Here is a 113119-nt window from a genome sequence, read left to right as displayed (position 1 = left end):
AGGTGAGCGACCCGGACAACGGCCTGTTCTACCCGGAGAGCGTCGTCTGCGCCTTCGTGTTCGCCGCCGACAAGGGCATCGAGATCACCAACAACAGCTACTACGTGGACCCGTGGCTGTACAACTGCATGGACGACCCGGACCAGAAGGCCATCGTCGACGCGGTCAACCGGGCCCAGCTGTACGCCCAGCGCAAGGGCACCCTCAACCTGGCCTCGGCGGGCAACTCCAACCACGACCTGGCCTCGGACTCGATCCTGGACGACTCCTCGCCGGACGACTCCACTCCGGTGGAGCGCGAGATCGACCCGAGCGAGTGCTTCGACGTCCCGACGCAGCTCCCGGGCGTGGTCACGGTCAGCGCGACCGGCGACAAGAACCTCAAGTCGTACTACTCCACGTACGGCAAGGGCGTCGTCGACGTCGCGGCGCCGGGCGGCGACAAGTACCAGCTGCCGGACACCCCGTCGAAGAACGGGCGGATCCTGTCCACCATGCCGGGGAACAAGTACGGCTGGCTGCAGGGCACTTCGATGGCGTCGCCGCACGCCGCGGGTGTGGCCGCGCTGCTGAAGTCCACGCACCCGAAGGCGGGCCCGGCGCAGCTGCAGCGGCTCCTCAAGGTGCAGGCGGACAACCCGGGCTGCCCGACCGAGCCGTACGACCCTGACGGCGACGGCAAGGTCGAAGCGGAGTGCGAGGGCGGCAAGAACCTGAACGGCTTCTACGGCTTCGGCATCGTGGACGCGCTGGACGCGGTGCGCAAGTAGCCCTGCCGCAGGTGCACGGGCCGTCCGGTCTGCGGGCGGCCCGTTTCCGCGTCCCTTCCCGGCGTCCTGCAAAGCTGAGGGAGGCAGCGGGTGGGCGAGGGAAGCCCCGGTGGACCTTCGAGCTTGCCGAGCCCGGAGGTTCCGGTGACGATCAGTCGATGAGCATGCCCGAACCCTCCGTCGCCGCGCGGGACGAGGTGCCCGAAGTGGGCACGGCCGTACGGCGGGCCGCGGTGCGGCGGGCGCTGGCTGTGCTCGTGCTTGTCGCCGCCGCCGCCCTCGTCCCGCTGCTCGGGCCCGCGCTCGCGCTCGACGGCACCGGCGAGGCCACCCCGCCCGGGGCCGGGGTCGTCACGTTGCTGCGGATCACGATGTTCGCCGCGCTGTGCGTGCTCGTCGGGGAGTCGGCGGCCGTGTGGCTGGCGCGGCGGGTGCCGGACGCGCCGGAGGGCACGGCGCGGAGCTGGGCGCTCGTCGCGGCCTTCGTCGGCGCCGCCTCCGCCGTGGGCCTCGCGCTGATCGTCGCCAACGGCAACCTGGTGCCGGGGTCGCTCGACGAGCTGCACCCGGGGCGGCTGTACGAGACGACGGACGGGCTGCTCGCGCTTGCCGAGGTCAACGCCTTCGTGGCGGCCGGGTTCTGCGCGCAGTCGCGGCGTCCCGGCACCGCCACGGTGCCGCTCGCCGCGGTGATCGTCGCGGAGGCGCTGCGCGCGCACCCAGGTCTCGGCCGGGAGGACGACCCGCTGCTCGGCAGTGCGCTCACGCTGGTCCACCTGACGTGCGCGGCGCTGTGGGCGGGCGGGCTGCTGCAGGTGCTGCGCACGATGCGGGCCTGGCGTGCGCGGCCCACGGCGGGCGCCGCGCTGCTCGGGCTCTACGCGCGCGTGGCGGCCGTTCTGTTCGCCGGGATCACGGCCACGGGCGTCTGCTCGACCCTGCGCAAGCTCCCCCTGGACTCGGTGTTCACGACCGCGTACGGCCGGGTCCTGATCGCCAAACTGCTCCTTGTCGCCGTGATCGCCGCGCTGGCGGTGGCCGCCCGCGTCCGGCTGCGCCGCTCCCCCGACCCGTACGCGGCGATCGCGCCCGCGCGGGTCGAGGTACTGGTCCTCGCGGTGGTCGTCGCGGTCTCCGCGCTGCTCACGGCCGTACCCGCGCCGGTGTGGTGGGAACGGCCGCTGTGGGGCTGAGACCCCGGCTCAGGCGGCCGTACGGGCTTCCGGTGCCGTCGCCTGGGCAGGGCGGGCGGTGAGGACGCCACGGGCCAGCAGGTACTGGGCCGCCGCGTACGTCAGCATGATCCAGAAGTCCGGCCTCGGCAGCTGCGGCCACTCGGCGACCCCGGTGGCGATCAGGGTGTCGGAGAGCAGGAAGAGCGCCCCGCCGGCCCCGGCCGCGAGCCCGAGCCGCGCCGACCGGAACGCCATGGCGGTGAGCAGCAGGCTGTACCCGGCGACCGGGACCCGCAGATCCCCCGGCAGGTCGGACCAGAGCAGCGCGACCGTCCCGGCGAGCGCGGCACCGTAGGCCAGGCCCAGCCAAAGGGCGTACGGCCGGGCCGTCCCGTACCGCGCGAAGAGCAGCAGCCAGCAGACGTGGCCGGCGGCGAACGAGCCCATGCCGCCGAGGAAGGCGGGCTCGGCGTCGAAGAGCAGCAGCACGTCGCCGCCCCAGCCGAAGAGCAGCGCGGCGACCAGCATCCGGGGCTCGCCGTTCCCGGAGGCGGCCCGCCAGGCGCACACCGCGTACCCCGCGAGCAGCGGCATCAGCAGCGGCTTGCACACGGTGTGGCCGGGGCCGAAGCCGACGAGGAGGGAGCCCAGGTCGCCTGCCAGGGCGAGGCCGAACGCGGCGAGCAGCAGCCGCTCAGGCCTCACGCGGCGCCCTCCGCGACCGGCTCCTGCCGCTGCGCCTCGCCCTGCGGCGCGGGCGACCAGCCGGGCCCGCGGAACAGCCGTCCGCCCCGCTCACGCCAACTCGCCGCCGCCTTCAGGTCCTTGGCGATGGCGACGTACTCGTGGGTGGCGACCTTGAGCGGGTTGTACGTGTCGATGTTCTTGGTCAGTCCGAAGACGGGCCGGTCCGTCTCGGGCACGAAGGAGCGGAAGAGCCGGTCCCAGACGATCAGGATGCCGCCGAAGTTGCGGTCCAGGTAGCTGCCCTGGGACGCGTGGTGGACGCGGTGGTGCGAGGGCGTGTTGAAGACGAACTCGAAGAACCGGGGCAGCTTGTCGATGCGCTCGGTGTGAATCCAGAACTGGTAGACGAGGTTCACCGAGGAGCAGAACGCGAGCGCCGCCGGGTGCACGCCGAGCGCGATCAGCGGCACGTAGAACGGCCACACGGTGAGGCTCGTCCAGGGCTGGCGGAGCGCGGTCGACAGGTTGAACTTGCGGCTGGAGTGGTGCACCACGTGGCAGGCCCACAGGATGCGGATCACATGGTGGCCGCGGTGCGACCAGTAGTAGAAGAAGTCCTGCGCGAGCAGCATCAGCGGGATCGTCCACCACAGCACCGGCACCCTGAGCGGCGTCAGCTCGTACACCGCCGTGTAGACGGCGACGATGGGGATCTTCCACAGGAGGTCGAAGACGAGGCTGCCGAGCCCCATGCCGATGCTGGTGGCGGCGTCCTTGGTCTCGTAGCCCGCGGCCTCCTCGTCGGGATGGAAGCGGTAGCTGACGATCTCGACGACCGTGAGCAGCACGAACGCCGGTATGGACCAGAGCACTACATCGGGCAGGTTCGGGGACATGAGTGCACCGTAAGGGCGGCCGGGCCGCCTCGACTAGAGGTAGTTACCGACAAGTATTACTCGTGGTAAAGCTCTCCTCTCTGTCGCCCTTCCACACCCGCCGTCCCCTTCACCGGCCGCCCTTCACCGCTCACCGTTCACCACACCCGTACCGACCCCCCGCGCGCGAACACCGGCGACGTGGCGTCGGCGGGCGGGCTGCCCAGCGGTTCGGCGATCTCCGCGACCGTCGGGCCGGCCTTCGCCGCGAGCGCGTCCAGGCGGTCCAGGTCGAAGCCGTAGACGCGGGCCGCGTTGCCGCCGGCCATCGCGGCGACCTCCGCGGGCGGCAGCCCGGCGTAGGCGGCCCTGAGGCCCTCGCGGGTGTACGGGTACGTGCCTTCGTCGTGCGGATAGTCGCTGCCCCACATGATCTTGTCGAGGCCGATCCGCTCGCGCAGCGGCACCTCGTGCGGGCGCATGAAGCTGGCGCCGACGTAACAGTGCTCGGCCCAGGCCGCGGACGGGCCCTGGCCCATCGAATCGGCGAGTCCCGCACCGAACTTGGACTCCGCGGTGCCCGCCTTCGTGGCGGCCGCGACCAGGCGCCCGTGGTAGTAGTCCAGCATGTCGAGCACGCCCGGGATCCAGCCCGAGCCCTGCTCGGTGAGGACCAGCTTCAGGCCGGGATGGCGGCGGAACGCCCCGCCGAAGATCAGGTGCCACAGCGCCCGGTGCGAGAACCAGGTCGTCTCCACCATGAACACCGCCCGCGCCGCCGGTTCCTCGCCGAGCGGCGGCGAGGCGGAACCCGCATGGTGATTGACCGGCACGCCGAGCTCCGCGCAGGCCGCCCAGATCGGGTCGTACACCGACGAGTACAGCTCCGGCAGGCCCGAGCCGGGCGGGGTTCCGGGGAGCAGAAGGCCGCCGGTCAGCCCTGCCGCATGCGCCCGGCGGATCTCGCGTACCGCCTCGTCCACGTCGTTGAGCAGGACCTGGAAGACCCCGGCCCTGCGCCCCGGGGCCGCCGCGCAGAAGTCGGCGAGCCAGCGGTTGTGGGCGCGCAGGCCCGCCCAGCGCTGCTCGAACTCGGCGCGGGTGGGCGCCGGGGCCATCAGGGACGCGGAGGGGAAGAAGGGCGGGATGGTGTTGGGGAACACCACTTCCGCGACGATGCCGTCCGCTTCGAGCTCGGCGATGCGGCGCTCGGAGTTCCAGTTCCTGTCGGCGGTGTCGGCGAGCAGGTCCTCGTACGGATTGACGTACGCGGCCGCCCAGGCGTCGAAGGCGTCGTGGTGCTTCGACTCCAGGTAGGGCCTGTAGTCGAGGAGGTCGGCGCCCGCGTGGCAGTCGGCGGAGATGACGGTGTAGCGGTCCTCGGGATTCACCGTTCCACCCCCGGGCTCGGGAGATCGCGGGCGGTCCCCAGGGTCGGGAAGTCGTGGTCGGTGAGCCAGTGCCGGCCCACCGCGCGTGAGCGGGCCCAGGAGGCCTCGACGGCGCTCTGGTCCGGGTCTTGCCCCAGGTCGGCCGGGGTGGGGCCGATACGCCGCGCTACAGGGGCGAGTTTCGCGGTGTCGAAGCCGAACGCCTCGGCTGCGGCGAGGCCCAGCATGCGGCGGGTCTCCGTGACCGGGATGTCGTGGAACGTCTTCCGCAGCCACGCGCGCGTGTCGGGCCACGTCCCCTCGGGGTGCGGGAAGTCGGAGCCCCAGAGGATGTTGTCGACGCCGATCTCGTACCGCTGGGCGAGTTCGCGGCGCTTGGTGTTGGTGGCGCAGATGAACACCTGCCGGTCCAGGTACTCGTGCGGCGGCCGCTTCAGCTCGGCGAACGGGGAGAGCTTCTTGCCGCCGTGCGCACCGAGGTAGAGCCGGTCCATGAACCAGAGCAGGTTCGGCAGCCACCAGCAACCCGACTCCGCCACCCCGAACTTGAGCCCGGGGTGCCGCTCGAAGACGCCGGACCAGAGCAGGAACCAGAGCGGCCGGGCGGGCCACCAGGTGACCTCGCTGACGTAGATGCCGAGGTGGTCGCCGTACTCGTGGCGGGGCGCGGCGCCCGAGTGCGTGACGAGCGGCATGCCGGTCTCGGCGGCGGCCGCCCACACCGGGTCGTAACGCCGGTCGTGGTAGGGGGCCTGGTCGACCCACATGGACGGGATCATCAGCGCGCCGAGCCCGGACTCCCTGGCCCGGTGGATCTCGGCGACGACCCGGTCCGTCTCGCCGGTGACGGGCAACAGGGCGACGCCGCAGTGCCGTGCTGCGTTTTCGGCGTGCCCGCCGACGAACTCGGCGAGCCAGCGGTTGTGCGCCTGTGCGCCCGCCATGCCGAGGTCGGGGTCCTGGTCGCCGGAGAGCCCGAGGCCGACGCCGAACGGTGCGGCGGTCTGGCTGTCGACGGCGTCCGCGTCGGGGAAGACCACCTCGGCGGCCACCCCGTCCCCGTCGAGCTCCTTGAGACGCTGGACGGAGTCCCAACCGCCTTTCAGGCCTTCCTCGTTGTCGCTGAACCACTTGTTCGCGAAGGCCTCGTTGCGCACGCCGAGCCGCGTCATCTCCTCACGGCGGCGCTCGCGCCCGGCGAGGAAGTCGTCGAAGTCGCGGTGGAAGCGGGAGTCGAGGTACGGCCGGTACTCCTCGGTGGGCAGTCCGGCGTGGCAGTCGGAGGAGATGATCAGGTACGGGTCCTGGTCGGGCATCTCGGTCACTGCTCCTCAGTCCAGTCAGTCAGTCAGTCAGTCAGTCCAGTCAGTCCAGAATGAAACGTTCGAGGTACGAGGGATCGGCGCGGTCGAGCATCGACCGCGAGCGCGCCCGGATCTGCCGGTCGCTGTGCTCGCTCTCCGGGAGCAGCCAGAAACGGCCCGCGCGGATGCCGTCCGCGACAAAGTCGGCGACCTCCTCGACGGGCGTGAACCGCACCTCCTGCCCGGCCTCCTTCATCGCCGCCTCCCACTGGCCGAGGCTGCGGTACGGGGTGCGGCGCGGCCGCTGTTTCGCGTACCGCTCGGGCCGGTTGCGGTGCGACTCCCACAGGCCGGTGCGCAGCATGTGCGGTCCGGGGAACAGCACGGACGCCCCCACGCGCGCGTGCTCCGCCTTCAGGTGTGCGTACAGCGACTCGGTCAGGGTGACGACGGCGGCCTTGGTGACGGCGTACACGGACGCGGTGGGCAGCGGGGCGATGCCGCCGTCGCCCGACGAGGTATTGACGACGTGGCCGGGCTCGCCGCCCGCCAGCATCCGGGGCAGGAAGGCCTGCACGCCGTGGAAGACGCCCCACACGTTGACCGCGAACGCCCACTTCCAGTCGTTGGGTTCGTGCTCCCACATGCGTCCCTCGGCGCCCGATCCGACGCCCGCGTTGTTGCAGAGCACATGCACGGCGCCATAGGTGTCGTACGCCGCGTCCGCGAGTTCCGTGACCGAGTCGCGCTCGGAAACGTCCACCACGCGCGCGTGCGCTTCGGCGCCGGTGGCGCGCAGATCGGCGGCGGCCTTGTCGAGGGCCGTCTCCTCCACGTCCGCGAGGACCACCCTCAGCCCGTCGGCGGCGAACCTCCGGGCCAGCGCGAGCCCGATGCCGCTCGCGGCGCCCGTGACGACGGCGACCTGCCCGGCCCGCAGCTCCATCAGGCACCGCCCTTCCCGGCCGCCGGTTCCTCGCTGCCCTCCGGCGGCCCGTCGAGGATCTGCCGCGGGTCGTCGTACCGCTGGTGGATGTACGGCAACACGGCCTCGGCGGCGACGCGTTCGGCGACCCGGCCCCGCTGGTCGGTGGTCTTCTCGCCGAGGGTCAGCTCGACGAGCGAGAGCACCGGGAGGTCCGCCACCGGGTCGTACATCGACTCGCGCAGCACCACGTCCCCGGTGACCCGCTCCAGCTTGCGCACCCTCTCCTCGCGTACGCAGTGCACCAGGGCCGCGTCGTCCTCCAGGCCCGAACCGTCCACCGCGGGCAGGAACTTGAAGTAGAAGTCGGTCTTCCGGGCCGGCTCCGGCAGCGGCAGCACCTCGCCGACCGCGCCGCGCACCTCCACGAACGCGATGCCGTGCCGGGCGAGCGCCGCGCGTACGACGAGACCGTCGCGCTCGACCGTGACCTCACCCAGCTTCTTCGGCTCGCCGAACACCTCCCGGCCGCCGGTCAGCGCCCGCTCGTGGGTCATCGGCATCACCAGCGGGTACCAGCCGGCGACCCCGCCGTGCGCCGCGGCGACCGCGACGGAGCCCGCGCCGAGCGGATATCCCGGCAGGTCGACCTTGCTGATGCCGGCCCGCACCAGGGGCCGGCCGGTGGGTTTCAGCGGCGGCGGGAGGACCGCGGCGACCGCGTCCGGGTCGGTCTCCCATACGGCGACGACTCCCGTGGACCAGATGTCGGGGAGTTTCGCGCTCGCGCTGCGCGCCGCCCGGATCTCCGCCTCGGAGCGGGCGCCGTACCGTATCCGTGCCATGTCGTACCACCCTTCGCAGGACGTGCTCGACGTGCGCGGTTCTGTAACACAGTTACACCGTGGCCGATGAAGGGTAAAGAGCTTTGTGCTCAGGGAAGTTGAGGAAGTTGGGGGTGCGATGTCGGGTGGGTCCGGTTCCGTACGTGCGTCACTGACCCGCGAGCAGGTGCTCGACGCGGCGGCCGTCCTGGTCAAGCAGCAGGGGCCGCGCGCGCTCACGATGCGCAAGCTCGCCGCCGAGCTCGGCACGGCGGTCACCTCGATCTACTGGCACGTCGGCAACCGCGAGTCGCTCCTCGAAGCGCTCGTCGAGCGGACCGTCGCGGAGCTCGGCGACCTCACCCCGCGCGGGCGCACCCCGGCGGCGCGGGTGGTCTCGGTGGCCCGCGCGCTGCGCCGCCGGCTGCTCGACCATCCGCACCTGATCGCGATGGTGCACGAACGCGGCCTCACCGAGCGGATGTTCCAGCCCGCCGCCCGCGCCCTGGTGCACGAGGTGCACGCGGCGGGCCTGCGCGGCACCCCGGCCGCCGAGGCGGTACGCGCGGTGCTGTTCCAGACCGTCGGCTTCGTCCTGGTCGAGCGCAACCGCGCCCGCGCGCCCGCACAGCGGCCCGGCGAGCAGGAGCTGTGGGACGTGCGGGGCGCCGGCCAGGGCGTGCAGGACCCGGCGCTCGCGCGTGCGCTCGCCCGCGGCCCACAGCCGGAGAAGCTGTTCACGGTCTCGGTACGGGCGCTGGTCGACGGCCTCCTGAACAGCCCTCGAAGCAGCCCCACGACCGGCGGGGACGTGGACTCCCGTACGTCGGGGGCGAGTTGACGGAGCCGGGCGCGAGCCGCGGACCACGTGTCCGCGTTGTCAGTGCCGGGCCGTATCCTCAGGGACCATGCTCGAAGACCGCACGACAGCAGCGCCATGGCCGGCCGCGTACCCGTCGGGGTACGCGGTCGTCGACGTGGAGACCACCGGCCTCGCCCGAGACGACCGGATAGTGTCGGCTGCCGTCTACCAGCTCGACGCCCAGGGCGAGGTCGAGGACCACTGGTACACGCTGGTCAACCCGGAGCGCGACCCGGGCCCGGTCTGGATCCACGGCCTGACGACCGACGTCCTCGAAGGCGCCCCGCTGTTCCCGGAGATCGCCGAGGAGTTCTCGGCCCGCCTGGAGGGCCGCGTCCTGGTGGCGCACAACGCCGTCTTCGACTGGTCGATGATCGCCCGCGAGTACGCCCGCGCGCGACGCACCGCCCCTGTCCGCCAGCGCCTGTGCACAATCGCGCTCGCCAAGGAGCTGCGCCTGCCGCTGCCCAACCACAAGCTGGAGTCGCTCGCCGCGCACTTCGGCGTCGTACAGCAGCGCGCGCACCACGCCCTGGACGACGCGCGCGTGCTCGCCGAGGCGTTCCGGCCGAGCCTGCGCGCGGCCGCCGGGGACGGGGTGCGGCTGCCGCTCCTGGAGTGCCGCCCGCTGACCGAGTGGCAGGACTCCCCCGCCGCCCCGCACATCGGCCGCCAGGGCTCGTACCGCCCGGGCGGCTGGCGCCCGAACCGCAAGCGCCCGGCGTGCCCGTACCCGAACCCCGGGCGGTACGAAGCAGACAAACCCCTCAAGCAGGGCATGCGGGTCGCGTTCTCCGGCGACACCTCCATCGAGCGGGAACTCCTGGAGGACCGCGCGATCGAGGCCGGACTGCACGTGGCGACGAGCGTGTCGCGCCTGACCAGCCTGCTCGTCACCAACGACCCGGACGCGGGCACGTCCAAGGTCGTCAAGGCGAAGTCGTACGGGACACCGGTCCTCGACGAGGCGGCCTTCGGGCAGCTGCTTCGGGACGTCGCCCCGGCCACCGGGACCTGAGCGGACCGTCAGACGGGTGAGTGGCGTGGCCGCGACCGAGTGATTGTCGGCGCCGCGCCCCGCACGCCTGCCCCACCCGCGCGGGCCCGCGTCCCAACCTGTGGCGCATGGCACGTTGCGAGGTCTGCGGAAACGACTACGGCATGTCCTTCGAGGTGCACGCGCAGGGCGCGGTGCACGTCTTCGACTGCTTCTCCTGCGCCATCCACCGCATGGCGCCGATCTGCGAGCACTGCCGGTGCCAGATCATCGGCCAGGGCGTCGAGGTCGAGGGGCACTGGTTCTGCGGGGCGCACTGCTCCCGCGCGGAGGGGAAGGTGGGCATCGTCGACAAGGTGTGAGCGGCCACTCAAGTACTCCGGCCCCCGACGGGACCCCACCCGTCGGGGGCCTTCGCGTGCGGGGTACCGTCGACGTCGTGTACCGCTTCCTGTTGTCCCGGCAGTGGGTCCTGCTCACCCTCCTGGCCCTCGTCCTCATCCCCGTGATGATCGAGCTGGGCTTCTGGCAGTTTCACCGGCACCAGCACCGGGTCGCGCAGAACACCCTGATCGCGGACAACCTGGCGGCCGACCCCGCCCCCGTCGAGGACCTCACCTCGCCCGGGCACACGGTTCCGCGCAAGGACTACTGGCGCCGGGTCAGCGCCACCGGCACCTTCGACGCCGAGCACGAGGTCGTCGTGCGCCGCCGCACCAACGCCGAGGACCGGGTCGGCTTCCACGTACTGACGCCGCTCGAACTGCGCGACGGCAAGGTGCTGCTTGTCAACCGGGGCTGGGTGAAGGCGGCCGCCGACCAGAAGGCGTTCCCGAAGGTGCCCGCGCCGCCCGCCGGCGAAGTCACCGTCGTCGGCCGTCTGATGGCCGACGAGACCACCGCCGGCAGCGGCATCAAGGACCTGAAGGGCCTGCCGCCGCGCCAGATCATGCTGATCAACAGCAAGGACCTGGCCGAGTCCCTCGGCAGGCAGGTCCTCGGCGGGTACGTCGACCTGACCACCCCCGAGCCGAAGAACGGCTCCCCCGAGCTGATCGGCTCCCCCGACCACGACTCGATCGGCCCGCACATGGCGTACGCGGTCCAGTGGTGGCTGTTCGCCGCGGGTGTGCCCGTCGGCTGGTGGGTCATGGTCCGCCGCGAGCGCCGCGACCGGGAGAGCGCGGCCGCGGCCCCGGCCGCCGAGGACGTGGCCGCACCCGCGTGAACGACCCCGCGCCGCCCTCCGGCAGGATGGGGCCATGGATCTTGGACTGAAGGACCGTGTTTACGTAGTCACCGGCGCCACCCGCGGCCTCGGCCACGCCACCGCGCAGGCCCTGGTCGCCGACGGCGCGAAGGTCGTCGTCACCGGCCGGGAGGAGAAGTCGGCCGCCGGGGCCGCGGCGGCGCTCGGCGAGCACGCGGTCGGCGTGGCCGCCGACAACGCCGACCCGGCCGCCGCCGCCCGCCTCATCGCCACCGCCCGCGAGCGCTTCGGCCGCTTCGACGGCGTCCTCATCAGCGTCGGCGGCCCGGCCCCCGGCACGGCCGCGAACAACACCGACGAGCAGTGGCAGTCGGCCTTCGAGTCGGTCTTCCTCGGCGCGGTCCGGCTCGCCCGCACGGCGGCCGCGGAGCTCGGGGAGGGCGGCGTGATCGGCTTCGTGCTCTCCAGTTCGGTGTACGAGCCGATCGCCGGCCTCACCATCTCCAACGGTCTGCGCCCGGGCCTCGCCGGCTTCGCCAAGTCCCTCGCGGACGAGGTCGGCCCGCGCGGCGTCCGCGTCGTCGGCGTCCTTCCCGGCCGGATCGCCACGGACCGCATGACGCAGCTGGACGGCCTCGCCCCCGACCCGTCGGCGGCCCGCGCCGCGAACGAGTCGAAGATCCCCCTCGGCCGCTACGGCACCCCGGAGGAGTTCGGCCGTACGACGGCGTTCCTGCTGTCGCCTGCGGCGTCGTACGTGACGGGAGTGATGGTGCCGGTGGACGGGGGCGCGCTGCGGGGGTTCTGAGCTCCGGGGAGGGGTCGAATTCAGGGGGGTAGGGGGGTAGGGGGGTAGGGGGTCAAACAGGATCAAACCCCTAACTGACCCGCCGAGCCCGGTGCCTGACCGCCCGCATCCGTACCTCGGCGGGCAGCTGCGCAAGGCCCGCCGAGGTACGGGCCTGGGCCAGGGAGTCCGCGGTGAGCAGGCGCAGCGCCACCGCAGGTTCGGCGTGCGGGGCCAGCAGCATCCGGACCCCGGCGTGCGGGGCCGAGCGCCGCCCGGTCAGGCGTACGCCGACCTGCTCCACCCCGTCCAGCACGTCCGCCTCCCGGGCCAGCACGTCCTCCAGCGCGCGCCCCCGCAACAGCGCACCCTCGCCGTCCCCGCTGTCGACCAGCACCTCGGCGAGCCGGCCGCGCCGCGTCTGCGCGACCAGCCACCACAGCGCGAGCAGGACGAGGACGGCGAGCGCCGCGATGACGACGGGCCAGAACCACGGCTCGTCCCGCCATCTGGCCCGGTCCGCGTCGCTCAGCAGGACGTCGTCCCGCCCGTCCCACACCCACCACGACGGCATCGGCGCCCCGAGCCCCGTGGCCAGGACCGTGCCGCCGAGCAGCAGCAGGACCAGGCCCGCCAGGGCGGCGAGGACGCGGTTGACGGTCCGCAGCATCGTTCAGCCCCGCTTTCCCGGCCGGTCGACCCGCACGCGCAGGCCCGGCGCCCTGGACAGGCCGAGCGCGGCGATGCCGTCGCCGAGCACGGTGTCCAAGTCGGCCCGTACGTCGTCGAGTTCACGGAAGTGTGCGACCGCTCGCACATCGACCTTCGCGCGCCGCACCCGTACCCGCACCGAGCGCACGCCCGGCACCTCCATGGCGCGGTCGCGCAGCACCAGGGCGGCGGCGTCCGCGTCGAGCCAGGCCCGTACGTCCTCCTCGCCGCTGCGCATCGCGAGGGTCGAGCGGTGGCCGGGTGTGACGGCCAGCAGCAGGAGCCAGAGGCCGAGCAGCGCCGCGGCGCCCGCGCCGGTCAGCACCCACAGGTCGTCCAGGTGCCGTTCGGCCAGCTGCTCGCCGAGGACGTGCCGCCAGCGCATCGCGGGCCGGTCGGCGCGCACCGCGGCCACGTCGTAGAGCAGCAGCCCGGCCGCGGCGAGGCCGAGCAGCCCGACGACCACGGCGGGCCCCCGGCGCACCGACCACCTGCGCCGGTGCTCGCCGCCCTCCGGCGGGGTGAGGACCGGGGTGTACGAGGCAGCTGACGCCGACTGGTCGAGCCCGTCCGGACCCTGCGCGCGCTTCTCCAGGACGGGACGCGTACCGCCGCCGGAGCCGCCGGAGCCGCCGGAGCCGCCGGTGCCGCCGGTGCCGCCGGTGCCGCCGGTACGGTCGGTGCCGTCGGTGCCGTCGGTGCTGTTGTCGGGACCGCTCATCGTGTCCTCCCCTGCGCCGCCGCCCGGGAGCGCGCCGAGTGCAGCCGCTCCACCAGGACAGTCACCTCGGGCACCGTCATCCCCGTCAACTCCCCTACCCGCTCGGCGACTTGACGACGCACGGCGCCGCACCGGCCGCCGATGTCGCAGGGGTAGTCGAGGTCGAGGCTGATGCGGACGTGGGCACTGCCGCGGTACACGGTGACGTTGGCCCGGGGGGCGTCGCCCTCCTCGGGCACGCCGGTGCGCAGCGCCTCGCGGGCCGCGCGGGCGGCGATCTTCGCGACGACCCGGTCGGCGATCCGGGTCGCCCCGCGCTCGCCCGGCTCGATCGCCGCCACCGTCATCAGCGCCGCCGTTCGCCGCGCGCCTCGCCCCGGCCGCGGAAGAGGCCGCCGGGCTCCAGGTCCCCGTCGGCGTACCGCCCCACGAGGAAGCCGACCGCGCCGAGCGCGGCCACCAGGAGGAACGCGCCGAAGCCGCCGAAGTACGCGGCGAAGCCGAGTCCCATGCCGGCCAGGAGGCCGGCCAACGCCATGCTCATCGCACGCTCCTCGCGCCGGCCACGGGGCCGGTCGTCACGTCGGTCGTCAGGTCCGTGGTCAGGTCCGTGGTCAGGTCCGTGGTCAGGTCCGTGGTCAGGTCCGTGGTCAGGTCCGTGGTCACGTCGGTCGTCGGATCCGGGGCTCTCATTGGATCCGGGACTCCGGCTCGTCCTCTTCCTCGTCCGGCAGCTTCACGTCGCCGACGGCGATGTTGACCTCCACGACCTCCAGGCCGGTCATCCGCTCCACGGCGGTGATCACGTTCTCCCGTACGCCGCGGGCGACGTCGGCGATGGGCACGCCGTACTCGACGACGATGTCCAGGTCGAGTGCCGTCTGCACCTCGCCGACCTCGGCCTTCACACCGCGGGTCACGGTCTTGGCGCCACCGGGCACCTTGTCGCGCACGGCGCCGAAGGTACGGGAGATCCCGGTGCCCATGGCGTGCACGCCGGGCACCTCACGGGCCGCGAGCCCGGCGATCTTCTCGACGACGCCGTCGGCGATGGTGGTGCGGCCCCGGCTGCCGGGGTCACCGCCGCCGCGTCTGGACTGGCCCCCGCCCTCCGTCGCCCGTACGGCCCCCGGCTTGCCTCGCTCTTCGGTGTCGGTCATCGCGTCCGTCCCAATCGAAGGGGGTGATGCGTGAGGGAGCTTGGGTGATGCGCTCCTTTTGCCCACATTAAGTGCGGTTGGGCGACTCCGCGCCAGGGGATGCGGCACGCTGGTGCCATGACGGCTGACCGGTCGACGGACGGAAGGGCGCACTCCGCGGTGTCGCGGGCGCATGCGGTACGCGAACAGCTCCGCCTCGGACGGCTGCTGCCGCTCGGCGAGGCGGCGGACGGCGCGTGGATCGCGGAGCGCGCGGCGGCCCGGGTGCTGCGCCCGGCGGCCGCCTCGGTCGCGGGGGTACGGGTGGACGCGCTGCGGCTCGCGCTCGCGGACCCGGGCGCGGCGGGCGAACCGGCCGTCCCGGCCCCGCCGAGCGCCCTGCCGCCGGGGCCGCTGCGCATCACGGCGGAGCTGGCGGCGACGGCGGACGAGCCGTTGCCGTCGACGGCGGCACGGGTGCGTGCGGCGCTGTCGACGGCGGCGGTGGAGCGGCTCGGCCTGGTGGTGGCGGAGGTGGACCTGCGGGTGACGGAACTCCTGGACGCGGCGCCTCCGCCGTCGCACCCGCACCCACCCTCCGGCTCCGACTCCGGCTCCGACTCCGGCTCCGACTCCGGCTCCGGCTCCGGCTCCGACGAGGACGCCCCGCCGCCCGCCGCGCCCTCGGGGGACGAGGGTGCGACGGCGGCGGTCCGGGCGGTGCCGGGCGTGGTGGACGTACGGGTCCTGCGCTCACCGCGTCTGCGGGTCGAGCTGACGGTGGCTGCGGACCACCGGCCCCTGGACGTGGTGCGGGCGGTACGGGCGGCGGCCGGGGAGGCGGCGGTCGGCGGGGAGGCGGCAGCGTCCGGGGAGACGGCAGCGGTCGGGGAGGCGGCGGTGGTCGTGACGGCGGTGGCGTGACGTGACGACCACCGCCCTCCCCGAGCCCCCTCCCCGAAGCGGCCTACTCCCCGAGCCCCGCCAGATCCCGCAGCCTGCGCCCCTGCGCGGCCCGCTCGGCGACCCGCTGGTCCTCGTACGAGCGCTGCACCGCGCCCTGGAGCAGGGCCTTGGTCTCGATGACGGCGTCGCGCGGCGCAGCCACCAGGGCGGCCGTCAAGTCCTGTGCCGCGGCGGCGAGTTCGGGGCCGGGGACGACCAGGTTGGCGAGGCCGATGCGCTCGGCCTCCTCGGCGTGCACGAAGCGGCCGGTGGCGCAGATCTCCAGGGCGCGGGCGTAGCCGACGAGGGAGACGAGCGGGTGTGTGCCGGTGAGGTCGGGCACCAGGCCGAGGCTGGTCTCGCGCATGGCGAACTGCACGTCGTCCGCGACGATCCGCAGGTCGCAGGCGAGGGCGAGCTGGAAACCGGCGCCGATCGCGTGTCCCTGCACAGCGGCGACGGTGATCAGGTCGCTGCGACGCCACCAGGTGAACGCCTCCTGGTACTCGGCGATGACCGCATCGAGCTCGGCGTCGTCACCGCGCGCCAGGTCCAGGAAGGACGGCTCGCCGTCGAACCCCTCGGGCGTGAACGCCTGCCGGTCGAGCCCGGCGGAGAACGACTTGCCCTCGCCGCTGAGCACCACCACCCGCACACTGCCGGGCAGCGCACGCCCGGCTTCCGCCAACGCCCGCCACAGCGCGGGGCTCTGGGCGTTGCGCTTGGCCGGGTTGGCGAGGGTGACCGTCGCGGTCTCGCCGTCGACGGTAAGGCGCACACCGTCCTTGGCGAACACTTCGGTCGCGTCGATCGCGTCGGTCTCGGCTGCGTGCTGAGGTTCGGGCGAAGCCATGGAGTGCCTCCGATGGGACAGCAGTCAGTAAGTGACTGCACAGTAACCACCCGGTCGGTCACCGGACCGACCGGGTGGCCACCATCGAAGTCGGTGGGCCGCCCGATCTCAGCCCGCGGCGGCCTTCTTGCCGCGCGTCGCTCCGCCACGTCCCCGCAGCGTGACTCCTGATTCGCTGAGCATCCGGTGCACGAAGCCATAGGAACGGCCCGTCTCTTCGGCGAGTGCCCGGATGCTCGCACCGCCGTCGTACTTCTTCTTCAGGTCTGCCGCGAGCTTGTCGCGCGCGGCGCCGGTCACCCGGCTGCCCTTCTTCAGAGTCTCGGCCACCCGTGCCTCCTCATGGGAAGTGCGCTCTGGACTTCTCATGATCACCCCTCCCGGGCGTCCTGGCCACCCATTCGGCAAGGTCTGTGTGACGAGGTTCATGGAGTGGGAGGCCGACACCACGTGCGGAATCAGGCCCTCCGCGGCTCCTCTTCCGTACGGCCGAACGGGTGCACCGAAGAAACGCCAGGTCAGCGCGGTGCGCGGGGAAGCAGCCCGGCGTACGGCGACATGCGTGGACGGCACACCCCGGTACGAGGCGGTCTCACACAGATGACGGATCACGCGTCCAGCGAATGATCCATACGGAGTTGATCAGGCCAGGGCGACCAGGTCCGCGTAGTCCGCGCCCCACAGGTCCTCGACGCCGTCCGGGAGCAGGATGATCCGCTCCGGCTGCAGCGCCTCGACGGCGCCCTCGTCGTGCGTGACCAGGACGACGGCGCCCTTGTACGTACGGAGCGCGCCGAGGATCTCCTCGCGGCTGGCCGGGTCGAGGTTGTTGGTGGGCTCGTCGAGGAGGAGGACGTTCGCCGAGGACACCACGAGGGTGGCGAGGGCGAGGCGGGTCTTCTCGCCGCCGGAGAGGACGCCCGCGGGCTTGTCCACGTCGTCGCCGGAGAACAGGAACGAGCCGAGCGTCTTGCGCACCTCGACGAGGTCCAGGTCGGGTGCGGCCGAGCGCATGTTCTCCAGGACCGTGCGGTCCGGGTCGAGGGTCTCGTGCTCCTGGGCGTAGTAGCCGAGCTTGAGTCCGTGGCCCTCTATGACCTCGCCGGTGTCGGGCTTCTCGGCGCCGCCGAGCAGGCGCAGGAGCGTGGTCTTGCCGGCGCCGTTGAGGCCGAGGATGACGACGCGCGAGCCCTTGTCGATGGCCAGGTCGACGTCGGTGAAGATCTCCAGGGAGCCGTACGACTTCGACAGGGCCTCGGCCGTCAGCGGGGTCTTGCCGCAGGGGGCGGGCTCGGGGAAGCGCAGCTTGGCGACCTTGTCGCTCTGGCGCACCTCCTCCAGGCCCGCGAGGAGCCGGTCGGCGCGCTTGGCCATGTTCTGCGCGGCGACGGTCTTGGTTGCCTTGGCGCGCATCTTGTCGGCCTGCGAGTTGAGGGCCGCGGCCTTCTTCTCGGCGTTCTGGCGCTCGCGCTTGCGGCGCTTCTCGTCGGCCTCGCGCTGCTGCTGGTAGAGCTTCCAGCCCATGTTGTAGACGTCGATGTTGGAGCGGTTGGCGTCCAGGTAGAAGACCTTGTTGACGACCGTCTCGACGAGTTCGACGTCGTGGGAGATGACGATGAAGCCGCCGCGGTACGTCTTCAGATAGTCCCGCAGCCAGACGATGGAGTCGGCGTCGAGGTGGTTCGTCGGCTCGTCGAGCAGCAGGGTGTCCGCGTCGGAGAACAGGATGCGGGCGAGCTCGACGCGGCGGCGCTGGCCGCCGGAGAGCGTATGCAGCGGCTGGCCGAGGACGCGGTCGGGCAGGCCGAGCGCGGCGGCGATGGTGGCGGCCTCCGCCTCGGCGGCGTACCCGCCCTTCGTCAGGAACTCGGTCTCCTGGCGCTCGTACTGCTTGAGGGCCTTCTCGCGGGTGCCGCCCTTGCCGTTCGCGATGCGCTCCTCGTTCTCGCGCATCTTGCGGATGAGGACGTCGAGGCCGCGGGCGGACAGGACGCGGTCGCGGGCCAGGGTGTCGAGGTCGCCGGTGCGCGGGTCCTGCGGGAGGTAGCCGACCTCGCCGGAGCGGCTGATGGTGCCGCCCGCGGGCTGGCCCTCGCCGGCCAGGCACTTGGTGAGCGTGGTCTTGCCGGCGCCGTTGCGGCCGACCAGGCCGATGCGGTCGCCCTTGGCGATACGGAAGGAAGCGTTGTCGATCAGGACTCGGGCGCCGGCGCGCAGCTCGATGCCGGTGGCGGTGATCACGGACAGACTCCAGGCGGGAAGGAAGGGACGGCGGACGGGGCTGGGGCTGGGGCGCGCGGTCTACGCCGTCTAATGCGCAAGGAGAATGGCCATACGGCAATTCTAACGGGGGTGTGCAACCACTTATTCCGGCGTGCCTCCGCGCTCGGGGCAGCGCGTTTCCGAGCGGTGCACGGCCGGGCACGCTGCGGCCAGGGGCTCCCTCGTTCGGCCCGGCCTACGCCCCGCCCGTATGCACCTGGAACGCCGCCCTCCGTACCGCCTTCGCCAGGGCCGGGTCCGGGTGGGCCGCCGCCAGGGCAACCAGGACCTGGACCGTGCGGGGGTGACCGATCGCTCGTACCTCCTGGAGGAGCGCCGGGACCGTGGGCTGGATCGCGGACTCCAGATGGCGTACGAGAAGTTCCGACTCGCCGTGGTCGGCGACCGCGGCCGCCGTGTCGACCCAGAGCCAGGTCGACTCCTCGCGGGTCAGGGCCGTGTGCACGTCCTCCGGGTCGGCGCCCTCCTGCTCGGCGAGCCACATCAGCGCGTACGGGCGCAGCGGGGGTTCGGACGCGGCTGCCCGTACGTCCGCCTCGGCGGGCGGGCCGACGACGCGCAGCGCCTCGAAGGCGAGGCCGCGCAGCAGGGCGTCGTCGCCGCGGGCGGCGTCCAGGAGTTCGGTGACGGCGCTGCCGACGGGGCGGGCGGCGAGCCAGGCGCGGTACTCGGCGCGGGCCGCGTTGGGGCGGAGGCGGGCGCAGCCGCGGAGCATCTCCTCGGCGGCGTGCTCGATGTTCCCCGCGGGGCTCTGCGCGGCGACGATGATCTGCTCCAGCTTGATCCAGACCGCCCAGCTCCCCAGCGGCGTAAGGGTCGCGTGGCCGTCGTCCAGGGTGAGCGCGCCGACGCGGGCGAGTCCGCGCAGCGCCCAGTCGAGCAACGGGGAGAGCGGGGCCACGGCGGGCGCGGGCAGGGGCGCGGACGCGGGCGCGGGCTGCGGTCCGAAGGGGATCTCGCAGCGCTCGTCGCGGAGTTCGGTGACGCGCTGCTCCAGGAGGTCGAGGAGCTGCGGTACGGGGACGGGGCCCGCGGAGAGCTGGAGCAGGGAGAGCACCTGCGGCATGGCCTCGATGACCTCGGCGACGGCGGCCGCCTCCTGCCCGTCCGGCGCGGGCCGCACCAGGGACCAGGCGTCGAACAGGGCGACCCAGCCGCGCAGCACGGCGGAGTCGTCGCGGTCCCAGGCGCGCAGCCGCCAGCCGGGGCGGGCGTCGCCGCCGTGCACCTCGACGAGGCCGGCGAGGCGGGCGGCGTCCCAGTCGGCGCGGGCCTGCCGGGGCGTCAACTCCAGGTCGGCCGCGGCCCGTTCGGCGGCGGCTTCGGTGAGCGTGCCGGTGCAGCCGGGGCGCAGGCCCGAGTCGCGGCCGGGGGCGCTGTCGGCCCAGCGGGCGATCCGGGCGGCGCCGGCGAGTTCGGCGCGCGCCATCCGGGCGAGCACGGCGGGCGCCGGGGTGCCCTCGGGCGGGCGCGGGGCGGAACGCCGTGTGCGCCGCTCGACCACGGCCCGGGGGGCGGTGGCGAGCGTGCGGGGGCCGACGAGTCTGAGCCTGGAGTCGCGCGGGTTACGGGACGTCACGGGGGGCAGTCTTCCCGCTCGGGCCTCGAAAGCCCAAACGGGATCCCGAGTTGGCGCCCGATGCCGATGGTTTGCCCGCTATGGCCGGTCCGGGCGGATGGTGCGGATGGTGGCGATGGGCGTGTACGCGGGCTGCGCGGGGGCGTACGCGGGGACCGTACTCGGGAGCCGTACGCGCGGACCGTGCGCCGACCGAACCCGGAGACCGACCCCGGGGGCCGAACCCGGACCGAACCCGGACCGAACCCGGAACCGTACGCGTCCTACATCAGCGGGGTGAGGAAGCGCCGCAGGGTCTCCTCGTACCCCTTCGGGTCGGCGTTCCACATCGCGGCGTGCGGGGCGTCGGGGACGGCGTAGAGGGTGACCAGGTCCGGGCGGCGGTCGGCGAGTTCCCGGGAGCGGCGCCAGGGGGCGAGGGTGTCGTCGGGGCCGTGCACGAGCAGGGTGGGGACGCTGAGGGCGGCGGCGTCGGCGGCCTCGGTGACGCGGTCGCCGCTGAGGCCGGTGCGGCCCTGGGCGGCGCGGACGGCGAGCGGGAGCAGCGGCGCCGGGGTGTGCCGGGCGGCGGCGAGCGCGCGCAGGGTGAGCTCCCAGTCGAGCACCGGGGAGTCCAGGACGAGGCCGCTGATGCGGTCGCGGAGCGCGGAGTGGTGGGCGGCGCGCAGGGCCATGGTGGCGCCGGTGGACCAGCCGTACAGGACGACGCGTTCGGCGCCGTAGCGCACGGCGTAGCGGAGGGCGGCGTCGAGGTCGCGCCACTCGCTGTCGCCGAGGTGGCCGAGGCCGTCGGGCTGGCGGGGGGCGCCGACGTCGCCACGGTAGGCGAGGTCGAGGACGGGGAGCCGGAGGCGGTGCAGGAGGTCCATGACCACCATGGGGTGCTCCCGGGTGGTGCCGAGCCCGTGCACGGTGATCACCCAGGTGTCGCGGCCGCCGGGCACGAACCAGGCGGGCAGCCCGCCGAGCTCGCCGGGGATGTCGACGTCGGCGTGCTCAAGGCCGAGGGCGTCGCGCGGGTTGCCGACGTACACCTGCGGGGTGAGCCGCACCTTCGCGCCGGGTTCCAGCTGTCCGTGGGTGACGCGCACCAGGCGGCGCACGACGGTGTCGGCGGCCGGGGCCTGCCCGTCGAGGACCGGGCCGACGATCGCGTGGGAGCCGTCGCTGCCGAGGCCGTACGTGCCGGGGCGCAGGGCGGCGAGGGAGCGGGTGAGGGTGATCCGGTCGCCGTCGGCCGTGTGCACGGTGAGCCGGGGGTCGGCGGGCAGCGGACGGCCGGGGCGCGCCTTGAGCGCGGCGTCGCTGGCGTACCGTCCGGCCGCGAGGGCGGCCACGCCGGCACCGATGACGGCGGTGAGGGCCGCGGCGGCGGCCGTTACGGGGCGCATGCGGTCCAGTGTCGGCGGGGACCGGGGGCCCGGCCACTCGGCGTGCGCCGCGCGCGGGTACGGGGTCAGCGCCCCTGGCCGTACCCCTTCAGCTGCTGTTCGGCGGCGGCGAGGTCGGCGGGGCCGAGGAGGCTCGGGGTGAGCCCGGGAACGGAGTGCGCGGTGAGCCAGAGGCGGCTCATCCACTCCAGCTGGGCGGTGCGGTCGTAGGCCTGGCCGAGGGTGTCGCCGTAGGTGACGGCGCCGTGGTTCTGGAGCAGGCAGGCGGTGCGGCCGCGGAGCGCGTCCAGCATGTGCGCGGCGAGTTCGGGGGTGCCGTAGAGGGCGTACGGGGCGACGCGGACGGAGCCGCCGAGGTCGGCCGTCATGTAGTGGACGGGCGGCAGCTCCGGGACGAGCGTGGAGACGGCGGTGGCGTGCAGGGCGTGGGTGTGGACGACGGCCCCGGCCGGGGTGGACCGGTACACGGCGAGGTGCAGCGGCAGCTCGCTGGTGGGCCTCAGCTCGCCGATGACCTGGCGGCCGTCGAGGTCCACGGCGACGGTGTCCCCCGCGCCGAGCCGGTCGTACGGGACACCGCTCGGCGTGATGAGGACGAGCTCGCCGACGCGCACGGACACGTTGCCCGAGGTCCCGACGACCAGCCCGGTATCGGCGGTACGCCGGGCCGTCCGCACGAGCTCGCCCCAGGCACGGGCCAACTCCGGTGTGTCGCCTGTCTGTTCCTGTTCCGTCATGGGGGGATTCTGTCAGCAAGGGGCGGGGGCGGGCCGAGGGACCGGACGCGGGACCTGACTCGGGACCGGACCCCGTGACCGGACCGCGTGACCAGGATCTCTTCGCGCGTCTCGCGCCCACCCGCCGCGCCCCCCGCAACAGCGCGCCGCAGGCTGCGGAGGCCGGGATTCCGGGGTTGTCGGCGGGGCGTCCGGGCGGGCGGAACGGGGTGTACCGGATGCTTGCCCACAAGCAGCCCACCCGGGCCACTCCAGCGCCCGCTTCAGTTCACTTTCCGTTCACCCAGGTTGCCTACGTTCCACGTGCCACTGACGTCGAACGATTGCCTGGGTAAATGGAACACATCACGCTGCTGCTCGCGATTGTGATCGTGACAGCTCTCGTGTTCGATTTCACGAACGGTTTCCACGACACCGCCAACGCGATGGCCACGACCATCTCGACCGGCGCTATGAAGCCCAAGGCCGCGGTGGCCATGTCCGCCGTGCTGAATCTCGTCGGAGCGTTCCTCTCGGTCGAGGTCGCCAAGACCATCTCCAAGGGACTGGTCAGAGAAGAGGGCATCCAGCCCGAAGTGATTCTCGCGGCGCTCGTCGGCGCCATCCTCTGGAACCTGCTCACCTGGCTGATCGGCCTCCCCTCCAGCTCCTCGCACGCCCTCATGGGCGGTCTGCTCGGTGCGACGATCGCGTCCATCGGCGTCAGTGGGGTCAACGGCGGCGTCGTCGTCACCAAGGTCCTGATCCCCGCGGTGGCCGCGCCGCTGGTCGCCGGGATCGCCGCGTTCCTCGCCGCGCGTCTCACGTACAAGCTCGGCAAGAACGTCGGTGAGAAGTCCGGCGCCAAGGGCTACAAGGCCGGGCAGATCGCCTCCGCCGGTCTGGTCTCGCTCGCGCACGGCACCAACGACGCGCAGAAGACGATGGGCATCATCACCCTGGCGCTGGTCGCCGGTGGCGTGCTCGCGCCGGGCTCCAACCCGCCGGTCTGGGTCATCGTCTCGGCCGGTATGGCCATCGCCCTCGGCACCTACCTCGGTGGCTGGCGCATCATCCGCACCATGGGCAAGGGCCTCACCGACCTGCAGCCGCAGCAGGGCTTCGCCGCCCAGACCTCGGCCGCCGCGGTCATCCTGGCCTCGTCCAACCTGGGCTTCTCGCTCTCCACCACGCACTCCTGCTCCGGCGCCGTGATGGGCTCGGGCCTCGGCCGCAAGGGCGGCGTCGTGCGCTGGTCGACCGCGACCCGGATGTTCGTCGCCTGGGGCCTGACCCTGCCGGCCGCCGGTCTGGTCGCCGCCGCCGCCGAGTTCGTGGCCCGCCAGGGCGACTGGGGCATCGCCGCCGTCGCGGTCTTCCTCGTCGCGTCCTGCGCCGCGATCTGGTTCATCTCGCGCCGCCAGGTGGTCGACCACAACAACGTCAACGAGACCGACGGTCCCGCCGCCGATGCCGGCACCCCGGCGGACACGGAGCCCGCGGGCGTCGTGACCACCGCGATCGCCGCCGTCACCCCGCCCCCGGCCGGCTCCGCAGCCGCCGAGGAAGCGGCCGAGGAAGCGGCCGAGGCCGTCGAGCCCGACGCCGCGACCGCCGTCACGTCCGACGTCAAGCCCTCCATCCCGGCCCAGTCCGGTGCCGCCGCGGACTCCGCGCGGCCCGCGGGTGCGAACGTCTGATCCGGCGTCCGGACCAGCGAGCCAGCGAGCCAACGAGCTAAGGAACACGCATGATCGACATCGACTGGGCGGCGCTCGGCTCCGTCTTCGGCGTCAGCCTCGTGGCGACGGTCGCCGTGGTGGGTCTGTTCACCCTCGGCATCCTCGGCCTCTCCAAGCAGGAGGCGGCCACCGCGCAGGGCGGCACCGCGCCGCTCGCCCGCACCGGCGCGTACGCCTGCTTCGCGCTCTGCGTGGCGGCGGTGGCGTACGGAATCTTCCTGATCGTCGCCTGACCCCGTCCGCAGCGCCCGAACCGCCCCGCACCAGCCGCTTCGACGGCCGGTGCGGGGCGGTTTCCTGTGGGCCTCCACACACTCTTCCGACGCAGGTCAAAGCGGAGTTGACGGGCGTTGGCGGGCGTGGTGGACTGCCGGAGCCATTACGGCGGTCAGCGAGGAAGCCGGTGCGAATCCGGCGCGGTCCCGCCACTGTCACCGCGGTGCACGCCACCCCGGGAGCCAGGAACTCTCGCCGCCGTTCACGTCGAACCAGGGCGCGGACCCTGAGTGAGGACAACAACGCCATGCGCGGCTGCCGTTCGGACGCTTCCCGCTCCTTGAGTGCATCGAGTGCATCGAGAACGTCCAGCACGTCAAGTACGTCGAGCACGTCAAGTACGTCAAGTACGTCAAGTACGTGCCGTCCCCCGTTCCTTCGAGGCGTGACGGCGGTCTGAAGCGTGCGTGCCGATCGCGTCTTCGCGTACGGCGCCGCCGCCGGCCTGCTCGGTGACCTGCTGCTCGGCGATCCCCGCCGGGGCCATCCGGTCGCCGCGTTCGGCCGTGCCGCGGGCGCCGTCGAGCGGGTGCTGTGGCGGGACCACCGCGGGTGGGGCGCCCTGCACACCGCCGTCTGCGTGGGCGGCGCCGCGGGTGCCGCCGCGCTCTCCGCCGCCGCCGTGCGCCGCTCCCCCGCCGCCTCCGTCGCCCTGACCGCCGCCGCCACCTGGGCCGTGGTGGGCGGGACTTCACTCGGCCGGGAGGCACGTGCCATCGGCGACGCGCTCGCCGCGGGCGATGTGGACGCCGCGCGCGAACGCCTCCCCCATCTGTGCGGGCGGGACCCGCAGGCCCTCGACGCCGACGGGATCGCGCGTGCCGTCGTCGAGTCCGTCGCCGAGAACACCTCCGACGCGGTCGTGGGTGCGCTGGTGTGGGGCGCTGTCGGCGGGGTGCCGGGGCTGGTCGCGTTCCGGGCCGTGAACACGCTCGACGCGATGGCCGGGCACAAGTCGCGGCGGTACCGGCGGTACGGGTGGGCCTCGGCGCGGCTCGACGACGTTGCGGGGTGGGCCGGGGCCCGGCTCACCGCTGCGCTGGCGGTGGCGGCCGGAGGTTCCCCCCGCGCTGCCGTACGGGCGTGGCGGGACGACGCCGGGCTGCATCCCAGTCCCAACGCCGGGCCCGTCGAAGCGTCGTTCGCAGGGGCGTTGGGGGTACGGCTCGGGGGGACGTTGTCCTACGGGGGGAGAGTTGAGCATCGGCCGGTGCTCAACGCCTCGGGGCGGGCCGTCGAAGTGGCCGATGTCGAACGGGCCGTTCGGCTTTCTCGGCGCGTTGGTTGGCTTGCCCTTGGTGTGTGTGCGGCAGGGCGGTCCATCTGGGCGTTGACACAACGAGGAGGGGAAGCGCGCTCATGACTGGTGGACTGCTGATCGCAGGAACCACGTCCGACGCCGGCAAGAGCGTCGTCACCGCCGGGATCTGCCGGTGGCTGGCGCGCAAGGGCGTCTCCGTGGCGCCGTTCAAGGCGCAGAACATGTCGCTGAACTCGTTCGTGACCCGCGAGGGCGCCGAGATCGGGCGCGCCCAGGCCATGCAGGCCCAGGCCGCCCGGGTCGAGCCGACCGCCCTGATGAACCCCGTCCTGCTCAAGCCCGGCGGCGACCGCAGCAGCCAGGTCGTCCTCATGGGCAAGCCCGTGGGCGAGATGAGCGCCCGGGGCTACCACGGCGGACGCCAGGAGCAGTTGCTCGGGACCGTCACCGACTGCCTGGACCAGCTGCGCAGCACGTACGACGCGGTGATCTGCGAGGGCGCGGGCAGTCCCGCCGAGATCAATCTGCGGCGTACCGACATCGTGAACATGGGCATCGCGCGGGCCGCGGGATTCCCGGTCGTGGTGGTGGGCGACATCGACCGGGGCGGCGTCTTCGCGTCGTTCTTCGGTACGACGGCGCTGCTGAGCGAGGCCGATCAGGCCCTGGTCGCCGGGTACTTGGTGAACAAGTTCCGTGGTGATGTCACCCTGCTCGAACCCGGGCTCGACATGCTGGAGAAGCTCACCGGGCGGCGTACGTACGGAGTGCTGCCGTACGCGCACGGGCTCGGCATCGACGAGGAGGACGGGCTGCGCGTGTCGATGCGGGGCACCGTGCGGGAGTCCGTCGTCGCGCCGCCGGTCGGCGCGGACGTGCTGCGGGTCGCCGTCTGTGCGGTGCCGCTGATGTCCAACTTCACCGACGTGGACGCGCTCGCCGCCGAACCGGGCGTCGTCGTGCGGTTCGTGGACCGGGCCGAGGAGCTGGCCGACGCGGATCTGGTGGTGGTGCCCGGAACGCGCGGCACCGTCAAGGCACTTGCGTGGCTGCGGGAGCGCGGCCTCGCGGACGCCCTGGGCCGCCGCGCCGCCGAGGGCCGCCCGGTGCTCGGCATCTGCGGCGGCTTCCAGGTGCTCGGCGAGCACATCGAGGACGACGTCGAGTCCCGCGCCGGTGCCGTCGACGGGCTCGGACTGCTGCCCGTACGGGTGCGGTTCGCGCGCGAGAAGACCCTGGCCCGGCCCGTGGGTTCGGCCCTCGGCGAGCGGGTCGAGGGGTACGAGATCCACCACGGCGTGGCCCGCGTCCACGGCGGTGAGCCGTTCCTCGACGGCTGCCGCGTCGGCGCCGTGTGGGGCACGCACTGGCACGGCTCCCTGGAGTCCGACGGGTTCCGGCGGGCGTTCCTGCGGGAGGTCGCGCGGGCGGCGGGGCGGCGGTTCGTGCCCGCGCCCGACACGTCGTTCGGTGCGCTGCGCGAGGAGCAGCTGGACCGGCTCGGGGATCTCATCGAAGAGCACGCCGACACGGGGGCGCTGCTGCGGCTGATCGAGGGCGGGGCGCCCTCGTCGCTCCCCTTTGTTCCTCCTGGGGCTCCGCCCCAGCCCTCCGAACCCACTCCGTCCCAGGAGGCCACCCCTTGAACACCCCCTACCCCTTCACCGCCCTCGTCGGCCAGGACGACCTGCGGCTCGCGCTGCTGCTCAACGCCGTGTCCCCGGCCGTCGGCGGCGTGCTCGTGCGCGGCGAGAAGGGCACCGCCAAGTCCACGGCCGTACGCGCCCTCTCGGCGCTGCTGCCCGAGGTCTCCGTCGTGTCCGGGTGCCGGTTCTCCTGCGACCCGGCCGCGCCCGACCCCGGCTGCCCGGACGGGCCGCACGAGTCCGGCGCCGCGGACGGGCGGGCCGCGCGGATGGTCGAGCTGCCCGTCGGCGCCTCCGAGGACCGGCTCGTCGGCGCCCTCGACATCGAGCGGGCGCTCTCCGAGGGCGTGAAGGCCTTCGAGCCCGGCCTGCTCGCCGACGCGCACCGCGGCATCCTCTACGTCGACGAGGTCAACCTCCTCCACGACCACCTGGTCGACCTGCTGCTCGACGCGGCCGCGATGGGCGCCTCGTACGTGGAGCGCGAGGGCGTGTCCGTACGGCATGCGGCGCGGTTCCTGCTCGTCGGCACGATGAACCCCGAAGAGGGCGAGCTGCGGCCGCAGTTGCTGGACCGGTTCGGGCTGACCGTCGAGGTCGCCGCGTCCCGGGAGCCGGACCAGCGGGTCGAGGTGGTGCGGCGCAGGCTCGCGTACGACGACGGGCCCGAGGCGTTCGCGGCGCGCTTCGCCGACGACGAGGCGGAGCTGCGGCAGCGGATCGTGGCGGCGCGTGCGCTGCTGCCGTCCGTGCGGCTCGGGGACGCGGCGCTGCGGCAGATCGCGGCGACCTGCGCGGCGTTCGAGGTCGACGGGATGCGCGCGGACATCGTGATGGCCCGTACGGCGACGGCGCTGGCGGCGTGGGCGGGGCGCGAGGACGTGCTCGCCGATGACGTGCGGCAGGCCGCGCTGCTCGCCCTGCCGCACCGCAGGCGCCGCAACCCGTTCGACGCGCCGGGCCTGGACGAGGACAAGCTGGACGAGACGCTGGAGGAGTTCGGGGGTTCGCAGGAGGACGACGACCCCGAGCCCGACCCCGACCCGGACCCCGACCCGGACCCGGACGGCGGCCCCGGCGGCGGTGGCGGGCAGCCCCCGCAGGGCGGCGACGGTCCCGAGGTGCCGCCGCAGGGCGGTGAGGCGCAGGACGCCCCGCCTTCCGAGTCCACCGGAACGGAACAGCCCGCACCCTCAACTGCCCCCGAGCAGGCCCCCGTCGGAGCCACGGAACCGTTCCGCGCCAAGCTGCTCACCGTGCCCGGCACCGGCGCGGGCGCGGCCGGGCGGCGCTCGCGGGCCCGTACCGAGCACGGCCGTACGACCGGTTCACGCCGGCCGCAGGGCGCACTCGGCAAGCTGCACCTCGCGGCGACCGTGCAGGCCGCCGCGCCGCACCAGCGCACGCGCGGCCGCTCGGGGCCGGGGCTGGTCGTACGCCGGGACGACCTGCGGCAGGCGACCCGGGAGGGACGCGAGGGCAACCTCGTCCTCTTCGCGGTGGACGCCTCCGGGTCGATGGCCGCGCGGAAGCGGATGAGCGCCGTGAAGGGCGCCGTCCTTTCCCTGCTGCTCGACGCGTACCAGCGGCGCGACAAGGTGGGCCTCGTGACGTTCCGCGGCAAGGGCGCCGAGGTGGCCCTGCCGCCCACGTCGTCCGTGGACGCGGCCGCCGCGCGCCTGGAGCAGCTGCCCACCGGGGGCCGGACACCGCTCGCAGAGGGCCTGCTCCGGGCGCACGACGTGCTGCGCGTCGAGCGCCTGCGCGACCCTGCGCGGCGTGCGCTGCTCGTCGTCGTCACGGACGGGCGGGCCACCGGCGGGCCCGAGCCGGTCGCGCGCGCGGCCCGGGCGGCGGGCCTGTTCGCCGCCGAGGGCGTCGCCACCGTCACCGTCGACTGCGAGGCGGGCCCGGTCCGCCTCGGCCTCGCCGCGGAGCTCGCCCGGAACCTCGGTGGCAGCGCCGTCACCCTCGACGAGCTGCGCGCGGACAGCATCGCCGGGCTCGTACGCGACGTCACCGACCCCACCTCCAGCACCTCCAGCACCTCCAGCACCTTCAGCACCTTCAGCAGAAAGGCCGCCTGATGCCTCAGGGACAGCCGTCCGTCGTGCCCGACGACGGGCTCACCACCCGCCAGCGCCGCAACCGCCCGCTCGTCGCCGTGCACACCGGCACCGGCAAGGGCAAGTCGACGGCCGCGTTCGGGCTCGCGCTGCGGGCCTGGAACCAGGGCTGGCCGGTCGGGGTGTTCCAGTTCGTGAAGTCGGCGAAGTGGAAGGTCGGCGAGGAGCGGGCCCTGAAGGTGCTCGGCGCCTCCGGCGAGGGCGGCACCGTCGACTGGCACAAGATGGGCGAGGGCTGGTCCTGGGTCCAGCGCGACCTGCAGGGCGACAACACGTCCAACGAGGCCAAGGCCCTGGAGGGCTGGGAGCAGGTCAAGCGGGACCTCGCGGCCCAGACGTACCGGATGTACGTCCTCGACGAGTTCGCGTACCCGATGCACTGGGGCTGGATCGACGTCGAGGAGGTCGTGTCCGTGCTGCGCGACCGGCCCGGGCAGCAGCATGTGGTGATCACCGGGCGGAACGCGCCGCAGCCGCTGCTCGACTTCGCGGACCTGGTGACCGAGATGGGCAAGGTCAAGCACCCGATGGACGCGGGCCAGAAGGGCCAGCGAGGCATCGAGTGGTGAAGCCCGCACCTCAGCTCCGGAAGGGCCTCGCCCCGTGACCTCCGTACCGCGTCTCGTCATCGCCGCGCCCTCGTCCGGCAGCGGCAAGACCACCGTCGCCACCGGCCTGATGGCGGCGTTCGCCGAGGCCGGGCTCGCGGTCTCCCCGCACAAGGTCGGGCCGGACTACATCGACCCCGGCTACCACGCGCTCGCCTGCGGCCGACCCGGGCGCAACCTCGACGCGTACATGTCCGGCACCGGCCTGGTCGGCCCGCTGTTCGCGCACGGCTCGGCGGGCTGCGACCTGGCCCTGGTCGAGGGCGTGATGGGGCTGTACGACGGGGCCGTCGGGCAGGGCGAGCTGGCGTCGACGGCGCAGGTCGCGAAGCTGCTCAAGGCACCGGTGGTGCTTGTCGTGGACGCCTCCTCGCAGTCCCGCTCGGTGGCGGCGCTGGTGCACGGCTTCGCGTCCTGGGACCCTCAGGTGCGGCTCGCGGGCGTGATCCTCAACAAGCTGGGCTCGGCCCGGCACGAGGAGATCCTGCGGGACGCGCTCGGCGAGTCCGGGGTGCCGGTGCTCGGGGCGCTGCGCCGGGAGAGTCAAGTGAAGGCGCCGTCACGGCACTTGGGGCTCGTGCCGGTCGCGGAGCGGCGCGCCGAGGCCCTGGAGTCGGTGGCCGCGCTCGCCGCGCAGGTACGGGAGGGCTGCGACCTGGACGGCCTGCTCGCGCTGGCCCGCAGCGCGCCCGCCCTGCCGGACGCGCCGTGGGACCCGACGGCCGGGCTCGAACAGCCGGTGGGCGGCTCCCCCGTGGTCGCGCTCGCGTCCGGGCCCGCGTTCACGTTCTCGTACGCGGAGCACGCCGAGCTGCTGACCGCCGCCGGTGCCGAGGTGGCGCCGTTCGATCCGCTGCGTGACGAGCACCTGCCGGACGGGACCGCCGGGCTGGTGATCGGCGGCGGCTTCCCCGAGGTGTACGCGCCGGAGCTGTCGGCCAACGAGCCGCTGCGCAAGGCCGTGGCGGACCTCGCGCAGAGCGGGGCGCCGGTGGCCGCCGAGTGCGCGGGCCTGCTGTACCTCGCCAAGTCCCTGGACGGGAAGCCGATGTGCGGGGTGCTCGACGCCGAGGCGCGCATGTCGGAGCGGCTGACGCTCGGGTACCGGGAGGCCGTCGCCGTGTCCGACAGCCCGCTCGCGGCGACCGGTACGCGGCTGCGCGGGCACGAGTTCCACCGCACGGTGATCGAGCCGGGCGCGGGGGCGACGCCCGCCTGGGGCATGCATCTGCCGGAACGCCGCGTGGAGGGCTTCGTACAGGGCGGCGTGCACGCCAGCTATCTGCACACCCACTGGGCGGCCGCCCCGGACGTGGCCCGCAGATTCGTGGCAGGCTGCAACTCATGAACTCCGCCCCCGTGTTGGACGTTCGGGCGGGGAGTCGTACGGTCATGAGGCACCGCGCCCGCTCACTCCGCCGCGCCGACCACCAGCCAGATGAAGCCCACGCCCGCCACGGTGCAGCACAGCGTCGGCACGGCCGGGTGGTCGTGGTGGGCCTCGGGGAGGATCTCCGCGGCCGCGAGATACAGCAACGCGCCGCCGAAGAAGCCGAGATAACCGCCGAGCAGCCCCTCCGGCAGCGTGACGAACATCGTGGAAGCAGCGCCCACCACCGGCGCGGCCGCGGCGGCGAACAGCATCGCGAGCGCCTTGCGCCGCGCGTTCCCGTACAGGCTCGTGAGCATGTACGTATTGAAGCCGTCCGCGAAGTCATGGGTGATGACGGCGAGGGCGACGGTCAGGCCCATCGCGCCGCCCGACTGGAAGGCCGCGCCGAGCGCGACGCCGTCCATCAGGCTGTGCACGACCATCGCGGCCGCCGCGGTCAGCCCGACCTGCGGCACCCGCTCGCCGGAGCCGTGCGCGGCCTGCCGTACGGCGAGCAGCCGCTCCACGACGTGCGCGACGAGGAAGCCGCCGACGAACAGCAGCAACCCCTGCGGCACGCCGTGCAGTTCGCCGTCCGCGGCGGCCATGGCCTCCGGCAGCAGATCGAGGCCGACGACGCCGAGCATCAGGCCGCCCGCGAAGCCGAGGACCAGGTGCCTGCGGTCGGTGACGCGCTGGGCCGCCCAGCCGCCGACCAGCGTCATCAGGAACGCGCCGAGCGCGACGATCACCGCCATGGGCTCTTGCTAGCCGATGGACCCGGCCCCTTCGCCCTGCGACACACCTGATATCTCCTGGTCACACCTGCCCCACCCGTGTCCGCCCCCGCTGTTCGAACCGAGAGGAACCGCCCGCCCATGGCCGGTCCGCCGCCACCACCACCGCCACCGGAGCCCGTACCCGCGCCCGGCACGCTCGTCGTCGGCGTGGGCGCGGGGCGGGGCGTGCCGGTCGACGAGGTGCTGGGCCTGGTGCGGGCCGTGCTGCGCGAGGCGGGGCAGCCCGAGCGCGGCGTGGGCGCCCTCGCGACGGTGGACGCGAAGGCGGGCGAACCGGGCGTCGTCGCCGCGGCGTCGGCGCTCGGCGTGCCGCTCCTCACCTACCCGGCGGCCGAGTTGGCGCAGGTGGCCGTTCCGCACCCGGCGGGCGTGGTGCTCGCCGCCGTCGGCACGCCGTCCGTCGCCGAGGCCGCCGCGCTCGCTGCCGGCGGCCGGCTGCTCGTGCCCAAGCGGAGGTCGAGCCCCGAGGACCGGCCCGCCCGGGCGACCTGCGCGCTCGCCTCCGTCCCCGCCCGCCTCCTCCCCGAGGGAAACCGCGTGACCGAGGGAGACCGCGTGACCGAGGAGACCGCGTGACCGAGGAGACCGCGTGACCGAGGAGACCATGTGACCGAGGAGACCGTGTGACCAGACCTGTGACCGACCAGGCCGCCTCCCGGCCGGTGCCGCACGATGCCCTGGAACAGCGGGTCGAGGACGCGCTCGGCGCGGGGGCGCGCACGCCGGGCGACCGGGCGGGGGTCACGGTGCTGCTCGTCGGCCCCGGCTCCGGCGACCCGGAGGCCAACGCCGAGGTGTGCCGGGCGGCGCGGCTGCTGTGGGAGGGACGCGGGTACGCGGGCGTGGAACCGGCGTTCGCGTCGCTCGCCGCGCCGGACGTGCCGAGCGGCCTCGACCGCTGCGTACGGCTCGGGGCGCGGCGGATCGTGGTGCTGCCGTACGTCCCGCTCGACGGGGCCCTGCCCGCACGGGTGCGGGCGCAGGCCGAGGGCTGGGCGGAGGCGCACCCGGAGGCCGAGGTGCGCACCGCCGCCGCGGTCGGCCAGGTCCCGGCCCCGCCCGGCCTGGCGGCACGGCGCCACCACGCACCCGCGCACCACGCACCCGCGCACCACGCACCCGGCACCGCACCCGCACCCGCCCCCGCACCCGCCCCCGGGCCCGTACTCAAGGACCAGGACGGCCATGCAGCGACCGACTGAACCGGACACCCCGCTCGGCCCCCACGACCTGCGCCACCACGGCGACGCCGAGGTCAGGGACGACGGCTCGCAGCTGACCGACCTCGCGGTCAACGTCCGTACGGACACGCCCCCTTCGTGGCTGCGCGAGCACATCGCCGCGTCCCTCACGTCCCTCGCCGCGTACCCGGACGGCCGGGACGCGCGGGCCGCGGTGGCCCGGCGGCACGGGCTGGCGCCGGAGCGGGTGCTGCTCACCGCGGGCGCGGCGGAGGCGTTCGTCCTGCTCGCGCGGGCGCTGCGGGTACGGCGGCCGGTGGTCGTGCACCCGCAGTTCACGGAGCCGGAGGCGGCGCTGCGGGACGCGGGGCACGAGGTGCGGCGGGTACTTCTGCGCGCCGAGGACGGCTTCCGGCTCGACCCGTCGGCGGTGCCGGACGACGCGGACCTGGTGGTGCTGGGCAACCCGACCAACCCGACGTCCGTGCTGCACCCCGCCGCGCTGCTCACCCGACTCGCGCGTCCCGGGCGGACGTTGGTCGTGGACGAGGCGTTCATGGACGCGGTGCCGGGCGAGCGGGAGGCGCTCGCGGGCCGTACGGACGTGCCGGGCCTCGTGGTGCTGCGCAGCCTCACCAAGACCTGGGGCCTCGCGGGCCTGCGCATCGGCTACGTCCTGGCCGCCCCGGAGACGGTCGCGGACCTGGAGCGGGCCCAGCCGCTGTGGCCGGTGTCCACGCCCGCGCTCGCGGCCGCCGAGGCGTGCATGACCCCGCGTGCCCTGGCCGAGGCGGACACGGCGGCGCACGCGATCGCCGCCGACCGGGCGCACCTCCTCGCCGGCCTGGCCGAGTTCGACGAGGTCGCGGCGGTGCCGGCGGCGGAGGGCCCGTTCGTCCTGATCCGCGTCGGGCGGGCGGCAGCGGTCCGCGCCCGCCTGCGCGACCTGGGCTTCGCGGTCCGCCGCGGCGACACGTTCCCGGGCCTGGACGCGCACTGGCTCCGGCTCGCCGTACGGGACCGGGCGACGACGGGCCGGCTGCTCCAGGCCCTGGACCGGGCACTGGTGCTCGCGGGGCGGTGACCGGGCCCCCTCGGCGGGTGCGCGCGCCGGGCGAGACCGCGCCGCGCCCGCCAGGTCACCCCACGACGTTCCCGTTCACCACGACCCTGCGCGGGGCCGCGAGCGCCCGTACGTCCGCGCGCGGGTCCTCGTCGTACACGACCAGGTCCGCGGGGGCGCCCTCGGTGAGGCCGGGGCGGCCGAGCCAGTCGCGGGCGCCCCACGTGGTGGCGGAGAGCGCGGCGAGCGGCGGGATGCCGGCCCGGGTGAGCTCGACGACCTCGGCGGCGGCGAGGCCGTGCGCGAGCCCGCCGCCCGCGTCGGTGCCGACGAAGACGGGGATGCCCGCGTCGTAGGCGGCGCGCACGGTGTCGTAGCGGCGGTCGTACAGGCGGCGCATGTGGTCGGCCCAGATGGGGAACTTGCCGTCGCCGCCCGCCGCCAGCTTCGGGAACGTCGCGATGTTCACCAGGGTCGGGACGATGGCGACGCCGCGCTCGGCGAAGAGCGGGATGGTGTCCTCGGTGAGGCCGGTGGCGTGCTCGATGCAGTCGATGCCCGCCTCGACCAGGTCCCGCAGCGAGTCCTCGGCGAAGCAGTGCGCGGTGACGCGGGCGCCGAGCCGGTGCGCCTCGGCGATCGCGGCCTCCACCTCGGCGCGCGGCCAGCAGGCACCGAGGTCGCCGGTGGAGCGGTCGAGCCAGTCCCCGACCAGCTTGACCCAGCCGTCGCCGCGCCGCGCCTCCTGGCCGACGTAGGCGACCAGCTCGTCCGGCTCGATCTCGTGGGCGTAGTTGCGGATGTAGCGCTTCGTACGGGCGATGTGCCGGCCCGCGCGGATGATCTTCGGCAGGTCGTCGCGGTCGTCGATCCAGCGGGTGTCGGAGGGCGAGCCCGCGTCCCGGATCAGCAGCGTCCCGTTGTCCCGGTCGGTCAGGGCCTGCCGCTCGGCGGTCTCCGCGTCGACCGGGCCGTGCGCGTCCAGGCCCACATGGCAGTGCGCGTCGACGAGGCCGGGCAGCGCCCACCCCTCGACGGTCGTCACGTCGTCCGCGCCCGGCGGCCGCGTGAAGCTCACCCGCCCGCCGACCACCCACAGCTCGTCCCGTACGTCCTCCGGCCCGACGAGCACCCGCCCCCGGACCCTCAGCACGCCTGCGTGCACCCCTGAATCGCTCATGTCGGCAGCGTAGATCCCACTCGGTACGCTCGACCCGGCACCCGGACAAGAACACGTCACCCCGCACCGGTCCGGGACCGCACGTCAACCCCGGACCGGCCCGGGACCGCCGGACCTCTCCAGACCCGTCAAGAAGAGAGCACCACCGTGACGCACCCCCTCCTCGACCTGGCTCCGCTGACCCCCGCGCACTTCGCCGCGATCGAGCAGCGGGTGGCGCGGCTGCTTCGGACCGAGCAGGACGTCGTGATCATGCAGGGCGAGGCGCTGCTGCCCCTGGAGGCCGGCATCCGCTCCGGTGCGCGGCCGGGCTCCACCGCCCTGAACGTGGTCACCGGTCCGTACGGGCAGACCTTCGGCAACTGGCTGCGGGACTGCGGCGCCACCGTGGTCGACCTGGCGGTGCCCTTCCACACGGCCGTCACCGCGGACCAGGTGCGTCAGGCGTTCGCCGAGCACCCGGAGATCGACTTCGTCTCGCTCGTGCACGCGGAGGCGGCGACGGGCAACACCAACCCGGTCGCGGAGATCGGCGAGGTGGTGCGGGAGCACGGCGCGATGTTCTACCTGGACGCGGTGGCCTCGATCGGCGCGGAGCCGGTGCTTCCGGACGCCTGGGGCGTCGACCTGTGCGTCATCGGCGCGCAGAAGGCGATGGGCGGCCCGGCCGGGGTGTCGGCGGTGTCGGTGAGCGAGCGGGCCTGGCGGCGGTTCGCGGAGAACCCGCAGGCGCCGCGCGCCTCGTATCTGTCGCTTCTGGACTGGAAGGCGCGCTGGATCGACGGCGGCCGCAAGGCGCTGCTGCACGCCCCGGCGCAGCTGGAGATGCTGGCCCTTGAGGCGTGCGCGGAGCGGATCGAGGCGGAGGGCCTGGACGCGGTGATGGCCCGGCACGCGACGGCCGCGGCGGCGACGCGGGCGGGCGCGGCGGCGCTCGGGGTCCTGGAGCCGTACGTGTACGAGGCGCGGGACGCGGCACCGGTGGCGACGACGCTGCGCGCGCCTGCGGGCGTGGACGCGTCCGGCCTGGTGGCGCGGGCGCTCGCGGCCGATCCGGCGCTTCCCCTGGCGGCGGGCGGCGGGGCGCTGGCCAAGGAGATGATCCGGGTCAACCACTACGGTCCGGACGCGACCCGGGGCGCGGTGCACGCGAGCCTGGCGGCGCTCGGCGCGGCGCTCGGCGAGGCCGGGCTCGCGGTGGACCTGGAGGCGGCCCGGCGTGCGGTGACGGGTGCCTGGGAGTAGCTTCAAGGAGGGCTCGCGCATTTTCGCGCAGCCCACCGGAGCCACCGGCTGAAAAACCTTCCGGGGCCATAAACTAATCGCGTATTCACGAATACGGGGAGCCGCTTTCCACGCAGCTTCCCGTATTCTTCTGCCCGCTTCTCCCGGTTCTAAACGCAAAGATTTGAGAACGCCAAACGACGTAATTCGGGCAGATCTCAGGGGGGTTTCGGGCCTGTGACCGACGCCACACGTACAGCGATTCGCCCCGGCATTTCCGTACAAAATCGGGCATCTGGCGGGCTGTTTGCGCGAGCGCGCACGCCCGCGTGATAACACAAGATGCGCGTTCAGGTAACCCCTCCTCGCGATGCAATTTCAATTTTCGGTCGGTAAATTCAATATGCATGACAGCCGCACAAGCAGACCTTGCAAGTGCCCGTACCGCCTTTCGCGAAATGCCGGGGGACTTGCGGCTCGACACCCCGGAGGTGACGGACGGAGCCGCACTCTGGCGCATCGCCCGTGACTCGAAGACCCTCGACCTCAACTCCTCGTACAGCTATCTGCTGTGGTGCCGTGACTTCGCCGGCACCTCGGTGATCGCGCGAGACGCGCACGGGGAAGCGGTCGGGTTCATCACCGGATACATCAGGCCCGACCGCCCGCACACCCTCCTGGTGTGGCAGGTCGCCGTCGACGCCTCGCAGCGCGGCCGCGGCCTGGCCGCCGCGATGCTGGACGGACTGGCCCAGCGCGTCGGGAAGGAGTACGGGCTCCGGTCCCTGGAGACCACCATCTCCCCCGACAACATCCCGTCGCAGCGCCTGTTCACGTCGTTCGCGCAGCGCCACGGAGCCGACCTCGCGCGGGAGGTGCTGTTCAGCGCCGAACAGTTCCCCGACGGCGGCCACGAACCCGAGGTGCTCTACCGCATCGGGCCGCTGCCGTACTGACCCGCCCCCGGCGGGCCGCCCCGAGCGGTCCGCAGTCCACCCGCCAGACCCGATCCATCCACTCGGACCCCCCACGCCTATATCTCCCAGGAGGAGATTCGCTGTGACCATCACCCAGCCGGACCTGAGCGTCTTCGAGACCCTGGAGTCGGAGGTGCGCAGCTACTGCCGCGGTTGGCCGACGGTCTTCGACCGCGCGCAGGGCAGCCGCATGTACGACGAGGACGGCCACGAGTACCTCGACTTCTTCGCCGGGGCCGGCTCGCTCAACTACGGGCACAACAACCCCGTCCTGAAACGCGCCCTCATCGACTACATCGAGCGGGACGGCGTCACGCACGGCCTGGACATGTCGACCACGGCCAAGCGCGCCTTCCTGGAGTCGTTCCAGAACACGATCCTGCGCCCCCGCGACCTGCCGTACAAGGTCATGTTCCCGGGCCCGACGGGCACCAACGCCGTCGAGGCCGCGCTGAAGCTGGCCCGCAAGGTCAAGGGCCGCGAGTCGATCGTGTCCTTCACCAACGCCTTCCACGGCATGTCGCTCGGCTCGCTCGCCGTGACCGGCAACTCCTTCAAGCGCGCCGGCGCCGGCATCCCGCTGGTGCACGGCACGCCGATGCCGTTCGACAACTACCTGGACGGCAAGACCCCGGACTTCATCTGGTTCGAGCGTCTCCTGGAGGACTCCGGCTCCGGCCTGAACCAGCCCGCCGCCGTGATCGTCGAGACGGTCCAGGGCGAGGGCGGCATCAACGTGGCCCGCGCCGAGTGGCTGCGCCAGCTCGCCGACGTGTGCAAGCGCTGGGACATGCTGCTCATCGTCGACGACATCCAGATGGGCTGCGGCCGCACCGGCGGGTTCTTCTCCTTCGAGGAGGCGGGCATCGTGCCGGACATCGTCACCGTCTCGAAGTCCATCTCCGGCTACGGCCTGCCGTTCGCGCTGACCCTGTTCAAGCCCGAGCTGGACGTGTGGGAGCCGGGCGAGCACAACGGCACCTTCCGCGGCAACAACCCGGCGTTCGTCACCGCGGCCGCCGCGCTCGACGCCTACTGGGCGGACGGCCAGATGGAGAAGCAGACCCTCGCCCGCGGCGAGCAGGTCGAGCAGGCCCTGAAGGCGATCCGCGCCGAGCACCCCGGCGAGACCGTGGAGTACCGGGGCCGCGGCCTGGTCTGGGGCCTGGAGTTCCGCGACAAGGAGCGCGCGGGCAAGGTCGCGCACCGCGCCTTCGAGCTGGGTCTGCTGATCGAGACCTCCGGCCCGGAGAGCGAGGTCGTGAAACTCCTGCCCGCGCTCACCATCACGCAGGAGGAGCTGGACGAGGGCCTGCGCACCCTGGCCCGCGCCGTACGCGAGACCGCCTGAGCGCGGCCCTCACCCCAGCTGTACGCACGTAAGAGAAAAGGAACCAACTCACCGTGATCGTCCGTTCGTTCAAGGACATTGAAGGCACCGACCGGCACGTCAAGTCCGCCTCGGGCACCTGGGAGAGCAAGCGCATCGTGCTCGCCAAGGAGCGCGTCGGCTTCTCGCTGCACGAGACCATCCTCTACGCGGGCACCGAGACGTCCATGTGGTACGCCAACCACATCGAGGCCGTCGTCTGCACCAAGGGCGAGGCGGAGCTGACCGACGACACGACCGGCGAGAAATACATCATCACGCCGGGCACCATGTACTTGCTCAACGGGCACGAGAAGCACACGATGCGTATCAAGGAGGACTTTCACTGCATCTGTGTCTTCAACCCGCCGGTGACGGGCCGCGAGGACCACGACGAGAACGGCGTGTACCCGCTGCTCACGGAGCCTGACGAGAGCTGACACCAGGGCTGAGAGCCCCCCTTGACTCCCGGCTGCCGCATCCCGCCTCGGGGGCGGGATGCGGCAGCCGGGTACATCCCGAACAGGGCCGTACGAGAGGAGAGGCAGGCAACACCATGACCACCGCACCCGAACGCACCGCAGACCTGTACCCGACCCGAGGCACCGCCGAGGTGCTCACCGAGCGCAAGGACCCAGTCATCTGGTCCGAGCCGGGTACGGAGGGGCCGTTCGCGGCCGCGGAGCTGTCGGCGTTCGACCGGGACGGTTTCTTCCAGGTCGACGAGCTGGTCTCCGGCAACGAAGTGGGCGTCTACCAGGCGGAGCTGAACCGTCTGACCCAGGACCCCGCGATGCGTGCCGACGAGCGTTCCATCGTGGAGAAGAGCTCGGGAGAGATCCGTTCCCTCTTCGAGGTGCACAAGATCAGCGAGGTCTTCGCCAAGCTGGCGGCGGACCCGCGCGTCGTCGGACGGGCCCGGCAGATCCTGGGTTCGGACGTCTACATCCATCAGTCACGGATCAACGTGAAGCCCGGCTTCGGCGCCTCCGGCTTCTACTGGCACTCCGACTTCGAGACGTGGCATGCGGAGGACGGGCTCGCGAACATGCGGACCGTGTCCGTGTCCATCGCCCTCACCGAGAACTACGCGTACAACGGCAGCCTGCTCCTCGTGCCGGGTTCGCACCGCACCTTCCTCGGCTGCGAGGGCGCCACTCCGAAGGACAACTACAAGCGGTCCCTGCAGATGCAGGACGCGGGCATCCCCTCCGACGAGGCGCTGACGAAGCTCTCGGACGAACACGGGATCGCCCAGTGGGTCGGCAGCGCCGGTTCGGCCGTGCTGTTCGACTGCAACACCATGCACGGCAGTGGGGACAACATCACTCCCTTCCCGCGGAGCAACGTGTTCTTCGTCTTCAACAGCGTGGAGAACACGGCGCAGGAACCCTTCGCGGCACCCATCCGGCGCCCCGAGTACATCGGCGCCAGGGACTTCACCCCGGTACGGTGAGGCCCTCGCGGTGACCCAAGTGATGTGACGCTTGGCCCGGTTCCCCTTGAGGGAGCCGGGCCAACTGTCGTACGGACACAGGCGGTTCAGGCCAGCGCAGCCAGCAGCCGGTCCACGTCCGCGCCCGAGTTGTACAGGTGGAACGCGGCCCGCAGGCTGCCCGCCCGGTCCGACACCTCGATGCCCGCACGGCTCAGCTCCGGCTGCCGGAAGCCGAGCCCCGGCACGGACACGATCGCCGAGCCCGGCGCGTCGACGGGCCGGTGCCCCAGCCGGGCGAGCCCCGCCCGGAACCGGTCGGCCAGCGCGGTGTCGTGGGCGTGCACCGCCGCCACCCCGATCCGCTCGACGAGGTCGAGGCCGTGCCGGGCGCCGACGTACGAGAGCAGGCTGGGGCTGACGTCGAACCGCCGGGCGGAGTGCGCGAGTTCGCGGACCGGCCCGTAGCAGCTGTCCCACGGCTCCTCCCCCGCGACCCAGCCCGCGAGGACCGGCGTGAGCGAGCCGAAGTCCTCCGGCACGACGAGGAACGTGACGCCGCGCGGGCAGAGCAGCCACTTGAAGGCGACGGCCACCGTGAAGTCGTCGCCGGAGGCGTCGTACGGCAGCCAGCCCGCGGACTGCGAGACGTCGACGAGCGTACGGGCGCCGTGGGCGCGGGCGGCGGCGCGGACCGCGTCGAGGTCGGCGATGCGGCCGTCGGCGGACTGGGCCAGGCTGAACGCGACGAGGGCGGTGCCGGGTCGGACGGCCTCGGCGAGCCCGTCGAGCGGGACGGTGCGGACCTTGAGGTCGCCGCGCACGTGGAACGGGTTGACCAGCGAACTGAAGTCGCCCTCGGGGACCAGGACTTCGGCGCCCGGCGGCAGGGAGGCGGCGATCAGGCCGGTGTAGACGGCGACGGAGTCACCGGCGGCCACGCGGGTCGCCGGGACGCCGACGATCCGGGCGAAGGCGGCGCGGGCGGCCTCCACGTCGGCGAACATGTCCCCGGCCCGCCCGGCCGCGATCGCCGCGACGGCGTCCTGCACGGCGCGCACCCCGTCGGCGGGGAGCAGGCCGCTGCTCGCGGTGTTCAGATACGTCGTCTGCGGTGCGAAGGCCGCACCCAAGAGGCTCTCCATGCCTCCACTCTGGGGGGCGGCCCAACCCCTCGTCCATTGCGCGTTGTTACGGGGTGGCCCCAAGCGGTGCTTATACGTCACCCTTGACCTGCGGAACCTCGCAGCCGCGGCGGCGCAACCCGGCATTCCCGCCGGGAGCGGCCCTTCCGCTCTCAGTGGGCGGTTCTCGGAGCCGGCGATGCATGACGTACAGCGCGACCCGCCCCCGCGTCGGATGCTCGAAGGCCTCGGGGACGGTGCCGACGACGGTGAAGCCGAGGGAGCGCCACAGCGCGAGGGCCGGGTTGGTCTCGACGACCGCGTTGAACACCATCGCCTCGTACCCGTCCTGCGCGGCCGCGTCGAGGACATGCTCGGCCAGGCGGCGCCCGATGCCGCGGCCGGTGTGCGCCGGGTCGACCATGAACCCGGCGTTGGCGACGTGCGCGGCCGGTCCGCCGTAGTTCCGCTTCACGGACGCGGAGGCGAGGACGGTGTCGGGACCGGAGTCGTCGACGGCCACGAACACCCGCCCACCGGGCGGCATCCAGAGTTCCCGAGCGGCGTCCTTCGGGGTGTCCCGGTCCCAGGAGTACGTCTCCCCGGCGCTCACGATCTGCTGCCAGAACGGCCAGATGCGGTCCCAGTCCTGCGCGACGGCGTCTCTGATGGTCAGCATGGACGCAGTGTCGCAGGGCGGGACGGCATGGCCGAAACGAGTTTTCCCGCGCGCGGGGCGGACTCAGGCCGTCTTTTCCCGTGGGGCGGGGCGCGGCCCGGACCGCAGCCACAGCGTCGCCACCGCCGTCACCGCCAGCAGCCCCGCGCTGATCAGCATGCTCGTCCGCAGCCCCGGCACGAACTCCTCGGCGAGCAGCGCGCCGAAGACCGCGATGCCGAGGCCGCCGGACACCTGCCGGGCGGCGTTCAGGACACCCGCCGCGACACCGGCGCGCTCCGCGGGGACGGCCTCCATCATCGCGGCCGTCAGCGGCGGGATGGTCAGGGCGCAGCCGAGGGCGAGCGGGACGAGGAGGAACGCGAGGTGCAGGGCGGGGGTGTCGGCGTCGACCGGGACGACGAGCAGGAAGCCGAGGGACGCCAGCGCCTGCCCGGCGATCATCGGCACCCGGGGCCCGTAGCGCCCCGCGAGCTTGCCCGAGGCGACGTTCGTCACCGCGATGAGGCCGGTCATCGGCAGGAACATCAGCCCGGCTTCGAGCGCCGACCGCCCCTGCACCTGCTGGAAGAACAGGCTGAACACGAAGACCACCCCGTAGAACGCGACGCTGCACGCGGCGCCCGAGGCCACCACGACGGCCACGGTCCGGTCGCGGAACAGGCCGAGCGGCACGACCGGGTGCGGCTGCCGCGACTCGACGTACAAGAAGAGCGCACCGGCGGCGAGCGCCACGGCGCCGGAGACGAGGCCGGTCGTGCCGCCCTCGATGACGGCGAGGGTGAGCGCGATCAGGGCGACGGCGGCGGTGAGCTGTCCGGGCAGGTCGAGCGGTGCGGGGCGGCGCTGCACGCGCGGCGCGCGCACCAGCAGGGCGAGGGCGGCCGCACCGAGCGGCACGTTGACGAGGAAGATGCCGCGCCAGTCCCAGGCGGTGGTGAGGGCGCCGCCCGCGACCGGCCCGAGCGCGAGGGCGACCGAGCCGCCCGCCGCCCACAGCGCGACGGCGCGGGCCCGCGCGGCGGTGTCGGCGTACGCCTGCCGGACGAGGGAGAGCGAGGCGGGCAGGACGACCGCGGCGCCGATGCCCTGGACGACGCGGGCCCCGGTCAGCAGGCCGAGGCTCGGGGCGAGCGCGCAGGCCACGGACGCGGCGGTGAACAGGGCGACGCCGATTCCGTACGCGCGGGTGGCGCCGGCCCGGTCGGAGAAGGCGCCGGTGGACAGCATGAGGGCGGCGAAGGCGAGGGTGTACGCGTCGACCACCCACTGCAGTCCGGTCATGCCGCCGCCCAGCGCGTCGCCGATGGCGGGCAGCGCGACGTTGACGATGGAGGCGTCCAGAGTGATCAGGGCGAAGCCGAGGAGCGCGGCGAGGAGGGTGAGGGCCGGGGAGGCGGTGGCGTGCGGGGGCCTGCCGGATGCGCCCAACTCGGCCCCGCTCAGGCCTGGTGGGGACTTCCCGGGAGGTGTGGTGACGGTCATGCGGCCAGCCTGTCGATCTTCGCGGCCGTACAGTAGTGGCCTGAATGCCATACGTCCGGAGGTTCTGGCCATGCGCTCGTCGTCGCCCCTGCCGGTGCCGCACCGGGTCGCGGTGATCGCGCCCTCGCCCGTGTCGATGTTCAACCTCGCCATTCCGGAGCTGCTGTTCGAGAAGGTCGAGGTGGACGGCCGTCCCGGGTACGAGCTCGTGCTGTGTACGGCCGATCCGGGCCAGGTCGTCACCACGGGCGGGTACGCGCTCCGCATCGACCGGGGCCTGGAGGCGGCCGCGGACGCCGACACGGTGATGGTCGCGGGCACCGGCGACCGCTACGCCCCGGATCCGCGGACCGTGGCCGTCGTGCGCGCGGCGGAGGCGGCGGGCAAGCGGATCGCGTCGATCTGCAGCGGCGCGTTCGTGCTGGCCGAGGCGGGGCTGCTCGAAGGGCGCGCGGCGACGACGTACCACGGTCTGGCGGCGGAGCTGCGGCGCCGCTACCCGTCGGTGGACGTGCAGGGCGACGTCCTCTACGTCCAGGACGGCCAGGTCATGACGGCCTCGGGGTACGCGGCGGGGATCGACCTGTGCCTGCACATGATCCGTACGGACTACGGGGCGGCGGTGGCGAACACGGTGGCCCGGCTGGCGCTGGTCGCGCCGGTGCGGCCGGGCGGCCAGACCCAGTTCACGCAGACGCCGCTGCCGCCGGTGCGGGGCAACGCGTCGGCGGACACCCGGGGTTGGGCGATGCGCAACCTGGACCGCACGCTCACCCTGGCCGACCTGGCGCGGCACGCGGGGGTCAGCGTGCGGACGCTGACCCGGCGGTTTCATGCGGAGACCGGGGTGAGTCCGCTGCAGTGGCTGCTGCATCAACGCATCGAGCGGGCCAAGGAGTTGCTGGAGACGACGTCATTGCCGATGGATCAGGTGGCGCGCGCCTGCGGGCTCGGTACGGCGGACTCGCTGCGGCAGCATGTGCACCGACGCACGGGGCTCACACCGTCCGCGTACCGGGCTGTGTTCAGTCGGCTTGCGCCCGGGGCGGGGGCCCGGCCTACGACCCGTCCCTCAGCGCCCCCAGCCCCCGCCCCCTGAACTCCACCCCGTCGAACCGCACCCCGCACCCCTCCCCCTTCGGGGACTGGGCGAGGAAGCCGGTCAGGGCGTTGCGGGCCGCCGTCTCCTCGCCCAGGGTGAAGACGCGGACGAACGTCCAGTGCGAGCCGTCCGCCGAGGCGTGGAAGGCGAACACCTTGCCCGTGCGGGCGATGCGGAGCCAGACCGCCTCCCCGGGCACCTCGAACGCGTTCGCGTCGTCCGAGTGGCCGCGGGTCACGACCGTGCAGACGTACGCCCGGTCCGGCGAGAGCTCAAGGCAGAGCTTGGCCCACTCGTGCTCGCCGACGTGCAGGTAGAGCACGCCCGCGTCCCCCGGCGCCCGCAGCTCGGCCCGTACGCGGGCGATCAGCTGGAAGTCGCCCTCGGGCGCGCCGAGCAGCCGGGGCGCGTCCGAGGCCGGAGTCGGCGAAGGAGCGCCGGGCGGGACGAACCGGTCCTGGCCCGCGCCCGCGCGGCCGGAGAGCACGCCGTCCGCGTACGACCAGCCCCCGTCGGGGCCGAACTCCCGCAGCGGGAACGGCAGTTCGGGCAGCAGCACCGCGCTCACCCCTCGACCCGGCGCGGCAGGCCGAGCGGGTTGGCGTCGCGCAGCTCGGGCGGGAGCAGGGGCTCGGGGGTGTTCTGGTACGCGACGGGGCGCAGCCAGCGTTCGACGGCCGTGCCGCCCACCGAGGTGGACGTGGAGGTGGTCGCCGGGTACGGGCCGCCGTGGTGCTGGGCGGGGGCGACGGCGACACCCGTGGGCCAGCCGTCGACCAGGACGCGCCCGGCGAGCGGCGTGAGCTCGGCCAGGAGTTCCGCGCCCCGGCCGCTCTCCCCCGCCGACTCGGCCGCCGAGAGGTGCAGCGTCGCGGTGAGGTTGCCGGGCAGGCGGGACAGTACGGCGGTGACCTCGGCGGCGTCCGCGTACCGGGCGACGACCGTGACCGGGCCGAAGCACTCCTCCAGGAGCAGGTCGTGCGCGCCCTCGGCGGCGAGCCGGGCCGCGGGCACGGTGAGGCAGCCGGCGCCGACGGTGTGCTCGCCGCCCGCGCCGGGCGTCACCGGGGCGTCCACGTCCGGGAGCCCGGCCCGCTCGCGCACCCCGTCGACGTACGCCGACCGCATCCGGTGGTCGAGCAGGACGCCCGCCTCGACCTCGCTGACCTGGTGGGTGAGGGACGCGACCAGGCGGTCGCCGGGCTCACCGACGGGGGCGAGGACCAGCCCCGGCTTGGTGCAGAACTGGCCGACGCCGAGCGTCATGGACGCGGCGAGCCCGGCGCCGATCTCTTCGGCGCGCTCGGCGGCTGCCGCCCCGGTGACGACGACCGGGTTCAGGGACCCCAGCTCGCCGTGGAAGGGGATCGGGTGCGGGCGCGCGGCGGCGGCGTCGAAGAGCGCGCGGCCGCCGCGCACCGAGCCGGTGAACCCGGCCGCGGCGACCAGCGGATGCCGTACGAGTTCCGTGCCCGCGTCGAAGCCGTGCACCAACTGCACGACGTCGCCGGGCAGTTGGACCCGCTCGGCGGCGCGGCGCAGCGCGTCGGCGCAGAGCTCCGCGGTGGCCGGGTGGTCCGGGTGGGCCTTGATCACGACGGGGCAGCCGGCCGCGAGCGCGCTCGCGGTGTCGCCGCCGGGCACGGAGAAGGCGAGCGGGAAGTTGGAGGCCGCGTAGACGGCGACGACGCCGAGCGGGACCTTGTAGCGGCGCAGGTCGGGCCAGGGCGGGGTCTGGGTGGCGTCGGCGCGGCTGATGCGTACGTCGAGGTAGGCGCCCTCGTCGACGATGTCCGCGAAGGAGCGCAACTGGGCGGTGGTGCGGGCGAGTTCGCCGGTGAGGCGGCCCGGGCCGAGGGCGGTCTCCGCGTCGGCGGCCTCGATCACGTGCTCGGCGCTCTCGTCGAGGAGGTCGGCGGCGGTGCGCAGGAGCGCGGCGCGGGCGTCCCGGCCGGCGAGTGCGGCCCGCGTGGCGTGGGCCGCGCGTACCGCCTGGTCGACCTCTTCCGCGGTGGCCTCCACGGCAACCTGCTCGCGTGGCTTCCCCGTTCGGGGATCGACGCTCCAGACTGGTGCGGGGGAAGGTGCTGCCACGGCCGGTTCCTCCTGGTGTGACCAGATGTGACTGTTGGTGCCGCCACGTGCCGGGATGCGGGAGTTTTCCGCCGGCGTGACCCCACCCACCAGGGCGTTCGTTATGGTGAACGGCGTCTCCGAGGGTGAATGGTGGATCGGAGGCTATGTCCAGGCGAACGAAGGGGTCAAGGGCGATGCCGGCTGCCGGGGCCAGCGGTGGGGCGCAGGTCAAGTCCGCGGTGCGCACCGTGGAGTTGCTGGAGTATTTCGCCGGCCGCCCCGCAATGCACTCCCTGGCCCGGCTCGACGGCGTCAACGTCGTCTACCTGGCCACCCGCCGGTCCCAGCACTACCTGCGGCCCTTCACCCGCGTCGGCCGCCGCCTGCCCGCGCACTCCACCGCGCTCGGCAAGACGCTGCTCGCCACCCACACCGACGAGCAGGTGCGCAAGCTGCTGCCCAAGACCATGGCGTCGCTCACCGAGAACACGGTCACGGACCGCGAGCAGCTGATCGAGGACGCGCTGTTCGACGCGCGCGAGCGGCTGACTCTCGCCACCCGGAGGCTCTGATGGAGCGCCCTTCGTACGAGGTCGCGCTGCGGCCGGTCCACGACAGCGATCTGCCGGTCTTCTTCCGGCAGATGAACGACCCGGAGTCCGCCCGCGTCGCCGCGTTCACCTCGCCGAGGACCGCGGACTGGGAACTGTTCCAGGGCCACTGGGACCGCATCCGCAACTCCTCGGACGTGGTGCGCACGGTCCTCGTCGACGGTGACGTGATCGGCAGCGCCGCGGTGTACGGCGAGCCCGGCGAGCGCGAGGTGACGTACTGGATCGACCGCGCCTACTGGGGCCGCGGCATCGCCACAGCCGCGCTGCGCGCCCTGCTCGCCGAGGTGCCGGAGCGCCCGCTGTACGGAAGGGCCGCCGCCGACAACGCGGGCTCGGTCCGGGTCCTGGAGAAGTGCGGCTTCGCGGTGACGGCCCGGGAGAGCGGGTACGCGCACGCGCGCGGCGCCGAGATCCCCGAGTACGTCCTGCGGCTGGACTGAGACCTTCCGCATACGGCGCCTCCCGCGTGGACCGGCCCGGATGAAGACTTCCTGAGAACCCGCCCGGAAGGGAACACCGGCCTCCTCCCGACACGTCACCCCTGTGGGATGAACAAGACGATCAGGCGCGCTTCGGTCTTCTCGCTGCTGCTCGTGCTCGCCCTTCTCGTGAGGGCGACGTGGGTGCAGTTCTACGACGGCGAAGCGCTCGCAGACAACAAGCACAACCGCCGGGGCGCGATCGAGCAGTACGCGTACCCGCTGGGCGACATCGTGGTGGCCGGCGAGTCCGTCACCGGCTCGGAGAGGACGACAGGCAGCGACCTCGCGTACAAGCGCACCTACACCGACGGCAAGCTCTACTCCGCCGTCACCGGCTACAGCTCGCAGGTGTACGGGGCGACCCAGCTGGAGGGCATCTACCAGGACGTCCTCGACGGCACCGACAACCGCCTGAAGAGCCCGGTGGACGCGGTGACCGGCAAGCACGCCGACCCCGGCAACGTGGTCACGACGCTCGACCCGAAGGTGCAGAGGGCGGCGTACGAGGCGCTCGGGGACACCAAGGGCGCCGCCGTCGCGATCGACCCGGGGACGGGCGAGATCCTCGGCATGGTCTCCACTCCCTCGTACGACCCGTCGAGGATCAGCGGGTCCACGGACGGGGACGCGTGGCAGGCGCTCACCGAGGACGAGGACAAGCCGATGGTGAACCGGGCGCTGCGCCAGCCGCTGCCGCCGGGCTCCACGTTCAAGCTGGTGGTGGCCGCGGCCGCCCTGGAGAACGGCCTGTACGACTCGGTGGACGAGCGCACCGAAAGCCCCGACCCGTACACGCTGCCCGGCACGAGCACGGTGCTGCGCAACGAGAACCGGGCGGCGCCGTGCGAGGACGCGACGCTCCGTACGGCCCTGCAGTACTCCTGCAACAACGTCTTCGCGAAGCTGGCCGCCGACCTGGGCGAGGACGAGGTGAACGCGACGGCGGAGAAGTTCGGCTTCAACGACGACGAGCAGGACGTGCCGGTGCGCGCCTCCGAGAGCGTCTACCCGGACGGGATGGACCAGGCCCAGACGGCGCTGTCCGGCATCGGCCAGTTCGACGTGACGGCGACGCCGCTGCAGATGGCGATGGTCTCGGCGGCCCTCGCGAACGGCGGCGAGCTGGTCGGCCCGCACATGGTGTCCGAGGTGACCGACGCCGACGGCTCGACGCTGCAGGACCTGCCCGACGCGTCCTCGCACCGGGTGGTGAGCGAGCGCACGGCCGCGCAGCTGACGTCCGCGATGCAGACGGTGGTGGACCGGGGCACGGGTTCCAACGCGCAGATCCCCGGCCTGACGGTCGGCGGCAAGACGGGCACGGCCCAGCACGGCGAGAACAACTCGAAGACGCCGTACGCCTGGTTCACGTCGTACGCCGAGGACGCGTCCGGCAAGCAGGTCGCCGTCGCCGTGCTGATCGAGGACTCGGGGGCGGCGCGGTCGGAGGTCAGCGGGAACGGGCTGGCGGCGCCGGTGGCTCGGGCGATGATGCGGGCGGCACTGGGGTAGTCGGTCCCGTCGGTCCCGCACCGTCGGCTCGGTGACCGCCGATCGCCCTCCGGGCGCGTCCTCAGCGCACGGACCAGCTCGGATCCCGGCCGGCCAGTCCGACCGCCCGGTCGAGGAGCGGTGCGTCCTGCGGTACCTCGACCACCGGGCCGAAGATCGTCCCGCGCGACTCCGGCTCCCGGGACTGGTCGAGGAGCCCGTACGCCGCCGCGAGACACGCCGGGTCCGGGGCGTAGTCCTGGCCGGTCGCGCGGGCCAGGTCCCAGCCGTGGATCACCAGCTCGTCGATCGCGACCTGCGCCATCACGGCCGCCGGCAGCACGACCCCGCCCGCCCGCGTCTCCCCCTCCCAGGCGGACGGCTCGCGCCAGGCCCCGGCCAGCTCGTCCAGGACTTTGGGCAGCTCGGCCCGCCAGTCGGGGCCGATGTCCGGGAGGCTGCTGCCCGGGTCGGTGTCGGTGGTCGGCCCGAAGTCCTTGCGGGCGGCGTCCCGGAACGCGCCGGCCAGGTGGGTGAGGTGGCCGAGGAGGTTCCGTACCGCGTAGTCACGACACGGTGTGACATCACTCAGGCCGGTGTCGTCGACCCGCTCGGCGAGGCGGGCGACGATCCGCGCCTGCGGGGTGAGGTCGACGATTCCGTCGCTGGTCGAGGTGTCGGCCATGGCGTGCTCCCTGGTTCTGTTCGGGTGGTTCTCCTCAGGGTGGACCGGCGCCGGGGCGCCAACTCATCGGTGTTCACCCGGTCCCCCACCTCAAACCTGGCCTCCACGGAACCCGCCCGGTACAAATCTTCCCAGGGCACCCGAACGGGCACCCTTCGAGGAGAGGAGCCACCCGTGAGTGCCGAGGAACGCCGGCGGGAGATCGTCAGGGCCGCCCGACGCGCGGGCAGCGTCGACGTCACGGCCCTCGCGACCGAGCTCGGCGTCGCCAAGGAGACCGTCCGCCGCGACCTGCGCGCCCTCGAGGACCACGGCCTTGTCCGCCGCACCCACGGCGGCGCGCACCCGGTGGAGAGCGCGGGCTTCGAGACGACCCTCGCGCACCGCACCACCATGCACGTACCCGAGAAGCGCCGGATCGCGGCCGCCGCGGCCGACCTGCTCGGGGACGCCGAGACCGTCTTCGTCGACGAGGGCTTCACCCCCCAGCTGATCGCCGAAGCGCTGCCGACGGACCGGCCCCTCACCGTCCTGACCGCCTCGCTCGCCACCGCGAACACCCTCGCCGAGGCGGAGAACGACACGACCGTGCTGCTGCTCGGCGGCCGGGTGCGGCCCGGCACCCTCGCCACCGTGGACCACTGGACGGCCAGGATGCTCTCCGGCTTCGTCGTCGACCTCGCCTACATCGGCGCCAACGGCATCTCCCGCGAGCACGGCCTGACCACCCCCGACCCGGCCGTGAGCGAGGTCAAACGGCAGGCCATGCGGGCGGCCCGGCGGCATGTGTTCGCCGGGATCCACACCAAGTTCGGGGCCGTGAGCTTCTGCCGGTTCGCGCACATCGGCGAGTTCGAGACGATCGTCACGGACACCCAGCTGCCCGCCGCCGAGGCCCAGCGCTACGCCCTGCGGGGACCCCAGGTCCTCCGCGTCTGACCACGCCCCGCGCCGCATACGACGGCCGAGGTGTTCGCCGTCAACCAGAAGCCGGAGTAAGGGAACGGTAAAGCGGGGTCGTTCGTTACCCGAGGCATGACAGCTATGACCCCCGGCTCGAACATCCCTCTCTCCACCGCGCGCGTGACGGTGGACGTCGCCGCCCCGGTGCGGCTCGACGTATCGGGCCTGCTGCTCACCGCCGACGGCAAGGTGCGCTCCGACGACGACTTCATCTTCTACAACCAGCCCACGGGCCCCGGTGTCACGTACCGGTCGGGCGGCGGCACCGCGCCCGACGCGATCACCGTGGACACGGCCGCCGTGCCGTCGGGCATCGAGAAGATCGTGGTCACCGCCAGCCCGGACGCCGCGGGCCAGACCTTCCAGGGCATCGAGCCCACGGCCACCATCAAGGACGCGGACGGCGCCACCCTCGCCACCTTCACCCCGCCGCAGCTGGGCGCCGAGACCGCGCTCGTCGTCGTGGAGATCTACCTCCGCAACGGCGCGTGGAAGGCCCGCGCGGTCGGCCAGGGGTACGCGAACGGGCTGGCCGGCATCGCCACCGACTTCGGCGTCTCCGTCGAGGAGGAGCCCGCCGCCCCGGCCGCTCCGGTCGCCGCGCCCGTCCAGACCCCGCCGCCCGCACCGGCCGCCCCCGCCCCGCCGGCGCCCGCGCGCGCCGTGGCGCAGACACCGCCGCCCGCTGCCGCAGCCCCGGCCGCGCCCGCAGCCCCGGCCGCGCCCGGCACCGGCACCGGCAAGGTCAACCTGGACAAGGGCCGCGTCAGCCTGCAGAAGAACCAGACGGTGTCCCTGGTCAAGGGCGGCAAGCCACTGCTGTCCCAGGTCAAGATGGGCCTCGGCTGGGAGCCGGCGTTCCGCGGCAAGGACATCGACCTGGACGCCTCGGTCATCGCGTACGGCCCGAGCCGCAACCACGTCGACAGCTGCTACTTCGGCAAGCTCGCCATCCTGGGCGGCGCCGTCAAGCACTCCGGCGACAACCTCACGGGCGAGGGCGGCGGGGACGACGAGGTCATCGTGGTCGACCTCGGCCGGCTGCCGCAGGAGGTCTCCGGCCTGGTCTTCACGGTCAACTCGTTCTCGGGCCAGAAGTTCAACGACGTCGCGAAGGCCTACTGCCGCCTGATCGACGCCGCCACGGACGAGGAGCTGGTCCGCTTCGACCTCACCGGCGCCGAGCCGCAGACGGGCGTGATGATGGCCAAGCTGATCCGCCAGTTCTCCGGCGAGTGGGAAATGACAGCCATGGGCGACTTCGTCAAGTCCCGCACGGTCCGCGGCATGGTGAAGCCGGCGGCGCAGGCGCTGTAGCCCCGCACAACCCGCGGTCGCCCGCGCCTTCGCCGCGAACGGGGACCGCGTCGCCGTGCACTACCACTCCCGCCGTACGCAGGCCGACGCGACCCTCGCGTCCCTCGACGGCACCGGTCACGTCCTCGTCGGCGGCGACATCTCCGACCCGGCGGGTGCGGAGCGGGTCGCCGAGGCGGCGTTCGAGGGGCTCGGCGGGGTCGACGTGCTCGTGAACAACGCGGCCGTCAACGTCCGCCATCCGCTGCCGGAGACGTCGTACGGGGAGTGGGCCGCGCAGTGGCAGCAGCACGTCGCCGTGAACCTGCTCGCCACCGCCAACCTCAGCCATCTCGCCGGGCGCCGGATGATCGGGCAGGGCACGGGCGGGCGGATCGTCAACATCGGCTCGCGGGGCGCCTTTCGCGGCGAGCCCGATCATCCGGCGTACGGGGCGACGAAGGCGGCGGTGCACGCGCTCGGGCAGTCGCTGGCGGTGTCGCTCGGGCCGTACGGGGTCGGGGTGGCGTCGGTGGCGCCGGGGTTTTTCGAGACGGAGCGGGTGGCGGCGCGGCTTGAGGGCGAGGAGGGGGCGGCGATCCGCGCGCAGTCGCCGTTCGGGCGGGTGGCGGGCGCGGAGGAGATCGCGGGCGCGGTCCGGTGGCTGGCCTCCCCCGAGGCGGAGTGGGCGTCAGGGACCGTGCTCGACCTCAACGGGGCGTCGCATCTGCGGACTTGAGCAGCGCTCAGGGGCGGAGCCGACGTACCGCCCCGCCCCTGTTTCCACCTGCGCGTCAGCGGTGGGACCGCGCCTTGAACGCCGCCTTGCGGGCCTCCTTGGCCACCTTCTTGTCGGGGTGCAGGCGACCCATCGCCTCCAGGACGTCCGCCGTGGCGGGGTGGTCGACGCGCCAGGCCGTGTCGAAGAACCCGCCGTGCTGCTGCGCCAACCCCTCGACCAGGCCCTGGAGTTCCTCGGAGTTGCCCTCGGCGGCGAGCTGTGCGGCGACCGTGTCGATGGTCAGCCAGTACACCATCGCCTCCGAGGGCGGCGGTACGTCGGCCGCACCGTGCTCGGCGAGCCAGACGCGGGCGAGGCCGCCCAGCTCCGGGTCGTCCAGGACCTCGCGGAGCGCCGGCTCGGCCGCGCCGCCGACCAGGGACAGGGCCTGCTGGCAGCGCAGCCGGCGCAGCGGCGCGTCCTCGTCGCCGCCGCGGGCCGCGGCCAGCAGCTCCCGTGCTGCGGGCAGGGGCTGGTTGCGGGCCAGCCACAGCTCCGTCTCGGCGCGGGCGGCGGGCTCCGGGAAGTCGGCGGTCGCGGCGAGCAGCACGTCGGCGCCCTTGTCCGCGAGGTCGCCGACCGCCGGGGCGTCGATCCCGGCGTCCAGCATGCGGGAGCGGACGCCGTACAGGCCGAGCGGGGTGAGGCGGACCATGCCGTAGCGGCTGATGTCCTCCTCGTCCGGGGCGAGTTCCGCGGGCTCCTCGCCGGCCTCGGCCATCAGCGCCTCGTCGACCGGGGTGAACTCGACGAGCCCGACCGGTTCGAGCAGCCGGAACTGGTCGTCGAGCCGCATCATCGCGTCGGAGACCTGCTCCAGGACGTCGTCCGTGGGCTCGCCCATGTCGTCCGGCACGATCATGGACGCGGCGAGCGCGGGCAGCGGCACGGGGGCGTCGGCGGGGACCTCCTCGGTGACGGTGAGGAGGTAGAGGTTGCCGAGGACGCCCTCCAGGAACTCGGCCTCGGCCTCCGGGTCCCAGCCCAGGCTGTCGAGGTCGATCTCGCCGCCCTCCTCCAGGGCGTCGACCAGGTCGTCCAGGTCGGGCACGACGGCGTCGGCGAGGACGGTGTCGAGGGCGGTGAGCCAGATGCCGAGGATGTCCTGCGGGGAGCCGGAGGTGAGCAGGGCCAGCTCCTCGCCCTGGGTGACGGTGGCCTCGGCCGCCTCGGCCGCCTCGGCCGCCTCGTCCTCCGTGTCGCCCTCCGTGTCCCCCTCCACGATCTCCACGAGCCCGGTGTCGACGGCCACGCGCCAGGCCTCGCCCGCGTATCCGGGGCCGTCCTCGTCGTCCGCCGGGTACCCGAGGTGGGCGGCGGCCGCGGGCAACTGTTCGTCGACGAGTTCACCGGCCGCCCCGACCCGGGTGTCCTCCCCAGCCCAGCGGGCGAGCCGCACGGCGCGGGCGAGCAGCGGTACGGCGAGCGCGTCGCGCGCCAGTTCCGCCTCGGAGTTCAGCCGCACCGGCGGCAGGGTGGGGCGTTCTGCGGACATGGGGTGGTTCTCCTCGGACGGTCAGGATCGGCGGCCCCCAGCGTAGACGGATTTCGCCCCGCGCAACCCGGTTCATGGCAGCTTCGGCTCCCCTTCGACGGGCGTGCACCGGTGAAGCCTTGACAACTCCCTTGGCCACACAAGAGATTGACGCGCGTAGAGCCTGTGCAACTCCACCCCACACCCTCCTGGAGTCAGACGATGTCACCCCGCATAGCCCGCTCGCCCCGCAGATCCACCGCCGTCGCCGCTGTGCTCGCCACCGCGCTCGCGGCCGGCCTGATCACCGTCTCGGCCACCTCCTCCGCCTCGGCGGCCGAGATCCGCGTGCACGACATCCAGGGCGGCACCCGGCTCTCCCCGCTGGCCGGCGAGCAGGTGAAGGACGTGCCGGGCACGGTGACGGGCGTGCGGTCGTACGGCGCGCGCGGCTTCTGGCTCCAGGACACGGCGCCCGACGACGACCCGGCGACGAGCGAGGGCGTCTTCGTCCACACGGGCTCGGCGGCGCCGACGGTGAAGCCGGGCGATGTCGTACGGGTGTCGGGCACCGTCACCGAGTACGTGCCGGGCGGCGCCGACTCCGGCAACCAGTCGGTCACACAGATCACCGAGCCGGCGGTGACAGTTGCGTCCTCGGGCGGCGCGGTGCCGAAGCCGCGGCGGATCGACGCGGAGGCCGTGCCGTCGGCGTACACGCCGAAGGGCGATCCGGCGGACGGCGGCAGTATCAACGGGCTCCCGCTCCGACCGGAGGCGTACGCCCTGGACTTCTACGAGTCCCTGGAGGGCATGAACGTCTCGGTCGGCTCCTCGCGGGTCGTCGGCGCGACCGACCCGTACCACGAGCTGTGGATCACCGTGAAGCCGGACGAGCACCCCAGCGAGCGCGGCGGCACGCTCTACGGCTCGTACGAGGCGCAGAACGGCGGGCGGCTGCAGATCCAGTCGCTGACCCCGGTCGCGGAGAAACCTTTCCCCAAGGCGGATGTCGGGGATGTGCTTTCCGGTACGACCGAAGGGCCCCTGGACTTCAACCGGTTCGGCGGCTACACACTGGCGGCCCGCACGCTCGGCGAGGTCACCGGCAAGGGCCTCGCGCGCGAGCGGACCCGCAGGCAGGCCGCGGACGAGCTGGCGGTCGCGACGTACAACGTGGAGAACCTGGATCCGAAGGACCCGCAGGAGAAGTTCGACGCGCTCGGGCAGGCCGTCGTCGACAACCTCGCGAGCCCGGACGTCCTCGCCCTGGAGGAGATCCAGGACGACAACGGCGCGACGGACGACGGCACGGTGTCGGCCGAGGCGACGCTGAAGAAGTTCACGGCGGCGATCGCGCAGGCGGGCGGCCCGGCGTACGAGTGGCGCTCGATCGACCCGGAGGACAAGAAGGACGGCGGCGAGCCGGGCGGCAACATCCGGCAGGTGTTCCTCTTCAACCCGGAGCGGGTCGCGTTCAAGGACCGCCCGGGCGGCGACGCGACGACCCCGACGGACGTGGTGCGCAGCCGCGGCAAGGCGGCCCTGACGCTCTCTCCCGGCCGGATCGACCCCACGGACGAGGCCTGGGAGGACAGCCGCAAGCCGCTGGCCGGCGAGTTCGTCTTCCGCGGCCGTACGGTCTTCGTGATCGCCAACCACTTCGGCTCGAAGGGCGGCGACGAGTCGCTGGTCTCGCACCACCAGCCGCCGGCCCGTTCCTCGGAGGAGCAGCGCCATCTGCAGGCGGCGTCGGTCAACGCGTTCGTGAAGAAGGTCCTGAAGGCGCAGAAGGACGCGGACGTGGTGGTCCTCGGCGACATCAACGACTTTGAATTCTCGGCCACGACGCGGATCCTCACGGACGGCGGCGCGCTGACGGCGGCCGTCAAGTCCCTTCCGCGCGCGGAGCGTTACTCGTACGTCTACCAGGGCAATTCGCAGGTCCTCGACCAGATCCTGACGAGCCCGGGGGTCGGGCGGTTCGCGTACGACAGTGTGCACATCAACGCGGAGTTCGCCCGGCAGAACAGCGACCACGACCCGCAGGTCCTGCGGTTCCGGCCGTGAGGCGAGGTGACGCGGGCGTGGGCGGAGTGAGGCGGGAGTGAGGCGGGAGTGAGGCGGGGTGCGCCGGGCCGGACCGGCGCACCCGTCCCGCACACACGCCCCTGTCACCCGCTGCTGAGGCTCACGGCCGGCAGGTACCGCTTGACGCCGCCGCCCTCCGCGAGGCCCGGGTGGTGCTGCACCCGGTGCCAGGCCTCGGTGGCCGAGCCGACGCCGTCGCCGGGCGCGGCGAGCGCCTCGATGTGCGCCTGCTCGCTCTCCCACTCCGCGTAGTTCATGACCCGGGTGCCGTCGAGGCTGGTGTGGAAGGACCCGGAGATGCCTCCCGGGTGCGGTTCGTCGCCGTCGAGCGCCTCGAAGACGAGGTCGACCCACTCGCGCTGCCGCTGCGGATCGGGCCCGACGAACGGCACGTCGACGATGACGATGCAGCCGGGCACGCGCGCGTGGTCGGCCCGGTCGTTCAGCGAACGCCGGCGGTACAGCTCGTACTTGGTGAGCCCGAGCCGCTCGATGCCGGGGACGGCGGCGTCGATGTCGGCGTTCCGCGCGTCCCGCCCGTTGCGCGCGGCGGCGGAGAACTCCTCGTAGGCATCGAGGTCGCGCCACTGCGAGTGGTGCAGCAGCGTGGAGCCGTCGGTTCCGGTGCAGACGCTGTACGAGAGCAGCCCCTCGTGCGGCCACTCCCGGCTCTCCCAGGCCTCGGTGATCGCCTCGACGGCCGCCTTCTGCCGCTCGGGCGTGCCGACGGCCCAGGTGCTGGAGAGAACGATGCCGACCCCGCCCCTGCGCGGGTCGGGCAGGACGCTGCGCTGCACGGACATGGTGACCTCCCTGTCGATACGGGCACGGCCCCGGGCGGCGCCGTGATCACCATGCTCGAACGTGAACTCCGGTTGAGGTCAAGCGCGTTCGACCGCCCCCTTCGGACCAGCCGGCGCCGCTTCCCGGCACGCCCCCGCCGCCGGAGCACGCCCGCAACGCCCCTCGGGCGAGCGGACGTTCACACCCCGTCACCCTGGGTGTAGCGCCGCTTACCCGTACCCTGAAGCAGAATTAAGTGGAATCCGTGCCACCGCGTACCGAGACTGCACGCATGACCTCAGCCTCGCCCCTCGGCCGCGCCCTCTGCGCGATGATCACGCCCTTCGACGCTTCCGGCGCCCTCGACCCGGACGGCGCGGGGCGGCTGGCCGTGCGGCTCGTCGACAAGGGCTGCGAGGGCCTCGTCCTGTCCGGCACCACCGGCGAGTCCCCGACGACCAGCGACGCCGAGAAGGCCGACCTGATCCGCGCGGTCCGGGAGGCCGTCGGCGACCGGGCCTCGGTGGTGGCCGGAGTCGGCAGCGCGGACACCGCACACGCCAGGGAGCTGGCCCGGCAGGCCGAACAGGCGGGCGCGGACGGCCTGTTGCTGCTCACGCCGTACTACAGCAAGCCCCCGCAGGACGCGATCGAGGAGCACTTCCGTACGGTCGCGGACACCACGGGCCTCCCGGTGCTGCTCTACGACATCCCGCATCGCACCGGCACCCGCATCGAGCCGGAGACAGTGCTGCGCCTGGCCGAGCACCCGCGGATCGTCGGCGTGAAGGACTGCGCGTACGACCTGCTCGGCACGCAGAAGGTCCTGGCACGCACGGAGTTGGCGTACTACACGGGCTGCGAGGAGTTCATCCTGCCGCTGTACGCAGTCGGCGGCGCCGGGTACATCAGCACGGTGGCGAACGTCGTACCCGCGGAGCTGCGCGCGATCCTGGACGCGTTCGACGCGGGTGACACGGCGGGCGCCACGCTGCTGCAGCGGCTTGCGCTGCCGCTGATCGAGCTGATGATGGCGGACGGCCTGCCCGGCACGGTCACGGCGAAGGCCCTGCTCGGCGCGCTGGGGTTGCCCGCAGGTCCGGTACGAGCGCCGCTGCGGGCGGCGGACGAGAGGCGGACGGCTCGGCTGGTGACGGCGTACGAGGCCACAAATTCAGCCCGTCCGGCGTTTGAGGACGAGGCCGCAGGTCGATAAAAAAGCCCGTCCGGCGATTGAGGACGAGCCCGAAGGGCGACTTACGGCAACCGAGTCAACGGAACCCGCAAGTCGCCCCGGAACAACCTCAGTTGGAGTGCAGAACCTCGTTCAGCCCGCCCCACACCGCATTGTTCGGCCGAGCCTCGACCGCACCGGTCGTGGAGTTGCGGCGGAACAGGATGTTCGAGGCGCCGGACAGCTCGCGGGCCTTGACGATCTGACCGTCGGGCATCGTGACCCGCGTACCGGCCGTGACGTAGAGCCCGGCCTCGACCACGCACTCGTCGCCGAGCGCGATGCCGATGCCCGCCTCGGCGCCGATCAGGCAGCGCTTGCCGATGGAGATGCGCTCCTTGCCGCCGCCGGAGAGCGTGCCCATGGTGGACGCGCCGCCGCCGATGTCCGAGCCGTCGCCGATGACGACGCCCGCGGAGATGCGGCCCTCGACCATCGACGTGCCGAGCGTGCCGGCGTTGAAGTTGACGAAGCCCTCGTGCATGACGGTGGTGCCCTCGGCGAGGTGCGCGCCGAGGCGGACCCGGTCGGCGTCGGCGATGCGCACGCCCCGCGGCGCGACGTAGTCCGTCATGCGCGGGAACTTGTCGACCGACGTCACCGAGAGGTGCAGGCCCGCGGCGCGGGCGCTGAGGCGGACCTTCTCCAGGTCGTCGACGGCGACCGGGCCGAGCGAGGTCCAGGCGTTGTTGGAGAGCAGGCCGAAGACGCCGTCCAGGTTCTGGCCGTGCGGCTGCACCAGGCGGTGGCTGAGCAGGTGCAGACGCAGGTACGCGTCGTGCGCGTCGAGCGGCTTGTCGTCCAGGGAGGCGATGACCGTACGGACTGCGACGATCTCGACGCCGCGGCGGGCGTCCTCGCCGATGGCCTGGGCGGCGCCCCCGCCGAGGAGTTCGACGGCGCGGTCGGCGCTCAGCTTCTCGGTGCCCGCGGGGCCCGGCTCGACGGTGAGCTCGGGGGCGGGGAACCAGGTGTCGAGAACGGTGCCGTCGGCGGTGATGGTGGCGAGGCCGGCGGCGACGGCGCCGGTGGTGCGGGAAGTCGTGTCGGTCATGACAGGAAACCTAACCGGCGCGGCCCCGCCGAGGCGAACCGGTCTCACCGTCCGGTCGCGGCTCACCCGCCTGCGGCCCGTCGATGACCCGCGCCAGCACTTCATGCGCATACGCCTCGTCGTACGCGCCGCCGGTGAGCAGCACCTGCAGGCAGACCCCGTCGATCAGGGCGACGGTCGCGCGGGCCGTGACCCGGTCGGTGCGGCGGGCGATCAGCTCGGTGACCTGCTCGCACCACTCGGCGGCGACCGGCCGGAGCGCGGGCCTGCGCAGCGCCGCGAGGTAGAGCTCGTACTCCAGCTCCGCGCCGGGACGGTCGCCGTCGAGCCATGCGCCGGTGAGTCGGGCCAGCTCGGCCGCGAGGTCGGCGCCCGGGTCGGCGAGGGCGCCGCCGTGTTCCCGTACGACCTTCGCGAAGCCCTCGTTGGCCTGCCGCAGCGCGGCCACCAGGAGATCATCGAGGGTCTTGAAGTGGTACGTGGTGGAGCCGAGCGGGACGTCGGCCTCGGCGGCGACGGTGCGGTGGCTGAGGCCCGCGATGCCCTTGGCGCCGACCACCCGGATCGCGGCGTCGATGATCCGCTGGCGCCGCTCGGGGTCGTACCTGCGCGCGGCCATCAGTGCGCCCCGCCGAGGTTGAGCAGGACGACGCCGCCGATGACGAGTGCGATCCCGGCGACCTTGGCGAGGCTGGTGGACTCGCCGAGGAAGAGCATGCCGATGACGGCGACGGCGGCGGTGCCCACCCCTGCCCAGATCGCGTACGCCGTGCCGACCTGCATGGTCTTCAGCGTCTGCGCGAGCAGGGTGAAGGCGAGCAGATATCCGGCGAGCGTGCCGAGCGAGGGCCACAGCCTGGTGAAGCCCTCGCTGTACTTCATGGCCGTCGTCCCGGCCACCTCCGCCGCGATGGCCGCGGCCAGCAGTCCGTATCCCATGTGTACGAGGGTACACAACGTTGTGTACGTGCGTACACAGGTCGCCCTGGCCCGCCCTGCCCGGCCCGGCCCCGACCGGCTACCGTGTCCCGGTCCAGGGGGACGAACACATGGGAGCGAGAAGCATGTCGATGGACGAGGGGCGGGGCGGGGCCGAGCAGCCGGAAGAGGCGGCGGGCCCCGGCGGAACGGAACAGCCACCGCAGGACAGGCAGCCGCCGCAGCCGCAGCCGCCGCAGGCACCGCAGGCACCACCACCACCGCCGCCTTACGGGGCGCACGGGCAGCAGACCCCGCAGCAACACCCGCAGGACCAGCAACACCCGCAGGACCAGCAGCACTCGCAGTACCCGCAGCACTCGCAGTACCCGCAGTACTCGCAGTACCCGCAGTACGGAGGCCCGGGACCGTATCCCCCGCCCGGTCCCGGCGCGGGCCCCGGCTGGGGCGCGTGGGGCCCGCCGCCCGCGCCCAAGCCCGGCGTGATCGCGCTGCGCCCGCTGCAGCTCGGCGACGTCCTCGGCGGCACCTTCACCACGGTCGGCCGCTGCTGGAAGTCCCTGTTCGGGATATCGCTGATCGCGTACGGCGGCGCCATCCTCGCCCTGGCCCTGGCGGCGGGCATCGCGTACGGGTTCGTCGGCGACCATCTGGAAGCCGTCGTCGACACCCCGGCCTACGAGGATCCGGCCTGGTCCGACACGCTGCCGCTGATCGTGGCCGTCATCTCGCTGTATGTGTTCGCGCTGCTCGCGATGGTCGTGGCGTCCGCGATGGTCTCCGCGGTCTGCCCGGCGGCCCTGCAGGACGCGGTCCTCGGCCGGCCCTCGCGGTTCGGTGAGGTCTGGCGCCGCACCATGGCGCGGTTCTGGTCAGTCCTCGGCACCGGCCTGCTCCGCGCACTGATCACGGCCGTGCCGTTGCTGCTGTTCTTCGGCCTCGCCCTGACCGTCACGATCGCCTCGGTCGACGACGGCTCCTCGCCCGGCCCGGTCATCGCGCTGTGGCTGCTCGGACTGCTCGCCATGATGCCGCTGGTCACCTGGCTGTGGGTGCGCTTCAGCCTGGCCCCGGCCGTGGCCGTCTTCGAGACCGCGGGCCCGGTCACCGCGCTGCGCCGCTCCGCCCGCCTCGTGCAGGGCTCCTGGTGGCGGATCTTCGGGATCTCGCTGCTCGTGTACGTGATGGCGGGCGTCGCCGGATACATGATCCAGATCCCGTTCAACATGATCGGCACGTTCTCGATGATGCCCGGCCTGAGCGCGGCAGGACCGGAGCCCGACCCGGCCGAAGTCTTCGCCGTCATGGGCGTGTTCATGGTCTTCGTCCTGCTCGGCGCCCTCGTCGGCCAGCTGGTCACGGCCCTGTTCCCGCAGCTCGCCGTCGGCCTCCTCTACGTCGACCAGCGCATCCGCAAGGAGAGCCTGGACGTCACCCTGGCCGAGGCGGCGGGCGTCCCGCTGACGCCGGCCCCGGCACCGGGCCCGTACCAGGGCTGAGCACGCACGCAGGGGCCCCCGGAACTGGAAAGTTCCGGGGGCCCCTGCATACGTACGGGGTGGATCTCAGACGTTGAACCCGAGCGCGCGCAGCTGCTCGCGGCCGTCGTCCGTGATCTTGTCCGGGCCCCACGGCGGCATCCAGACCCAGTTGATGCGCAGCTCGCTGACCAGGCCCTCGGTGGCCGACTTCGCCTGGTCCTCGATCACGTCGGTCAGCGGGCAGGCCGCCGACGTCAGGGTCATGTCGATCGTCGCGATGTTCGCGTCGTCGATGTGGATGCCGTAGATCAGGCCCAGGTTGACGACGTCGATGCCCAGCTCGGGGTCGACGACGTCCATCAGCGCCTCGCGGACCTCCTCCTCGGAGGCCGGCTTCAACGTGGCCGTCTCGTTGTCACTCATGCGGTCTTCCTCGCTGTGGTCTCGTCCTCGCCGAATGCCTGGGCGGTCGCGTCCTTCCACGCCATCCAGCTCAGCAGCGCGCACTTCACCCGTGCCGGGTACTTGGAGACACCGGCGAACGCGACCGCGTCCTCCAGGGTCTCCTCCATCGCGTCGTCCGGCTCGATCCTGCCCTTGGACTGCATCAGCTCCAGGAACACTTCCTGGATCCGCTGCGCCTCGGCCAGTTCCTTGCCGACGAGCAGTTCGTTCAGCACGGACGCGCTGGCCTGGCTGATCGAGCAGCCCTGCCCCTCGTACGAGACGTCCGCGATGCGCTCGCCCTCGTACTTCACCCGGAGCGTGATCTCGTCACCGCACGTCGGGTTGACGTGGTGCACCTCGGCGTCGCCGTCGCGCAGACCGCGTCCGTGCGGGTGCTTGTAGTGATCCAGGATCACGTCCTGGTACATGGAGTCCAGCTTCACCAGTCAGCCCTGTCCGTCCCTGTTTCCCGTGTCCTCGGCGTTTCCGTGGCCTCAGCCGAAGAAGTTCCGTACGTGCTCCAGGCCCTCGACCAAGGCGTCGACCTCGGCCGGAGTGGAGTACAGATAGAACGACGCCCGCGTGGTCGCAGGAATTCCGTACCGCAGGCAGACCGGGCGCGCGCAGTGGTGGCCCACGCGGACCGCGATGCCCTGCTCGTCGAGGACCTGGCCCACGTCGTGCGGGTGGATGTCGCCGAGCGTGAAGGAGATCGCGGCGCCGCGGTCCTCGGCCGTGGTGGGGCCGATGATGCGGAGGTCCGGGACTTCCTGGAGGCGTCCCACGGCGTACTCCGTGATCGCGTGCTCATGCTGCGCGATCTTGTCCATGCCGATCGAGTTGAGGTAGTCCACCGCCGCCCCGAGGCCGATGGCCTGCGAGATCGGCGGGGTGCCCGCCTCGAACTTGTGCGGCGCCGGAGCGTACGTCGAGGAGTGCATCGAGACGGTCTCGATCATCTCGCCGCCGCCGAGGAACGGGGGCAGGTCCTCCAGGAGTTCCTGCCGGCCCCACAGCACACCGATGCCGGTCGGGCCGCACATCTTGTGGCCGGTGAAGGCGACGAAGTCGGCCTGCAGCGCCTGCACGTCGAGCGGCATGTGCGGCGCGGCCTGGGAGGCGTCGATGCAGACCAGCGCGCCGACCTCCTGGGCGCGGCGCACGATCGCCTCGACCGGGTTGACGGTGCCCATGATGTTGGAGACCAGCGTGAAGGAGACGATCTTCGTCTTCTCGTTGATGATCTCGTCGATGTTGGACAGGTCGAGACGGCCGTCGTCGGTGAGGCCGAACCACTTCAGCTTCGCGCCCGTGCGCTGCCCGAGCAGCTGCCACGGGACGATGTTGGAGTGGTGCTCCATCTCCGTGATGACGATCTCGGTGTCGCTGTCCACGCGGTAGGGCTCGTCGGCCCAGCCGAGCATGTTCGCCACGAGGTTGAGCGACTCCGAGGCGTTCTTGGTGAAGATCACCTCGTTGCGCGAAGGCGCGTTGATGAACTCGGCGACCTTGTCACGCGCGCCTTCGTACAGCGCCGTGGCCTCCTCGGCGAGGACGTGCACGCCGCGGTGGACGTTGGCGTTGTGCTGCTCGTAGTACTCGGTGAGCACGTCGAGGACCTGGCGCGGCGTCTGCGAGGTCGCCGCGTTGTCCAGGTAGACGAGCTTTTTGCCGTCGTGGAGCACACGGTCCAGGATCGGGAAGTCCTTGCGGAGCGTCTCCGTGTCGAGGAGGCCCGGCAGCTGCTGTGTCACGCCGTTGCGCCACCCTTCACGTACTTGTCGTAGCCCTCGTTCTCCAGCTGGTCGGCGAGCTCGGCGCCGCCGGACTCGACGATGCGGCCGCCCGCGAACACGTGGACGTAGTCGGGCTTGATGTAGCGCAGGATGCGCGTGTAGTGGGTCACCAGGAGGGTGCCGACCTCGCCCTGCTCGCGGACGCGGTTGATGCCCTCGGAGACGATGCGCAGCGCGTCGACGTCCAGGCCGGAGTCGGTCTCGTCGAGGATCGCGATCTTCGGCTTGAGCAGTTCGAGCTGGAGGATCTCGTGGCGCTTCTTCTCACCGCCGGAGAAGCCCTCGTTGACGTTGCGCTCGGCGAAGGAGGGGTCCATGTTGAGGCGCTCCATGGTCTCCTTGACCTCCTTCACCCAGGTGCGCAGCTTGGGGGCCTCGCCGCGGATCGCGGTGGCCGACGTGCGCAGGAAGTTGGAGACGGAGACACCCGGGACCTCGACCGGGTACTGCATCGCGAGGAAGACACCGGCGCGGGCGCGTTCGTCGACCTCCATCTCCAGGACGTCCTCGCCGTCGAGCGTGACGGAGCCGGAGGTGATCGTGTACTTCGGGTGGCCCGCGAGGGAGTAGGCGAGCGTCGACTTGCCGGAGCCGTTCGGGCCCATGATGGCGTGGGTCTCGCCCTGCTTCACGGTCAGGTCGACACCCTTGAGGATCTCCTTCGTGGCGTTGTCGGCCTCGACGGTGACGTGCAGGTCGCGGATTTCTAGAGTTGCCATGGGTGCCTCAGGACTCCTGGGTGAGGGAGGCGCGTACGTCGACAAGGACGTTGCCTCCTTCGATCTTTACGGGGTATACGGGGACGGGGCGCGTCGCGGGAAGGCCGGACGGCTTGCCGGTGCGGAGGTCGAACGCGGAGCCGTGCAGCCAGCACTCGATCTGGCAGTCCTCCACCTCGCCCTCGGAGAGGGAGACGTTCGCGTGCGAGCAGATGTCGTGGATCGCGTACACCTCGCCCTCGGTCTGGACGACGGAGACCGGCGTGCCGTCGAGTTCCACCCGCTTCGGGGTGTCCTCTTCGAGCTCGCTCAGCCCACAGACGCGTACGAAGGCCATCAGACGGTGGCCTCCAGCTCCGTCTCGATCTTCGCGATGAGGCGCTCCTCGATGTCCTTGACACCGATCTGCTGGACCAGCTCGGCGAAGAAGCCGCGCACGACGAGGCGGCGGGCCTCGACCTGCGGGATGCCGCGGGCCATCAGGTAGAAGAGCTGCTCGTCGTCGAAGCGGCCGGTGGCGGAGGCGTGGCCGGCGCCGACGATCTCGCCGGTCTCGATCTCCAGGTTCGGCACGGAGTCGACCCGGGCGCCGTCGGTCAGAACCAGGTTGCGGTTCATCTCGTACGTGTCGGTGCCCTCGGCGGCGGCCTCGATGAGGACGTCGCCGATCCAGACGGCGTGCGCGTCGTCGCCCTGGAGGGCGCCCTTGTACACGACGTTGGACTTGCAGTGCGGGACGTTGTGGTCGACCAGGAGGCGGTGCTCCTGGTGCTGGCCCGCGTCGGTGAAGTACAGGCCGAGCAGCTCGGCCTCGCCTCCGGGGCCCGCGTAGTTGACGCGCGGGTGGATGCGGACGACGTCGCCGCCGAAGGTCACGACGACGGACTTGAAGGTGGCGTCGCGGCCGACCAGGGCGTTGTGCTGGGAGACGTGGACGGCGGTGTCGTCCCAGTCCTGCACGGAGACCACGGTGACCTTGGCGCCGTCGCCGACGAGGAAGTCGACGTTGGCGGCGCGCACGGCGTCACCGGTGTGGTCGATGACGATGACAGCCTCGGCGAAGGCGCCGATGTCGAAGACGGTGTGCCCGAAGGTGGTGCCGCCCTCGCCGTGCAGGGTGACGCGCACGGGCTGGTCGAGCACCTGCTCCTTGGGGACCGAGACGACGGTGGCCTTCTCGAAGGACGAGAACGCCTGCGCGGCGATCCGGTCGACGGGCGTGCCCGCCTTGCCGATGCGCTTGTCGTCCCGGCCGGCCGACTCGACGGTGACGCCGTCGGGCGCGTCGATCTCGGCCTTGAGCGCGCCGTCGGCCTTCGCCGTGCCGTCGTGCAGGCCCTTGAGCCGGTCGAGCGGCGTGAACCGCCACTCCTCCTCGCGGCCGTGCGGGACCGGGAAGTCGGCCACGTCGAACGACGGGGGCGCGCTCATGCGCGTGGCGACGGTGGACTCGGCGGCCACTGCGACCGAGCCGGCGGTGGTGGAACCCACCGGGAGATTCTGAGCCTCAGCCATGGCTGTCGTGGTGCTCACTTTCTTGGGTCAAGACGTGTAGCTGCGGGTTTCAGGCACGGGGAGCCGACCCGGGCGGGACCGGCTCCCCACGGAAGGCGTCAGCCGACCGCGCCCTCCATCTGCAGCTCGATCAGCCGGTTGAGCTCCAGCGCGTACTCCATCGGCAGCTCCTTGGCGATCGGCTCGACGAAGCCGCGCACGATCATGGCCATGGCCTCGAACTCGGTCATGCCGCGGCTCATCAGGTAGAAGAGCTGGTCCTCGGAGACCTTGGACACGGTGGCCTCGTGGCCCATGGAGACGTCGTCCTCGCGGACGTCGACGTACGGGTACGTGTCCGAGCGCGAGATGGTGTCGACGAGCAGGGCGTCACAGAGCACGTTGGACTTGGAGCCCGGGGCGCCCTCGCCGATCTCGACCAGACCGCGGTACGAGGTGCGGCCGCCGGCGCGGGCCACCGACTTGGAGACGATGTTGGACGAGGTGTTCGGCGCCATGTGGACCATCTTGGAGCCGGCGTCCTGGTGCTGCCCCTCGCCCGCGAAGGCGATGGACAGGGTCTCGCCCTTGGCGTGCTCGCCCATCAGGTAGACGGCCGGGTACTTCATGGTGACCTTGGAGCCGATGTTGCCGTCGATCCACTCCATGGTCGCGCCCTCGTACGCCACGGCGCGCTTGGTGACCAGGTTGTAGACGTTGTTCGACCAGTTCTGGATGGTCGTGTAGCGGCAGCGGGCGCCCTTCTTGACGATGATCTCGACCACCGCGGAGTGCAGCGAGTCCGACTGGTAGATCGGCGCGGTGCAGCCCTCGACGTAGTGGACGTAGGCGTCCTCGTCGACGATGATCAGCGTCCGCTCGAACTGGCCCATGTTCTCCGTGTTGATACGGAAGTAGGCCTGGAGCGGGATCTCCACGTGCACGCCCTTCGGCACGTAGATGAAGGAACCGCCGGACCAGACGGCCGTGTTCAGCGACGCGAACTTGTTGTCGCCGACGGGGATGACGGTGCCGAAGTACTCCTTGAAGAGCTCCTCGTGCTCCTTCAGGGCGGTGTCGGTGTCGACGAAGATGACGCCCTGCTCCTCCAGGTCCTCACGGATCTGGTGGTAGACGACCTCCGACTCGTACTGCGCAGCGACACCGGCGACCAGGCGCTGCTTCTCCGCCTCGGGGATGCCGAGCTTGTCGTACGTGTTCTTGATGTCCTCGGGCAGGTCCTCCCAGGAGGTGGCCTGCTTCTCCGTGGACCGCACGAAGTACTTGATGTTGTCGAAGTCGATGCCGGAGAGGTCCGAGCCCCAGTTCGGCATGGGCTTCTTGTCGAACAGGCGCAGGCCCTTGAGGCGGAGCTTGGTCATCCACTCCGGCTCGTTCTTCTTCGCCGAGATGTCGCGGACGACGGCCTCGTTCAGACCGCGCTTGGCTGCGGCACCGGCCGCGTCGGAGTCGGCCCAGCCGTATTCGTACTTGCCCAGGCCCTCCAGCTCGGGGTGAGCAGTCTCCTCGATGGGGAGCGTCATGCGGGGTTCCTCCCGGCCGTGCTTGCAGATGCTGTGGTGGTCTTCGGTTCTTGCTGTGGCGAGACGGTCTCGGCGGTCTCGATACGGGGGATGAAGGTGGTGCACACCCCGTCCCCGTGGGCGATGGTGGCCAGCCGCTGCACATGGGTGCCGAGCAGTCGGCTGAAGAGCTCCGTCTCCGCCTCGCACAGCTGCGGGAACTGCTCGGCCACGTGGGCGACCGGGCAGTGGTGCTGACACAGCTGCTCGCCGACCGGTGCGCTACGCGCCGTAGCAGCGTACCCGTCGGCCGTGAGTGCCCTGGCCAGGGTCTCGGCGCGCTGTTCGGGGGCCGCGGCGGCCAGCTGCTCGCGGTACTTCTCCGCGGTCGCGGCGAGCCGGGCGCGCGCGAAGGCGGCGACCGCGGCGTCCCCGAGTTCCCCGCCGCCGGCCGCCTGGGAGATCCAGTGCAGCGCCTCGGCGGCGAGCTTGTCGTAGGACTGGTCGAAGGCGTCCCGGCCGCAGTCGGTCAGGGCGAACACCTTGGCCGGGCGGCCCCGGGTGCGCGCGCCGTAGACCCGCTGTTCGCGGGGCGCCACTACGTCGTCGGCGACCAGGGCGTCGAGGTGCCTGCGCACCGCCGCCTGGGTGAGGCCGAGGCGGCCTGCGAGCTCGGCCACGGTGGACGGACCGTGGTCCAGGATGGAGCGCGCGACCCGGTTGCGCGTACTGCGCTCGCCGGTCGCGAGTTCCTCCTGCGGAGCTTCGCCAACGTTTTTCACAACGCCATTGTTGCGTAATTCCTCTGGCCCCGACAAGCCGCGCCCCGGGCCCTCGCCGGTGGCCTCGATCACTAAGGTTCACCTAATTTCTGTGCGTTTCCACGGGCTGCGGCGGCCTGCGCGGCTTGTCCGTGGTGCGAAGCCACCAGGCCCCGTACCGGGCACCCGGCACCCCTCTCTAGACTTCCCGGCATGCATGAAGAGCCCGTCGCAGGCGGCGTCCTCCAGGTGCGCGGCCTGGTGAAGCGGTACGGACCGAAGACCGCGGTGGACGGCCTCGACCTCACGGCCCACGCCGGCGTCACCGCCGTACTCGGCCCGAACGGCGCCGGCAAGACCACCACGATCGAGACCTGCGAGGGCTACCGCAGGCCGGACGGCGGCCAGGTCCGCGTCCTCGGCCTCGACCCGGTCGCGCAGGCCGCCGCGCTGCGCCCGCGGATCGGCGTGATGCTGCAGTCCGGCGGCGTCTACTCCGGCGCCCGCGCCGACGAAATGCTCCGCCACATGGCGAAGCTGCACGCCCACCCCCTGGACGTGGACGACCTGATCGAGCGCCTGGGCCTCGGCTCCTGCGGCCGTACGGCCTACCGGCGGCTCTCCGGCGGACAGCAGCAGCGGCTCGCCCTCGCGATGGCCGTGGTGGGCCGCCCCGAGCTCGTCTTCCTGGACGAGCCGACCGCGGGGCTCGACCCGCAGGCCCGCCGCTCCACCTGGGACCTGGTGCGCGAGCTGCGCGCCGACGGCGTCTCCGTCATCCTCACCACGCACTACATGGACGAGGCCGAACAGCTCGCGGACGACGTCACGATCGTCGACGCGGGCAAGGTCGTCGCCCAGGGCAGCCCCGAGCAGCTGTGCAGGGGCGGCGCCGAGAACACTCTCCGCTTCACCGGCCGCCCCGGCCTCGACGTGGCCTCGCTCCTGAAGGCCCTGCCGATGGACAGCGCGGCGGCCGAGCTCACCCCGGGCTCGTACCGCGTCACCGGCACGGTCGACCCGCAGCTGCTCGCCACCGTCACGTCCTGGTGCGCGCAGCACGGCGTGATGCCGGACAGGATCTCGGTGGAGCGGCACACCCTGGAGGACGTCTTTCTCGAACTGACCGGTAAGGAGCTGCGCGGATGAGCGCGGACACGTCCACGTCCACGTCCACGGCTGCGGGCACGTACGCCCCGAAGCCCGGGGCCGCCCCCGTCGGGCGGATGATCGCGGCGCAGGCGGCCCTGGAGACGAAGATGCTGCTGCGCAACGGCGAGCAGCTGCTCCTCACGGTGGTCATCCCCTCGCTGCTCCTGGTCCTGTTCTCGACGGTCAGCATCGTTGACTTCGGCGACACGGGCAGCGGCGAAGCCGTGGACTTCCTCGCCCCGGGTGTGCTCGCGCTCGCCGTGATGTCGACGGCGTTCACCGGGCAGGCCATCGCGACGGGCTTCGAGCGGCGGTACGGCGTCCTGAAGCGGCTCGGCGCCTCGCCGCTGCCGCGCTGGGCCCTGATGACCGCGAAGACCCTGTCGGTCCTGGTCACCGAGGTGCTGCAGATCGCCCTGCTGACGGCGATCGCCCTGGCCCTCGGCTGGTCCCCGCAGGGCAACCCGCTGTCCGTCCTGCTCCTGCTCGTCCTCGGCACGGCCGCGTTCTCCGGGCTCGGCCTGCTGATGGCCGGCACGCTCAAGGCGGAGGCGACGCTTGCCGCGGCCAACCTGGTGTTCCTGCTGCTGCTCGTCGGCGGCGGGGTGGTCGTGCCGCTGGACAAGTTCCCGGAGGCCGCCCAGTCGGTGCTCGGCCTGCTGCCCATCTCGGCGCTCTCGGACGGGCTGCGGGACGTGCTGCAGGGCGGGGCGTCGATGCCGTGGGGCGCGGCCGGTGTGCTGGCGGTGTGGGCGGCGCTCGGTCTGGGGGCGGCGGCCCGGTTCTTCCGCTGGGAGTAGCCCGTACGTTTCCTGGCTGTTCGTGGGCTTCACTCCCCCTCGTGAACCGATGCACAAGGCCCCCTTTACGATGGTGCCCGTGCCGAAGTCGAACCGAGCCGAGCTGGCTCAAGCCGTGCGCAATCCGCTGGCCTTCATCGCCGAGCGCTGGACCCCCGAGAACCGGACGGTACGGCGGGCGGCTCTGACCGCTCTCGTGATGAGCTGCGTGATCGTGGTCACCGGCGGCGCCGTCCGGCTCACCGGGTCCGGCCTCGGCTGCCCGACCTGGCCGAAGTGCACCGCCGACTCCCTCACCGCGACCAGCGAGATGGGCGTCCACGGCGCCATCGAGTTCGGCAACCGCATGCTCACGTACGTGCTGTGCGCGGCCGTCGGCTGGGCGATCATCGCCGCCCGCTCGCAGAAGCCGGTGCGCCGCACCCTGACCCGGCTCGGCTGGACCCAGTTCTGGGTGGTCATGGGCAACGCGGTGCTCGGCGGCATCGTCGTCCTGGTGGGCCTCAACCCGTACACCGTCGCCGCGCACTTCCTGCTGTCCACGGCGCTGATCACGGTGGCCACGCTGATGTGGGTGCGCACCGGTGAGGGCGAGGGGGACGCCGCTCCGCGCCCGCTGGCCGGCAAGGCGGTGCGGCAGCTGGTGTGGTGCCTGGTCGTCGCGTCCGGGCTGCTTGTCGCGGTCGGCACGGTGGTCACGGGCTCGGGTCCGCACGCCGGTGACTCCAGCGACGTGCCCCGGATGGACATCGGTGCCCTCGGCCTGGACTGGGAGGGCGTGTCCAAGCTGCACGCGGTCCTCGCCTGGATCGTGGTGTCCCTGACCTTCGCGCTGTGGTTCGTGCTCAAGGCGGTCGACGCCCCGCGCGGGCCGCTGACCCGCACCCGTGAGCTGTTCCTGATCCTGCTCGCGCAGGGCGTGATCGGGTACGTCCAGTACTTCACGGAGCTGCCCGAGGTGCTGGTGGGGGCGCACATGCTGGGGTCGTGCCTGGTGTGGATCGCGGTGGTACGGGTGCTCCTCGCCCTGCACGAACGACCGCGTATGGAACCGGGCATTCCCGCCCAGGCGGACCCGGAGCTGTCGCCGGTCTGACCGCAGGGGGCTGTTCAGGGGCGCGGGGAACTGCGCGACCAGCCACGACGGCGCAGCAGCCGAACGACCGCCGCTGCAAGCTTTCGGGAAGGGGCGGGGAGGGGAGAAATCAGCTCAGCCCGTACACCCTGCGCGCGTTCCCCGAGCCAATAAGTCCAGCGACCCGATCCGCATCCCCCCGCGACCACGCCCCCTCCGCCACCCACCCCCCGAGCACCCGCCCCAGCGCCTGCCGGAACAGCTGCGCCCCGACCACATGCAGCTCGGGCAGCCCCTGCGCCCCGCTGGAGAACAGCAGCTTGCCGAACGGGGCGAGTTCGAGCATCTCCGCGAGCAGCGACGCCGCCCGCGCCCCGGTCCGTACGAGCGCGGGCCCGAGATCCGCGTAGACGTGCGGGAACACCCCGGCGAGGTGCGCGGCCTGACGGTGGTACGGGTAGCCGTGGAGCAGCACCAGATCCGTGCCGAGCCCGGCCGTGGCCCGCGCGAACTCCCCCACGTACCGCTGCGGATCGCCCGTGCCCGCGTGCAGTTGGAGCGGAAGCCCGGAGGCGACGGCGATCCAGACGAGGTGCCGGTGCAGTACGGGATGGGTGAGGCGGTCGCCGACGCGGCGCCCGGCGAGCCAGCGGTCGGCGGCGCCGCGGACCTCCCCGGCGTCCGGCGGCTGCGGCGCGAGGGCGAGGCCGTGCGCGCCCCCGACGGAGGCGAAGGCGACGGCGCCCGCGGCGGCTCCGTGGACGGACTCGGCGAGGTTGGCGAGGAAGGTCTCGACGGTGCCGGAGGTGTCGGCGACCTGCTCGGCGAGGAGTTCGAGGCGGACGATCTCGTGCGCCTCGGCGGCGCCCGCGGCGGCCAGTTCGGGCGGACCGGTCAGGTCGCCGGGCAGCCCGGTGTCGACCAGATAGGTGCCGATGCCGGTGGCCCGCAGCAGCCGGCGCCCGGCCTCGATCACGCCGAGCTCGCGGCGCCGGGCCAGATAGCGGGCGGGCGGGCAGTGCGGTTCGAGGCCGAGCAGCGGCGGGCACCAGCGGCGCACCGCGAAGCCGGTCTGGGTGTCGAAGAAGGTGGTGCCGGGGGCGGGCGGACCCTCGCCCCGGCCGAGGTGGGCCTCGAAGGTGCCGAGGCCCAGCTCCGTACGCAGCACCCCGTGGCAGTACTGGTCCACCAGGGGCGGTGTCTCGATCATCCGGGCTCCCGTACGTGGACCGTGGCGCGGACTGCTGTCCGTCTACGGTCCTAACGGGTGAACCCGGTCTCAGGTGTTGCTCGGGCCTCCGAGCTGGATGCCCGCCATGCGCGACCACTCGTACCGGCCGGTCGTGACCTTGGCCGCGAAGTCGCCGTCGAAGTCCTCGTGGACGGTGAGCCCGGACTTCTCCACCGCGGCGCGTGCCACCGCGTCGGTGCGGGCGACGAGGTCGCCCCAGCCGCCGTCCTCACCGACGAGGACGATGCGGGAGCCGCGCTCCCCGATGTACGCGATCTGCGCCTCGGCGCCGCCGTGCGCCCTCGCGAACGCGCCGATCTCCTTGGCGAGCTTCGCCGCCTGCCGCTCCGCGCGCGCGTCCGCGGGCTTCTCTTCGACCGAGCTGTCGACCTTGGTGTCTGCCATACGTTGATGCTACTTACGGGTATTCCGCGGCGGCAATGACCCCGGACACACCGGCGCCGGGCGGCTGACTGCGAGGTGCGAGGTCAGCGGCCCGGCGCACGGGGCTGTCGGGTGGCTCAGCGCAGGAACGGGTCCACCGCGACCGCCACGAACAGCAGCGACACGTAGGTGATGGACCAGTGGAACAGGCGCATCTCCTTGAGCTTCGCGCCCGTCACCCCGGCCTTCGCGCGGGCCTGCAGCGCGTGCGCCTCCCAGAGCCAGAAGCCGCCGGTGGCCAGCGCGACCGCGGTGTAGAACCAGCCGGTGTAGCCGAGCGGCTGGAGCAGCAGCGAGATGCCGACCATGACCCAGCTGTAGAGCACGATCTGCTTGGCGACGACCTTGTTGGAGGCGATCACCGGGAGCATCGGGACCTGGGCACGCGCGTAGTCGTCCTTGACCTTCATGGAGAGCGGCCAGTAGTGCGGCGGCGTCCAGAAGAAGATCACCATGAAGAGGATGACCGCGGCCCAGGACATCGAGTTGGTCACCGAGGACCAGCCGATGAGGACCGGGAGGCAGCCGGCGATGCCGCCCCAGACGATGTTCTGTGCGGTCCTGCGCTTGAGGATCATCGTGTAGACGACGACGTAGAAGAGCAGGGCGCCGAGTGAGAGCGCCGCGGAGAGCCAGTTGACCAGGAGGCCGAACCAGACCGTGGAGATCACGGCGAGCGAGACGCCGAAGACCAGGCCCTCGGTGGGGCTGATCAGCCCGGTGACCAGCGGTCGGCTCCGGGTGCGCTCCATGAGGGCGTCGATGTCCCGGTCGTACCACATGTTGAGGGCGTTGGCGCCGCCCGCGGAGAGGTAGCCGCCGAAGCAGGTCGCGAGGACCAGCCACAGGTTGGGCACGCCCTGCTCGGCGAGGAACATCACCGGGACCGTGGTGATGAGGAGCAGTTCGATGATGCGGGGCTTGGTCAGCGCCACGAACCCCATGACGAGGGGACCGATCGGCCGCCGGCCGGAGTTCGCCCCGAGCTCACCCGCCGCGTCCTCGGCATCGGCGGTGCCGCCGCCTGCTGGACGGGATTCAACGGCCGTCACGCACACCCCTGACAGAGACTCCCAGCAAGCCGACCATGGGTGTCCCTGAACATGAAGACCCGGTAAAGGCTCGCGCGTACCACGCCACTGTAGACGTAGGCCATACCCGGCTCTTCGCGGGGGTGGGTCGAGTTGGGCCGGTTGCCGGGGCGCCCCGTGTGAACGGCTCGGGAGGCGAAGGTGACATACCCCCGGCACTCTGGGACGAGTCGAAAAAATGCACGCTCGCGCGGCGGTAGGCTCGACGCAGACCGGCGCACGATGGCGCCGAGCGTCGACGACGTTCGACGGCGGACGACGACGTTCGACGACGACGTTCGACATGTAGAGCATGTGGAGAGGAGCCCTGACCCAGGGTGAGCACCAAGCCGACCACCACAGACCTCAAGTGGACCGATCTGGACCAGCGGGCCGTTGACACCGCCCGCGTCCTTGCCGCCGACGCCGTTCAGAAGGTAGGGAACGGCCACCCCGGTACGGCCATGAGCCTCGCGCCCGCCGCGTACACCCTTTTCCAGAAGGTGATGCGGCACGACCCGGCGGACGCCGACTGGGTGGGCCGTGACCGGTTCGTCCTCTCCGCGGGCCACTCGTCGCTGACGCTGTACATCCAGCTCTACCTGTCGGGGTACGGCCTGGAGCTCGATGACCTCAAGTCGTTCCGCACCTGGGGCTCGAAGACCCCGGGCCACCCGGAGTACGGCCACACCACCGGCGTCGAGACCACCACGGGCCCGCTCGGCCAGGGCGTCGCGAACGCGGTGGGCATGGCGATGGCCGCCCGCTACGAGCGCGGTCTGTTCGACCCCGAGACGCCGGCGGGCGAGTCCCCGTTCGACCACACGGTCTGGGTCATCGCCGGTGACGGCTGTCTGCAGGAGGGCATCGCCGCCGAGGCGTCCTCGCTCGCGGGCCACCAGAAGCTGGGCAACCTGGTGATGCTGTGGGACGACAACCACATCTCCATCGAGGGCGACACGGAGACCGCCGTCTCCGAGGACACCCTCAAGCGGTACGAGGCCTACGGCTGGCACGTCCAGCGGGTCGAGCAGCTGCCGAGCGGCGACCTGGACCCGAAGGGCCTGTTCGAGGCGCTGCAGGCGGCGAAGGCGGTCACGGACAAGCCGTCGTTCATCGCGGCCCGTTCGATCATCGCCTGGCCGGCGCCGAGCGCGCAGAACACCGAGGCCGCGCACGGCTCCGCGCTCGGTGACGAGGAAGTCGCCGCCACCAAGCGGGTCCTGGGCTTCGACCCGGAGCAGACCTTCGAGGTGTCGGACGACGTCATCGGCCACACCCGCGAGGCACTTGAGCGCGGCACGCAGACCAAGGCCGAGTGGGAGAAGGCCTACCAGGAGTGGCGCACGGCCAACCCGGAGCGCGCCGCCGACTTCGACCGCATCCAGGCGGGCGAGCTGCCGGCCGGCTGGGAGGAGAAGCTCCCCGAGTTCGAGACCGGCAAGGGCGTCGCGACGCGTGCCGCCTCGGGCAAGGTCCTGCAGGCGCTCGGTGCGGTGCTGCCGGAGCTGTGGGGCGGCTCGGCCGACCTCGCGGGCTCCAACAACACCACGATCGACAAGTCGAGTTCGTTCCTGCCGGAGGGCAACCCGCTGCCGGGCGCCGACCCGTACGGCCGGACGATCCACTTCGGCATCCGCGAGCACGCCATGGCCGCCGCCATGAACGGCATCGCGCTGCACGGCCACACGCGGATCTACGGCGGCACCTTCCTGGTGTTCTCCGACTACATGCGCAACGCGGTGCGCCTGTCGGCCCTGATGCACCTGCCGGTGACGTACGTGTGGACGCACGACTCCATCGGCCTCGGTGAGGACGGCCCGACGCACCAGCCGGTCGAGCACCTCGCCTCGCTGCGCGCCATCCCGGGCCTGAACGTCGTCCGTCCCGCGGACGCCAACGAGACCGCGATCGCCTGGCGCGAGATCCTGAAGCGCTACACCAAGGAGTTCGGCAAGGGCACCCCGCACGGCCTCGCCCTCACCCGCCAGGGTGTGCCGACGTACGAGCGCAACGAGGACGCGGCGAAGGGCGGTTACGTCCTGTTCGACGCCGAGGGCGGCGAGCCCGAGGTGGTCCTCATCGGTACGGGCTCCGAGGTGCAGCTGGCCGTCGAGGCGCGCGAGCAGCTCCAGGCCGAGGGCATTCCGGCCCGGGTCGTGTCGATGCCGTGCGTGGAGTGGTTCGAGGAGCAGTCGCAGGACTACCGCGACAGCGTGCTGCCGCCGTCGGTCAAGGCGCGGGTGGCGGTCGAGGCCGGTATCGGTCTGACCTGGCACAAGTACGTCGGCGACGCGGGCCGGATCGTCTCCCTTGAGCACTTCGGCGCCTCGGCGGACGCGAAGGTCCTGTTCAAGGAGTTCGGCTTCACGGGCGACGCGGTGGCCTCGGCGGCGAAGGAATCCCACGCGGCCGCCCAGCGCTGACGCCCGGTACACGACGACTTACCCCTCATCACAAGCAGGAGATGCAATTTCCATGACAGACGCACTCAAGCGCCTCTCCGAAGAAGGCGTCGCGATCTGGCTGGACGACCTGTCGCGCAAGCGGATCACGTCCGGCAACCTCGCCGAGCTGATCGACCAGCAGCACGTCGTGGGCGTCACCACCAACCCGTCGATCTTCCAGAAGGCGATCTCGGGTGGCGACGGTTACGAGCAGCAGCTCGCCGACCTCGCGGCCCGCAAGGTCACCGTCGAGGAAGCCGTCCGCATGATCACGACGGCCGACGTGCGTGACGCGGCCGACATTCTGCGCCCCGTCTTCGACGCCACCGGCGGCAAGGACGGCCGCGTGTCGATCGAGGTCGACCCGCGCCTGGCCCACAACACGGCGGCCACGGTCGCCGAGGCCAAGCAGCTGGCGTGGCTGGTGGACCGCCCGAACACGCTGATCAAGATCCCGGCGACCAAGGCCGGTCTGCCCGCGATCACCGAGGTCATCGGCAAGGGCATCAGCGTCAACGTCACGCTGATCTTCTCCCTTGAGCGGTACCGCGCGGTCATGGACGCCTACCTCGCCGGTCTGGAGAAGGCCAAGGCCGCGGGCCTGGACATCTCGCTGATCCACTCGGTGGCGTCCTTCTTCGTGTCCCGCGTGGACACCGAGATCGACAAGCGCATCGACGCGCTGGGCACCGAGGCCGCCAAGGCCGCGCGCGGCAAGGCCGGCCTCGCCAACGCCCGGCTCGCGTACGAGGCGTACGAGGAAGTCTTCTCGTCCGACCGCTGGGCCGCGCTCGACAAGGCCAACGCCAACAAGCAGCGCCCCCTGTGGGCCTCGACCGGCGTGAAGGACAAGGCGTACAAGGACACCCTGTACGTCGACGACCTGGTCGCGCCGAACACCGTGAACACCATGCCGGAGGCCACCCTGGAGGCCACCGCCGACCACGGCCGGATCACCGGCAACACGGTGGCGGGCACGTACGAGCAGTCCCGCGCCGAGCTCGACGCCGTCGAGAAGCTGGGGATCTCGTACGACGAGGTCGTGCAGCTTCTTGAGGACGAGGGCGTCGACAAGTTCGAGGCGTCCTGGAACGACCTGCTCAAGTCGACCGAGGCGGAGCTGAAGCGCCTCGCCCCTTCGGAAGGCTGATCTTGTCACCCACTGTCGACGGAGCCAACCCGCTCCGTGACGCACAGGACCGACGGCTCCCGCGCATCGCGGGGCCGTCGGGCCTGGTAATTTTCGGCGTCACGGGCGATTTGTCCCGTAAGAAGCTGATGCCTGCCGTCTACGACCTGGCCAACCGGGGGCTGCTGCCGCCGGGCTTCTCGCTGATCGGCTTCGCCCGGCGCGAGTGGCAGGACGAGGACTTCGCGCAGGAGGTGCACGACGCGGTCAAGGAGCACGCCCGGACCCCGTTCCGCGAGGAGGTCTGGCAGCAGCTGAGCCAGGGCATGCGGTTCGTGCAGGGCAACTTCGACGACGACGAGGCGTTCGAGACGCTGAAGTCGACGATGGAGGAGCTCGACAAGGCGCAGGGCACGGGCGGCAACTTCGCCTTCTATCTGTCGGTACCGCCGAAGTTCTTCCCCAATGTCGTCCAGCAGCTGAAGAAGCACGGCCTGGCCGACCAGCGCGGGGACTCCTGGCGGCGCGCGGTCATCGAGAAGCCCTTCGGGCACGACCTGGCCTCCGCCCGGGAGCTGAACGCCATCGTGCACGAGGTGTTCAAGCCCGACCAGGTCTTCCGGATCGACCACTACCTCGGCAAGGAGACCGTCCAGAACATCCTGGCGCTCCGCTTCGCCAACACCCTCTTCGAGCCGATCTGGAACCGGTCGTACGTCGACCATGTGCAGATCACGATGGCCGAGGACATCGGCATCGGCGGCCGCGCCGGGTACTACGACGGCATCGGCGCCGCCCGTGACGTCATCCAGAACCACCTGCTGCAGCTGCTCGCCCTGACCGCGATGGAGGAGCCCGCCTCCTTTGACGCGGACGCGCTCGCCGCCGAGAAGACCAAGGTCCTCGGCGCGGTGAAGCTCCCGAAGGACCTGTCGAAGCACACGGTCCGCGGGCAGTACGCGGCCGGCTGGCAGGGCGGCGAGAAGGTCATCGGCTACCTCCAAGAGGACGGCATCGACCCGCAGTCGAAGACCGACACGTATGCCGCGATGAAGCTGGGCATCGACAACCGCCGCTGGGCGGGCGTCCCGTTCTATCTGCGCACCGGCAAGCGCCTGGGCCGCCGCGTCACCGAGATCGCGGTCGTCTTCCAGCGCGCCCCGCACTCCCCCTTCGACCACACGGCGACCGAGGAGCTGGGGCACAACGCCCTGGTCATCCGGGTGCAGCCGGACGAGGGCGTCACGGTGCGGTTCGGCTCGAAGGTCCCGGGCACGTCGATGGAGGTCCGGGACGTGTCCATGGACTTCGCGTACGGCGAGTCCTTCACCGAGTCCAGCCCGGAAGCGTACGAACGGCTCATCCTGGACGTGCTGTTGGGCGACTCGAACCTCTTCCCGCGCACCGAGGAGGTCGAGCTGTCCTGGAACATCCTCGACCCGATCGAGCAGCACTGGGACAGGAACGGCAAGCCCGCGCAGTACGCGTCGGGCACCTGGGGCCCCGTCGAGGCGGACGAAATGCTCGAACGAGACGGACGGAGCTGGCGTCGGCCATGAAGATCGACCTCACGGACACCACGGCCAGCAAGGTCAACAAGGCCCTCGTGCAGGGCCGCCGCGCCATCGGCTCCCCCGCCGTCGGCATGGTGCTCACGCTGGTCATCGTCACCGACGAGGAGAACGCGTACGACTCCCTGCGGGCGGCCAGCGAGGCCTCGCGCGAGCACCCCTCGCGCACCCTCGTCGTCATCAAGCGGGCCGCGCGCTCCCCGCGTGACCGCACGTCCTCGCGCCTGGACGCGGATGTGCGGGTGGGCGCCGACGCGGGCACGGGCGAGACGATCGTGCTCCGCCTGTACGGCGATGTCCTCAACCACGCCCAGTCGGTGGTCCTGCCGCTGCTCCTTCCGGACGCGCCGGTCGTCGTGTGGTGGCCGGTGAACGCGCCGCTCGACCCGGCGAACGACCCGCTGGGCGCGCTGGCCCAGCGCCGGGTCACGGACACGTACGCGGCGGAGCAGCCCATTCACGAGCTGGCCGCCCGCGCGGAGACGTACACGCCCGGCGACACGGATCTGTCGTGGACCCGGATCACCCCGTGGCGGTCCATGCTGGCCGCCGCCCTCGACCAGGTGAGCTGCAAGGTCACGGCGGCCGAGGTGGAGGGCGAGGAGTTCAACCCGAGCTGTGAGCTGCTGGGCATGTGGCTCGCCGACCGGCTCGCGGTGCCGGTGACGCGCTCGCTGTCCAGCGGTCCGGGGCTCACCTCGGTACGTCTGGAGACCGACTGCGGTCCGATCGTGCTCGACCGGGCCGACGGTTCCCTGGCGACGCTCTCGGTGCAGGGCCAGCCGGACCGTGCGGTGGCGCTCAAGCGGCGCGAGACAGCCGAGCTGATCGCGGAGGAGCTGCGCCGCCTCGACCCGGACGACACCTACGCGTCCGCGTTGAAGTACGGCGTGGACCGGCTCGGGGAGGCGGACTCGGCGAAGACGGTCCCTTCGGTCGCGTCACCGGCGGAGGCTGCGTCTGCGTCTGCGTCTGCGTCTGCGGCAGCCGCGTCCGGCACGAAGAAGGCCGCCAAGTCCCCTGCCAGGAAGGCGAGTTCGGGTCCGGACTCCGGTACGTCGAAGGCGGCGTCGAAGTGAGTACGGCTCCGCAGCTCGTCGTCCACCGCGACAAGGATCTGATGGCCCAGGCCGCGGCGGCCCGCCTGATCACGAAGATCGTGGACGCGCAGGCCGCCCGCGGTTCGGCGTCCGTGGTCCTCACCGGCGGCCGCAACGGCAACGGCCTGCTCGCCGCCCTCGGCACGTCCCCCGCGCGGGACGCCATCGACTGGAGCCGCCTCGACCTGTGGTGGGGCGACGAGCGGTTCCTGCCGGAGGGCGACCCGGACCGCAATGTCACGCAGGCCCGCGAGGTGCTGCTCGACTCGGTGCCGCTCGACCCGGCCCGCGTGCACGCGATGCCCGCGTCGGACGGCCCGTACGGCATCGACGCGGACACCGCGGCCGAGGCGTACGCGACCGAACTGGCCGCGGCCGCAAAGCCGGAGAACCACTCGGAGGCCCCGTCCTTCGACGTGCTGCTCCTCGGCGTCGGCCCCGACACCCATGTGGCGTCGCTCTTCCCCGAGCTGCCCGCGGTGCGGGAGACCGAGCGGATGGTGGTGGGTGTGCACGGCGCGCCCAAGCCGCCGCCCACGCGGGTCTCCCTCACTCTGCCCGCGATCCGCTCCGCCCGTGAGGTGTGGCTGCTCGCGGCGGGCGAGGACAAGGCGCAGGCCGTGGCCATCGCACTGTCCGGCGCGGGCGAGATCCAGGCCCCGGCGGCGGGCGCACGCGGCCGCTTCCGCACGTTGTGGCTCCTGGACTCAGCGGCGGCTTCGCAGCTGCCGCGGGATCTGTATCCGCCGGCGTCGGCGTAGCGCGGTGCTTTTCAGCCCATCCGGCGTTTGAGGACCGGGGTCTGGGGCGGAGCCCCGATTACGGGAAGGGGCGGGACTGGGGAAAGGAAACCCAGCCCCGCCCCTTCCGACGTACAGCCTCAACGCCCCCGCAGCGACCGGTACTTCGCGACAAGGGCCCTGGACGAAGCGTCCAGCCCCTCCACCTCAGCACCTTCCGTCAGCGCCGGCTCCACCCGCTTCGCCAGCACCTTCCCCAACTCGACCCCCCACTGGTCGAACGAGTCGATGTTCCACACCGCCCCCTGTACGAACACCTTGTGCTCGTACAGCGCGATCAACTGGCCAAGGACGAACGGCGTCAGCTCGGCGGCGAGGATCGTGGTCGTCGGGTGGTTGCCGCGGAACGTCTTGTGCGCGACCAGCTCCTCGGGCACACCCTCCGCCCGCACCTCGTCCGGCGTCTTGCCGAACGCCAACGCCTGCGTCTGCGCGAAGAAGTTGGCCATCAGCAGATCGTGCTGCGCGACCAGGCCGGGCAGCAGATCCCCGACCGGCTTGGCGAAGCCGATGAAGTCCGCGGGGATGACCTTCGTGCCCTGGTGGATCAGCTGGTAGTACGCGTGCTGCCCGTTGGTGCCCGGCGTGCCCCACACCACGGGGCCCGTCTGCCACTCCACCGGGTTCCCGTCCCGGTCCACCGACTTGCCGTTGGACTCCATGTCCAGCTGCTGGAGGTACGCCGTGAACTTGGAGAGGTAGTGCGAGTACGGCAGGACCGCGTGCGACTGGGCGCCGGAGAACCCGCCGTACCAGACCCCCAACAGGCCGAGCAGCAGCGGGACGTTGGACTCGGCCGGTGCCGTGCGGAAGTGCTCGTCGACCAGGCGGAAGCCGTCGAGCATCTCCCGGAAGTGCTCCGGACCGACGGCGATCATCAGGGAGAGGCCGATCGCCGAGTCGAAGGAGTAGCGGCCGCCGACCCAGTCCCAGAACTCGAACATGTTGGCCGTGTCGATGCCGAACTCGGCGACGTTCTCGGCGTTCGTGGACAGCGCCACGAAGTGCTTCGCCACGGCGTCCTGCCCGGCCTGCAACCCGGTGAGCAGCCAGTTCCGCGCGGAGGTGGCGTTGGTGATCGTCTCGATCGTGGTGAAGGTCTTGGAAGCGATGACGAACAGCGTCTCGGCCGGGTCCAAGTCCCGTACAGCCTCGTGCAGATCGGCGCCGTCCACGTTGGAGACGAAGCGGAACGTCATGTTGCGGTCGGTGTAGGACCGCAGCACCTCGTACGCCATCGCGGGGCCGAGGTCGGAGCCGCCGATGCCGATGTTCACGACGTTCTTGATGGGCTTGCCGGTGTGGCCGGTCCACTCGCCGGAGCGGACGCGCTCGGCGAAGGCGCTCATCTTGTCGAGGACGGCGTGCACCTTCGGCACGACGTTCTCCCCGTCGACCTCGATCACGGCGTCCCGCGGGGCGCGCAGCGCGGTGTGCAGGACGGCGCGGTCCTCGGTGGCGTTGATCTTCTCGCCGCGGAACATGGCGTCGCGGAGCCCGAACACATCGGTGGCGGCGGCCAGATCGCGCAGCAGGGCCAGCGTCTCGTCCGTGACGAGCTGCTTGGAGTAGTCGATGTGCAGGTCGCCCACCTGTGCCGTGTAGTTCTCGGCACGCTGCGGGTCGGCGGCGAACAGTTCCCGCAGGTGTGCTTCGCCCAGCTGCTCACGGTGCTTGCCGAGCGCCGTCCACTCCGGCAACTGATTGAGCCTGGTGCGTCCCTCCCGTCGCCCGCCACCGCCCTTGTTCGGAGCGCTCCGCGCGCCGTCCTCAATTGCATTCATCTCGGACTTCAGCCTTCTCTCTACCTGAGCCTGCAACTTCCCCGCTGCCCCTCCAACCTAATTGATCAGCGAGCGGTATGAGCTGTCTGTCCCCTGTCGGCCGACTTAAGGAGCGGTGACGGGTGACTTGAGCGCGGGTATCAGCGCGGCGACGGAGAGCACGAACAGTGCGGCGGCAAGCAGCGCCGGGGTGTTGAGGCCCCACGCGGAGGCGGCGACACCGGCGAGTGCCGCGCCCAGCGGGGTGGCGCCGAGCGACAGGGTGCGGAAGGCGGCGCTGATCCGGCCGATCGCGTCGGTGGGGCTGCGCTGCTGCATGAGCGTGATCTGGTTGACGTTCCACACCATGCCCATGAAGCCGAACACCACGAGCCCGAGGAGGACGGCCCAGACGCTGCGTATCGTTCCGATCGCGAGCAGCGGCACGATCTGGACGAGCCCCGCGACGAAGATGCTCCGCAACCGCCCCGCGCGACGCCCGATCCGGTTGGCGCAGAACCCTGCGACGACACTGCCCACGCCGTACGCGGACAGGCACAGGGCGTACACCGTCGCGCCCGCGTCGAGCCAGCCGGTGACATGCAGGACGAGGGTGGCGATGAGACCGCCGACGCCTACGTTGCACAGCGTGGCCGCGAGGCAGAGGCCGCGCAGGATCCGGTCCCGCCACAGGATCCGCACTCCTTCGGCGATGTCGGCTCGCAGGGTGGATCCGCTGAGCGGTGCGGCGCGCTCGCGCGGTGCCGTGCGCAGGGAGGCTATGAGGGCGGCGCCGAGCAGATAGGTGGCGGCGTTCGCGGCGTAGGGCACGGCGATTCCCGCGGCGAGCAGCAGCGGCACCGCGGGCGTGGCCAGGAAGCTGCTGACGAGCATCTGGCCGGTCTGCAGGCGGGCGTTGGCACTGCCGAGGGCCTCGGGGCCGACCACGGCGGGGAGCAGGGCCGTGGCCGCGTTGTCGAAGAGGGTCTGGAGGGTGGTGAGAGTGAAGGCGAGGATCATCAGCAGCGCGATGGTGGCCTGGTCGAAGGCGACGGCCACGGCGAAGCCGCCGATCAGCAGTCCCCGTACGAGATCCACCGCCCACATGGCGCGGCGCTGGTCGACCCGGTCGGCGACGGCGCCGCCGATGAGGCCGAAAAGCATCCACGGCAGATAGCCGCAGGCGGTGACGAGGGCGACGAGCGTCGGTTCGTCGGTGAGGGTCGTGGCGAGCAGCGGCAGGGCGGCGATGCGCAGCGAGTCACCGAAGCGGGAGATGATCGCGGCCGACCAGAGCCGCCCGAATCCCCCGTGCCAGGACGGCGCGCGTTCCGCTGCGGCTACTGCGGTCTGCGCGGCGCCCGTTGCCCCGTCGGCCATGTCAACTCCCCCCTTTGGTCCGGTACTTGCAGACCTTAGAGGAGGCCACTGACAATCGGCCCCGGCACGTGTCTGACCTGGGAGAACAGACCCAGGAAACAGTCCGGCCGGACACCCTCGGGGTGTCCGGCCGCTCTCAATTCCTAGATCTCGCCGCGCAGTTTGGCGAGTGCCTCGGCGAGGATCGCCTCGCCGTCCGCGTCGCTGCGCCGCTCGCGCACGTACGCCAGGTGCGTCTTGTAGGGCTCGGTGCGCGGGGGGTCCGGCGGGTTGTCCCGGTCCTGGCCGGCCGGGAATCCGCAGCGCGGGCAGTCCCAGGTGTCGGGGACCTGCGCGTCGCTGGCGAAGCTCGGCTGCGTCTCGTGCCCGTTGGAGCACCAGAAGGAGATGCGCAGGCGCGGCGCGGACTCGCCCCGCTCGGCCTCGCCCATCGGCCCCGCTCCGACCCGGCTTCCACGGATCGCGTTGCCACTTGCCACGGTCGTAACTCCCTGCGTAACAGTGCTGCACAGCGTTGCTCACCGGCGGCCGTGCCGCGGGTGCCCCAGTCTACGTAAGGCCCAACGCGCGTCCAGTGTTCGGAGTTACACCCCCACCCCGGAGACGCACGGCCATAATAAGCCGCCTATAAAAGGCGTACGGCAATACTGCGTCAACCGGCAGGGCGATAAAGCGTCAGCTGTCGAGCTTCATCAGCAGGCCGAGCACGACAATGCACGCGAACCACAGCAGACCGACCACGACGGTGATGCGGTCGAGGTTGCGCTCGGCGACCGAGGAGCCGCCGACGGAGGACTGCATACCGCCACCGAACATGTCGGAGAGGCCACCGCCCTTGCCCTTGTGCATGAGCACCAAAAGCATCATGAGTCCGCTGAAGACGAGCAGGGCGATCGAGAACCCCATAACCACGGCTGGACCAACTTCCTCGGTATCTGTACGACGACGGGGCCCGAGTCTCGCGTGAATGAGCGGAAAGCTCAGAAAAGCAAGGCTCGGACCCCGCAAGGGTACGACGTTACGTCGCTACCGCATACTCAGTCCCGGTCGGTTCCCGGACTCACTGGTCGCGGAATCGGACGATCTTGACGAACTCGTCTGCGTCGAGCGCGGCACCGCCGATGAGGGCGCCGTCGACGTCCGGCTGGGCCATGATCGCGGCCACGTTCCCGGCCTTGACCGAACCGCCGTACTGGATGCGCACCTTGTCGGCGAGCTCCTGGTCGTACAGCTCGGCGAGCTTGCCGCGGATCGCGCCGCAGACCTCCTGCGCGTCCTCGGGGGTGGCGACCTCGCCGGTGCCGATGGCCCACACCGGCTCGTACGCGATCACGATGGACTCGGCCTGCTCGGCGGAGACGTCCTTGAGGGCGCCGTCGACCTGGTTCAGCGTGTACTGGACCTGCTGGCCGGCCTTGCGGATGTCCAGGCCCTCGCCGACGCAGAGGATCGGAGTCAGGCCGTGCTTGTAGGCGGCCTTCACCTTGGCGTTGCAGATCTCGTCGTTCTCGTGGTGGTACTGGCGGCGCTCGCTGTGGCCGATGGCTACATAGGTGCACTTGAGCTTCGACAGCATCGGGCCCGAGATCTCACCGGTGTACGCACCGGAGTCCTGGGACGAGATGTCCTGGGCGCCGTACTTGATCTTGAGCTTGTCGCCGTCCACCAGGGTCTGCACGGAGCGCAGGTCGGTGAAGGGCGGAAGGACGGCGACCTCGACGGCCTCGTAGTCCTTGTCGGCGAGCGCGAAGGCGAGCTTCTGGACGTGGGCGATGGCCTCAAGGTGATTGAGGTTCATCTTCCAGTTGCCCGCCATCAGGGGCGTACGCGTGCTCATACGGGGTCAGTCCTCCAGTGCGGCGAGGCCGGGCAGGGTCTTGCCCTCAAGGTATTCGAGGGAGGCACCGCCACCGGTCGAGATGTGGCCGAACTTCGACTCGTCGAAGCCCAGGTTGCGGACGGCGGCGGCGGAGTCGCCACCGCCGACCACCGTGAAGCCCTTGCTGTCGAGCAGGGCCTGCGCGATGGCCGTCGTGCCGCCAGCGTAGTCGGGGTGCTCGGCGACTCCGACGGGGCCGTTCCAGAACACCGTCTCGGCGTCGGTGATCTTCGAGGCGAACAGCTCGCGGGACTTGGGGCCGATGTCCAGGCCCTCCTGGTCCGCCGGGATCCGGTCCGCGTCGACGGTGTCGAAGTCGGCCGGGGCCTTGGTCTTCAGGTCCGGGAACTCGGTGGAGATCAGGACGTCGACCGGAAGGACCAGCTCGACGCCGTTCCGCTCGGCGCGCTCCATGTACTCCTTGACCGTCGGAATCTGGTCCTCCTGAAGGAGGGAGATGCCGACCTCGTACCCCTTGGCCTTGAGGAAGGTGTAGGCCATGCCGCCGCCGATGAGGAGACGGTCGGCCTTGCCGAGGAGTTCGTCGATGACGGCGAGCTTGTCGGAGACCTTGGCGCCGCCGAGGACCACGGTGTACGGGCGCTGCACGTCCTCGGTGAGCTTCTTGAGGACGCTGACCTCCTTGGCGATGAGGTAGCCCGCGGCGTGCGGGAGCCGGGCCGGCAGGTCGTACACCGAGGCGTGCTTGCGGTGCACGGCCCCGAAGCCGTCGCTCACGTAGAGGTCGGCGAGGGCCGCCAGCCGGTCGGCGAAGGCGGCGCGCTCGGCGTCGTCCTTGGCGGTCTCGCCGGCGTTGAAGCGGAGGTTCTCGATGACGGCGACCTGGCCGTCGGCGAGGCCCGCGACGACGGACTTGGCGGAGTCGCCGACCGTGTCGGTGGCGAACTGCACGTCGGCGCCGAGGAGTTCACCGAGCCGGGCGGCGGCGGGGGCGAGCGAGAAGGCCGGGTCCGGGGCGCCCTTGGGGCGGCCCAGGTGGGAGGCCACGACGACCCGTGCGCCCGCGTCGGCGAGGGCCTTCACGGTCGGGACCACGGCGCGGATGCGGCCGTCGTCGGTGATGGCGGTGCCGTCCAGCGGCACGTTGAGGTCGGCGCGGACGAATACCCGCTTGCCGGCGACGCCTTCGGCGAGAAGTTCGTCGATCGTCTTCATTTCTCAGGGACTCCTTGAAAGCTTCCGAGCAACAGCTACGGGGCCCGGGACCGCGCGAGATCGCGCTGCCCGAGCCCCGTAGCTCACATCGAATTGCCTGTCCGAATCAAATCCGGGTCAGAGCTGGCCGCCGACGAAGGTGGTGAGGTCGACCAGACGGTTCGAGTAACCCCACTCGTTGTCGTACCAGCCGAGGATCTTCACCGTCTTGCCCTCCTGGACCATGGTCAGGGAGGAGTCGAAGGTGCAGGAAGCCGGGTCGCTGACGATGTCCGAGGACACGATCGGGTCCTCGGTGTAGTACAGGAAGCCCTTGAGCTCGCCGTCCGCGGCCTTCTTGAACGCGGCGTTGACCTCGTCCTTGGTGACCTCGCGGGAGAGCTCGACGACCAGGTCCGTGGCGGAGCCGGTGGGGACCGGGACGCGCATGGCGATGCCGTCCAGCTTGCCCTTGAGCTGCGGCAGAACGAGGGCGGTGGCCTTCGCGGCGCCGGTGGTCGTCGGGATGATGTTCTCCGCGGCGGCACGGGCGCGGCGCAGGTCCTTGTGCGGGAAGTCCAGGATGCGCTGGTCGTTGGTGTACGCGTGCACGGTCGTCATCAGGCCCTTGACGATGCCGAAGTTCTCGTCGAGAACCTTGGCCATCGGCGCCACGCAGTTGGTGGTGCAGGAGGCGTTGGAGATGACGTCGTGCTGCGCGGCGTCGTACTTGTCCTGGTTGACGCCCATCACGATGGTGATGTCCTCGTCCTTGGCCGGAGCCGAGATCAGGACCTTCTTGGCGCCACCGGCGAGGTGCTTCGCGGCGTCTTCCTTCTTCGTGAAGATGCCGGTCGACTCGATGACGATGTCGACGCCCAGGTCGCCCCAGGGGATGTCGGCGGGGTTGCGCTCGGACAGCACCTTGATGGTGTGCCCGTCGACGGTGATGGTGTCCTCGGTGTGGGTGACCTCGGCCTTGAGGCGTCCCAGGATGGTGTCGTACTTCAGCAGGTGGGCGGTGGCCGCGGTGTCACCCAGGTCGTTGACGGCAACGACCTCGATGTCCGCCCCCTGCTCCAGGAGCGCCCGGAAGTAGTTGCGGCCGATGCGACCGAAGCCATTGATGCCTACGCGGATCGTCACGAACCGATCTCCTCGTTGGTACGCCGGTCTGTGCGCCGGCGAGCTGAATGGGATGTCCCCGACCGCCTCCGACCCTACCTCTCCTGAGACGTTCGAGTGACATCGAGACGGTCCGTACGAGTTGCGTCGGCGCGCACCGTGTTTGCGGATACGGGGCCTTGTTCGTCACTCAGCGTCAGCAGGGTGGGGAAGCAAGCGCTTGGCCCATCAGACGGGCGCAAGCGCCCTCATTTGAGTGCCCGCCGAGGCCGCCTCCGACACCTCCGCTGTCACGCCCCGTGACGACCGGGCGGGGCCTGCGAAAGTCGCCTCCGCGGCTCCGGAGGGCCCCGTTCCGAGGGTGATTCGGAGGGTGCCTCCGCAGGGTCGGCGGATCGCTTTGAGCGCCAGGGCGCTCGTTTGTCAATGTGGCGCCGGCAACATCGAGTGACACCGCGTGCCGGCAAAATCGTGCGGCCGCGGACGGCGATCCGCTCAGGTTGTGAGACGCGAGCCGCCTCGGCGGACGACGCGGCCGGGACCCGAGTTCCGCGTGGAGCGCGCAAAAGCCGTCGGTGTCCGGATCTCTCCGGACACCGACGGCTTTTGTGTGCGACGGGTCAGCGGGCCGGTCAGCCGACGAGGTTGTCGGCCATCTCCTCCGTCAGGTTCGACTCCGTACCCGGAATGCCGAGGTCCTGCGCGCGCTTGTCGGCCATCGCGAGCAGGCGGCGGATGCGGCCCGCGACCGCGTCCTTGGTCAGCGGCGGGTCGGCGAGCGCGCCCAGCTCCTCCAGGGAGGCCTGCTTGTGCTCCATGCGCAGCCGTCCGGCGGCCGCGAGGTGCTCCGGCACCTCGTCGCCCAGGATCTCCAGGGCGCGCTGCACGCGGGCGCCCGCGGCGACCGCGGCGCGGGCCGAGCGGCGCAGGTTGGCGTCGTCGAAGTTGGCCAGGCGGTTGGCGGTGGCCCGGACCTCGCGGCGCATCCGCCGCTCCTCCCAGGCGAGCACCGACTCATGGGCGCCGAGCCGGGTCAGCAGGGCGCCGATCGCGTCACCGTCACGGACGACGACGCGGTCCACGCCGCGCACCTCGCGGGCCTTCGCTGCGATGGACAGCCGGCGGGCCGCGCCGACCAGCGCGAGCGCCGCCTCGGGCCCCGGGCAGGTCACCTCCAGGGAGGAGGAACGGCCCGGCTCGGTCAGCGAGCCGTGTGCCAGGAACGCACCGCGCCACGCCGCCTCCGCGTCACAGGTGGCACCCGAGACGACCTGCGGGGGCAGACCGCGGATCGGGCGGCCGCGGCCGTCCACCAGGCCGGTCTGGCGCGCCAGTTGATCGCCGCCGGCCACCACGCGTACGACATAGCGGGAGCCGCGGCGCAGTCCGCCGGCGGCCATCACCATGAGCTCCGAGCCGTGCCCGAAGATCTCCAGGATGTCCTTCTTGAGCCGCCGGGCCGCCATCGCGGTGTCCAGCTCCGCCTCGATCACGATGCGGCCGCTGACCAGGTGAAGGCCGCCCGCGAACCGAAGAATCGCCGAGACCTCTGACTTCCTGCAGCAGGTCCGGGTGACGGGGAGCCGGGAGATCTCGTCCTTCACCGCTGCCGTCATCGCCATGGGCCGATCCTTCCATGCATCCGAAAAATACGGTCGTACGCGGCGGCCAGGAGCTCCGGATCGTGCTTCGGAGAACCGACGGCCTCGGCCACCGGCGCCAGCTCGACCGCCGCCCCCAGACGCTTGGCGGCGTCGGTGAGGCTGTCGCTGTCGGGCACGGCGGCCTCGTCGGCCAGCACCACGTCCAGGGCGAGTTTAGGGGCGTGTCGTCCCAAAACCTCCAAATGACGCTGCGGGGAGAAACCTTCGGTTTCCCCTGGCTGGGGCGCGAGGTTGAGCGAGAGGACCTTGCGGGCCTTGGTCTCGGTGAGCGCCTCAAGGAGCTCGGGCACCAGCAGGTGCGGGATCACCGAGGAGAACCAGGAGCCGGGCCCGAGGACCACCCAGTCCGCGTCCAGGACCGCGGCGACGGCCTCGGGCACGGCGGGCGGGTCGTGCGGGACCAGGTGCACGGACTGCACCTCGCCGCGCGTGAGCGCGACGTTGGCCTGCCCGCGGACCGTGCCCACCTCGTCCGCGCGCTCCGGGTCGTGCCCCTTGACCAGCGCCTGCAGTTCGAGCGGCACGGCGGACATGGGCAGCACCCGGCCGTGCGCGCCGAGCAGCTTGCCGACCAGGTCGAGCGCCTGGACGTGGTCGCCCAGCTGCTCCCAGAGGGCGACGATCAGCAGGTTGCCGACCGCGTGCTCGTGCAGCTCGCCCTGGGACTGGAAGCGGTGCTGGATGACGCGGGCCCAGGTCTGGCCCCAGTCGTCGTCCCCGCAGAGCGCGGCGAGGGCCTTGCGCAGGTCGCCGGGCGGGAGCACGCCCAGCTCGTCGCGGAGGCGGCCGCTGGAGCCGCCGTCGTCGGCGACGGTGACCACGGCCGTCAGGTCGCCGGTGATCCGGCGCAGCGCGGCGAGCGAGGCGGACAGGCCCATGCCGCCGCCGAGCGCGACGACCTTGGGCTGGGCCGAGCGCCTGCGGCTGAGGCGGGTGAGCCGGGCCCGGCGGGGCTGAGGACTCACCCGGCGGGGCTGGGACGTCACTCGCGCCCCATGTCCCGGTGGACGACGACGGTCTCCACGCCCTCGGTGGCGAGGCGCGCGGCGAGCTTCTCCGACATGGCGACGGAGCGGTGCTTGCCGCCCGTACAGCCCACGGCGATGGTGACGTACCGCTTGCCCTCGCGGCGGTAGCCCGTCGCGATCAGCTGGAGCAGTTCCGTGTACCGGTCGAGGAACTCCTTGGCGCCGGGCTGGTTGAAGACGTAACCCGAGACCTCTTCGTTCAGACCGGTGTACGGGCGCAGCTCCGGGACCCAGTGCGGGTTGGGCAGGAAGCGGCAGTCCACGACCAGGTCGGCGTCGACCGGCAGGCCGTACTTGTACCCGAACGACATGACGGTGGCCCGCAGTTCGGGCTCCTCGTCGCCGGCGAACTGGGCGTCCATCTTGGCGCGCAGCTCGTGGACGTTCAGGCTGGAGGTGTCGATCACGAGGTCGGCGTCGCCGCGCAGCTCGCGCAGGAGGTCGCGCTCGGCGGCGATGCCGTCGGTGATGCGGCCGTCGCCCTGCAGCGGGTGCGGGCGGCGCACGGACTCGAAGCGGCGCACCAGGGCGTCGTCGGAGGACTCAAGGAAGACGATCCGCCGGGTGACGTTCTTGGCCTCCAGGTCCGACAGCGACTGGCGCAGGTTGTCGAAGAAGCGGCGGCCGCGCACGTCCACGACGACCGCGATGCGCGCCACGTTGCCCTGCGAGCGGGCGCCGAGCTCCACCATGGTGGGGATCAGCGCGGGCGGCAGGTTGTCGACCACGAACCAGCCGAGGTCCTCCAGGCACTTGGCCGCCGTGGAGCGGCCGGCGCCGGACATCCCGGAGATGATCACCAACTCGGGGATGGCCTCCGCGGCGGGCTCGATGGTGCCCGTTCCCGTACTCACCTGTGCTCCGTCTTCTTCGCGCTCTGTCATGTGTCCTGCCCCCGTCTCTCCACGGCACCCGCCGGTGCCTGTGCGGCCTCCGCCGTCACGGGTGCCTCTTCTTCAATGATCTCTCCGGTCGCCGTGTTCACCGCCGGGGCGGCCGGGGCCGCCTCGGCGAGGGCCGCGGCGATCGTCCCGGCCGTCTTGCGGCCTATCCCGGGGACCTCGCAGATCTGCTCAATTGTGGCGGATCGCAGTTTCTTCACGGAACCGAAGTGTTTGATGAGCGCCTGTTTACGCGTCTCTCCCAGGCCGGGCACCGCGTCGAGCGGCCCCGCCCGGAACCTCTTGGCCCGCTTCTTTCGCTGATAGGCGATCGCGAAACGGTGCGCCTCGTCTCGTACCCGCTGGAGGAGGTAGAGGCCCTCGCTGGAGCGGGGCAGGACCACCGGGTCGTCCTCGTCCGGCAGCCACACCTCCTCCAGGCGCTTGGCGAGCCCGCACACCGCGACGTCGTCGATGCCCAGCTCGTCCATGGCCCGCTTGGCGGCCGCGACCTGCGGCTTTCCGCCGTCCACGACGACGAGCTGCGGCGGGTACGCGAACCTCTTGGGGCGGCCGTCCTCCTCGGTGAGCGCGTTCTCGCCGTTGAGGGAGTTCTCGCCGTCGAGGGGGTTCTCGCCGTTGAGGGGGTTCTCGCCGTCGAGGGCGTCCTCGGGCGTCTCGCCCGGCGCCTCCTCGGCCCACTCGCCGGTCTTCTCCTTCTCGGCGATGTACCGCTTGAAGCGGCGGGCGATCACTTCGTGCATCGAGCGGACGTCGTCCTGGCCCTCGCCGTGCCACACCTGGGTGTCGCCGATGCGGCCCTTGACCTGGAAGCGGCGGTACTCGCTCTTGCGGGCCAGGCCGTCCTCGAAGACCACCATGGACGCGACGACGTCGTCCCCCTGGAGGTGCGAGATGTCGAAGCACTCGATGCGCAGCGGGGCGCTGTCCAGGCCGAGGGCGGCGGCGATCTCCTCCAGGGCGCGGGAGCGGGTCGTCAGGTCGGAGGCGCGCTTCGTCTTGTGCAGGACGAGGGACTGCTGTGCGTTGCGCTGAACCGTCTCCATCAGTGCGCGTTTGTCGCCGCGCTGCGGCACGCGCAGGCCGACGTTGCTGCCGCGCCGCTCGGCCAGCCACGCCTGCACGGGCGCGACCGGTTCGGGCAGGGCGGGGACCAGCACCTCCTTGGGTACGGCGTCACCGCTCTCCTCGCCGTACAGCTGCTGCACCGCGTGCTCGACCAGGTCACCCGTGGTGACGGCTTCGACCTTGTCGGTGACCCAGCCTCGCTGGCCGCGGACCCGGCCGCCGCGCACGTGGAAGATCTGCACCGCCGCCTCCAGCTCGTCCTCGGCGAGGGCGATGAGGTCGGCGTCGGTGTCGTCGGCGAGGACGACGGCGCTCTTCTCCATGGCGCGCCGGAGGGCCTCGATGTCGTCGCGCAGGCGGGCCGCCCGCTCGTACTCCATCTCCTCGGCCGCGGCGCCCATCTCCTTCTCCAGGCGGCGGAGGTACGCGCCTGTGCGGCCCGCCATGAAGTCACAGAAGTCCTCGGCCAGTTCACGGTGGTCCTCGGCGGTGATCCGGCCCACACAGGGCGCCGAGCACTTGCCGATGTAGCCGAGCAGGCAGGGGCGGCCGGTGCGGGCGGCGTTCTTGAAGACCCCGGCCGAACATGTGCGCACCGGGAAGACGCGCAGCATCAGGTCGACCGTCTCGCGGATGGCCCACGCGTGTCCGTACGGGCCGAAGTAGCGCACGCCCTTCTTCTTGGCGCCGCGCATGACCTGCACGCGCGGATAGTCCTCGTTGAGGGTGACCGCGAGGTACGGGTAGCTCTTGTCGTCGCGGTACTTCACGTTGAACCGCGGGTCGAACTCCTTGATCCAGGTGTATTCCAGCTGCAGCGCCTCGACCTCGGTGGTCACGACCGTCCACTCGACGGAGGCGGCGGTCGTGACCATCGAGCGGGTGCGGGGGTGCAGACTCGCCAGGTCCTGGAAGTAGTTGGCGAGCCGTTGGCGCAGGCTCTTGGCCTTCCCGACGTAGATCACCCGGCGGTGCTCGTCGCGGAATTTGTAGACCCCCGGGGAGTCGGGGATCTGTCCCGGCTTGGGGCGGTAGGTGGAGGGGTCAGCCATGACTCTCACCCTACTGGCGGGCACCGACAGCCGGGGCCGGGCGCCGCGATGCCGCCCACGGGTGTGGGCGGCATCGCGTGGGGGGGTGGCGGATCGTGCTGGTCCTGCGTGCGGCCGTGTGCGGCCGTCAGGCGGTGTCGGCTGCCTGACGGCGAGTGCGGACGGTGCGTACGACGGCCAGGCCGAGGCCTGCGCAGGCCCCGAGGCCCGCGGCGGTGGCGGCCACGGCCAGGGCGGGGCCGGAGGCCTCCTCGGACTGGGGCTGCGCGCCCGCGGCGGCCTCGGACTGGGGCTGCGCGCCCGCCGCGGCCTCGGACTGGGGCTGCGCGCCCGCCGCGGCCTCGGACTGGGGCTGCGCGCCCGCCGCGGCCTCGGGCTGCGGTGCGGCCGCCTCGTGCTGCGCTGCGTAGCCGCCCGCCTTGCCCGACTTCGCGTACGGGGAGCCGGGCAGCTTGTCGCCGTACGCCCGCTCAACTCGGTCGCGGTAGGCGGACAGTGAGGTTCCGTCGGCGCCGATCGCGTGGGTGGCGTCCTGGTCGAGGGGCAGCACGCGCGCGTGGTGCGTGACGTACCAGGCGTTGATCTGCGGCTCGTGGAAGACGGTGCCTCCGGGGAGCTTTTCGGCGCCCACGCGCGCGTAGTGCGTCTCGTCGTCCCCGGTGGCGATGTTCACCACCTGCCAGGTGCCGCCCTGTTCCACCGTCCACAGGGAGGCCTCCTGCCCGTCGGACGAGACGGCCTTGCTGGCCAGGAACTCCAGGCGGGCGACCGGGGCGCCCTGCTCTCCGGCGACAAAATCCGGCGCCAAGTAGTACACCGGCACCGCCTCGCCCTGGATGCGGGGTTCGGCCGCACGCGCGGTGACGTTTCCCTCACGGGCGAAGAAGCGGGACAGCGTCGCCCTGGTGCCGGGCGCCTCTGCCGCCTTGTGGGCGGCCGCACGCGCGGCGGCGGACGGGGCGTCGTCCCGGTCGGGCGTCGCGGCGACGGCGTGCGGGGCACCGAGTCCGAGCAGCAGCGCGGCCGCCGTACCGGCGAGCACGGCCCTCAGGGGTATGGGTCGGCTCATCGCGCTCACGCCCCGATCCGGTAGAGCGAGTGGGTCCAGGAGAAGGTGCCGTTGTTCACGTACCAGGCGTGCGATGCCCAGTTGTAGCGGTCGCTGGAGGGCCAGGGGTCGCCCCAGTAGACCCAGCTGTTCGTGTCGTCGTAGCCGTACACGACGTGCATGTGGCCGCCGCCGTTGGACCACTGGATGCGGGTCTCCACGGGGCGTCCCGCGTTGACCTCGCTCTGCACCGTGGGGTAGCGCAGCCAGCCCCTGACGTACGAGCCGGGGTTGACGCCCATCCAGCGCAGGGCGGTCTGCACATGGCCGAGTGTGGCCTGGTTGTTGGGGCAGTCCGACCCCTGCCGGCGGTTGAAGGCGGCGTTGCAGAACTGGTTCTGCGAGTAGTTCTCGCCCAGGTAGGAGGCGATGGTGTTCCCGGCCGCCGCCCAGCACCAGTTGGACTTCTGCTGTGCCTGCATCGTGATGTCGAGGCGTTGCGCGGCGAGCGTCGAGACGTCCCCGGCCGGGGACGCGGCGCGGGTTCGGGTGTCGGTGGGCGTGGTGGGGCCGGCGTGGGCCGTGGGGGCGGTGAGGACGGCCGTCGCCGCGATCGCCGCGGCGGCGAGCAGCCGTCTCTTTCGGTTGCGCATTGCGTTCCTCCCGGAGCAGGGGTGGGGAGTGGAGGAGCGCGTCCGGACGCTGTGCAGGAGCATCAGGTGTTGTCCGGAGCAGGTCAACCCGCTTCAATGCGGGGTGGCACGGGACGTGAACGGGGGCGTACGGATGTGAACACGTCCCCCGCGCCGACCAGGCCGCGAGCCCCCGAGCGGGCGCTGGGGCCGCACGGTCGGCGTGAACGTTCACAAGGAGGGGTGCCTCATGCGAAGCGCCGGCGAGAACAACCCGGAGACGGCCGAGTTGGCGTCCGCCCTGCGCAGCGGCCCGTTCCACGTCGCCCTGCGCGCGGCGATCAGCGTCCGCGGGCTGCCCCTGCACCGGGTGCGGCACCATCTGGCCGGCAAGGGTGTGAACGTCGGCGTGACCAGCCTGAGTTACTGGCAGCAGGGCGCTCGCAGACCGCAGCGGCCCGAGTCGCTGCGCGCGGTCCGCGCCCTGGAGGAGGTGCTGCGGCTCCCCGAGGAGTCCCTGCTGAGGCTGCTCGACCTGAACTCCGCCACAGAACGGCCGCCGAACCGCTCGTACCGTTCACTCCTCGATGTCGCCGGTGTGATCGAAACGCTCCTCGGCGACCTCGGGGCGCCCCTCGACGGCGGGCTGCACACGGTCGGCCACCAGGAACGGGTGCGGATCGGCGCGCGGCGGGAGCTGCTCGGCCGCGATTCACAGCACATAGTGCGCGCCCACAGGGACGAGGGGGACCGCTATGTGGCCATCCACCATGGTGACCCGGGGTGCGCGCCGGACCGGGTGACGGTCAGGGCGATCGAGAACTGCCGTACGGGGAGGGTGCGTTGGCATCGGGCGTCGGGGATCCTGGTCGCCGAGCTGCTCTTCGACCACCGGCTGCGGACCGGTGACACCCATCTGTTCCACTACGCCTTCGAGGACGGCACGGCGGGCCCGAGCAGCGAGTACGTCCGTGGCTTCAGCTTCACGGGCGGGCAGTACGCGCTGCAGGTCCGGTTCCATCCGAAGGCGCTGCCGGTGCGCTGCCACCGCTTCGCCCAGCAGTCGTCGGCGGCCCGGCGCAGCGGCGTGGAGAACCTCACCCTGAGCGGCCGGCACCGGTTCGTGCACCTGGTGGAGCCGGAGGTGCGGGTGGGGTTGCTGGGGATCGGGTGGGACTGGGAGTGAGCGCCCGGAGTGCGCCTCAGGCTTCTGGGCCGGCGATCAGCTTGCCGTTCTCGGTGCGCACCGCGACCTTGGGCAGCGGCACGGTGGCAGGGCCCTTGATCGCCTTGCCGGTGTGGATGTCGAACCTGCTGCCGTGGCAGGGGCAGTTGCCCTCGTCCTTCTCGATCTTGTCGAGGGCGCAGCCGGCGTGGGTGCACTGGGCGCTGAACGCCTTGTACTCGCCGTCGGCGGAGCGCGTGACGAGGAGTCGCTGCTCGCGGTAGAGCTTCACGCCCCCGACCGGCACCGCCTCCGCGTCGCCGAGGTCGACGGGCGCGGTGGGTGTGGGGTTCCTGGCGTGCCCAACCTTGGACTCCGTCGAACAGGCCGCGACGCCCAGGCCGGCCGTACCCGCGAGGGCGGCGCCTTTCAGGACGGTACGACGGGCAGCGGCCTTGCCGGACATGGAGTCTCCACTGGTCAGGGGGGCGGTGACGCACCCGACGATACCGGCGCAGATCAGTACGGTGACGGGCGGGTCGGACGCTGGCCGACAGGACCCTACGGGTCAGTACGGGGACGTCCGGGCCTCCAGGAACTCGCGCAGCCGCTCGGTGTCCCGCTCCTGCCAGCCCTCGGGCGGCAGCACGGCCGCCCAGCCGTCGACGGATCCGGCCCCGTAGCGGTGGCCGTGCGGCGCCTCCACCCCGTACGAGACTGCCATGTCGACGGTGGTCTGCCAGAAGCCCACGAACGGGAACCAGTCGATCGCCGGGGTGATGTCCGGTCCGAGGGGCTGGTCCAGCCACTCGGGGCGTTCGAGGAGCAGGTCGGGCGACCACCAGACGACCGGGTCGGACGCGTTCTGCAGATAGACCACGCGCGGGTGGCCCCAGTCGGCGGGCGGGCGCCGCAGGTCCTTCTCCGGGAACTGTGCGAAGCGCACATTCCGACCGTCCTCGAACTGTGGCCGCCACACAGGGCTGCCTTCGTCGCGTCGGGCGCGGAGCTCCTCGGACACGGGCGAGAAGTGGGGTGCGCCCATGAGCAGCGCCCCGTCGGTGCCGGCGAGGAGGGCGTCGACGCTGCCGAAGGAGTCCTCGATGGCGTACGCGCCGAGGCTCTCGCCGGTGACGGCCAGCGCGGGCCGCCGCTCCTCGGGCAGCGCGTCGAGCTCTTCCCGTACGGCCTCGACGAGCGCGCGCGTGGACTGCCCGGCCTTCTCCTTGTCGACCAGGAAGGAGACCCAGCTCGGCAGGTACGAGTACTGCACGGCGACGATGGCCGTGTCACCGCCGTACATGTACTCCAGGGACTCGGCCACCGTTGCGTCGATCCAGCCGGATCCGGTGGTTCCGGCGATGGCGAGCACCTCGCGGTCGAAGGCCCCGGTCCGTTTCAACTCCCGTACGGCCAAGTCGGCTTGGGCCTCGAAGGGCTCACTCTCGTCCGTGCTGAAGGCCTCGGGTGCGGAGGAGCTGACGTAGACGCGCACCGGGCTCTTCGCGGGCTTCCCGGTGTACGCGGAGATGCGGGCGGCGCTGAGGGTGGATCCGGTGAAGTTCCGTCCCTGGAATCCGAGGTCCTGCCAGCGGATGAGGGAGGCGGGGCCGCCGGAGACGTAGCGGGAGGTGGGGCGGTGAATGCCGTCCTTGGTACCGAAGTTGGTGGCCTTGGCGATGCGGTCGGCGACGTCGATGACGCCGCGGTCGTAGACGACGTCGCGGATGCCGACGGTGACGAGCATGGTGCTGATCAGCAGACCGAGGCCGACGGCTGCGGGTCTGGGGAGCAGCCGGCCGAGGCCGTGGATGAGGCGGCTGGAGCCGAGGCGGATGAGGCGGGCGAGGCAGAGGAGGAGCAGGGTGATCGCCACGGCCATCAGCGCGATCATCGGGGTGTGCCAGGTGAGGGCGGGCGGCAGGCCTTGGAGGGCGCGCAGTTCGCGTTGCAGCTGCGCGCTCTGGGAGATCAGCCAGCCGGCGAGTAAGGGGCTGAGCACCCAGTAGGCCTGCCAGCAGCGGACGCGGGCGCGCTCGCTCGGCCGTCGGCGGACGAGGGCGCGGAACAGGGTGCTGAGGGTGGCGCCGACGGCGTATCCGATGGCTGCGGTGATGCCGCCGATGACGCCTTGCAGATACCAGGGCCGGGGGACGAGCGAGGGGGTCAGGGAGAGCCAGAAGAAGACGGTGGCGACGCAGGTGGCGGCGAGGTCGGGCCAGCGGCGCACGAGGCGGGACTCGTCGGGGCGGTCCTTGATGGGGTGCCGGGCGAAGGCGGCGATTCCTCTTGCGGCCCTCATGGCTCGGTCGGACTGTCTCGCCAGGGTGCGCATGGGTCCACGTTAAGGGGCTTCTGCTCCAACTGCCCTGTGATTATGGCCAGTTGGCGAGCTGGCGGGGAGCGGCGTCCTTGCCGGGGGGGGAGGCCGTGGGCTGTGTGACATGACCGGTGCGACGTGACCGGTGTGACGTGGGCCGTTGGGTCGTGGGCCGTTGGGTCGTTGGCCCTTGCCGTCGTCCGGGGCTCGCCGGACGGGCTCGTACTGCTGGTGTCGAGCCCGTCCGACGGGGTGGCCGCTGTCAGGCCTTACGCGTGCGTGCCCCCTTCTTGGCCGGGGCCGGGGCCGAGGCCGGGGCGGTGGCCTTGGCCGTCTTCTTGGCCGCGGCCTTCGCGGTCCCGGTCTTCGCGGTGTTGGTTCTCGCCGTGACGGTCTTCTTGGCGGGGGCCTTGGCCGCCACCGTGTTGTTCACGGCCTTCTTCGTGGTGCGCTGACGGGCCGGGGGCACCGTGGCGTCGCTGACCCGATCGGCCCCCAGAGTGTCCCGCAGGAACTTGCCGGTGTGGCTGGCCGGGATGGCCGCCACCTCCTCGGGGGTGCCTTCGGCGATGACGAGGCCGCCGCCGCTGCCGCCTTCGGGGCCCATGTCCACGACCCAGTCGGCGGTCTTGATCACGTCGAGGTTGTGCTCGATGACGATGACCGTGTTGCCCTTGTCGACCAGGCCGGACAGGACGTTGATCAGCTTGCTGATGTCGTCGAAGTGCAGGCCGGTGGTGGGCTCGTCCAGGACGTACACCGTACGGCCGGTGGAGCGCTTCTGGAGTTCGCTGGCGAGTTTGACGCGCTGCGCCTCACCACCGGACAGCGTGGGCGCGGACTGACCCAACCGCACGTATCCCAGGCCGACTTCGCTGAGCGTCTTGAGGTGGCGGGCGATCGTCGGGACGGCCTCGAAGAAGCCGAGCGCCTCCTCGATGGGCATGTCCAGGACCTCGGCGATGGACTTGCCCTTGTAGTGCACTTCCAGGGTCTCGCGGTTGTACCGCGCGCCGTGGCAGACCTCGCACGGCACGTACACGTCCGGCAGGAAGTTCATCTCGATCTTGATGGTGCCGTCGCCCGAGCAGTTCTCGCAGCGGCCGCCCTTGACGTTGAACGAGAAGCGTCCCGGCATGTATCCGCGGACCTTCGCCTCGGTGGTCTCGGCGAACAGCTTCCGGACGTGGTCGAAGACCCCGGTGTACGTCGCCGGGTTGGAGCGCGGCGTACGGCCGATGGGCGACTGGTCTACGTGCACCACCTTGTCGACGAGGTCGTCGCCGTCCACGCGCGTGTGGCGGCCCGGGACGTTGCGGGCGCCGTTCAGCTCACGGGCGAGGTGGGTGTACAGGATGTCGTTGACCAGTGTCGACTTGCCGGAGCCGGAGACTCCGGTGACTGCTGTGAGGACGCCGAGCGGGAACGCCACGTCGATGTCCTGCAGGTTGTTCTCCCGGGCTCCGTGCACCGTGAGGCGGCGGACCGGGTCGGCGGGGCGGCGGATGTCGGGGACCGGGATGGCCTTCTTGCCCGCGAGGTACTTGCCGGTCATCGACTCGGCGTTCTTCAGCAGTCCCTTCAAGGGGCCGCTGTGGACGACCTTGCCGCCGTGCTCACCGGCGCCGGGGCCGATGTCGACCACCCAGTCGGCGACCTTGATCGTGTCTTCGTCGTGCTCGACGACGATCAGGGTGTTGCCCATGTCGCGCAGGCGGACCAGGGTCTCGATGAGCCGGTGGTTGTCCCGCTGGTGCAGGCCGATGGAGGGCTCGTCCAGGACGTAGAGCACGCCGACCAGGCCGGAGCCGATCTGGGTGGCGAGGCGGATGCGCTGGGCCTCACCACCGGAGAGGGTGCCTGCGGCGCGGTTCAGGGAGAGGTAGTCAAGGCCGACGTCGACCAGGAACCGCAGCCGTTCGTTGACCTCCTTGAGGACGCGCTCGGCGATCTTCTTGTCGCGCGCGTTGAGCTTCAGCTCGGCGAGGAAGTCCGCGCAGTCGGCGATCGACATGGCGGAGACCTCGGCGATGGACCTCCCCATCACGGTGACCGCGAGGACGATCGGCTTGAGGCGGGTGCCTTCACAGGTGGGGCACGGCACCTCGCGCATGTAGCCCTCGAAGCGCTCGCGGCTGGCGTCGCTCTCGGCCTCGCTGTGCCGCCGCTTCACGAACGGGACGGCGCCTTCGAAGGGCGTGGTGTAGACCCGCTCCCTGCCGTACCTGTTGCGGTAGCGGACCTCGATCTGGGTCTTGTGGCCGTTGAGGAGGGCCTTCTTCGCGCGCTGCGGAAGCGCTGCCCAGGGGGTGTCCGTGCTGAAGCTGAGGGCGTCGGCGAGGGCTCCGGTGAGGCGGCCGAAGTACTCCTTGGTGTGGCCGTGCGACCAGGGGTGGATGGCGCCTTCGTCGAGGGACTTGTCCTCGTCGGGCACGATCAGCTCGGGGTCGACCTCCATACGCGTGCCGATGCCGGTGCAGTCGGGGCAGGCGCCGAAGGGCGAGTTGAACGAGAAGGAGCGCGGTTCGAGCTCTTCGAAGGAGAGGTCGTCGTGCGGGCAGTAGAGGTGCTCGGAGTACATCCGCTCGCGCTCGGGGTCGTCCTCGGGGAGGTCGACGAAGTCGAGTACGACCATGCCGCCGGAGAGGCCGAGGGCGGTCTCCACGGAGTCGGTGAGGCGGCGCTTGGCGGAGTCCTTCACGGTGAGGCGGTCGACGACCACCTCGATGGTGTGCTTCTCCTGCTTCTTCAGCGTGGGCGGCTCGGAGAGCTGGATGGTCTGCCCGTCCACGCGCGCGCGGCTGTAGCCCTTGGTCTGGAGGTCGGCGAAGAGGTCGACGAACTCGCCCTTGCGCTCCCGCACGAGCGGCGAGAGCACCTGGAACCGGCTGCCTTCGGGCAGCTCCAGGACCTTGTCGACAATGGCCTGCGGCGACTGGCGCGCGATGGGGCGGCCGCACGCGGGACAGTGCGGCTTGCCGATGCGTGCGAAGAGCAGGCGCAGGTAGTCGTAGACCTCGGTGATGGTGCCGACCGTGGAGCGGGGGTTGCGCGAGGTCGACTTCTGGTCGATGGAGACGGCCGGGGAGAGGCCTTCGATGAAGTCGACGTCGGGTTTGTCCATCTGGCCGAGGAACTGGCGCGCGTACGAGGAGAGCGACTCCACATACCGGCGCTGGCCCTCGGCGAAGATCGTGTCGAACGCCAGCGAGGACTTACCGGAGCCGGACAGACCGGTGAAGACGATGAGGGAGTCACGCGGAAGGTCGAGCGAGACATTTTTCAGGTTGTGCTCGCGCGCGCCACGGACGATGAGACGGTCGGCCACGCCGGTCCGCACCTTTCACTAGAGAAGCGGGGGCGGGGCCCCCGTCTCAACAGACTATGGGGGCCGCCACAGCGAAGGACTGCACTGCTTGAAACTCCTCGGCACCGCTTCGCATTCCAACAGTCCAAGAGTGCCTGGACCCAGGCTATAGCACGCGCATTCGATTTACGGCCACGGTTCGGCACCTTCACCCGTACGAGTGGCTGGGACTATCGTCGGAGCCATGAGTGATCATGTGCGTGACCTGGCGACTCTGCGTGAAGCGACCGATCGGGTCCTGACCGCAGTCGGCAAACTGGACAACGCGGCGATCGCCGCACCGTCACGGCTTCCGGGCTGGACCCGCGGCCACGTCCTCGCCCACCTCTCCCGCAACGCGGACGCTCTGGTGAACGTCCTCGCCGGCCGTCCCATGTACGAGAGCGCCGCCGCCCGCGACGGCGACATCGAGCGGGGCGCCCCGCGGCCGCAGCCGGAGCAGCTGGCCGACCTGCGCGCGAGCGCGGACCGGTTCGAGCAGGAGGCCGCCGCCGACGCCGACTGGTCTCGGACCGTGGAGCTCCGCAACGGCGTCACCGAAAGCGCCGCGCGTGTGCCGTTCCGGCGGCTGATCGAGGTGGAGTTGCACCACGTCGACCTGGACATCGGCTACGAGCTGGAGGATCTGTCGGCGGACTTCACCGCGCGCGAGATCACGTTCCTCGCGGACCGCTTCTCCGGCAATGCCGCGGTGCCGCAGATCGCGATCACCGCCACCGACGGAGGTCAGTGGACCACCGGCCGCGCGGACGGCGACGTCGTCTCGGTGATCGGCCCGTCCGCCGACCTGCTCGGCTGGCTCGCCGGCCGCCGCGAGGGCGCCGGACTGGACTGCGACAGCGGCCTGCTGCCCGTCCTGCCCGCTCTGTAGAACGGCTCTGTAGGGTGAATCCATGACGTACAGCGGAGCGGTGAAGGTCGGTGGACCCGCGGACGTGCACGAGCTCGCGGACCTGATGATCTCCAAGATCGCCGTCGGCCCCATGAACAACAACGCGTACCTGCTGCGCTGCCGGACCACCGGCGAGCAGCTCCTGATCGACGCGGCCGCAGAAGCGCGCACGCTGCTCGACTTCATCGGCCCGAGCGGGATCGCCTCGGTGGTCACCACGCACCGGCACGGCGACCACTGGGGCGCCCTGCAGGAGGTCGTGGCGGCGACGGGCGCGCGCACGTACGCGGGGCGGTTCGACGTGGACGGCATCCCGGTGGCGACCGATGTGGCGGTCGAGGACGGCGACACGATCAAGGTGGGCCGCGTCGAGCTGACCGCCCGCCACCTGGTCGGCCACACGCCCGGCTCGATCGCCCTGGTCTACGACGACCCGCACGGTCACCCGCATGTGTTCACCGGCGACTGCCTGTTCCCGGGGGGTGTGGGGAACACGCACAACGACCCGAAAGCGTTCGCGAGCCTGCTCGACGACGTCGAGACCAAGATCTTCGGACAGCTCCCGGACGAGACCTGGGTCTACCCGGGCCACGGCAACGACACCACTGTGGGCGCCGAGCGGCCGCACCTTCCGGAGTGGCGCGAGCGCGGCTGGTAGCCCGCCGACCGAGCTCGACCGGCCCCGTCACGCATTGCCGTGACGGGGCCGCGTTCCGTTCCCGCCGTGTGACGGTCAGGGCATACGCGCGGGGCGGGTGTCCCCGCCCGGCACTGCCGTGTTCGCGTCCGACGCTCCCGTGCTCGCGCCCGACACTGCCGTGTTCGCGTCCGACACAGCCACCTGACAACCGCAAGCCCAGAGGCCCTTCCGGGAGCCGGGGGCGAGGCGTGCGCGCAGCTTGGACAATGGTCGGGTGATCCCCCACTACCGCGTACTCGGCCCCGCGCGTGTGCTGCGCTCCGGCGGCCAGGAGGCCTCGCTCGGCGGCGCACGGCTGCGCGCGCTGCTGACCGCCCTGGCCGTCGACTGTGGCCGCACCGTGACCGTGGGGCAGCTGATCTCCCAGGTCTGGGGCCCGGAGGAGGAGCCTCCGGCGGATGCGGTGAAGGCGCTGCAGGCCCTGGTCGGCAGGCTGCGGCGCACCCTCGGGCACGCGGCGGTGACGTCGGCACCCGGAGGCTACCTGCTGGCCGCCGACCCGGACGACGTCGACCTGCACCGCTTCGAACGCCTCACCGTCGAGGGATCGGCCGCATCCACCGAGAGGGACCCCGCACGCGCGGTGACGCTCTTCGACGAGGCGCTCTCCCTCTGGGCCGGGCCCGCCCTGCTCGACCTGCCCGGACGCACGACGGACCCGCTGGCCGTACGCATGGAGCGGCTGCGCGAGACCACCCACCGCAACCGCCTCGCAGCACAAGTCGCCCTGGGCCGGGCCGACTCCGCGCTCGGCGAGATCGCCGAGCTGGCTGCCGAGAACCCGCTGGACGAACCGCTGCAGGCGCTGCACCTCCGCGCCCTGCACGCCGCCGGACGCACCGCACAGGCGCTCGCGGCCTACGAGGACGTACGGGCCGGCCTGGCCGAGCGGCTCGGCACGGACCCGGGCGCCGAACTGCGGGTGCTGCACCGGGAGTTGCTACGCCCATCGCCGAACACCACGCCGGAGACACCGGCCGAGGCGCCGCCGGAGCCCCTGGCGAAGGCACCGACGGCGCCGGACGTTGGGGCGCGGGCGGCTTCAGGGAGCCCGGAAGCGGCGCGTCCGCCTGTCGACCACTCGACGCACTCCCCCGCGCCCGGGGCGCGCGCCCTCGGCAGGGTTCGCGCTCCCCTCACTTCCTTCGTCGGCCGCGAGTCGGAACTCCAGCTCCTCGCCCGGGAGTTGCAGAGGCAGCGACTTGTCACGCTGCTCGGCCCCGGCGGCGTCGGCAAGACGCGTCTGGCAATCGAGGCCGCCCGCGCAGGGCGCGAGACATCAGGGAAGGAGGTGTGGCAGGACGGCGTGTGGGTGGCCGAGCTGGCACCCGTGCGTGACGCGGAGACCGTCCCCGAGACGGTGCTCACCGCTCTTGGCGCCCGCGAGACGACGGTGCGCGGCCCCGGTGCGTCCACCGAGGAGCTGCAGCCCGCGCCCCGCGACCCGTTGGCCCAACTGGTGGAGCACTGCCGACGCCGACGGCTGCTGCTCGTCCTCGACAACTGCGAACATCTGGTGGGCGCCGCCGCCGAGTTGGTGCACCTGCTGCTCACGGAGTGCCCCGGGGTGACGGTCCTGGCAACCAGCCGGGAGCCGCTCGGAGTGCCCGGTGAGACAGTGCGGCCCGTCGAGCCCCTGCCGCCGGACGTGGCGCTGCGCCTGCTCGCCGTTCGGGGTGCGGCCGCACGGCCGGGCTTCCGCGTCCAGGACGATCCGGACGCCTGCGCGGAAATCTGCCTCCGGCTCGACGGACTGCCCCTGGCGGTCGAACTGGCCGCCGCACGGCTGCGGTTGCTCACCGCACGGCAGCTCGCGGACCGGCTCGACGACCGGTTCCGGCTGCTCGGCAGGGGCAGCGGCAGCCGGACGGCGCTGCCCCGGCAGCAGACGCTGCGCGCCGTCGTGGACTGGTCGTGGGACCTGCTCGACGAGGCCGAGCGGACGGTGCTGCGGCGGCTCGCCGTCTTCTCCGGCGGGTGCGCCGTGGAACAGGCGGAGGACGTGTGCGGCGCGGGCACGTTGGAGACGCTAGCGTCCCTCGTCGACAAGTCCCTCGTCGTGGCGACACCGGAGGGAGCGGAGCGAAGCGAAGGAGAGGAGTCCGATTCCTGGAACACGGGCAGAACGACAACTTCATACGCCCACGAGGGCATGCGGTACCGGCTGCTCGAAACGGTCGCCGAATACGCCGCAGAGCGCCTCGCGGAGGCCGGGGAGCGCGAGTCCGTCGCACGGCGGCACCTCACCGCGTACCGGGAGTTGCTGCGTGTCGGCGAACCGGAGCTGCGGGGGCCGCAACAGGTCGGCTGGCTGGGGCGGTTCGAGCGGGAGCACGACAACGTGCGCACGGCGCTGCGCACCGCGGTCGAGCTGGGCGCCGAGCAGGACGGGCTGTGTCTGGCGCTGTCGATGAGCTGGTTCTGGCAGCTGCGGGGCCACCAGGCGGACGCCCGGATCTGGTCCTCGGCGGTCGCTGCTCTCGGGCCGGATCCCTTCGAGGACCCGGTGCGGGTGGCCGTGCCGCTGGAGGAACGCTGCACCGGCCGCCCGCCGCCGTGGGACGAGGATCAGCTGTGGGAGGCGCGGCGTGGGGTGCGGCTCCTGGTGCAGGCCACCAGTCCCGAGGGGGACGCGGATGCGCTCACGCGGACGGACACGCAGGCGTATCTGCGCCGGGTCGTGGCGGCGTACCACTCCGGCATGCCGCAGGTCAGCCGACAGCCGGGGTCGGTGTGGTACTTCGCGCGGCTGATGACGGGCGAGTTCGCGGACGTCGAGGAGACGATGAACGCCGTCGTGCGGGACATCGAGGGCCTCGGCGAGCGCTGGCGGGAGGGGCACGCCTGGGAGCTCGGGTTCACGTACCTGATGCGGGCCCGGCTGGCACATGACCGCACGGAGCCGGCGGAGGCGGCGGCCGGCGACGCCGACCGTGCCCTCGCGTACTTCGAGCGGGCCGACAACCCGTGGGGCATCGCCGAGTCGCTGGCCGCCCGGGGCGAGGAGCACGCGCGCAGGGAGCGGTACGCCGAGGCCGCCGCCGACCTGGAGCGGGCGATGGCGGAGGCCGGAAGGATCGGGGCACACCATCAAGTGCCCCTGTTCAAGGCGAGGTTGGCCGACGTACGGCTGCGGATCGCGCGCGACGAGGCGGAGCGGGCGGAGGCGGAGGGGCTGCTGCGCGAGGCGGCGCGGGAGGCTGACCGGTTCGGGGGCGAGCCGGTCAGCACAGCCCGGCTGCTGCTCGTCCAGCACTACGGCGGCTCGGGCCGGACGGGTCGGGCGCGGGAGGAACTGACCGCGTTGGAGCGGTCCCTGCCCAGCGGGGTTTCGGGGCTGTTCGAGGGGGAGCTCGCGGGGCAACGGGCCTGGCTGGACTGCCTGGACGGGAGGTTCGAGCAGGCGGCGAAGCACGTCGGGCGGGCGGTGCGGGGGATGGAGAGCGTGGCGTACCTGGTCGCACCGTGGCTCGTCTCCGACCAGTTCCTCGTCGCCGCCTGGGCCAAGGCGCGGCTCGGCGCGGGCGAGGACGGTGCGCGGCTGCTCGGCGCGTACGACGGCTATGGGCTGAGCGGGAGTTTCGGCCTCAGGCCCTTCCCCGACGCGGGCCGGATGCGGTCCCGCGCCGAGGCCGAGCTGCGCGCCGCGCTGGGGTCCGAGGCGTACGAGGCGGCCCACGCGCGAGGCACTGCCCTGTCCATACGGGAGGCGGCCGCGCTGGTGTGAGGTGCAGCCGAGCCCGGCCGGATCCCCCAGAGGGCCTGGGCCTGGGCCTATGCCTGGGCCTGGGCCTGGGCCTATGCCTGCGCCTGCGCGAGGAGGTCCTGCGCGTCGGCCAGGTCGTCCGCCGTGGGGGCGTCGTCCTGGGTGCGGCGCAGCCGCCAGTACCCGGCGAAGCCGATGTCCTTCTTGGCCACGCCCCGCTCCCCCACGAGATGGCGACGCAGCCCGCGCACGGCCCCGGCCTCGCCGGCCAGCCACGCGTAGGCAGTGCCGTGGGGGAAGGTGGCCGCCCGTACCGCGTCGAGCAGCAGACCGGCGTGCCCTGCGGGCGCCGTGCCCCGGTGCAGCCAGTGCACGGTCAGTTCGGCGCGGGTCGTGAATTGCTGCTCGTCGGCCGCGTCCTGGACCTCGATGTACGCGACCGCCTCGGCGCCCTCCGGCAGGGCTTCGAGGATCGTGCCGAGCGCCGGAAGTGCCGTCTCGTCCCCGGCGAGCAGCGTCCAGTCGGCTGCGCCGAGCGGGAGGGGCTTCGCGAAGTGGGCGGAGGGACCGAACATGCCGAGGATGTCGCCGGGTTGCGCGGCGGCCGCCCAGCGGGTGGCGGGGCCCGCGGCTCCGCCGCCGTGCAGGACGAAGTCGATGTCGATCGTGGCGTCCGCCGGGTCGTGGGCGCGCACGGTGTAGCTGCGCATCCAGGGCCGCTCCGCCTCGGGGAGCGCGGTGAACTCCTCGTACCAGCGCATCGGATCGCCGCCCTCGACCGTCGGTTCCGGCAGCCGCGGGCGGTCCTGGCCCGGCTTGGGGAAGTACAGCTTGACCTGCTGGTCGGGGCCGTCGAGGCGGAAGTCCGCGAGGTCGGGGCCACCGAAGGTGATGCGGGCCATGCGGGGGGTGAGGCGTCGGGCGCGGACGACGTGCAGGAGCCGGACCGGGAGCTGCGTCTCGTAGGAGGTCATGTCCCGACCTTCCCGCGCGGCGTCGACAGATCGGCGACAGCCCGTCCACACCCCGTGCGGGGCGGAGACGGGCTGTCGCCGTGGCCGTGATCCTCGGAGGGCCGACCGTCGGGCCGTCAGGCCTCTATGTCGTCCTTCGAGCGCTCGGACTTCGCCGGACCGTCTTCGGTCCTGAGCTGCTTGGCCTGGGACGGTTCGCCGCTCGGCAGGTCAGCCCCGCCCTTGGCGGCCTCCTGGGCCTCCTGGGCCTCCTGGGCGTCCTGCTTCTTCGAGGCGATCAGGCTGGTGATCGTCGTGACGATCAGCACGGCGCAGATGACGCCCAGCGAGAACGGAATCGAGATCTCCGGCACGTGCACGCCGTTCTCGTGCAGTGCGTGCAGGACCAGCTTCACGCCGATGAAGCCGAGGATGACCGACAGGCCGTAGCTCAGGTGGACCAGCTTCTTCAGCAGTCCGCCGATGAGGAAGTACAGCTGCCGCAGACCCATCAGGGCAAAGGCGTTGGCGGTGAAGACGATGTACGGGTCCTGGGTCAGGCCGAAGATCGCGGGGATGGAGTCGAGGGCGAAGAGGACGTCGGTCGTGCCGATCGCCAGCATGACGACCAGCATCGGCGTCATGACCTTCTTGCCGTTCTGCTGGATCCACAGCTTGGTGCCGTGGTAGCGGTCGGCCACGCCGAAGCGCTTCTCGGCCGCCTTCAGCAGCTTGTTCTCCTCGTACTCCTCCTCGGGCTCGTCGGCGCGGGCCTCCTGGATCAGCTTCCAGGCGGTCCAGATCAGGAACGCGCCGAAGATGTAGAACACCCAGGAGAAGCTGGCGATGATCGCGGCGCCGGCGGCGATGAAGATCGCTCGGAGCACCAGGGCGATCAGGACACCGACGAGCAGCACTCGCTGCTGGTACTGCGAGGGCACCGCAAACTTGCCCATGATCAGGACGAAGACGAAGAGGTTGTCGACGCTCAGCGACTTCTCGGTGATGAAGCCGGCGAAGAACTCGCCGGCGGGCTGTCCGCCGCCCCAGATCAGCAGGCCGACACCGAAGAGGCCGGCGAGGACGATCCAGACGACCGTCCAGATTCCGGCTTCCTTGATGGACACGTCATGGGGCTTGCGCCCGATGAAAAAGTCGGCACCGATCAGGGCACACAGACCCACGATCGTGAGGACCCATAGGGTCAGAGAAACATCCACTGCGCCTCCGGCAGTACGTAACGGCACAAACACCAGCGTCGTCGCTGCCGGAGGTCTCTTCCACCCGAGGCGCCGCTCTCACGGACACCGACGGGCCGACGCCCCGGGACCTGGCCCAGGTCCGTACTGACGGGAACGCCGCATTCAGGGAGTACTCCCCTCCGCGAGATGAAGAGTACGCGAACTACCAAGGAAAGGTAAAGCGTGAAGTAAAGCACAAACCAAAGTTGCAGGTCAGAGGGGTTTTGCGGCCGAGGTCGTGAGCAAAACCCGCATCCTGGGAGCGAGCAGGCCCCCGGCCCGCCTCAGCGGCCCCAGGCTCTGCGCGCGTCCGCGACCCGGGCCAGGACGTCGCCGAGCACCTGACTGCCGGGCGGTGTGAGCGAGGGCTCGTACGTCCACGCATGACCGACCCACGGGTCCGCGAGGTGGTCGTCGGGCACCGGTGTGAGCCGCAGCAGCGAGCGCCACAGCGGGTCGAGGACCGGACCGTACTCCGCGGCGTCCTCACGGTCGGCGACCATCATCAGGTGCACGCCGACGGCCGGGCCCTCGTCGGCGAGGTACCGCAGCTGGGTCACGGCCCGGTCGTCGAAGCCGTGCGGGAAGTCGTTGACGATCAGCAGCTGCTCCGCCGTGTCCACGTCGGGCGGCAGCGAGTCGGTGGCACGTGCCCGTACCGCCATCTGCACCAGGTCGACCCGGCGCGTCAGCCGGGCCAGCACCTCGGACACTCCGGCCGCTCCCGCGGCGGGCGGCTCGGCGAGCACGCCCGCGTCGCGCAGCGGCGTGAGCGGTCCCGCCGCGGCGCCCGCAGGGTCGATGACGTGCACCGCGAAGTCGCCGGGCGGATAGACGGCGAGCAGGCGGGCGGCGTGCGCGACCGCCGTGTCCACGGCGAGGCGGCGCAGGTCGTCGCCGTCGGCGAACGAGCCGGTCGCCGAGGAGGCGGTGCGTCCGCTGTCGATCCAGAGTCCGCGCTCCAGTGGCAGCCTGATCAGCATCGGGATCCGCAGCTCGGCGGACTCGGGCAGTCTCAGGTCGCCCAGGCGCAGCGCCATGGGCGGCTCCATCGGGACGCGGTACGCGTGCCAGACCGGGTTGTCCCAGGACGCGAAGGACGGCGGCAGGGCGGGCTCGACCACCTCGGCCTCCGCGGCGAGCTGGGCGAGGTCCCGGTCCAGGACCTCCCTGGCCTGCTCGACCAGCTTGGCCTGCTTGGCGCGGGCCGCCGCACGCGCGGCGTCGCCCTGCCCGCTGATCCGGCTGCGCGGGTCGGTGAGGACCTGATCGAGCTCCTGCTCCATGCGGGACTCGGCGAAGTCCACGGCGCTGCGGAACGCGGCGACGGTGCGGGCCAGGTCCTCGAACATGCCCCACACCTGGTTGTAGAGCCGCTCCTCCATGGACCAGCCGGTCGCGTCACCGGCAACCGGTTGCGCGGGCTGCCCCGGCTGCGCGGGCTGCGCGACCGGCGCGGCCGCGGCCGCGGGCGGTGCGGCCGCACGGCGAGCGGGGTGGGTGTAGTCGACGGGGCCGCCCGTGGACGCCGGGGCGGCGGACTGCGACTCGGGGCGGTCGGGCTGCGGATCGGGGTGGTGGGGCTGGCCGAGGCGGTCCTGGTCGTGGCGGTCCTGGTCGTGGCGGTCCTGGTCGTGGCTGATGTGCCGGTCACCCTGACCCCGCGGGGCACCCTGACTCGGCAGGCCGTCCTGACCGTGCGGGTCGTCCTGGCTTTCGGGGGCGAGGGGCGCCGGCGCTTCGGGCGACGGGGCGGTGGCGGGCGGCTGCGGAGCAGTGCCGTCGTCGGCCGATGTGGGGGACGGCGGCTGCGCGACGTGCCCCTCGGGCGCGAAAGTCGCCGCAGGACGCGCGGAGTTGGCGGACGGTGCTGCCGCCGCGCTGTGGGCCTCCTGGGCGGCGGGCTGCGCGGCCTGCGCCGAGTGCCGCAGCCGGTCGGCCTCGGTGGTGCGCTGCGGGGGCGCCGCGACGGAACGGGCCATACCGCGCGCCACGGCGTCCAGGATCTCGGTGGCCAGCGACGGGCCGTCGGACAGCCCCTGGTCGGTGAGCATCGCGGCGAGCCCGCCCGCGTATCCCTGGCCCACGGCGCGCACCTTCCAGGCGCCCTGCCTGCGGTACAGCTCCAGGGCCACCACCGCGGACTCGGCGTCGAGATCGGTGATGGTGTAGCTGGCGATCTCGGAGCCGTCGAGTCCGGTCACCGCGACGAAGGGTGCCGCCAGCGCGCCGAACCTGGCCGGGTCCTCCCCTGCGCCGGCTGCCGGGGCCCCGTCCGCGA

The 113119-nt window shown here is 72.0% G+C and carries 103 protein-coding genes, 3 pseudogenes and 1 riboswitch (2 of these 107 only partly in view); of the genes and pseudogenes, 45 read left to right on the top strand and 61 right to left on the bottom strand.

Annotation, left to right across the window (positions count from 1 at the left end):
• Positions 1 to 770: the 3' portion of a S8 family peptidase gene (locus tag QIS99_RS14845; protein WP_282513768.1), read on the top strand. Its footprint begins 766 nt before the window's first position; the window shows 770 of its 1536 coding nt (coding positions 767-1536); its start codon lies off the left edge, out of view; it ends in the stop codon at positions 768 to 770.
• Between the two features lie 158 nt (positions 771 to 928).
• Positions 929 to 1963: a CopD family protein gene (locus QIS99_RS14840; RefSeq protein WP_282513767.1), complete on the top strand. Its 1035-nt coding sequence runs from the start codon at positions 929 to 931 to the stop codon at positions 1961 to 1963.
• A gap of 9 nt (positions 1964 to 1972) precedes the next feature.
• On the opposite strand, the gene QIS99_RS14835 is transcribed toward QIS99_RS14840, so the two are convergent.
• From QIS99_RS14835 to QIS99_RS14810, 6 genes are all read right to left on the bottom strand, one after another.
• Positions 1973 to 2650 (bottom strand): lysoplasmalogenase, encoded by a 678-nt coding sequence (locus QIS99_RS14835; protein WP_282513766.1) that lies wholly within the window; start codon positions 2648 to 2650, stop codon positions 1973 to 1975.
• Positions 2647 to 3528: a sterol desaturase family protein gene (locus QIS99_RS14830; RefSeq protein WP_282513765.1), complete on the bottom strand. Its 882-nt coding sequence runs from the start codon at positions 3526 to 3528 to the stop codon at positions 2647 to 2649. Before QIS99_RS14830 ends, QIS99_RS14835 begins: the two co-directional genes overlap by 4 nt.
• A 137-nt stretch (positions 3529 to 3665) precedes the next feature.
• Positions 3666 to 4898, bottom strand: a complete 1233-nt coding sequence (locus tag QIS99_RS14825) for an amidohydrolase family protein (RefSeq protein ID WP_282513764.1) — start codon at positions 4896 to 4898, stop codon at positions 3666 to 3668.
• Positions 4895 to 6214: an amidohydrolase family protein gene (locus QIS99_RS14820; RefSeq protein ID WP_282513821.1), complete on the bottom strand. Its 1320-nt coding sequence runs from the start codon at positions 6212 to 6214 to the stop codon at positions 4895 to 4897. The genes QIS99_RS14825 and QIS99_RS14820 overlap by 4 nt, the downstream gene beginning before the upstream one ends.
• Positions 6215 to 6263: 49 nt before the next feature.
• Positions 6264 to 7148 (bottom strand): SDR family NAD(P)-dependent oxidoreductase, encoded by an 885-nt coding sequence (locus QIS99_RS14815; protein ID WP_282513763.1) that lies wholly within the window; start codon positions 7146 to 7148, stop codon positions 6264 to 6266.
• Positions 7148 to 7972, bottom strand: a complete 825-nt coding sequence (locus QIS99_RS14810; RefSeq protein WP_282513762.1) for an acetoacetate decarboxylase family protein — start codon at positions 7970 to 7972, stop codon at positions 7148 to 7150. Before QIS99_RS14810 ends, QIS99_RS14815 begins: the two co-directional genes overlap by 1 nt.
• A 118-nt stretch (positions 7973 to 8090) precedes the next feature.
• Here QIS99_RS14810 and QIS99_RS14805 point away from each other — a divergent pair, with 118 nt between their 5' ends.
• The 5 genes from QIS99_RS14805 to QIS99_RS14785 all read left to right on the top strand — a co-directional run bounded on the left by QIS99_RS14805 (position 8091) and on the right by QIS99_RS14785 (position 11828).
• Entirely contained in the window at positions 8091 to 8792 is a 702-nt protein-coding gene (locus QIS99_RS14805; RefSeq protein WP_282513761.1) for a TetR/AcrR family transcriptional regulator, read from the top strand.
• Between the two features lie 67 nt (positions 8793 to 8859).
• A complete protein-coding gene (locus QIS99_RS14800) occupies positions 8860 to 9831 on the top strand; it encodes a DEDDh family exonuclease (protein ID WP_282513760.1) in 972 nt (323 codons plus the stop codon).
• Between the two features lie 107 nt (positions 9832 to 9938).
• Positions 9939 to 10172 carry a hypothetical protein gene (locus QIS99_RS14795; RefSeq protein WP_282513759.1) on the top strand — a complete coding sequence of 78 codons (234 nt, stop codon included), beginning with the start codon at positions 9939 to 9941 and terminating at the stop codon, positions 10170 to 10172.
• 77 nt (positions 10173 to 10249) lie between these two features.
• Entirely contained in the window at positions 10250 to 11038 is a 789-nt protein-coding gene (locus QIS99_RS14790) for an SURF1 family cytochrome oxidase biogenesis protein (protein ID WP_282513757.1), read from the top strand.
• Positions 11039 to 11072: 34 nt separating this feature from the next.
• The gene (locus tag QIS99_RS14785) at positions 11073 to 11828 is read left to right on the top strand and encodes an SDR family oxidoreductase (RefSeq protein ID WP_282513756.1); all 756 of its coding nucleotides are present in this window, start codon (positions 11073 to 11075) and stop codon (positions 11826 to 11828) included.
• 70 nt (positions 11829 to 11898) lie between these two features.
• Here QIS99_RS14785 and amaP read toward each other — a convergent pair whose 3' ends face one another.
• From amaP to QIS99_RS14755, 6 genes are read right to left on the bottom strand one after another with little or no spacing between them, the layout of a single operon-like run.
• Positions 11899 to 12477, bottom strand: a complete 579-nt coding sequence (amaP, locus tag QIS99_RS14780; RefSeq protein WP_282513755.1) for an alkaline shock response membrane anchor protein AmaP — start codon at positions 12475 to 12477, stop codon at positions 11899 to 11901.
• Positions 12478 to 12480: 3 nt separating this feature from the next.
• Complete coding sequence (locus QIS99_RS14775) at positions 12481 to 13239, bottom strand: DUF6286 domain-containing protein (protein WP_282513754.1); 759 nt, start codon at positions 13237 to 13239, stop codon at positions 12481 to 12483.
• The gene (locus tag QIS99_RS14770; protein ID WP_282513752.1) at positions 13236 to 13586 is read right to left on the bottom strand and encodes an Asp23/Gls24 family envelope stress response protein; all 351 of its coding nucleotides are present in this window, start codon (positions 13584 to 13586) and stop codon (positions 13236 to 13238) included. Before QIS99_RS14770 ends, QIS99_RS14775 begins: the two co-directional genes overlap by 4 nt.
• Positions 13586 to 13783, bottom strand: coding sequence for a hypothetical protein (locus tag QIS99_RS14765; RefSeq protein ID WP_282513751.1), 198 nt, complete (start codon positions 13781 to 13783; stop codon positions 13586 to 13588). Before QIS99_RS14765 ends, QIS99_RS14770 begins: the two co-directional genes overlap by 1 nt.
• On the bottom strand, positions 13780 to 13932 hold the full coding sequence (locus QIS99_RS14760; RefSeq protein WP_282513750.1) for a hypothetical protein: 153 nt from the start codon (positions 13930 to 13932) through the stop codon (positions 13780 to 13782). The genes QIS99_RS14765 and QIS99_RS14760 overlap by 4 nt, the downstream gene beginning before the upstream one ends.
• The gene (locus QIS99_RS14755; protein ID WP_282513749.1) at positions 13929 to 14399 is read right to left on the bottom strand and encodes an Asp23/Gls24 family envelope stress response protein; all 471 of its coding nucleotides are present in this window, start codon (positions 14397 to 14399) and stop codon (positions 13929 to 13931) included. The genes QIS99_RS14760 and QIS99_RS14755 overlap by 4 nt, the downstream gene beginning before the upstream one ends.
• A 117-nt stretch (positions 14400 to 14516) precedes the next feature.
• Between QIS99_RS14755 and QIS99_RS14750 the strand changes: the two genes are divergently transcribed.
• The gene (locus QIS99_RS14750) at positions 14517 to 15302 is read left to right on the top strand and encodes a nucleopolyhedrovirus P10 family protein (protein ID WP_282513748.1); all 786 of its coding nucleotides are present in this window, start codon (positions 14517 to 14519) and stop codon (positions 15300 to 15302) included.
• Between the two features lie 43 nt (positions 15303 to 15345).
• On the opposite strand, the gene QIS99_RS14745 is transcribed toward QIS99_RS14750, so the two are convergent.
• The 6 genes from QIS99_RS14745 to QIS99_RS14720 form a co-directional block, all read right to left on the bottom strand.
• Positions 15346 to 16176, bottom strand: a complete 831-nt coding sequence (locus QIS99_RS14745; RefSeq protein WP_282513747.1) for an enoyl-CoA hydratase/isomerase family protein — start codon at positions 16174 to 16176, stop codon at positions 15346 to 15348.
• A 108-nt stretch (positions 16177 to 16284) separates the two neighbouring features.
• Complete coding sequence (locus QIS99_RS14740; RefSeq protein WP_055550175.1) at positions 16285 to 16506, bottom strand: helix-turn-helix domain-containing protein; 222 nt, start codon at positions 16504 to 16506, stop codon at positions 16285 to 16287.
• A 312-nt stretch (positions 16507 to 16818) separates the two neighbouring features.
• Positions 16819 to 18417 (bottom strand): ABC-F family ATP-binding cassette domain-containing protein, encoded by a 1599-nt coding sequence (locus QIS99_RS14735; protein ID WP_282513744.1) that lies wholly within the window; start codon positions 18415 to 18417, stop codon positions 16819 to 16821.
• A 217-nt stretch (positions 18418 to 18634) separates the two neighbouring features.
• Positions 18635 to 20038: a hypothetical protein gene (locus QIS99_RS14730; protein ID WP_282513743.1), complete on the bottom strand. Its 1404-nt coding sequence runs from the start codon at positions 20036 to 20038 to the stop codon at positions 18635 to 18637.
• 263 nt (positions 20039 to 20301) lie between these two features.
• Positions 20302 to 21429 (bottom strand): alpha/beta hydrolase, encoded by a 1128-nt coding sequence (locus QIS99_RS14725; protein WP_282513742.1) that lies wholly within the window; start codon positions 21427 to 21429, stop codon positions 20302 to 20304.
• Positions 21430 to 21494: 65 nt separating this feature from the next.
• The gene (locus QIS99_RS14720; protein ID WP_282513741.1) at positions 21495 to 22166 is read right to left on the bottom strand and encodes a class II aldolase/adducin family protein; all 672 of its coding nucleotides are present in this window, start codon (positions 22164 to 22166) and stop codon (positions 21495 to 21497) included.
• 335 nt (positions 22167 to 22501) lie between these two features.
• Here QIS99_RS14720 and QIS99_RS14715 point away from each other — a divergent pair, with 335 nt between their 5' ends.
• From QIS99_RS14715 to QIS99_RS14685, 7 genes are all read left to right on the top strand, one after another.
• Positions 22502 to 23845: an inorganic phosphate transporter gene (locus tag QIS99_RS14715; RefSeq protein WP_282513740.1), complete on the top strand. Its 1344-nt coding sequence runs from the start codon at positions 22502 to 22504 to the stop codon at positions 23843 to 23845.
• Between the two features lie 53 nt (positions 23846 to 23898).
• Entirely contained in the window at positions 23899 to 24120 is a 222-nt protein-coding gene (locus QIS99_RS14710; RefSeq protein ID WP_282513820.1) for a hypothetical protein, read from the top strand.
• A gap of 113 nt (positions 24121 to 24233) precedes the next feature.
• A riboswitch (cobalamin riboswitch) is annotated at positions 24234 to 24377 on the top strand.
• 189 nt (positions 24378 to 24566) lie between these two features.
• Complete coding sequence (locus QIS99_RS14705; RefSeq protein WP_282513739.1) at positions 24567 to 25526, top strand: cobalamin biosynthesis protein; 960 nt, start codon at positions 24567 to 24569, stop codon at positions 25524 to 25526.
• Positions 25523 to 27070 (top strand): cobyric acid synthase, encoded by a 1548-nt coding sequence (locus QIS99_RS14700; protein WP_282513738.1) that lies wholly within the window; start codon positions 25523 to 25525, stop codon positions 27068 to 27070. The genes QIS99_RS14705 and QIS99_RS14700 overlap by 4 nt, the downstream gene beginning before the upstream one ends.
• Entirely contained in the window at positions 27067 to 29157 is a 2091-nt protein-coding gene (locus QIS99_RS14695; protein ID WP_282513737.1) for a putative cobaltochelatase, read from the top strand. The genes QIS99_RS14700 and QIS99_RS14695 overlap by 4 nt, the downstream gene beginning before the upstream one ends.
• Complete coding sequence (cobO, locus tag QIS99_RS14690; RefSeq protein ID WP_282513735.1) at positions 29157 to 29765, top strand: cob(I)yrinic acid a,c-diamide adenosyltransferase; 609 nt, start codon at positions 29157 to 29159, stop codon at positions 29763 to 29765. Before QIS99_RS14695 ends, cobO begins: the two co-directional genes overlap by 1 nt.
• A 34-nt stretch (positions 29766 to 29799) precedes the next feature.
• Entirely contained in the window at positions 29800 to 31152 is a 1353-nt protein-coding gene (locus tag QIS99_RS14685) for a cobyrinate a,c-diamide synthase (RefSeq protein ID WP_282513734.1), read from the top strand.
• Between the two features lie 62 nt (positions 31153 to 31214).
• Here QIS99_RS14685 and QIS99_RS14680 read toward each other — a convergent pair whose 3' ends face one another.
• Positions 31215 to 31934 carry a ZIP family metal transporter gene (locus tag QIS99_RS14680; RefSeq protein ID WP_282513733.1) on the bottom strand — a complete coding sequence of 240 codons (720 nt, stop codon included), beginning with the start codon at positions 31932 to 31934 and terminating at the stop codon, positions 31215 to 31217.
• A gap of 120 nt (positions 31935 to 32054) precedes the next feature.
• On the opposite strand from QIS99_RS14680, the gene QIS99_RS14675 reads away from it, so the two are divergent.
• From QIS99_RS14675 to cobC, 3 genes and pseudogenes are all read left to right on the top strand, one after another.
• On the top strand, positions 32055 to 32552 hold the full coding sequence (locus QIS99_RS14675) for a cobalamin biosynthesis protein (protein ID WP_408909559.1): 498 nt from the start codon (positions 32055 to 32057) through the stop codon (positions 32550 to 32552).
• Positions 32553 to 32632: 80 nt separating this feature from the next.
• A pseudogene (locus QIS99_RS14670) lies at positions 32633 to 33178 on the top strand (CbiX/SirB N-terminal domain-containing protein); the annotation flags it as partial.
• Entirely contained in the window at positions 33162 to 34241 is a 1080-nt protein-coding gene (gene cobC, locus QIS99_RS14665) for an Rv2231c family pyridoxal phosphate-dependent protein CobC (RefSeq protein ID WP_282513732.1), read from the top strand. The pseudogene QIS99_RS14670 and the gene cobC, both read left to right, overlap by 17 nt.
• Positions 34242 to 34296: 55 nt before the next feature.
• Here cobC and QIS99_RS14660 read toward each other — a convergent pair whose 3' ends face one another.
• The gene (locus tag QIS99_RS14660; RefSeq protein ID WP_282513731.1) at positions 34297 to 35400 is read right to left on the bottom strand and encodes an amidohydrolase family protein; all 1104 of its coding nucleotides are present in this window, start codon (positions 35398 to 35400) and stop codon (positions 34297 to 34299) included.
• Positions 35401 to 35547: 147 nt separating this feature from the next.
• On the opposite strand from QIS99_RS14660, the gene QIS99_RS14655 reads away from it, so the two are divergent.
• The 5 genes from QIS99_RS14655 (at position 35548) to thpD (ending at position 40426) form a co-directional block, all read left to right on the top strand.
• A complete protein-coding gene (locus QIS99_RS14655; RefSeq protein WP_282513730.1) occupies positions 35548 to 36645 on the top strand; it encodes a pyridoxal-phosphate-dependent aminotransferase family protein in 1098 nt (365 codons plus the stop codon).
• Between the two features lie 386 nt (positions 36646 to 37031).
• Complete coding sequence (gene ectA / locus QIS99_RS14650) at positions 37032 to 37580, top strand: diaminobutyrate acetyltransferase (RefSeq protein WP_282513729.1); 549 nt, start codon at positions 37032 to 37034, stop codon at positions 37578 to 37580.
• A 103-nt stretch (positions 37581 to 37683) separates the two neighbouring features.
• The gene (gene ectB / locus QIS99_RS14645) at positions 37684 to 38952 is read left to right on the top strand and encodes a diaminobutyrate--2-oxoglutarate transaminase (protein ID WP_282513728.1); all 1269 of its coding nucleotides are present in this window, start codon (positions 37684 to 37686) and stop codon (positions 38950 to 38952) included.
• 53 nt (positions 38953 to 39005) lie between these two features.
• Positions 39006 to 39410, top strand: a complete 405-nt coding sequence (locus tag QIS99_RS14640) for an ectoine synthase (protein ID WP_282513727.1) — start codon at positions 39006 to 39008, stop codon at positions 39408 to 39410.
• 116 nt (positions 39411 to 39526) lie between these two features.
• A complete protein-coding gene (thpD, locus tag QIS99_RS14635; protein WP_282513726.1) occupies positions 39527 to 40426 on the top strand; it encodes an ectoine hydroxylase in 900 nt (299 codons plus the stop codon).
• 86 nt (positions 40427 to 40512) lie between these two features.
• Here the strand turns inward: thpD and QIS99_RS14630 are convergent, their stop codons facing one another.
• The 3 genes and pseudogenes from QIS99_RS14630 to QIS99_RS14620 form a co-directional block, all read right to left on the bottom strand.
• Positions 40513 to 41550, bottom strand: a complete 1038-nt coding sequence (locus QIS99_RS14630; RefSeq protein WP_282513725.1) for an aminotransferase class V-fold PLP-dependent enzyme — start codon at positions 41548 to 41550, stop codon at positions 40513 to 40515.
• Positions 41551 to 41719: 169 nt separating this feature from the next.
• Positions 41720 to 42205, bottom strand: a pseudogene (locus tag QIS99_RS14625) (N-acetyltransferase family protein); the annotation flags it as partial.
• Positions 42206 to 42271: 66 nt separating this feature from the next.
• The gene (locus QIS99_RS14620) at positions 42272 to 43693 is read right to left on the bottom strand and encodes an MFS transporter (RefSeq protein WP_282513724.1); all 1422 of its coding nucleotides are present in this window, start codon (positions 43691 to 43693) and stop codon (positions 42272 to 42274) included.
• Between the two features lie 70 nt (positions 43694 to 43763).
• Between QIS99_RS14620 and QIS99_RS14615 the strand changes: the two genes are divergently transcribed.
• Complete coding sequence (locus QIS99_RS14615; protein WP_282513723.1) at positions 43764 to 44792, top strand: GlxA family transcriptional regulator; 1029 nt, start codon at positions 43764 to 43766, stop codon at positions 44790 to 44792.
• Here QIS99_RS14615 and QIS99_RS14610 read toward each other — a convergent pair.
• The gene (locus tag QIS99_RS14610) at positions 44752 to 45354 is read right to left on the bottom strand and encodes a DUF1349 domain-containing protein (protein WP_282513722.1); all 603 of its coding nucleotides are present in this window, start codon (positions 45352 to 45354) and stop codon (positions 44752 to 44754) included. The two genes, QIS99_RS14615 and QIS99_RS14610, sit on opposite strands and share 41 nt — an antisense overlap.
• 5 nt (positions 45355 to 45359) lie before the next feature.
• The gene (locus QIS99_RS14605; protein WP_282513721.1) at positions 45360 to 46889 is read right to left on the bottom strand and encodes an aldehyde dehydrogenase (NADP(+)); all 1530 of its coding nucleotides are present in this window, start codon (positions 46887 to 46889) and stop codon (positions 45360 to 45362) included.
• A 176-nt stretch (positions 46890 to 47065) separates the two neighbouring features.
• On the opposite strand from QIS99_RS14605, the gene QIS99_RS14600 reads away from it, so the two are divergent.
• The 3 genes from QIS99_RS14600 to QIS99_RS14590 all read left to right on the top strand — a co-directional run bounded on the left by QIS99_RS14600 (position 47066) and on the right by QIS99_RS14590 (position 49479).
• The gene (locus QIS99_RS14600) at positions 47066 to 47443 is read left to right on the top strand and encodes an IclR family transcriptional regulator domain-containing protein (protein WP_282513720.1); all 378 of its coding nucleotides are present in this window, start codon (positions 47066 to 47068) and stop codon (positions 47441 to 47443) included.
• Positions 47443 to 47925: a GNAT family N-acetyltransferase gene (locus QIS99_RS14595; RefSeq protein WP_282513719.1), complete on the top strand. Its 483-nt coding sequence runs from the start codon at positions 47443 to 47445 to the stop codon at positions 47923 to 47925. The genes QIS99_RS14600 and QIS99_RS14595 overlap by 1 nt, the downstream gene beginning before the upstream one ends.
• Before the next feature lie 108 nt (positions 47926 to 48033).
• The gene (locus QIS99_RS14590) at positions 48034 to 49479 is read left to right on the top strand and encodes a peptidoglycan D,D-transpeptidase FtsI family protein (RefSeq protein ID WP_282513718.1); all 1446 of its coding nucleotides are present in this window, start codon (positions 48034 to 48036) and stop codon (positions 49477 to 49479) included.
• Positions 49480 to 49540: 61 nt separating this feature from the next.
• On the opposite strand, the gene QIS99_RS14585 is transcribed toward QIS99_RS14590, so the two are convergent.
• On the bottom strand, positions 49541 to 50143 hold the full coding sequence (locus QIS99_RS14585; RefSeq protein ID WP_282513717.1) for a TIGR03086 family metal-binding protein: 603 nt from the start codon (positions 50141 to 50143) through the stop codon (positions 49541 to 49543).
• Between the two features lie 174 nt (positions 50144 to 50317).
• Between QIS99_RS14585 and QIS99_RS14580 the strand changes: the two genes are divergently transcribed.
• The 3 genes and pseudogenes from QIS99_RS14580 to QIS99_RS14570 all read left to right on the top strand — a co-directional run.
• A complete protein-coding gene (locus tag QIS99_RS14580; protein WP_282513715.1) occupies positions 50318 to 51082 on the top strand; it encodes a DeoR/GlpR family DNA-binding transcription regulator in 765 nt (254 codons plus the stop codon).
• A 105-nt stretch (positions 51083 to 51187) separates the two neighbouring features.
• Entirely contained in the window at positions 51188 to 52423 is a 1236-nt protein-coding gene (locus tag QIS99_RS14575) for a TerD family protein (RefSeq protein WP_282513819.1), read from the top strand.
• Positions 52424 to 52436: 13 nt separating this feature from the next.
• Positions 52437 to 53141 (top strand): annotated as a pseudogene (locus QIS99_RS14570) (SDR family NAD(P)-dependent oxidoreductase); the annotation flags it as partial.
• A 55-nt stretch (positions 53142 to 53196) separates the two neighbouring features.
• Here QIS99_RS14570 and QIS99_RS14565 read toward each other — a convergent pair.
• Positions 53197 to 54678: a hypothetical protein gene (locus tag QIS99_RS14565; protein WP_282513714.1), complete on the bottom strand. Its 1482-nt coding sequence runs from the start codon at positions 54676 to 54678 to the stop codon at positions 53197 to 53199.
• 201 nt (positions 54679 to 54879) lie between these two features.
• Between QIS99_RS14565 and QIS99_RS14560 the strand changes: the two genes are divergently transcribed.
• Entirely contained in the window at positions 54880 to 56727 is a 1848-nt protein-coding gene (locus tag QIS99_RS14560) for an endonuclease/exonuclease/phosphatase family protein (protein ID WP_282513713.1), read from the top strand.
• Between the two features lie 104 nt (positions 56728 to 56831).
• On the opposite strand, the gene QIS99_RS14555 is transcribed toward QIS99_RS14560, so the two are convergent.
• The gene (locus tag QIS99_RS14555; RefSeq protein ID WP_282513712.1) at positions 56832 to 57551 is read right to left on the bottom strand and encodes an antibiotic biosynthesis monooxygenase family protein; all 720 of its coding nucleotides are present in this window, start codon (positions 57549 to 57551) and stop codon (positions 56832 to 56834) included.
• Between the two features lie 272 nt (positions 57552 to 57823).
• Between QIS99_RS14555 and dapA the strand changes: the two genes are divergently transcribed.
• Entirely contained in the window at positions 57824 to 58747 is a 924-nt protein-coding gene (gene dapA / locus QIS99_RS14550) for a 4-hydroxy-tetrahydrodipicolinate synthase (protein WP_282513711.1), read from the top strand.
• 88 nt (positions 58748 to 58835) lie between these two features.
• On the opposite strand, the gene dapD is transcribed toward dapA, so the two are convergent.
• From dapD to QIS99_RS14535, 3 genes are read right to left on the bottom strand one after another with little or no spacing between them, the layout of a single operon-like run.
• Positions 58836 to 59819 carry a 2,3,4,5-tetrahydropyridine-2,6-dicarboxylate N-succinyltransferase gene (gene dapD, locus QIS99_RS14545; protein WP_282513710.1) on the bottom strand — a complete coding sequence of 328 codons (984 nt, stop codon included), beginning with the start codon at positions 59817 to 59819 and terminating at the stop codon, positions 58836 to 58838.
• 10 nt (positions 59820 to 59829) lie between these two features.
• Complete coding sequence (locus QIS99_RS14540; protein WP_282513709.1) at positions 59830 to 60438, bottom strand: TetR/AcrR family transcriptional regulator; 609 nt, start codon at positions 60436 to 60438, stop codon at positions 59830 to 59832.
• Complete coding sequence (locus tag QIS99_RS14535) at positions 60438 to 60758, bottom strand: DMT family transporter (RefSeq protein WP_282513707.1); 321 nt, start codon at positions 60756 to 60758, stop codon at positions 60438 to 60440. Before QIS99_RS14535 ends, QIS99_RS14540 begins: the two co-directional genes overlap by 1 nt.
• 110 nt (positions 60759 to 60868) lie before the next feature.
• Here QIS99_RS14535 and QIS99_RS14530 point away from each other — a divergent pair, with 110 nt between their 5' ends.
• Positions 60869 to 62257, top strand: coding sequence for a DUF7847 domain-containing protein (locus QIS99_RS14530; protein WP_282513706.1), 1389 nt, complete (start codon positions 60869 to 60871; stop codon positions 62255 to 62257).
• Between the two features lie 66 nt (positions 62258 to 62323).
• Here the strand turns inward: QIS99_RS14530 and QIS99_RS14525 are convergent, their stop codons facing one another.
• From QIS99_RS14525 to QIS99_RS14490, 8 genes are all read right to left on the bottom strand, one after another.
• Positions 62324 to 62662, bottom strand: a complete 339-nt coding sequence (locus QIS99_RS14525; protein WP_282513705.1) for a metal-sulfur cluster assembly factor — start codon at positions 62660 to 62662, stop codon at positions 62324 to 62326.
• Positions 62659 to 63129: a Fe-S cluster assembly sulfur transfer protein SufU gene (gene sufU, locus QIS99_RS14520; protein ID WP_282513704.1), complete on the bottom strand. Its 471-nt coding sequence runs from the start codon at positions 63127 to 63129 to the stop codon at positions 62659 to 62661. The genes QIS99_RS14525 and sufU overlap by 4 nt, the downstream gene beginning before the upstream one ends.
• Before the next feature lie 51 nt (positions 63130 to 63180).
• Positions 63181 to 64440: a cysteine desulfurase gene (locus tag QIS99_RS14515; RefSeq protein ID WP_282513703.1), complete on the bottom strand. Its 1260-nt coding sequence runs from the start codon at positions 64438 to 64440 to the stop codon at positions 63181 to 63183.
• Positions 64437 to 65201, bottom strand: a complete 765-nt coding sequence (gene sufC, locus QIS99_RS14510; protein ID WP_282513702.1) for a Fe-S cluster assembly ATPase SufC — start codon at positions 65199 to 65201, stop codon at positions 64437 to 64439. The genes QIS99_RS14515 and sufC overlap by 4 nt, the downstream gene beginning before the upstream one ends.
• A 7-nt stretch (positions 65202 to 65208) precedes the next feature.
• The gene (locus QIS99_RS14505) at positions 65209 to 65538 is read right to left on the bottom strand and encodes a bifunctional 3-phenylpropionate/cinnamic acid dioxygenase ferredoxin subunit (protein ID WP_282513701.1); all 330 of its coding nucleotides are present in this window, start codon (positions 65536 to 65538) and stop codon (positions 65209 to 65211) included.
• Positions 65538 to 66716 carry a Fe-S cluster assembly protein SufD gene (sufD, locus tag QIS99_RS14500; RefSeq protein WP_282513700.1) on the bottom strand — a complete coding sequence of 393 codons (1179 nt, stop codon included), beginning with the start codon at positions 66714 to 66716 and terminating at the stop codon, positions 65538 to 65540. The genes QIS99_RS14505 and sufD overlap by 1 nt, the downstream gene beginning before the upstream one ends.
• 98 nt (positions 66717 to 66814) lie before the next feature.
• Entirely contained in the window at positions 66815 to 68239 is a 1425-nt protein-coding gene (sufB, locus tag QIS99_RS14495; RefSeq protein WP_282513699.1) for a Fe-S cluster assembly protein SufB, read from the bottom strand.
• On the bottom strand, positions 68236 to 69000 hold the full coding sequence (locus tag QIS99_RS14490; protein ID WP_282513698.1) for a helix-turn-helix transcriptional regulator: 765 nt from the start codon (positions 68998 to 69000) through the stop codon (positions 68236 to 68238). Before QIS99_RS14490 ends, sufB begins: the two co-directional genes overlap by 4 nt.
• Before the next feature lie 192 nt (positions 69001 to 69192).
• On the opposite strand from QIS99_RS14490, the gene QIS99_RS14485 reads away from it, so the two are divergent.
• The 3 genes from QIS99_RS14485 (at position 69193) to QIS99_RS14475 (ending at position 72027) form a co-directional block, all read left to right on the top strand.
• Positions 69193 to 70128 (top strand): ABC transporter ATP-binding protein, encoded by a 936-nt coding sequence (locus QIS99_RS14485; RefSeq protein WP_282513697.1) that lies wholly within the window; start codon positions 69193 to 69195, stop codon positions 70126 to 70128.
• Positions 70125 to 70931: an ABC transporter permease gene (locus QIS99_RS14480; protein WP_282513696.1), complete on the top strand. Its 807-nt coding sequence runs from the start codon at positions 70125 to 70127 to the stop codon at positions 70929 to 70931. The genes QIS99_RS14485 and QIS99_RS14480 overlap by 4 nt, the downstream gene beginning before the upstream one ends.
• A gap of 70 nt (positions 70932 to 71001) precedes the next feature.
• Positions 71002 to 72027, top strand: a complete 1026-nt coding sequence (locus tag QIS99_RS14475; protein WP_282513695.1) for a COX15/CtaA family protein — start codon at positions 71002 to 71004, stop codon at positions 72025 to 72027.
• A gap of 109 nt (positions 72028 to 72136) precedes the next feature.
• Here QIS99_RS14475 and QIS99_RS14470 read toward each other — a convergent pair whose 3' ends face one another.
• The 3 genes from QIS99_RS14470 to QIS99_RS14460 all read right to left on the bottom strand — a co-directional run bounded on the left by QIS99_RS14470 (position 72137) and on the right by QIS99_RS14460 (position 74733).
• Positions 72137 to 73216, bottom strand: a complete 1080-nt coding sequence (locus tag QIS99_RS14470; protein WP_282513694.1) for an amidohydrolase family protein — start codon at positions 73214 to 73216, stop codon at positions 72137 to 72139.
• 69 nt (positions 73217 to 73285) lie between these two features.
• Positions 73286 to 73642 carry a hypothetical protein gene (locus QIS99_RS14465; protein ID WP_282513693.1) on the bottom strand — a complete coding sequence of 119 codons (357 nt, stop codon included), beginning with the start codon at positions 73640 to 73642 and terminating at the stop codon, positions 73286 to 73288.
• Between the two features lie 116 nt (positions 73643 to 73758).
• Entirely contained in the window at positions 73759 to 74733 is a 975-nt protein-coding gene (locus QIS99_RS14460) for a heme o synthase (protein WP_408909558.1), read from the bottom strand.
• A 356-nt stretch (positions 74734 to 75089) separates the two neighbouring features.
• Between QIS99_RS14460 and tkt the strand changes: the two genes are divergently transcribed.
• The 5 genes from tkt to pgl are packed head-to-tail and all read left to right on the top strand — an operon-like array spanning position 75090 to position 81759.
• Complete coding sequence (tkt, locus tag QIS99_RS14455) at positions 75090 to 77177, top strand: transketolase (RefSeq protein WP_282513691.1); 2088 nt, start codon at positions 75090 to 75092, stop codon at positions 77175 to 77177.
• 52 nt (positions 77178 to 77229) lie between these two features.
• A complete protein-coding gene (tal, locus tag QIS99_RS14450) occupies positions 77230 to 78348 on the top strand; it encodes a transaldolase (protein WP_282513689.1) in 1119 nt (372 codons plus the stop codon).
• 2 nt (positions 78349 to 78350) lie between these two features.
• The gene (zwf, locus tag QIS99_RS14445) at positions 78351 to 79886 is read left to right on the top strand and encodes a glucose-6-phosphate dehydrogenase (RefSeq protein ID WP_282513688.1); all 1536 of its coding nucleotides are present in this window, start codon (positions 78351 to 78353) and stop codon (positions 79884 to 79886) included.
• Positions 79883 to 80977 (top strand): glucose-6-phosphate dehydrogenase assembly protein OpcA, encoded by a 1095-nt coding sequence (gene opcA / locus QIS99_RS14440; protein ID WP_282513687.1) that lies wholly within the window; start codon positions 79883 to 79885, stop codon positions 80975 to 80977. The genes zwf and opcA overlap by 4 nt, the downstream gene beginning before the upstream one ends.
• Entirely contained in the window at positions 80974 to 81759 is a 786-nt protein-coding gene (gene pgl, locus QIS99_RS14435) for a 6-phosphogluconolactonase (protein WP_282513686.1), read from the top strand. Before opcA ends, pgl begins: the two co-directional genes overlap by 4 nt.
• Before the next feature lie 119 nt (positions 81760 to 81878).
• Here the strand turns inward: pgl and pgi are convergent, their stop codons facing one another.
• From pgi to QIS99_RS14370, 13 genes are all read right to left on the bottom strand, one after another.
• On the bottom strand, positions 81879 to 83582 hold the full coding sequence (gene pgi / locus QIS99_RS14430) for a glucose-6-phosphate isomerase (protein WP_282513685.1): 1704 nt from the start codon (positions 83580 to 83582) through the stop codon (positions 81879 to 81881).
• 105 nt (positions 83583 to 83687) lie between these two features.
• Positions 83688 to 84941: an MFS transporter gene (locus QIS99_RS14425; RefSeq protein WP_282513684.1), complete on the bottom strand. Its 1254-nt coding sequence runs from the start codon at positions 84939 to 84941 to the stop codon at positions 83688 to 83690.
• A gap of 143 nt (positions 84942 to 85084) precedes the next feature.
• The gene (locus tag QIS99_RS14420; RefSeq protein ID WP_003957010.1) at positions 85085 to 85420 is read right to left on the bottom strand and encodes an RNA polymerase-binding protein RbpA; all 336 of its coding nucleotides are present in this window, start codon (positions 85418 to 85420) and stop codon (positions 85085 to 85087) included.
• Positions 85421 to 85616: 196 nt separating this feature from the next.
• Positions 85617 to 85847, bottom strand: a complete 231-nt coding sequence (secG, locus tag QIS99_RS14415) for a preprotein translocase subunit SecG (RefSeq protein ID WP_282513817.1) — start codon at positions 85845 to 85847, stop codon at positions 85617 to 85619.
• 154 nt (positions 85848 to 86001) lie between these two features.
• Positions 86002 to 86778: a triose-phosphate isomerase gene (tpiA, locus tag QIS99_RS14410; protein ID WP_282513682.1), complete on the bottom strand. Its 777-nt coding sequence runs from the start codon at positions 86776 to 86778 to the stop codon at positions 86002 to 86004.
• A 6-nt stretch (positions 86779 to 86784) separates the two neighbouring features.
• Positions 86785 to 87996, bottom strand: coding sequence for a phosphoglycerate kinase (locus tag QIS99_RS14405; RefSeq protein WP_282513681.1), 1212 nt, complete (start codon positions 87994 to 87996; stop codon positions 86785 to 86787).
• 117 nt (positions 87997 to 88113) lie between these two features.
• Positions 88114 to 89121: a type I glyceraldehyde-3-phosphate dehydrogenase gene (gene gap, locus QIS99_RS14400; RefSeq protein ID WP_282513680.1), complete on the bottom strand. Its 1008-nt coding sequence runs from the start codon at positions 89119 to 89121 to the stop codon at positions 88114 to 88116.
• Positions 89122 to 89732: 611 nt separating this feature from the next.
• Positions 89733 to 90722 carry a DNA-binding protein WhiA gene (gene whiA / locus QIS99_RS14395; RefSeq protein ID WP_282513679.1) on the bottom strand — a complete coding sequence of 330 codons (990 nt, stop codon included), beginning with the start codon at positions 90720 to 90722 and terminating at the stop codon, positions 89733 to 89735.
• A complete protein-coding gene (locus QIS99_RS14390; RefSeq protein WP_282513678.1) occupies positions 90713 to 91729 on the bottom strand; it encodes a gluconeogenesis factor YvcK family protein in 1017 nt (338 codons plus the stop codon). The genes whiA and QIS99_RS14390 overlap by 10 nt, the downstream gene beginning before the upstream one ends.
• Before the next feature lie 17 nt (positions 91730 to 91746).
• Complete coding sequence (rapZ, locus tag QIS99_RS14385) at positions 91747 to 92676, bottom strand: RNase adapter RapZ (RefSeq protein ID WP_282513676.1); 930 nt, start codon at positions 92674 to 92676, stop codon at positions 91747 to 91749.
• Positions 92673 to 94814, bottom strand: coding sequence for an excinuclease ABC subunit UvrC (gene uvrC / locus QIS99_RS14380; RefSeq protein ID WP_282513675.1), 2142 nt, complete (start codon positions 94812 to 94814; stop codon positions 92673 to 92675). Before uvrC ends, rapZ begins: the two co-directional genes overlap by 4 nt.
• Before the next feature lie 127 nt (positions 94815 to 94941).
• On the bottom strand, positions 94942 to 95883 hold the full coding sequence (locus tag QIS99_RS14375) for a hypothetical protein (protein ID WP_282513674.1): 942 nt from the start codon (positions 95881 to 95883) through the stop codon (positions 94942 to 94944).
• A gap of 5 nt (positions 95884 to 95888) precedes the next feature.
• A complete protein-coding gene (locus QIS99_RS14370; protein ID WP_282513673.1) occupies positions 95889 to 96515 on the bottom strand; it encodes a papain-like cysteine protease family protein in 627 nt (208 codons plus the stop codon).
• Between the two features lie 229 nt (positions 96516 to 96744).
• Between QIS99_RS14370 and QIS99_RS14365 the strand changes: the two genes are divergently transcribed.
• Complete coding sequence (locus tag QIS99_RS14365; RefSeq protein WP_282513672.1) at positions 96745 to 97680, top strand: hypothetical protein; 936 nt, start codon at positions 96745 to 96747, stop codon at positions 97678 to 97680.
• A gap of 16 nt (positions 97681 to 97696) precedes the next feature.
• Here the strand turns inward: QIS99_RS14365 and QIS99_RS14360 are convergent, their stop codons facing one another.
• The 3 genes from QIS99_RS14360 to uvrA all read right to left on the bottom strand — a co-directional run bounded on the left by QIS99_RS14360 (position 97697) and on the right by uvrA (position 103307).
• Positions 97697 to 98125 (bottom strand): Rieske (2Fe-2S) protein, encoded by a 429-nt coding sequence (locus tag QIS99_RS14360; protein WP_282513671.1) that lies wholly within the window; start codon positions 98123 to 98125, stop codon positions 97697 to 97699.
• A gap of 102 nt (positions 98126 to 98227) precedes the next feature.
• Positions 98228 to 99994 carry an alpha/beta hydrolase gene (locus QIS99_RS14355; RefSeq protein ID WP_282513670.1) on the bottom strand — a complete coding sequence of 589 codons (1767 nt, stop codon included), beginning with the start codon at positions 99992 to 99994 and terminating at the stop codon, positions 98228 to 98230.
• 247 nt (positions 99995 to 100241) lie between these two features.
• Positions 100242 to 103307, bottom strand: coding sequence for an excinuclease ABC subunit UvrA (gene uvrA, locus QIS99_RS14350; RefSeq protein WP_282513669.1), 3066 nt, complete (start codon positions 103305 to 103307; stop codon positions 100242 to 100244).
• 223 nt (positions 103308 to 103530) lie between these two features.
• On the opposite strand from uvrA, the gene QIS99_RS14345 reads away from it, so the two are divergent.
• The 3 genes from QIS99_RS14345 (at position 103531) to QIS99_RS14335 (ending at position 108665) form a co-directional block, all read left to right on the top strand.
• Complete coding sequence (locus QIS99_RS14345) at positions 103531 to 104217, top strand: maleylpyruvate isomerase family mycothiol-dependent enzyme (RefSeq protein ID WP_282513668.1); 687 nt, start codon at positions 103531 to 103533, stop codon at positions 104215 to 104217.
• Between the two features lie 22 nt (positions 104218 to 104239).
• Positions 104240 to 104896, top strand: coding sequence for an MBL fold metallo-hydrolase (locus QIS99_RS14340; RefSeq protein WP_282513667.1), 657 nt, complete (start codon positions 104240 to 104242; stop codon positions 104894 to 104896).
• Between the two features lie 256 nt (positions 104897 to 105152).
• On the top strand, positions 105153 to 108665 hold the full coding sequence (locus tag QIS99_RS14335; RefSeq protein WP_282513666.1) for an AfsR/SARP family transcriptional regulator: 3513 nt from the start codon (positions 105153 to 105155) through the stop codon (positions 108663 to 108665).
• 71 nt (positions 108666 to 108736) lie between these two features.
• Here QIS99_RS14335 and QIS99_RS14330 read toward each other — a convergent pair whose 3' ends face one another.
• The 3 genes from QIS99_RS14330 to QIS99_RS14320 all read right to left on the bottom strand — a co-directional run.
• Positions 108737 to 109618, bottom strand: a complete 882-nt coding sequence (locus QIS99_RS14330; RefSeq protein ID WP_282513665.1) for a siderophore-interacting protein — start codon at positions 109616 to 109618, stop codon at positions 108737 to 108739.
• A 116-nt stretch (positions 109619 to 109734) separates the two neighbouring features.
• Entirely contained in the window at positions 109735 to 110817 is a 1083-nt protein-coding gene (locus QIS99_RS14325; RefSeq protein ID WP_282513664.1) for a TerC family protein, read from the bottom strand.
• A gap of 305 nt (positions 110818 to 111122) precedes the next feature.
• Positions 111123 to 113119, bottom strand: the 3' portion of a protein-coding gene (locus tag QIS99_RS14320) for a TerD family protein (protein ID WP_282513663.1). Its footprint extends 274 nt past the window's final position; 1997 of the gene's 2271 nt are visible here — the last part of the coding sequence; the start codon falls outside the window, past its right edge; it ends in the stop codon at positions 111123 to 111125.

The organism is Streptomyces solicavernae (assembly GCF_029968095.1).
In the GTDB taxonomy this organism is placed as follows: domain Bacteria; phylum Actinomycetota; class Actinomycetes; order Streptomycetales; family Streptomycetaceae; genus Streptomyces; species Streptomyces solicavernae.
Note: the sequence above shows the minus strand (reverse complement) of the source record. Positions and strands in the feature narration are given on the sequence as shown.

Excerpts from the sequence above, each read along its gene's own strand:
- QIS99_RS14590 (WP_282513718.1), top strand. The coding sequence starts at position 48,034 with ATGAACAAGACGATCAGGCGCGCTTCGGTCTTCTCGCTGCTGCTCGTG.
- QIS99_RS14815 (WP_282513763.1), bottom strand. The coding sequence starts at position 7,148 with ATGGAGCTGCGGGCCGGGCAGGTCGCCGTCGTCACGGGCGCCGCGAGC.
- cobC (WP_282513732.1), top strand. The coding sequence starts at position 33,162 with ATGCAGCGACCGACTGAACCGGACACCCCGCTCGGCCCCCACGACCTG.
- QIS99_RS14810 (WP_282513762.1), bottom strand. The coding sequence starts at position 7,972 with ATGGCACGGATACGGTACGGCGCCCGCTCCGAGGCGGAGATCCGGGCG.
- QIS99_RS14840 (WP_282513767.1), top strand. The coding sequence starts at position 929 with ATGAGCATGCCCGAACCCTCCGTCGCCGCGCGGGACGAGGTGCCCGAA.
- thpD (WP_282513726.1), top strand. The coding sequence starts at position 39,527 with ATGACCACCGCACCCGAACGCACCGCAGACCTGTACCCGACCCGAGGC.
- QIS99_RS14530 (WP_282513706.1), top strand. The coding sequence starts at position 60,869 with ATGGGAGCGAGAAGCATGTCGATGGACGAGGGGCGGGGCGGGGCCGAG.
- QIS99_RS14355 (WP_282513670.1), bottom strand. The coding sequence starts at position 99,994 with ATGCGCACCCTGGCGAGACAGTCCGACCGAGCCATGAGGGCCGCAAGA.
- QIS99_RS14700 (WP_282513738.1), top strand. The coding sequence starts at position 25,523 with ATGACTGGTGGACTGCTGATCGCAGGAACCACGTCCGACGCCGGCAAG.
- QIS99_RS14675 (WP_408909559.1), top strand. The coding sequence starts at position 32,055 with ATGGCCGGTCCGCCGCCACCACCACCGCCACCGGAGCCCGTACCCGCG.
- QIS99_RS14470 (WP_282513694.1), bottom strand. The coding sequence starts at position 73,216 with ATGATCGAGACACCGCCCCTGGTGGACCAGTACTGCCACGGGGTGCTG.
- QIS99_RS14660 (WP_282513731.1), bottom strand. The coding sequence starts at position 35,400 with ATGAGCGATTCAGGGGTGCACGCAGGCGTGCTGAGGGTCCGGGGGCGG.
- QIS99_RS14370 (WP_282513673.1), bottom strand. The coding sequence starts at position 96,515 with ATGCGCAACCGAAAGAGACGGCTGCTCGCCGCCGCGGCGATCGCGGCG.
- QIS99_RS14595 (WP_282513719.1), top strand. The coding sequence starts at position 47,443 with ATGGAGCGCCCTTCGTACGAGGTCGCGCTGCGGCCGGTCCACGACAGC.
- QIS99_RS14330 (WP_282513665.1), bottom strand. The coding sequence starts at position 109,618 with ATGACCTCCTACGAGACGCAGCTCCCGGTCCGGCTCCTGCACGTCGTC.
- QIS99_RS14820 (WP_282513821.1), bottom strand. The coding sequence starts at position 6,214 with ATGCCCGACCAGGACCCGTACCTGATCATCTCCTCCGACTGCCACGCC.
- QIS99_RS14755 (WP_282513749.1), bottom strand. The coding sequence starts at position 14,399 with ATGACCGACACCGAAGAGCGAGGCAAGCCGGGGGCCGTACGGGCGACG.
- sufC (WP_282513702.1), bottom strand. The coding sequence starts at position 65,201 with ATGGCAACTCTAGAAATCCGCGACCTGCACGTCACCGTCGAGGCCGAC.
- QIS99_RS14535 (WP_282513707.1), bottom strand. The coding sequence starts at position 60,758 with ATGGGATACGGACTGCTGGCCGCGGCCATCGCGGCGGAGGTGGCCGGG.
- QIS99_RS14750 (WP_282513748.1), top strand. The coding sequence starts at position 14,517 with ATGACGGCTGACCGGTCGACGGACGGAAGGGCGCACTCCGCGGTGTCG.
- QIS99_RS14340 (WP_282513667.1), top strand. The coding sequence starts at position 104,240 with ATGACGTACAGCGGAGCGGTGAAGGTCGGTGGACCCGCGGACGTGCAC.
- QIS99_RS14565 (WP_282513714.1), bottom strand. The coding sequence starts at position 54,678 with ATGTCCGCAGAACGCCCCACCCTGCCGCCGGTGCGGCTGAACTCCGAG.
- QIS99_RS14745 (WP_282513747.1), bottom strand. The coding sequence starts at position 16,176 with ATGGCTTCGCCCGAACCTCAGCACGCAGCCGAGACCGACGCGATCGAC.
- QIS99_RS14800 (WP_282513760.1), top strand. The coding sequence starts at position 8,860 with ATGCTCGAAGACCGCACGACAGCAGCGCCATGGCCGGCCGCGTACCCG.
- QIS99_RS14525 (WP_282513705.1), bottom strand. The coding sequence starts at position 62,662 with ATGAGTGACAACGAGACGGCCACGTTGAAGCCGGCCTCCGAGGAGGAG.
- QIS99_RS14475 (WP_282513695.1), top strand. The coding sequence starts at position 71,002 with ATGGTGCCCGTGCCGAAGTCGAACCGAGCCGAGCTGGCTCAAGCCGTG.
- dapA (WP_282513711.1), top strand. The coding sequence starts at position 57,824 with ATGACCTCAGCCTCGCCCCTCGGCCGCGCCCTCTGCGCGATGATCACG.
- dapD (WP_282513710.1), bottom strand. The coding sequence starts at position 59,819 with ATGACCGACACGACTTCCCGCACCACCGGCGCCGTCGCCGCCGGCCTC.
- QIS99_RS14630 (WP_282513725.1), bottom strand. The coding sequence starts at position 41,550 with ATGGAGAGCCTCTTGGGTGCGGCCTTCGCACCGCAGACGACGTATCTG.
- QIS99_RS14485 (WP_282513697.1), top strand. The coding sequence starts at position 69,193 with ATGCATGAAGAGCCCGTCGCAGGCGGCGTCCTCCAGGTGCGCGGCCTG.
- QIS99_RS14770 (WP_282513752.1), bottom strand. The coding sequence starts at position 13,586 with ATGACGGTGGCGGCGATCGAGCCGGGCGAGCGCGGGGCGACCCGGATC.
- tal (WP_282513689.1), top strand. The coding sequence starts at position 77,230 with ATGACAGACGCACTCAAGCGCCTCTCCGAAGAAGGCGTCGCGATCTGG.
- sufD (WP_282513700.1), bottom strand. The coding sequence starts at position 66,716 with ATGGCTGAGGCTCAGAATCTCCCGGTGGGTTCCACCACCGCCGGCTCG.
- QIS99_RS14365 (WP_282513672.1), top strand. The coding sequence starts at position 96,745 with ATGCGAAGCGCCGGCGAGAACAACCCGGAGACGGCCGAGTTGGCGTCC.
- QIS99_RS14620 (WP_282513724.1), bottom strand. The coding sequence starts at position 43,693 with ATGACCGTCACCACACCTCCCGGGAAGTCCCCACCAGGCCTGAGCGGG.
- ectA (WP_282513729.1), top strand. The coding sequence starts at position 37,032 with ATGACAGCCGCACAAGCAGACCTTGCAAGTGCCCGTACCGCCTTTCGC.
- QIS99_RS14375 (WP_282513674.1), bottom strand. The coding sequence starts at position 95,883 with ATGAGCCGACCCATACCCCTGAGGGCCGTGCTCGCCGGTACGGCGGCC.
- QIS99_RS14775 (WP_282513754.1), bottom strand. The coding sequence starts at position 13,239 with ATGAGCGGTCCCGACAACAGCACCGACGGCACCGACGGCACCGACCGT.
- QIS99_RS14540 (WP_282513709.1), bottom strand. The coding sequence starts at position 60,438 with ATGGCCGCGCGCAGGTACGACCCCGAGCGGCGCCAGCGGATCATCGAC.
- amaP (WP_282513755.1), bottom strand. The coding sequence starts at position 12,477 with ATGCTGCGGACCGTCAACCGCGTCCTCGCCGCCCTGGCGGGCCTGGTC.
- QIS99_RS14715 (WP_282513740.1), top strand. The coding sequence starts at position 22,502 with ATGGAACACATCACGCTGCTGCTCGCGATTGTGATCGTGACAGCTCTC.
- QIS99_RS14405 (WP_282513681.1), bottom strand. The coding sequence starts at position 87,996 with ATGAAGACGATCGACGAACTTCTCGCCGAAGGCGTCGCCGGCAAGCGG.
- cobO (WP_282513735.1), top strand. The coding sequence starts at position 29,157 with ATGCCTCAGGGACAGCCGTCCGTCGTGCCCGACGACGGGCTCACCACC.
- sufB (WP_282513699.1), bottom strand. The coding sequence starts at position 68,239 with ATGACGCTCCCCATCGAGGAGACTGCTCACCCCGAGCTGGAGGGCCTG.
- QIS99_RS14505 (WP_282513701.1), bottom strand. The coding sequence starts at position 65,538 with ATGGCCTTCGTACGCGTCTGTGGGCTGAGCGAGCTCGAAGAGGACACC.
- rapZ (WP_282513676.1), bottom strand. The coding sequence starts at position 92,676 with ATGACAGAGCGCGAAGAAGACGGAGCACAGGTGAGTACGGGAACGGGC.
- opcA (WP_282513687.1), top strand. The coding sequence starts at position 79,883 with ATGAAGATCGACCTCACGGACACCACGGCCAGCAAGGTCAACAAGGCC.
- QIS99_RS14465 (WP_282513693.1), bottom strand. The coding sequence starts at position 73,642 with ATGGCAGACACCAAGGTCGACAGCTCGGTCGAAGAGAAGCCCGCGGAC.
- QIS99_RS14600 (WP_282513720.1), top strand. The coding sequence starts at position 47,066 with ATGCCGGCTGCCGGGGCCAGCGGTGGGGCGCAGGTCAAGTCCGCGGTG.
- QIS99_RS14765 (WP_282513751.1), bottom strand. The coding sequence starts at position 13,783 with ATGAGCATGGCGTTGGCCGGCCTCCTGGCCGGCATGGGACTCGGCTTC.
- QIS99_RS14830 (WP_282513765.1), bottom strand. The coding sequence starts at position 3,528 with ATGTCCCCGAACCTGCCCGATGTAGTGCTCTGGTCCATACCGGCGTTC.
- QIS99_RS14345 (WP_282513668.1), top strand. The coding sequence starts at position 103,531 with ATGAGTGATCATGTGCGTGACCTGGCGACTCTGCGTGAAGCGACCGAT.
- QIS99_RS14585 (WP_282513717.1), bottom strand. The coding sequence starts at position 50,143 with ATGGCCGACACCTCGACCAGCGACGGAATCGTCGACCTCACCCCGCAG.
- QIS99_RS14785 (WP_282513756.1), top strand. The coding sequence starts at position 11,073 with ATGGATCTTGGACTGAAGGACCGTGTTTACGTAGTCACCGGCGCCACC.
- pgi (WP_282513685.1), bottom strand. The coding sequence starts at position 83,582 with ATGAATGCAATTGAGGACGGCGCGCGGAGCGCTCCGAACAAGGGCGGT.
- tpiA (WP_282513682.1), bottom strand. The coding sequence starts at position 86,778 with ATGAGCACGCGTACGCCCCTGATGGCGGGCAACTGGAAGATGAACCTC.
- secG (WP_282513817.1), bottom strand. The coding sequence starts at position 85,847 with ATGGGGTTCTCGATCGCCCTGCTCGTCTTCAGCGGACTCATGATGCTT.
- QIS99_RS14760 (WP_282513750.1), bottom strand. The coding sequence starts at position 13,932 with ATGAGAGCCCCGGATCCGACGACCGACGTGACCACGGACCTGACCACG.
- whiA (WP_282513679.1), bottom strand. The coding sequence starts at position 90,722 with ATGGCGATGACGGCAGCGGTGAAGGACGAGATCTCCCGGCTCCCCGTC.
- QIS99_RS14555 (WP_282513712.1), bottom strand. The coding sequence starts at position 57,551 with ATGTCCGTGCAGCGCAGCGTCCTGCCCGACCCGCGCAGGGGCGGGGTC.
- QIS99_RS14480 (WP_282513696.1), top strand. The coding sequence starts at position 70,125 with ATGAGCGCGGACACGTCCACGTCCACGTCCACGGCTGCGGGCACGTAC.
- QIS99_RS14360 (WP_282513671.1), bottom strand. The coding sequence starts at position 98,125 with ATGTCCGGCAAGGCCGCTGCCCGTCGTACCGTCCTGAAAGGCGCCGCC.
- QIS99_RS14795 (WP_282513759.1), top strand. The coding sequence starts at position 9,939 with ATGGCACGTTGCGAGGTCTGCGGAAACGACTACGGCATGTCCTTCGAG.
- QIS99_RS14425 (WP_282513684.1), bottom strand. The coding sequence starts at position 84,941 with ATGGCCGACGGGGCAACGGGCGCCGCGCAGACCGCAGTAGCCGCAGCG.
- QIS99_RS14680 (WP_282513733.1), bottom strand. The coding sequence starts at position 31,934 with ATGGCGGTGATCGTCGCGCTCGGCGCGTTCCTGATGACGCTGGTCGGC.
- QIS99_RS14725 (WP_282513742.1), bottom strand. The coding sequence starts at position 21,429 with ATGCGCCCCGTAACGGCCGCCGCCGCGGCCCTCACCGCCGTCATCGGT.
- QIS99_RS14575 (WP_282513819.1), top strand. The coding sequence starts at position 51,188 with ATGACCCCCGGCTCGAACATCCCTCTCTCCACCGCGCGCGTGACGGTG.
- QIS99_RS14720 (WP_282513741.1), bottom strand. The coding sequence starts at position 22,166 with ATGACGGAACAGGAACAGACAGGCGACACACCGGAGTTGGCCCGTGCC.
- uvrC (WP_282513675.1), bottom strand. The coding sequence starts at position 94,814 with ATGGCTGACCCCTCCACCTACCGCCCCAAGCCGGGACAGATCCCCGAC.
- QIS99_RS14805 (WP_282513761.1), top strand. The coding sequence starts at position 8,091 with ATGTCGGGTGGGTCCGGTTCCGTACGTGCGTCACTGACCCGCGAGCAG.
- QIS99_RS14560 (WP_282513713.1), top strand. The coding sequence starts at position 54,880 with ATGTCACCCCGCATAGCCCGCTCGCCCCGCAGATCCACCGCCGTCGCC.
- QIS99_RS14615 (WP_282513723.1), top strand. The coding sequence starts at position 43,764 with ATGCGCTCGTCGTCGCCCCTGCCGGTGCCGCACCGGGTCGCGGTGATC.